We start from the raw sequence: 93,501 nt of genomic DNA, 5'->3' as shown, positions 1-93,501 counted from the left end.
TGCGGGGGTCGAGTTCCCCCGCGAAGAAAGTCGTCGCCGCTTTCAAGATCGCGACGTCCTCGCGTAACTGCTTGTTCTCGGCCTTGAGTCGTTTGATCTCGGCGGCCTCGGCCGAGGTGGTTCCGGTTCGGTCGCCGGCGTCGATCTGGGCTTGCACCGCCCAGCGGCGCACCGTCTCCTGGCCGACACCGACCTGCTTGGCTATGGCCTCGGCCGCAGCAGTCATCGACGGGTACTCCCCGCCGTGGGTCTCCAGCAACCGCAACGCCCGCGCACGGACCTCCGGATCGATTTTCTTAGGCATGTGCTCATCCTTCCTGACTCAGAAGGAAGCGGCATCAAACCTGGGGTGATTCAAGGCGTCGATCGTGGCGGTCAGGGCGGTGTCGCGCCCGGCGAGAATGGGCGTGCGGGGACGCCGGGAGCCTTGTCGGGGTCCGGGTCCGGGTCCGAGTCCGGGTCCGGGTCCGGGCGTCGGGTGGGCCGGCGGTAAGGGCGGTGCGGGACGTGTGCGTCCGCGGGTGAGGATGCGGCGGGCGCGGGGAACGAGTGGGCTCGTGCCGCGCGGTGCGGGTGGTGGCGGGTTGCCCGGTTCGTCTGAATCGCACTGTCCGCTAATGTTTTCGGGCCGTCCACCGGCTTCGGGCCCACCGCTGTCTGTGGGACCGTCGGTGCCATCGGGCCCGCCGTTGTCCTCGGAATGACCACTGTCTGCGGGACCGTCGGTGTTCGGGTCGTCGTCGTTCGGCCTGTCGATATCGCCGGTGGTGTTCTCTACTATGTCGCGGTTCTCGGCTGCGTCGTCGTCCGGTGTTCTGTCGTCGTCGACAGGCTCTTCCTTTTCGGGCTCGTGCACCTCGGATGCCTGCCCGGTGCGCTCCGGTTGTGCTGCAGCCGTTGCTGTTTCATCGCTGTCGCTGTCGCTGTCGCTGTCGCTGGTGGAGTTGTGGTGGGCGCGTGCGAGTTCGAGAGCCTCGGTGAGGAAGGCTTGCCAGTGTGCGTCGGTGGCGAGTAGGCGTGCGGTGTCGGCGTCGAGGACGGTGCCGTCGGAGAGGGTGGCGGGGGTGTCGGTGAGGCGTAGCAGGGTTTCGAGGTCGACGATGACCTGGATGAGTGGTTTCGGCCGGGCTGGGGTGCGGTCGGCGGTGGCTGCTGCGGGGCATTCGTCGGTGCGGCAGGTGCAGGCGAGGGCGTCTTCTTGGTGCATGAGCGCGACCAGGGCGTCGGCGCGGAGTTGCCGTTTGGTGCGGGGATCGCGGTCGCAGACGGTGGCGGCGAATTGGTCGAGGATGGCGTCGATTTCGGCGGCTTCGACGGTGGTGATCTTGGCGAACAGTGATGCGGTGCCATCGGTGTTGCGGCGGATGTTGACCGAGCGTTCGTCGGCGTCGGCGCGGGCGCGTGCGGCGGTGGCTTCGTCGGGATTGTGGTCGAACCAGTGTCGCCAGATGTTGTCGCGGAGTGAGCGTGGGGTGCAGCGGTGGGCGGCGGCGAGGATGTCGGATTCGAGGGCGGCGACGGTGTCGTCGCCGGCGCGGGAGAGGGTGAGGGCGATGGTGCGGACGCGGGGGTAGTCGAGATCTCCGGCGGTGAAGGCGGCGTCTATGGCGGGCAGTCGCTGGGCGAGTTCTTCGCCGGTGGTGATCATGTCGCGGGTGATCTGGCGGGAGAGTGAGAGTGCTACGGACGCTTCGGTTTCGGCGGCGAGGCGGGCTTTGTAGATGTCGGGTTCGGCGACGCCGTATTGCTGTGGTCCGGTGGGAGTGTCGTGTTCGAGGCCGTAATCGTAGATCGCGGCTTCGGTGGAGATCCGTAGGTCGAGGAGGTCGTGCACTCGGTGCACGGTCGCGGCAGCGGCTATGTTCTCCTGGCGGCGCAGGTCGGTGAGGGTGGTGAGCATGTCGGCTGCGGACGCGTCGGCGTCGCGTCTGATCTGTTCGAAGCCCCCCGGCATGTCCATGCCCACCATGATACTCGAACGCATGTTCGAACACAACCAAGACCGCGCATTCCAATTCTTCGAATCTTGCCGCGCCCCAACCGGTTACCATCGCGAGGTCGAGTATCGGTCGTGCGTGCGAATGTATAGCGGGCTATACATTCGCGCGCACGTGGAGGGCCGGCCACAAGAAACGGTTGTGGCTACACAACAGCATGACCTCTACCGGGAATGCCCCTCGCCGACGACGGTGGAACCATGACCGCAGCTGTTCTCGCCGACGCGCCCCTGGGATTGTTCCGCGACCTCGACCGTCCTGGCCGCGTGCTGGAACACCTCACCCCGAACTGGTTCGCGTCCATCATGGGAACCGGCATCGTCGCGAACGCCGCGGCCACGCTTCCCCTGCACTCTCCGATTCTGCATTCTTTCGCCACCGTGGTCTGGGGAGTCGCGGCAACCGCCCTCGTCGCGCTGACAATTGCCTTCACCGCGCACTGGATCCTGCATGTCGACAACGCTCGCGGTTACGTCGCGCATCCGGTCATCGGCCTGTTCTACGGCGCAATCCCGATGGCGCTGTTGACCGTCGGCAGCGGAACAATCCTTCTCGGCAAGGATCTACTCGGCATCACTGCGGCTCTCTGGATCGCCGGAACGCTCTGGACCATAGGAACTCTCGCAGGAATCGCGACCGTGCTGTGGATTCCGGTTCGCGCGCGGGGGCACCGTCTGCCCGCGTTGCTGATGCCCGTCGTGCCTCCGATGGTGTCGGCGACCGGGGGAGCGATTCTGGCGCAACACATCCCGAGCGGCACGGTCAGGACTGCATTCCTCGCCCTGTGCTACGCCCTGTTCGCGCTCAGCCTGACCCTTGGTGCGCGGATCATGGTCACGGTCTGCGGTGAGCTCGTGCATCGGAGAACGCCACCTGTGCAGGCGATTCCGACGATCTGGATCACGCTGGGCCTCGTCGGCCAGTCGGTCACCGCGGCCAATCTCTTGGCCGCCGATGCGGGCAGCGACTGGCTCCACGACGTCGGCGTCCTCTACGGAGTCGCGGCAGGCGCGTTCGGCATCGTCATGTTCGCCGTTGCAACCTGTCTGACCGTGACAGCTGCCCGCAGCGGCCTCCGGTTTTCCATGACCTGGTGGAGCTTCACGTTCCCGGTCGGCACCTGCGTCACAGGCGCGACCGCACTGGGGGCCACGTTCGGTGCACTGAACATCGTCGCCGTGGGCCTCTATGCACTGCTCGTCACGGCATGGGCAATCGTTGCCTGGGGCACCGTGCGCGGTACGGTCAGTGGCCGGATATTCCTACCGGCGTGAGCACTGGGATACAGTCGAGCATCGACTCCCACCAGGCCATCACCCGCACGCTCCGCGCCGCCGGATGCGTGTACGCCGAGGACGAGGCCGCACTTCTCCTCCAGGCGTTCACCGGTGATCGGCTCCTCGAGATGGTGTCCCGACGCGTGGAGGGCACCCCCTTGGAGCAGATCCTCGGGTGGGCAGAATTTCGTGGACTCCGTATCGTCGTCGAACCCGGCGTCTTCGTGCCCCGACGTCGCACGGAACTCCTCGTCGAGGAGGCACTCGCGCTCCGGCCGACGACCGTCGTCGACATGTGTTGCGGATCCGGGGCAGTCGGGGCGGCGCTCGAACACGAGCTCGGGCACCTCGACCTCCACGCCACCGACATCGACCCCGTCGCCGTCCGGTGCGCTCGCCGCAACATCGGTGCGGGCCACGTCTACCAGAGCGATCTGTATTCTGCTCTGCCGCAACACCTTCGAGGCTACGTCGATGTCATCGTCGCCAATGCGCCCTACGTCCCCACCGACGCCATCGCCTCGATGCCGGCCGAAGCGCGTGATCACGAACCCCGCGTCGCGCTCGACGGCGGATTGGACGGACTGGACTGGCACCGCCGCATCGCCGACGACGCCCGGCAGTGGCTCACCGACCGCGGTCATCTCCTGATCGAGACCAGCGTCGGTCAGGCGAAGGGGACCGTGCAGATCATGCGCGGTGCGGGGTTCGACGCACGCATCGCCCATTCGGACGAACTCGACGGGACCGTTGTCGTGGGCGAGGTCAGGACTGCGTGAACCGGTCGAGCATGGACCCTTGACCTCCACCTAAGTCGAGGTTCTACGGTTTCAGGCATGAGCATGGAAGTCACCGCCTGGAACCAGCTGTACCGGACGATGCACGCGTCGTCCGGTACAGCTCGTTTCAATGCCGACACCGCCCGCAGAATCCTCGCATTCGCCCGACCGCACAAAACCAAACTGGTCGGCTTCGTGCTGCTCAGCGTCGTCCTCGCGGTTCTCGCCGTCGCGACACCCGTGCTGGCAGGGCGGGTGGTCAACGCGATCGTCGACGGTGCTTCGTTCGACATCGTGCTCCGGCTCTCGCTGTTGATCGCTGCCATCGCCGTCGTCGACGCCGCGTTCGGTCTGTTGAATCGGTGGCTGTCGGCGAACATCGGCGAAGGCCTGATCCTGGACCTGCGCACCGCCGTGTTCGACCACGTGCAGCGTATGCCGATCGCGTTCTTCACTCGCACCCGTACGGGCGCACTCGTCAGTCGACTGAACAACGACGTCATCGGTGCGCAGCGTGCATTCAGCGACACGTTGTCGGGCGTCGTCAGCAATCTTGTGACGCTCGCCCTGACGTTGGTCGTGATGATCGGAATCTCCTGGCAGGTAACCTTTCTCGCGATGCTGCTGTTGCCGGTCTTCGTGATCCCGGCGAGTCGGATGGGTCGTCGACTCGCGCGGTTGCAGCGGGAGGCAGCGGCACACGACTCGGCGATGAGCACGCAGATGACCGAGCGGTTCTCGGCTCCGGGCGCGACATTGGTCAAACTCTTCGGGCAGCCCGACTTCGAGTCCCGTGAATTCGCAGTGCGGGCATCCAGAGTCCGCGACATCGGCGTGCGCAGCGCGATGGTGCAGACGGTGTTCGTCACCGCGCTGACGCTGGTGTCGGCCCTGGCTCTCGCGGTCGTCTACGGGCTAGGTGGCTTCTACGCTCTGCGCGGACAGCTCGATCCGGGATCGGTTGTGTCGCTCTCTCTTCTGCTCACCCGGCTGTACTCGCCGTTGACCGAACTGGCGAGCGCACGCGTGGAGGTGATGAGCGCACTGGTCAGTTTCGAGCGCGTCTTCGAGGTGCTCGACCTGGTGCCACTCATCCAGGACAAGCCGGGCGCCGTCGCGTTGCCTGACGCGCCGGTGTCGGTCGAGTTGAGGGACGTGCGCTTCGCCTACCCGTCGGCGGACAAGGTGTCGCTCGCGTCGTTGGAGGAAGTGGCGGCGTTGGACACGCGCGGCGGGGAGGAAGTCCTGCACGGTGTGTCGTTTCGGGCCGAGCCGGGGCAGATGGTTGCGCTCGTCGGCACCTCCGGCGCAGGCAAGTCGACCATCGCGCAGTTGGTGGCCCGCCTCTACGACGTCGACGACGGCTCGGTGAGGCTGGGAGAGAACGACGTTCGTGATCTGACCGCCGAATCCATCCGCGACGCAGTGGGCATGGTGACCCAGGACGGACACCTGTTCCACGACACGGTCCGCGCCAACATCGTGCTGTCGCGGCCCGACGCGACCGAGGAGGAGGTGTGGGACGCGCTTCGACGCGCGAGGCTCGACGGCTTGGTGAAATCCTTGCCCGACGGACTCGAGACCGTCGTCGGCGAACGCGGTTACCGGCTGTCCGGTGGTGAAAGACAACGGCTGACCATTGCGAGACTTCTGATCTCCCGGCCGAAGGTCGTCATTCTCGACGAGGCGACGGCATCACTGGATTCGACGTCGGAAGCCGCGGTTCAGGCCGCCCTCGGTGAGGCGCTTGCAGGCAAGACGTCGGTGGTGATCGCACACCGCTTGTCGACCATCCGCGCCGCCGACATGATTCTCGTCGTCGAAGATGGGTCGATCGTCGAGCGCGGAACGCACGAGGAGCTCCTCGCGGCGAGAGGCCGCTACGAGGAGCTCCATCGGACGCAGTTCAGTGTGTCCGGCTCGGATCAGACGGCCGGTGCCGGAACCACGGTGGCCGGGTCGTTGTCCGCGGCGGCGGCCAGCATCGGTGCGAAACCGTCGATCGCGTAGTTCAGCGACAGGGGGCTCGAGTATCCGAGTGCCGACGGCAGGTCCTCGCTGAACGCACCGATGTACGCGGTGCGATCCTGTGAGACGACGTTCAGCGCAGCGAACAGCGGGTTGGCGAGCAGCTGCTCACGACTCGCGCCGGCCATGACGAGTACGTCGGTGTCGAGCTTGTTCAGGTTCTCGGGGCTGATCGTCTCCGTCACCGCGGGGATCTCGAAGCCGAGGTCCTTGAAGAACAGCGCACGGATGTCGTCCTCGCCGAGCACGAGGTAGCTGCCGTCGCCCATGTCGAAGCCGAGCGTCAGAGTCTTGCCGGCGAACTGCGGGTTCTCGTCCTGGGTCGTCTGGAACTTCTGCTCCAGCTCGGCCGTCTGGTCGGCGGTCTCCTGCTCCTTGCCGAGTGCCTTGCCGATCACCTCGAACTCCTGCTGCCACGTGGCCGCGGGGACGTCGTCGTAGCCTCCGATGTCGGCGATCGTGGGTGCCATCTCGGACAGCTGGTCGTATTGGCCCTGCTCGATGAACGAGTACGGACCGAGTATCAGATCGGGTGCAGCGTTCGCGATCTGCTCGAGGTTCAGTTCCTCGGAACCGACCTCGGGGATGTCGGTGCCACCGAGAGCTTCCTGCGCCCAGGGACGGTTCCGGTAGTCGTAGCTGAGGTTGCCGCGCGTCGCGACGGGCTTCACGCCGAGTGCGAGCACGAAGTCCTGCTCGTTGAAGCCGATGGTGACGATGCTCGACGGTTCGCTGTCGACGGTCGTCTCACCGAAGTGGTGGGTGATGATGACGGGAAAAGCGCCGGACTCGTCGGAGTTGGTCGACGACGAGCTGTCGTCGGACGAACAGCCGGCGACGAGCGCGACTGCTGCAGCGCCTGCGGCGATGCGGAGGTAACTGGTGCGCACTGTGGGACTCCTCGCGTAAGTACGAAATGCGAGGTTAGCCTAACCGATCCCCGAGGTCATCGAAATTTCAAGGGCCGGAAGCGAGGGACGCCCTCGGTCACTTGGGGTGACCGAGGGCGTCCTTCGCTCGTGTGGTTGCCAGTTCAGCAGTTGCTCGGCGCAGGAACGCCGTTCAAGCGGGCGTCGATCCATTCGAGAGCCTGTGGAAGCCCGAGCACCGCGGCGGTGAGGTGATCGTTACTGGGCACCTGAACCTCGGTGACCGGGACACCTGCGGCGCAGTAGCGGCCGAGGGTGTTGGTGATGGACGAAACCGGGATGAGTGCGTCCGTCGGGCTGTGCCACTCGAAGTAGGGAGCCTTCGGAACGCCCGGGTAGAGCTCGACGCTGTTCTCGTTGACCGCGTCGACCATCTCGGGGCTGTCGATGAGGCTGAGCGAGTCGGCGACGATCGTCGCGCTCTTGCCTGCGCCGACCCGAATGATGTCGTTGGTGCACGCGTTCTGCACTTCGGCGGCCATCTGCCGGCCCAGCGGGTTCAGCTGTTCGCTGATCGGAATCCGAGTCGGGTACTCCCGCTCGAGTCCGAGCGCCGCAGCGAATGCGAGGCCGAACACCGGATGCGGGTTGAAGCCCAGATCGCGAGCCATGCGTTCGAGGTTCATCGGCGCACCGCCCGCAGCGCTGCCGACGATGTTCAGCTCGGGTGCGTAGTCGTTCTGCAGTGCGGCCGCCCACGCCGTCGCCATGCCGCCGCCCGAGTAGCCGGCGAGCGCGACTCGGCTCTGCTGCACCTGAAGCGGATCGAAGCGTTGCGTCGCACGGATGCTGTCGAGGACGATCTGGCCGCCCATCTTGGCTGCGCCGTACGCGCTGTTGGGGCCGAGGTGATCGGCGATCGCGACGGTCCATCCACGCTGAAGGGCAACGTTGAGTGCCGGAGCCTCACGAATCATCAAGTTGGGATCGGAGGTCCAGAGTGCCTGTGAGGGAGCGCATTCCAAGCCCAGTGCATTGATGATGTGTTGGTACGACAGCAGAGGCCCGTTCGGTGCCTTGTTCTTCGGAGCCATGACCGTGTTGACCGCGGCGATCGGATTGCCTGCGGAGTTGGTCGACCGGAAGCGCAGCTGCCACACGTCGACGTCGAAGAAACCGGGAGGTGGCGGCATCGGCCTGCTGGAGATGATGTCACCGGGGTTCAGCGCATCCAGACCAGGAACCGGAGCGTAGAACACATCGGCAATGGGCGTGGGCTCCAGCGGAATCGCCGTAGCAGGTGCTGCGGTCATCAGAGTCGAACACATGACCGTGGCTGCGGACACGACCGCTGCCCCGATCAGTTTGTAAGCGCGCATGGCGTCAAATCCCTCCCGACAAAGCTTCGTTTTCCCGTGCGGGAGACACAGTCCGACCGCACCCCCTGCAGCGCCCGATCGAGAGAACGCCGCACCAGGTGCGATATAGAAAAAGTGACCCCGCTCGTTACGCTCCCCCCGGAAACGATGTTCGAAAGGGTACGCAGCAAGAGATTTTATGGCAACCGCGAGAGGGCTCGAGCGCGCGCCTAGGAATTGTGCTCGATCACTACGTCTTCCGGCTTCTTGTCCTCACGAATACCGCGCCAACTCGGATGCCTCAGATGCATCGAGTCGGTCCATTCGAAGAACCGGACCTCACCGACGAGAAGCGGCGTCACCCACACTGCATCCTTTCGGTCGGCCGTCGGGAGGGTCTCTGCGAACGGCGATCCATCGGTCTGCAACGGAGACAACTCCGTGCTCAGACGGTCGAGTGCCTGTTCGCTGAAACCGGTTCCGACGCGGCCGAGATAGCGCAGGCCACCCTCGTCGGGCACACCGACGAGCAGCGAGCCGATACCGTCTCCCCGGCGCCCGCGGCCGCGTCGCCACCCGCCGATGACCACTTCCTGAGTGCGCCAATTCTTGGACTTGATCCAGGTTTTCGCGCGTTTGCCGGGTTGGTAGATCGAGTCGGACCGCTTGGCGACGACGCCTTCCAGTCCACGCTCGATGCTCGCGGCCGCCGCCTCGGCCGCCGTCGACGGCAACAGTTCCGGCACGATGACCGAATCGAGGCCCGTCGTCAGCAGCTCGAGAAGTTTGCGCCGATCCGAATACTTCTTGCGCAGCAACGACGTTCCGTCGAGATGCAGCAGGTCGAACGCGATGAAGTCGACGTGCTTGCCGGTGCTGTTCTGCAGCAGTTCGAAACTGGAGATGCCGTCGGCGTCGAAGACGACTGCTTCACCGTCGACGATGGCCTCGTGGTCCTTCAGATCGTCTGCGAGAGCCTGAAATGCACGGAAGCGCTCGGTCAGGTCCTTTCCGGTCCGAGACGTCAGCTTCATCTCGCCGTACGAGAACTGTGCGACGACGCGAAAGCCGTCCCACTTTCCCTCGAAGGACCATTCGCCGTCGGGAAGGCCGAGGACGTCGCCCGCGGTCGCGAGCATCGGCGCAACATTCTTCGGGAGATTGCTTTCGGGTACGCCATTGTTCGACGGATGTTCATCGTCGGGCGACGGAGACTGCTCCTTCATCAGGTGCATCAGCCATTGATCGCCCTTGGTCTTGATGAGAGCGAAACGGCCTTTCGCCTTGGCTCCCGACAGGACGACGATGACTTCGTCGTCGCGCCATTTCTCGAGTTCGTACGTACCGCTGTCCCAGATCGTCACCTCTCCGCCGCCGTACTCGCCCTTCGGGATGCTGCCCTCGAACGTCGCGTATTCGAGTGGGTGGTCCTCGGTGTGTACGGCGAGGCGGTTCTGCGTCGGGTCGTCGGGAATGTTCTTCGGCACGGCCCAGGAGACGAGGACGCCGTCGTGTTCGAGTCGGAAGTCGTAGTGCAGGCGTCGGGCGTGGTGCTCCTGGATGACGAACGTGTCGTCGTTCCCGCGCGGTTCTCCTCCGGTCGGTATCGGCTCGGGCGTCTTCGCGCGGCTGCGCATGCTGCGGTACTTCGTGAGTTTGTCGGGCTCGGCAGAAGCAGTCTCCACGTCGCCCAGGGGCGGGTCCAGATCGGCGAGTAGGTCTCCCTGGTCCTGATAGCGCTCGAGCACTTCCTCGTACCGCAACTGCGTGAGGCCGGGAGATTCGAGTTCCTCCCACGTCCGGGGAGCGGCGACGGTCGGTTCCGATCGCGCACGCATCGAGTACGGCGCGACCGTCGTCTTCTTCCCGTTGTTCTGCGACCAGTCGACGAAGACTCGGCCGGTCCGCTTCGCTTTGGCCATCGTCGCCGTGACGCGGTCGGGTGAGCGCTCCTCGAGAATCGTCGCGACGTGCTTCGCGACGGTCGATGCTCCCGACGACGTCAGTGGCTTGTCGAGCGGAACGTAGAGGTGAATGCCCTTGCTGCCGCTGGTGACCGGATACGCGGTGAACCCGATGTCGGTCATGAGGCCGCGGATTTCGCAGGCGATCTCGGCGCAGCGGGCGAGGTCGACGTCGTCGCCCGGATCGAGGTCGAAGACCATCCTCGTGGCCAGGCCCTGCGCATCGCCGTCGAAACGCCACTGCGGGACGTGTGCCTCGATGGCGGCCTGCTGCCCGAGCCACGCGAGATCCGCGGCTGTGGAGAACAACGGATACACGACGACGCGATCGGAGTGCTGCATGTCGCGTCGTTCCAGCCAGTCCGGCGCCGACGATGCGAGATTCTTTTCGAAGAACGACGGCTGATCCACCCCGTTCGGCCACCGCTTCCGCGTCACGGCACGGCCGGCCAAGTGCGGGAGCATCGCGGGTGCGATCGAGGTGTAGTACTCGATGACCTGGCTCTTCGTCGTGCCGGTCTCGGGGAACAGCACCTTGTCCAGATTGGTGACCGAGAGCTTTCGGCCTGCGATCTCGAGCGTCGCCATTTCCCCAGGCTAGTCACTGGTCAGGTTTGGCCGCGCGCGAGAAGTGCCAATCTCGGGGGTATGGCGACGATCCGAGTGACCGTGAACATGCCCGAAAATCCTCAGGGTGCCTGGGACAAGGCGTCCGCGCTGAACCGCTTCGACGAATGGATGACGATCCACGGTGGTTGGTGCAGCCCGCCTCCCGCGACGATCGAGAAGGGCACCGAGGTCGAGTCGCTCGTGAAGGTCAAGGGCTTCCGGAACACCATCAAATGGACGTTCACCGAGTACAAGGAGCCCGAACTCATCGAGATGTCCGGCCGCGGAAAGGGTGGCATCAAGATCGCGATGACCATCCACGTGCGCGAGAACCACGAGGGCGGCTCCATTCTGACGCTCGACGCCTACTTCGGCGGCGGGGTCCTGTTCGGGCCCGTCGGCAAGGTCGTCGCCAAGGCCCTCGACACCGATGTCAAGCAGTCGGTGGACAATCTCGCTGCACTCGACACGTGAGTGCGAATACATAGCGTCCTCGGGTCGCTTCGCAGGCTCCGCTCCTGCCCGCTATACGTTCGCGCTCACAGGCGGCGGGTCCGCCGTATCCACCAGAGCCCGGCGACCGGGAGCACCACGGGAATGAAGACGTATCCCTGACCGAAGTGCGACCACACGGTCGCGTCGGGGAAATCCTGAGGCTGGATGTAGCTGAGCGCACCGATGGCGAGGACGCCGACGAGCTCGATGATGCAGGACACCGTCACGACTCGGCGCGACGCCTCGGTCGCGCGTGCCAGCCCGACCGTCGCCACGATGTAGATGACCGCCGCGAGCGCCGACAGGATGTACGCGAGCGGGGCGACGTCGAAGCGTGTCGTCAACTGCACGATCGACCGTGAGGTGGCGGCGACGGCGAACACCGCATAGACGGCGATGAGGAAGCGACCGAAGCCGGTGCGGGTCGCCTCCTGAAGGCGGTCGGGAGTATCAGGCATATCCGGCCCATATCTGGCTGAGACGCAGCACCATCGCTGCGAGGGTGGTGACGGCGACGAGCAGCACTGCGGTGCCGCCGCGTGAACGATCACCCAGTGACCACCACGTACCGATCGGCAGCAGCAGGAGCAATCCGATCAGGTACGCGCCGAACGTCAACCGGTGAATGTCGCGGTCCGAGGTGAACATCATGACGAATCCGATGATCGCCTGGAGCAGGACGACGGCCTCGGTTGCGGAGATCGCCCAGAACAACGCGCGGTCCGATGCGTTCTTCAGGAGCACCGGCTTGCCCAGCACGAGCTTGACGAGAACCCAGAGGCCGACGGCCAGTGACATCACGTACAGCAAGCCGGTGACGGCGCCGATCATCGTTACCTCTCGGTGGCCTCGGGTGGTGTGGACGCATCCCAGGGTATCGGGGTGCGCGTCGCCCCAGCGGTGAGGCCTTCGAAACAGTGCGTTATTCCGGGCGTGACCACTCGGAAATGGATGTCGCCTGTACTGGTCACATGGCCGAGGAGCACCTCCGACGCCATCCTCTTCTCCTCACGCACACGACCCTCAGGAGCCGACGCAGTGTCCGACATCGACAAGACAATCGCCGAGAACATCCAGAAGTCGCTCGGAGAGATTCCGCACCCCTCGTTGCCCAAGGGCAGCAACATCTACGGTTCCACCAAGATCTTCCCGGACTACAAGGCAGAGAACGGCGAAAGCTACTTCACGTTGGTGCACGGCATCGCGCACGAGTCGTCGGTCAGCTTCGTCGCCGTGCTGCAGGCAACGCGCGCTCTGCGCAAGGGTTTCGAGTCGGCCATGTACTTCTACGGCCCCGGCGCGATCAATTGCCTTGCGACACGGGGATTCCCGACGACGGGCGATTCCGGCTTCCCGGGTGAGCAGAACATCAACGACTCGCTCGCGACGTTCATCGCCGAGGGCGGAACGGTGTTCTGCTGCCGCTTCGGTCTCGCACTGCACGGTGGCCGCGAAGAAGACCTGATCGAGGGCGTCATCCCGGCGCATCCGCTCGACGTTCAGGACGCGCTCATCCACTACGCACGCAAGGGCGCAATCATCAACTCGACGTACATGGTCTAGGAGCTTGTTATGTCTGTCGGTGTGCGAGTAGATCTGGCGCTCCTCGGGATTCGAGGTACGCCACCGGTCAACAGAACGGCCGGCGCCGGGCCCAGCGACGACGGGCATGTCCGAATCGATGGCCTCGGCGCGGCCATCCCTCGAAACCTGTCGAGCCCGTACGTTCTCGACGGAGACCGAATATTGTTCGACGGCAACGACATCGGAGTGGACATAGAGGCCGTCTCCCGGCCGAAATTCTACGATCTCGAGACCGCCGACGGGATTTCCTACGAGAAGATCGCCAAACTGCACGGCTCCAGCGTCCTCGCGACGACGGTCATGCAGACCTGCATCCGGTACGACCCCGAACAACGGTGCCGCTTCTGCTCCATCGAGGCGTCACTCGACGCGGGGGACACCATTGCCGTCAAGACGCCGGCGCAGCTGGCCGAGGTCGCCGAAGCCGCCGTCCGACTCGACGGCGTCACCCAGATGGTCATCACGACCGGCACGTCGGCGGCGAAAGACCGTGGTGCGCGGCACATTGCGCGTTGTGTCGCAGCGATCAAGGCAGCTGTTCCCGATCTGCCCATCCAGGTGCAGTGCGAGCCACCCGGCGATCTGCAAACCATCACCGATCTGCACGACGCGGGTGCCGAATCCATCGGGATCCACGTCGAATCGCTGGACGACGACGTTCGCCGAAAGTGGATGCCGGGCAAAGCAACAGTCCCGATGGACGACTACCGGGCGGCATGGGCCGAAGCCGTCCGCGTGTTCGGACGAAACCAGGTGTCGACCTACCTTCTCGTGGGCCTCGGCGAGGACCCGGACGAATTGGTTTCGGGTGCAGCCGAACTCATCGAGATGGGTGTCTACCCGTTCGTCGTTCCGTTCCGGCCGCTCGCAGGAACGTTGGCCGTCGACGTCGACCGTGCGGTCGCACCGAACCGTGACGTGTTGGAAGACGTGACGCGCCGCGTCGCCAAGGAACTTCAGGCCGCGTCGATGCTCGGTACGGACCAGAAGGCAGGCTGTGCTGCGTGCGGTGCCTGCAGTGTTCTCCAGAATGCGGGTGGCTGATGTACACCGACTTGGCCGGGACCGCGGTCGCGACGTCGCAGGCCCCGTTCCTGATCCACGAATGCGGTGGCGCAACCGAACTCGACGCGTATCGACGCCTCAGACGCGACATCTTCGTCACCGAGCAGGGTCTGTTCACGGGTTCGGATCACGACGACGTCGACGACGACCCGCGTACCGTCGTCCTGATCGCCCGCAGCGCCGACGGCATCGTCCTGGGTGGTGTCCGCCTTGCGCCCTGCACGGCACGGGATCTGGGATGGTGGGCAGGCAGTCGTCTCGTCGTCTCGTCCGACGCCCGCGCATCCGGCGTCGGACCTGCATTGGTCCGAGCGGCGTGTGCGCACGCCGAGAGCCACGGCGTCCTGAGATTCGACGCGACGGTCCAGAGACAGCACGAGAAGCTGTTCACCAGGCTCGGCTGGGTCCGGCGCGGCGACCTCGACATCCACGGTGCACCGCACGTCTCGATGAACTGGCCGATCGACCGGATCGAACGACTGGTGTCGGCGACCAAGGCCATGCTCGCGGGGGTACTTGCGCCCCTGAAGGCGCAGCCACTGGGGCTGGGCGCCAGAGGCTTTCGCGGAGACGACGGGGTCCCGGTGCCCGGAAGCGACGTCATCGCCGCATGTGACGCGATCATCCCGTCGATGGTCGATCGGGATCCCGAGTGGGCCGGATGGTGTGCGGCGCTCGTCAACTTGAACGATCTGTCGGCCATGGGTGCCCGAGCCGTCGGCATGCTCGACTCGGTCGGAGCGCCCACACAGTCCAGGCTCACGCGCATCATCCGGGGTCTTGCCGATGCGTCGCAGGCGTGGCGGGTTCCGGTGCTCGGTGGCCACACCCAGGTCGGGGTTCCGTCGTCCCTGTCGGTCACGGCGCTCGGCAGCACGCCGTCGCCGGTCCGCGCCGGCGGTGCTGCTGCCGGCGACGTCCTCACCCTGACCGCGGACATCGAGGGCGGATGGCGTCGCGGATATCAGGGACAGCAATGGGATTCGACGTCGCGACGCACGTTCGGAGAGCTCGACGAGATGGCGTCCTTCGTCGCCCGCACCGCACCCAAGGCGGCCAAGGACGTGTCGATGGCCGGTCTCGCCGGTACGACGGGCATGCTCGCCGAAGCGTGCGGTACCGGAGCCGTACTGGATGTCGCCTCCATCCCCACGCCGACCACTGCCTCGATGGGCGAATGGATCACGTGCTTTCCAGGGTTCGCGATGATCACCGCGGACCGTCCCGACGCGTCGCTCGCGTCGTCGGGACCTGCAGTCTCCGCTCGCTGCGGAGAGCTCACCGACATTCCGGGCGTCGCGCTGCGATGGCCCGACGGAATCACCACTCGCGCAGTCGCATCGACTGTGACCGGATTGGGAGAAGCATGAACATCCACACGAACACCGTCACGATTTCCGTGGCCGCCGCCGAGTTCGGCCGCGACATGGAACAGGGCTACAGCACCATCGCGGCGCTACTCGAGGAAGCGCGTCACCGCGGAAGCCAACTCCTGGTACTTCCCGAGGCCTGCCTCGGTGGGTATCTGCCGAGTCTCGGGGGCGGGGACGAGTCGGAGGAATCGCGGCAGCGTCGGCTCCGAAGCTTGCCGCCCGCACTGGAACTCGACGGTCCCGAGTTGAAACGCGTCATCGACATGGCCGGTGACATGGTGGTCACCCTCGGGTTCTGCGAGAAGGACGGCGATACTCGCTACAACGCGGCCGTGACACTGAACGGCGACGGCATCCTCGGTTCGTACCGCAAGGTGCACCAGCCGCTCGGTGAAAACCTCTGCTACGACGCGGGCGACGCCTACGAGGCGTTCGACACTCCGGTCGGACGCATGGGCATGCAGATCTGTTACGACAAGGGATTTCCCGAAGCAGCACGGGAACTCGCACTCGACGGCGCCGAGATCATCACCTCCATCTCGGCTTGGCCGACCGCACGGACTGCGACGACGTCGAACATGGAGGACGATCGCTGGAAGCAGCGCTTCGACATCTACGACCGCGCCCGGGCATTGGAGAACCAGGTGATCTGGGTGGCCGCGAACCAGGCAGGCACGTTCGGTTCGCTTCGTTTCGTGTGCAGCGCGAAGATCGTCGGGCCGGGCGGTGAAATCCTCGCGGGCACAGGCGTCGAGCCGGGATTGGCAACGGCAACTGTCGACGTGGAGGGCCTTCTCGGTGCGGCGCGCGGAGGCGGTATGTACAACCTCCGCGATCGCCGTCCGTCGGTGTACAAGACGATAACGAAAGAGCCGGTCCATGCCTGAGATGAGATTCCAGGTCCGATGGCCGGATGGACGTGAACAGTCCTGCTACTCACCGTCGTTGGTGATGCACGACTACCTCGAACCAGGCGCGGAGTACCGGGTCGACGAGTTCGTCGAGCGGACGTCGGAAGCGCTCACGGTGGCCGGTGATCGCGTGCTGGCGAAGTTCGGGATGCGCTGTACGTCCGCCGCGCAGCAGATGGAGGAAATTCGCGACGTCGGTGCCGCATATACGGACGGCGGCGCCGTGAAAATCCTGAGTATGACGGGAGCTGAGTTGCTGTGAGAGAGACACATGAGGTGGTCGTCGTCGGCGGTGGGCAGGCCGGTCTGTCCATCAGCTGGCACCTGACACAGCGCGGAATCGAACACGTTGTGCTGGAGGCGAATACGATCGCACACGAGTGGAAGGATTCCCGCTGGGACAACTTCACGCTCGTGACACCCAACTGGCAGTGCGTGCTCCCCGGGTTCTCGTACGACGGTGACGATCCCGACGGTTTCATGAAGCGTGACGAGGTGTACGACTTCGTCCGGCGGTATGCACGAAGTTTCGACGCCCCCGTCCGTGAGCACGTCACCGTCACGTCGACGCGGCAGGGAATCGGGGGTGGCTTCGACATCGAGACCACCGCGGGGCCGATGCACGCGGACCAGATCGTCGTCGCCATCGGCGGATACCACGTCCCGACCATTCCGCGGTTCGCCGAAAAGCTCCCGAAGGACGTCCTTCAGATCCACTCGTCGCAGTATCGGGGTTCGCACCAGTTCCCCGACGGCGACGTACTCGTCGTCGGCACCGGACAGTCCGGCGCCCAGATCGCCGAGGACCTGCATCTCGACGGTCGCCGCGTGCACCTCGTTGCCGGTACCGCGCCACGCGTCGCACGCTTCTATCGTGGCCGTGATTGTGTCGCGTGGCTGCACGACATGGGCATCTATGATGTCTCCATCGAGGATCAGCCCGGTGGCGTCGGCAAACGCGAGAACACGAACCACTACGTGACGGGTCGCGACGGTGGTCGCGACATCGACCTGCGTGCGTTCGCGACCGAGGGCATGCAGCTGTACGGCAGGCTTCTCGGCGTCGACGACGGTGTCCTGCAGTTCGCGCCGACGCTGGAGGCGTCGCTCGATGCGGCCGACGCCGTGGCCGAGAGCATCAAGGACAACATCGACGCGTACATCGCGCGTGAGGGCATCTCCGCGCCCACCGAAGAGCGATACACGCCGGTATGGCGTCCGGAGGTCGAGACCACCGAACTTGATCTGGCCGACGCGGGTATCACTGCCGTCGTCTGGTCCGTCGGCTTCCGTACCGACTACCGCTGGCTCGAGGTCGGTGCGTTCGACGGCAAGGGACATCCCACGCACAATCGTGGCGTCAGCGCGGTGCGTGGCCTCTACTTCCTCGGGCTCCCGTGGCAGCACACGTGGGGATCGGGTCGGTTCGCGGCCGTCGCGCGTGATGCCGAGTTCCTGGCCGATCAGATCGGTCTGGAAATCAGTGCGGCACAACCGGACAAGTCGATGGTGTAGCTCGGTGACGTCCATCAGGATAGGCGCTCTGGCAGCACATTTCGGTCGCGATGTGCCTCGCGCGGTCTCGAAGATCACGACGATCGTCGAAAGCGCGAAGCGCGACGGAATCGACCTGCTCGTGCTGCCCGACGCCTCCCTCGGTGGATACATCGACAGCCTGCGCAACCCGGACGTGTCCGAGCTTCCGCCGACGCTCGACATCGACGGCCCGGAGATCGGCGCGATCATGGCAGCGGCCGGTGACCTCACGGTATGCATCGGATACACCGAACTGTCGAACGGGTTGCGCTACAACGCTGCTGCGTGTCTGACGGGTGACGGTGTACTCGGCAGTCACCGCAAGGTCCATCAGCCCGTGGGTGAGTCGCTGGCGTACGCGGCGGGCGATCGCTTCGAGGCCTTCGACACCCCTGTCGGTCGCATGGGCATGCTCATCGACTACGACAAGACGTTTCCGGAATCCGCTCGGGCACTTGCATTGGACGGTGCTCGCATCATCGCAGCGTTGTCCGCGTGGCCGGCGAGCGTCACCGACCGGGCGTCGAGTCTGCCGAACGACCGCCAGTCCCGCCTCTTCGACCTGTACGACGCGGCCCGCGCGGCCGAGAACCAGGTCGTGCTGGTGTCGTCGAACCAGACGGGCGTGATGGGGTCGTTGCGGTTCCTGGGGCAGGCGAAAATCGTCGGCCCGGGCGGTGACGTCCTCGCGAAGACATGGTCCAAAGGCGGACTTGCGGTGTGCGACATCGACGTCGACGCCGAAGTAGATCGTGCCCGGCGGGTGTTGCATCACCTGAAGGAGCGCCGGGTGGATGCGTACGGGGGCGCGTCGACATGCGAATAGCACTGCTCACGTACTCGTCGAAACCCCGCGGAGGCGTGGTGCACACGTTGCACCTTGCGGAAGCGTTGGCGCGCACCGGTGTCGACGTGACGGTCTGGTCCCTCGGACGCGGCGGCGACAACGCGTTCTTCCGGCGGGTCGACCCGTCGGTCTCGATCAGGATGGTTCCGTTCGAGGCGCGAGACGACGAGTCCGTCGGTGACCGTATTCTGCGGTCGATCGATGTTCTGGGACAAGCGTTCTCGAACTCCGATTACGACATCGTGCACGCGCAGGACTGTATCTCTGCCAACGCCGTCGGGCCGTGCATCCGGACCATTCACCACCTCGACACGTTCACGACGCCCGCGCTGGCGGCATGCCACGAACGTGCCGTCGTCGAACCGTACGCCCGCATCTGTGTCTCGGCAGCGGTGGCCGAGGAGGTCCACCGGGGGTGGGGCGTCGAGCCGACGGTCATCCCGAACGGTGTCGACGCGGGGCGGTTCGAAGCAGCGGCGGCGTCGGGCGGCACCGAGTGGCAGCAGAAGCTCGGCCGTTACGTGCTCGCGGTCGGCGGTATCGAGCCGCGCAAGGGATCGATCGACCTGCTCGACGCGTTCGCCCGCCTGAATCGTCCCGACCTGTCTCTCGTCTTCGCCGGCGGGGAGACGCTGTTCGACTACCGCGACTACCGTCGTCGATTCGACTCGTACGCAGCGCAGTTAGGCATCGAGCCCATCATCCTCGGAACCGTCGACGACGACGAACTACCGCACCTCGTCGCACAGGCGTCGGTGCTGCCGTTCTTCTCGACGAAGGAGGGGTTCGGACTCGCCGCGATGGAAGCGCTCGCAGCCGGGATTCCCGTCGTCGCACGGGATCTGCCGGTGTTGCGCGAGGTGTTCGGCGACGCGGTCACGTATGCGTCGGAACCGAAGTCGATGGCCGATCAGCTCGCAGCAGTACTGGATGGGCCGCGTGACTCGCAGGCTGGGCGGTTACTCGCCCGGAGTCTCACTTGGGACGCTGCGGCGCAGAAGCACCTCGACTTCTACCGGTCCTTCTTGTTGCGGCGCAACGCATGAGGCTTGAGCTTGTGGAATCCGCGCACACGTAGCGATCGAAGCGACTTGACGTAGAATTCGGCGTCTTCCTGAAGAATCTCGGCCATCGTCGTGTCCACGAGGACGGTGCCGGGGTGTGCCGAACTGGTCAGTCGCGCAGCGATGTTGACCGTGGAGCCGTACAGGTCGCCGTAGCGGGCGAGGACGGGCCCCCAGGCGAGCCCGACGCGCAACTCCGGCATGTCCTCTTTCGCCTCGTAGGCGTCCTGCAGGTCGAGCGCGATGTGCGCGGCGTCCTCGGCGGTCTGCGCGCTGAACATCACCTCGTCGCCGACGTTCTTGATGATCGAACCACGTCCGCGCGCAATGATGTTGGAGGCGATCGACTCGAATTCCTCGAGCAGCTCGGTCAGTTCGTCGACCCCGATGCGGCGCGTCAAGCTCGTGTACCCGACCATGTCCGCGAACCCGACGGCCACGGTGCGACTGGTCGTTTCCTCGCCCGGATCCGCGATGGACCGGCCCGCCGTCGCCGCGAGGTGGCGTCGCCACGTGTAGGACTGCAACGCTTCCAGCGTCGGGACGGTTTGTGCGGCAACCTCTCTGGCGTTCTTGCGCACTGCGTCGACGTCGGCGCCTTCGGTCGACCGGTCGTGGATATGGCTGTTGACGACGCCGACCTGCCACTCCGTCAAGCGCGACATGGCCTGCCCGAGCGTGCGCGCAATGGCGACTTCCATGTCGGGTTCGATTACGTTCTGCTCGGTCAACCCGGTCAGCAGGCGCAGGGCGTCGAGATCGGCGTCGGTGTAGACCACTGCCTCGGGATCGGTGTGCAAGGGAAATCCCATGGCCGTCCACAATTGGACGACGCGCTCGAGGGGAATTCCCGATTTCTCGACGATGTCCATTCGAGTGTATTTCGGTGTTCCCCCGAGGAGAGTCTTCTCGATCTCCCGCTGTACTACGAAACTGATGTCACTGTCAGGCATGTCCCAACGTTCTGTCGAAGAAGGATCGGACGTCGTCGATGTAGCTGTCGATCTTCTCGGGGACCCAGTCCTCGGTGGAGATGGGTTCCCCGACGGTTACTCTGACCGTACCCGAATGGGCGGTGAAGTCCTTCTTCCACATGACGTCACCTGCGTTGTGGATGACGATCGGGACGATGGGAACGCGCGCCTGCATCGCGAGGTGAAATCCGCCCTTCTTGAAGCGGCCGAGACGAGACGTCGGCATCCGTGTTCCCTCGGGAGCGATGGCGACGGAGATACCGGAGTGCAGTTTCTCTATGGCGGGCTTCATCGCTTCCCGTGCCTGCGCGGGATCGCCGCGATCGATGTAGGCGACGTCGAACATCGCGCCCAGCAACGCGAACCGGATGTCGTGCCCCAGTTCGCGTTTGGCGACGGCGGTGATGTCCTTGCGAAGGATCGACGCCACGATGACGGAGTCCGCGGTGCTCTGGTGGTTGAACATGAACACCGCCGGTCGGGCCGACCACGCGTTCTCGGTGCCGGTGACGTCGAGCTTGATGCCCGCGATCGTCAGGGCTATGTCCGGGGCGATCGTGGAGGTGATGTTGGCGCCGGTGCGTCTGCTGCGCGTCAGCAGGCCAAGTCCGAGGCCGAGACCTGCGCTCGCGAGCACCGATCCGAGCGCGGCCGTGCTGCGCACCGCCGACACGAGGTCGGTTCCCCGCTTCGGGTTCTGGAGCCGGAGGATCGGCCAATCGACCCGCGTGGCGTGCCGCGTCATCTCGTCGTCGGGATTGAGCGCGACGGGCAGGCCGACCTCGGACAGGAACGGAATGTCCTCGCCACCGTTGGAATAGCCGAAGCATCCGGCGAGGTCGAGGCCCTCCCCCGCGGCGTAGTCGGCCACCGCCTGTGCCTTGCGCGGACCCCACAGCGAACTGCCGACGAGCTCGCCCGTCAGAACGCCGTCGACGACGACCGGTGTGGTGCAGAGGAGTTCGTCGACCATGAGGTCTTCCTGGACCGGAATCGCCTGGTACGGCGTCGCCGACGTCGCCATCACCACGCGATGGCCTGCACGCCGATGAGCCTCGACGAGAATGCGTGCTTCGGGGTAGATCATCGGCGCGATGTCGTTGCGGAACAACGCGTATGCCTGTTCCATCAGGTCTGCTTCGCGACGCCCTTCCAGCCCCCTGACGGCCTTGCCCATCAGATTGTCGACCGGTGAGCTCTTCATCCGCATCTCGACGACGGCACTCGAGATCTCCCACAGTTCGTGCACCGTGACGTCCAGCGTCTTGAGTCGTTCGAGAAACACCGCTTTCGCGGAGAACCCGTTGATCAAGGTGCCGTCGAGATCGAAGAACGCAGCGGTGTCGGGCCCGGTAGGTGCGTCGGCGATGGCGCGTAGTTGCTCGGCCAGATCGATCATCGAACCTCGTCCCCACTCTCGTCGGCCACCGTGTCGTCGGCGATCGGGCCCGGAACGTTCAGCGGGTCGACGTCGTCGAGCATGCGGTGCGCCATGTCGCGGATGACGCGTGCCTTGCGTGCCCACTCGTTGATCTCGCGTGCGAAATCTCGTCGACGCTGCGCGAGGTTCTCCCCTCCGGGGTCGACGAGCTTACGGTTGTCGGCCAATTGCAGTGCGGTGTCGAACAATTCGCCCGAGATGGCCTCGCTGTGATCGAGTTGCTGTCGCAGTCGCCTGGCCTGAGCGGCACCGAGGCATTGCGCAATGAACGACGGCTTGTCGAGTTCGGCGTCCACCGGGAGGAGCAGGAGTTGGTCGGCGACGACCTGGTACGCCTCGAGAATGGGCTGCAGCACGCGGTGCGCGAGGTGTAGATCCTGCATCTCGATCTGACGCGCCGCATACTCCGGATCGGCGAGATTGTCTCGCCAGTCGGGATCGATCAGCGCGACCTCCGCCTCCAGTCGCTGCCCGAAGTCCTTCTTGTCGCCGAAGAAGAACTCGAACTTCAGCAGATCCCGCAGTTCGAGCGCAGCCTTCCACATCGATTCCGGCGTCGACGCCTCGGTCTGATCTCGGTCGGGAAGCACGACGAGTTCGCCGATGGCACGCATGACGAAGTAGTGAATCGCGTTGTTGCGGAAGAACGCGGCGACGAGATGCTTGTCCTGTGCCAGGTAGAAGACCGGTTCGGGTCCGTCGTCGAAACGCTTGACGACGCCCGCATTGACCTGGGCGACGACGGCACTGCGCACGACGTCGACCTCGCTGATGTCGACGCCTCCAGCCGTCGGGAGGCCTCGTTTCTGCATGTAGCGTGCGAGCGGCGAGATGATCGCCCACATCTCGTGCACGTTGAGCGCACGATCCTCGATGCCCAGCAGCGCCATCGTGACGAGCGCAGCGGGCGTCACCGGAGTCGTGTCGTTGATGGCGTGGGCGACCGTCAGCGCGATCTTCTGGACCGCGACGCGTTTGTCGTCGTTCTCGGCGAGGATCGATCGCACCGAGATGGGTTCGGCGAACGTCAGATACACGTTGCCGCGCAGCTTGCCCTGCGCGCGGATGTACCCGATCAACATGCGGATGCCCTCGGCCTGCTTCTGTGCCCCGTGCGATTCGGCGGCCATCGCGCCGACCTCGTGCAGGCGGTCGTACGTGATGGACGTCGGGACGAGATAGACGTCCTCGGCGTCGCTGCTCTCGAGCGCGTCGACCAGATAGGTCAGCAGACCGAACCGCGGTGGTCGCAGTTTGCCCGTGCGGCTGCGTCCGCCTTCGATGTACCACTCGAGGTTGAAACGTTTGCCGAGCAGGAAGCTCATGTACTGCCGCAGTGTCCACTTGTAGATCTCGTCGGAGAACTTGCGCTGGATGAGTACGACGCCGCTGCGTTTGGCGATGGGTCCGAGCGGCCAGAAGCCGACGTTGATGCCGCCCATCACGTGGTTGAGGGGAAGGCCTTCGGTCAGCAACGCCGGACGCAACACGAGGGGGTCGAGGTACGAGCGGTGGTTCGGCAGAAACACCAACGGATAGTTCTTGTTGAGTTCGCGGACCTTCGCCAGGTCGGTGCGGTCGACGTCGACGCGGTACGCGCGGGAGAAGTAGGCCCCGAGCGTTCCCCACATCTCGACGGCTCGACGGGTTTCCGTGGCCACCATCTCGTGCAGGATCTCGTGCACTCGACGGTTGACGTCGGCGACGCTTTCGCCGACCTCGGCGGCGAGTTCCGCGATGCCGTCGTGAAACTTCTTCTGTTCCGTCATGTCCTCGACGACGAACCGAGGAATCTTGTACTCGGAGCCGATGACGTCGCGTTCGGCCTTGTCGAGTGCCAGCGTGGCCTGCCTGCAGATGAACGACGACAGCGACTTGCCGCCGGTGCGATCGAAGCGAGTCTCGAGTTCGGTGAGTGTTGCCGGAGCACCGATCAGCACCTCGGAACGGTCGGGGTCGTCGCCCTGCACCCAGCGTTGCCACACCCGCGTGGGCTTGGAGTTGCCGCGCGGCGCGAACATTCGACGCAGCAGCCCGTTGCGCTTCTTCTCCGTGAGCGTGACGCGCAACGGAACGAGAAGAGGATCGTCGCCGACGGTGCGAACCGTCTCGACGATCTGATGTGCGCTCTCTCCGAACAGAACTATCGACGGCGGCCGCGTCTCGCCGTCCGGAGTGGTCGAATCGATCCACTGATTCAGAGCCTGGACCTCGAGGGTCGATGCCGCGTCGAGAAGATAGACCGGCTGGCCCTCGTACGTTTTGCTCTGCGCGCCGGCATCGACGTGATACATCGAAATCCCTCCCGTTCCGCACCCCGTAAACAGGTACGCCGTCAGGTTACGCGTGACGCGGCCCACACGAAGGGGGTTCGTCGTTGATGCCGACGTGCGGCGAGTATGGGACAGTATTCGCAAACACTTTCGAGAGAGGTTCGCCCGATGCCACCGCGTAGACGTTCGACCGCGAACGAGTCCCTGACGCCCGAGAACCTCGAAACGCTGGCGAATGCGCTCGCCGCAGGCAAGCGGGCGACGGTGTATCTCATCGAGGCGACGCCGAGTCTCGGGCTGCCGGAAGGTACGTCGGCACGCGTGGTGTCGATCGCGGGCAACACCGTCACGATCAGTCCCAAGGGTGTCAACGACGAACTTCCGTTCGAGGCCGACGAACTCCGCATGACGCGCAACCCACCCGGCGGTGCTCCCAAGCCTGCTGCGCCCGCAGCGCCGAAGCCCGAGATCGCCGAATGGATCGAGCCCGCGACCGAACCCAAACCCAAGCCTGCAGCGAAGCCGGCGGCGCCGAAGCCGGCCACGCCGAAGCCGGCCGAGGTCTCCAAGCCCGCCGCGTCACCCAAACCCGCCGCGCAGTCCGCGCGGAAGGGGAAGAAGGGACCGGACAGCGTCAGCGTCACCATTCATGCAGGCGCCGACAACGACTGGTCCGTGACGGTCACGCATGGAGCGCGCAGGCCGGGCAAGGCGCAGCCGGTGTCGCCCGAGTCGGTCTCGCGCGCCGTTCGGGAGCTGGGTGACGACAGCGCTGTCCAGGCCGTCGAGGCCGTCATTTCCCATGCCAGGGAGGAAGCTGCGCAGCGAGTGGCCGAGCTGAGTCGTCAGCTGGAGGAAGCGCAGTCGATGCTCGCAGCCCTCGAAAGCGGCACACAGTAGAAGGCGCCGAACCGAACGAACCGGACGAATCGCTGCTCCGCGCCGGATAACGAGACGGACACCGATGCCCTAGTCGTGACGAGAACGTTGACCGACATGGTCGTCCCGAGGTCGCAGTTATTGCTAGGGTTCTGCGGACACCGCTGGAGAGGGAATTCATGTTGAAGAAGTTCATGCTCGTCGCCGTGGCCGCCGCAGCCGTCGCGGCAAGCGTCGGCGTCGGGACCGCATCTGCTGCAGCCCCGGCGGTCCTCGGAGGTGGATCCGGGATCATCGTCGACAGCGCCGCAGAGTGCACTCTGACGACCATCGGCAATGATTCGTCGGGTCGTCTCGTCGGCCTCACGGCAGGTCACTGCGGCAACGCAGGCGCGACCATCGTCCCCGAGTACGACCCGAGCGCAGGAGTCGTCGGACGCATCGCCTTCTCCAACCCGGAGTACGACTTCGCGGTCATCGAGTTCGACCGTGCGAAGGTCATCCCGACCAACCACGTCGGCAACGTGACCATCACACAGGTCGGTCCGCCCGCGCTGTTCCCGAACATCGTGTGCAAGGAAGGCCGCACCACCGGTAACACGTGCGGTATCGCCTACGGCGACATCCTGCAGTCGCAGGAAACCTGGTCGCAGCTGTGCGTCGTCGAAGGTGACTCGGGTAGCCCGGTCGTCGTCGGCACCACGCTCGTCGGAATGGTCAACGCATACCTGGGTGTTGCGTGCTTCGGCCCGCAGGTCGGTACCAACATCGATGCGATCCTGCGCCAGATCAACGCAGGCAACGCGGTGGGAGCCGGATTCGTCCCGATCCCGTAGTGCGAGTTTTCGGCCGAAGGGGCCGTCGTGTTGGAACTCCAACGCGGCGGCCCCTTCGTCGTCTCGGTGGTTGATGTCGTTGTTTGTGATCGGTGACAAGAACGAAGCGTGAAATCCGCTGCGGCAGTGAGATGTAACCGCCCAATGTAACGGCCACCACACCGATTTGCACGCGTCGACACGCCCTCCATAGGCTTCGTGCCTCTGAGCTTTCGGTGCTTCTGGGGGGAAGACATGACTTTGCTTGCGATGACGCCTGTCCACGAGATGGACAAGCCGTACGCCGGACGGTGGGCAGCGCTGGGCGTGTTGTGCCTGAGCCTGCTGGTCGTCGTCATGGCGAACACGTCCCTCCTCGTCGCGGCTCCGGCGATGACGGTGGATCTCGACCTCAGCAGCGCGGACCTCCAGTGGGTCATCGACGGATACACCGTCCCGTACGCGGCACTGATGCTGCTGTTCGGTGTGATCGGAGATCGGTACAGCCGACGCGGCGCACTGCTCATCGGATTGATGATGTTCACCGCCGGATCGCTCGCGGGTGCATTGACGGAGGCGACGGCAGGCGTCGTACTCGCCCGCATCGTCATGGGCGTCGCTGCCGCCGTGGTCATGCCTGCCACGCTGTCGCTTCTGGTGGCCACGTTCCCGAAGCACGAGCGGGCGACGGCCGTGACCATCTGGGCGGCGACGTCGGGATTGGCGATCGCGATGGGTCCGCTGCTCGCCGGCTGGCTCCTCGAAAGCTATTGGTGGGGTTCGAGTTTCCTGCTCAACGTGCCGATCACGGTCTTCGCGATCATCGCGGCCGTCCTCGTCGTTCCGCCGTCACGTGCCGCGGACATCGGGCAGATCGACTGGCTCGGCGGTGTCCTGTCGGTGCTCACCGTGTCGGCGACCGTCTACTCGATCATCGAGGGATCGCACTTCGGATGGAGCGTTGGGCCGGTCTATTTCGCCGTGATCGGCGTTCTCGGAGCGGCGGCGTTCGTCGCGTGGGAACTGCGACACCCAAACCCGCTGCTCGATGTCCGCGCGTTTCGCTCCCGCGTGCTCTCCGGCTCCGTCCTCGCGGTCCTGCTGTTCTTTCTCGTCACCTTCGGCGCGATCTACTATGTCGCACAACATCTTCAGTTCGTACTCGGCTTCGGGCCCGTGTCGACGGGAATTCACCTGCTCCCGCTTGCCCTCGCGGTGTTCGTGGGATCCGGTATCACCCGGTTGCTGACGCCCCGGCTCGGCATGAAGTACACCGTGACGGCAGGGATGGTGCTCGGCACTGTCGCCGTCTGCACGATGATCGGACTACGTTCCGACGCAACGTATGTCGACTTCCTCCCGGCGCTGACGATTCTCGGCCTCGCGATCGGGCTCAGCGTGTCCCCGTGCACGGACGCGATCATGGCGCAGTTTCCCGACGGTAAGCTCGGCGTTGCGGGCGGACTCAACGACACGGCACTGGAACTCGGGGGTTCGCTCGGAATCGCGATCCTCGGTTCGGTTCTGGCGACGACCTACCGCGATGGCGTCGTCGATTTCCTCGCGGACTTTCCTGGCCGCACGCCGAGCGGTGAGCCGACGGCACAGGCGGCCCAGGCGGTCGAGGTGTCAAGCGATTCGGTGGCCGGTGCCGTCATCGTCGCAGATATGTTGCGGGACAACCCATTTCTTACCGGTTACGCAGATTCGCTGGAGGACACCGCGGTCGAGGCCTATGCTGCCGCCGTCAGCCACACATCGGTGATCGCGACGGTGGTGTTCGGAGTCGGCGCAGTGCTGGTGGCAATCCTTCTACCGGCGCCGCGGAAGCGTCGGGTCGTGACGGTGACGCCGATCGTCGACGAGGGAGTCGCTCACGAGATCGCCGAGTTGGAGGAGATGCTGGGGCAACCGTCGGCACCGAGCCCGTCCGTGGCGGAATCGCTTGTCGACGACGAACTCTCACGCCCGAGCATCTACCAGCTCGCGGCGAAGGTGTTCGAGCGCGAAGCGGCGGAGAAGACAGAGGCGCGGCTCGCCGACCACAGCGACCGCGTCACCATCCACCAGCTGGCGCTTGCCGACATCGCCCGCAGGAGGCGCGAACTCGCGGAGGAGGAACTCGACGCGGCACTCGACCTCGCCGAACTCCCCGTCATGCGTCGGGCGCCGAGACCCGTCAACAGGCCCGGGCAGCTGAACATCTACCAATACGCCGACTCTCGGCACCGTCACGACACCGAGATCCAGGAGCGGTCGAGCTCGATGTGGGCGATGCCGCTGTAGTTCCCTTTCCGGCATCGATGGCACGCGGTAGCCGATAGACAGTTGCCGCGGTCCATCGATGCCGACGAGCGGGAGCCGATGCCGACGAGCGGGAGCCGATGCCGACGAGCGGGAGCCCGCTAGATCAGCACAGCCCCGTTCGACGCCGAGCCCACGAGCTTGGAGTACTTCGCCAACACTCCTCGCGTGTAGCGCGGAGGAAGCGGAGCCCAACCCTGTTTGCGCGCTTCGAGTTCCGCGTCGTCGACGAGCACGTCGAGGGTTCCCTCGGCAACGTCGAGGCGGATGCGGTCACCGTCGCGAACGAACGCGATAGGCCCGGCGTCGACGGCTTCCGGCGCCACATGCCCGACGCACAGTCCCGTCGTTCCGCCGGAGAATCGGCCGTCGGTGAGAAGCAGAACGTCCTTGCCCAGTCCGGCTCCCTTGATCGCGCCGGTGATGGCGAGCATCTCGCGCATACCGGGGCCGCCCTTGGGGCCTTCGTAGCGGATGACCACGACATCGCCCGCGGAGATGGTGCCGTCGGCGAGCGCGTCCATCGCGGCGCGTTCGCGCTCGAAAACCCGTGCGGTGCCGGTGAACACGTCGGAGTCGAATCCGGCCGACTTGACGACGGCTCCGCCGGGGGCGAGCGAACCCTTCAAGATGGTGATGCCGCCGGTCGGATGGATAGGTTCGTTCATGGCGCGCAACACCTTTCCGTCCGGGTCCGGCGGCGCGATGTGAGCGAGGTTCTCCGCGACGGTCTTTCCGGTGACGGTCAGGCAATCACCGTGCATCAGCCCCGCGTCGAGCAGCGCCTTCATGACGACAGGCACTCCGCCGATGGCGTCGACGTCGGTCATGACGTGCTTGCCGAACGGTTTGACGTCCGCGAGGTGCGGGACACGGGAGCCGACGCGGGTGAAGTCGTCGAGGCTCAGTTCGACCTCCGCCTCGTGAGCGATCGCGAGCAGGTGCAGCACCGCGTTGGTCGACCCGCCGAACGCCATGACGACCGCGATGGCGTTCTCGAATGCTTCCTTCGTCAAAATGTCTCGCGCCGTGATGCCGCGTCGGAGCAGTTCGACGACGGCCTCGCCGCTCGCGTGCGCGAACTGGTCACGTCGACGATCGGGTGCAGGAGGAGATGCACTGCCGGGCAACGACATTCCGAGCGCTTCGGCCGCGCTGGCCATCGTGTTGGCGGTGTACATGCCGCCGCATGCGCCCTCGCCGGGGCAGATGGCGCGTTCGATCGTGTCGACGTCGGCGCGGGACATCAGGCCGCGCGAGCAAGCACCGACGGCTTCGAAGGCGTCGATGATCGTCACCTGGTGCTCGCTGCCGTCGGACAGGGTCGCGAAACCGGGCAGCGTGGATCCCGCGTACAGGAACACGCTCGCGAGGTCCAAACGGGCTGCGGCCATCAGCATTCCGGGCAGCGACTTGTCACACCCGGCGAGTAGAACCGAACCGTCGAGCCGTTCGGCGCTCATGACGGTCTCGACGCTGTCAGCGATCACCTCACGTGAGACAAGGGAGAAATGCATGCCCTCGTGGCCCATCGAAATGCCGTCGGACACCGAGATCGTGCCGAATTCCAGCGGATACCCACCCGCCGCGTGCACGCCCTCCTTGACTGCTTTCGCGAGTCGTTCCAGCGACAGATTGCACGGGGTGATCTCGTTCCACGACGAGGCGACGCCGATCTGCGACTTGGTCCAGTCGTCGTCGCCCATTCCGACGGCACGCAACATGCCGCGGGCCGCGGTCTTCTCGAGGCCGTCGGTGACATCGCGGCTGCGCGGCTTGACGTCCGGTGACTCGTTCTCGGTCGACATGACTCTCCTGACCTATCGCGGATGGGCTGTATCCACTGTTGACACTATTGGGTCGTTCCTGCAGGCTCCACTCCCGTCACATTGGGTCGTTCCTGCAGGCTCCACTCCCGCGACCCTAACGGTGTTCCGACGGGCTCACGGCCGGTGACGACATATCGCACCGCGCGTGGCATTCCATGGACTCGGGATCCGACCTGCGTTCGCCGCGGATCATGACGGCTGCAATCGCGGCACCGACGACGAGCAGGACCGCGCTGATGACCATCGCGGTGTGGAATCCGTTCGAGAACAGTGCCGGATTGTCGTCGTCGACACCCGATATCCCCGCGAGACCGGGGAGCGCCGCAACGGCCAGCAGCTGGCTCGTCCGGGCGACGGCGTTGTTGACGCCGGAGGCGATACCGGCACGGTCGGTCGAGACCGCGCCCAACACTGCCCCGGTCAGCGGCGCGACGAGCAAGGACAGGCCGAGACCGAACACGACGACGGCAGGAAGGACGTCGAGGACGTACGACGCACCGGGCGAGATTCGCAGCATCAGCAGAAGTCCCGCGGCGGCGACGAGCGGACCGATCGTCATCGGGATGCGCGGGCCGATCCGCTGCGCGATGCGTCCGGTCCTCGCCGACAGCAACAACATCAGCACGGTGATCGGCAGTGTCGCGACGCCTGCCGCGATGGGCGAGTAGCCCAGTGCCAACTGGAGTTGCAGCACGAGCAGGAAGAAGACCCCGCCCAGCGCCGCGTAGACGGCGAGCGTCACGAGATTCGCGGCCAGGAACACACGCGACGAGAAGAGCGACGGCGGCACGAGAGGGTTCCGCGATCTGGCCTCGACGACGAAGAACGCGGCGACCCCCACGACACCGAACCCGACGACGATCCACTCCGACGCGATGAACCCGTATGTCAGCAGCCCGAGCGCGACGGCCACCACCGCGGCCCCGAGGAGATCGAGACGGCCCTCGGCGTTCCGATCTCGGCTTTCCGGAACATGTTTCACGGCGACCCACACGACGGCGATCGCCAGGGGGATGTTGAGCAGGAACACCGATCGCCATCCCGCGACCTCGACGAGCCAGCCGCCCAGCAACGGCCCGATCGCCGACGCCACCCCACCGAGTCCGGACCACGCACCGATGGCAGCGCCGCGATCGTCGGAGTCGATGGACGCGGAGATCAACGCGAGGCTGCCCGGCGTCAGCAGCGCCGCACCGACACCCTGCAGTACGCGCGCGGCGACGAGCACTTCGATGCTGGGTGCGAGCCCACACAGGATGGAGGCGAGCGCGAACCAGACGGTGCCCCAGACGAACACCCTGCGGCGGCCGAGCCGATCACCGAGCGATCCGCCGAGCAGGATCAGCGACGCGAGCGACAACGTGTAACCACTGACCGTCCACTGCAATCCGGCCACTCCGGATCCGAGATCACGGCCGATCGCGGGCAGTGCGACATTGACGACGGTGGCGTCGAGCATCGCGAGCGACGAGCCCAGCACCGTGGCAGCGACGATCCAGCGCCCGCGCGCGGACGCAAGCGGTATCGACACTGCGCTGCTCACACCTGGTTACAACTCCTCGACACACACCATGAAGTTGCGATCCGAGTAAGCGTAACCACTGTCCGCCGGGTCGGAGCACTGGTTGACATCGGTGGTGTTCGGCAGAATCTCGACCACGCGCACCGTGTTGCTGCCGGGGCTGGTGCAGTCGGCGCGCAGCGGATCGTCACCGGAGAGCTCCATGCAACCGCCGATCACCCAGTCCACGTCCAGGCACAGCGCGCCCTGCTCGACGCCCCCGTACGTCTCGTAGTAGTACTGGTCCGCGTCGGGCGAGCACTGGTCACCGGTCGGCACCTTGGCGATCACCTTGTAGTTGGATTCCTGGCTTCCGCACGTCGCGTTGTCGATCGTCGCGTCGGACATCGTTCCCCCGAGTTCGACGCAGTCGCCGATCTCGACGTCGATGTCGACGTCGCCACCGATGTCCTCACCCTGCTGTCCAGGAGGTGTGCTCGGGCGTTCGGACGTGGTGGACGTCGTCGACGTGGCGATCGCGCCGAGGTCGTCGGCCGGAACGGCACGGGGAGTGACGTCGGAACCGCAGGCGGTGAGAATCAGCAACGCACAGGCGGATGCGCCGAGGGCAGCACCACGAAGCGTTCGGCCGAAGTGAGTCATCGATCGTTCCTAGCTGTGAGTGCTTTCGTTGACGGGCGCAACAAAAATATCCGACCAACCGCCCGAAAGCATCACCGACGTCCAACCCGTCGGTTCGATTCCGTTTGCAGCGACGGTGTCGGAGCGATGGGGCAGTATTGAGTTCGTGGACCTACCGGTGGAATGGCCTCTGCAACCGATGCTCGCGAAAGCTGCGAAAGCGGTGCCTCCGCAGCCCGCGGACGGCCCGGCCCAGTGGTCGTACGAGCCGAAGTGGGACGGCTTCCGCGCGATCGTCTTCCGCGACGGGGACGAGGTGATTCTCGGATCGCGTGGCGGCAAGGATCTGGCGCGCTACTTTCCCGAACTGGTGGCCGACATCAAGCGCGAACTTCCCGAACGGATCGTGGTCGACGGGGAGATCGTCGTGCCCCGTGAGATCGACGGCCGCACGCGTCTCGACTGGGACGCGTTGTCCGAGCGGATCCATCCCGCGGAGAGCCGCGTGAACATGTTGGCGGAGAAGACTCCGTCGATGTTCGTCGCGTTCGATCTCCTGGCGCTCGGGTCCGACGACCTGATGAACACGCCGTTCGACGAACGCCGCAGGCGCATGCTCGACGCGGCCTCCGGCGGCGACCGATGCCAGGTCACCAGCGCGACCGACGACGCGGCCACCGGGGAGCGATGGCTGGAACAGTTCGAAGGCGCAGGCCTCGACGGTGTCGTCGCGAAGAAGCTCGACGGCGTCTACCTGCCGAACAAGCGCGAGATGATCAAGGTCAAGCATGCGCGGACGGCCGATTGCGCGCTCATCGGATATCGAGTGCACAAGTCCGGCAACGGAATCGGATCGCTGCTTCTCGGCCTGTACGACGGCGACCAACTTCGCATGATCGGAGGGGCGTCGGCGTTCACCGACAAGCGGCGCGTCGAACTACTCGAAGAACTGCAGCCACTGCGCACCGGCGAGGACCCGAAGTCCGCCGAACCCAACCGGTGGACGTCGAACAAGGACCGCAGCTGGGTGCCGCTGCGTATCGAGCGCGTCGTCGAGGTGGCGTACGACCAGATGGAAGGGGAACGGCTGCGGCACGCGGCACGGTTCCTGCGCTGGCGTCCGGACCGTGAGCCGACGTCGTGCACCTACGACCAACTGGAAGTGCCGGCAAGTTACGACGTCGCGGACGTCATCGCGGGAGGACACTGATGCCGTCGAAGACTCCGCCCGCATACGTGGAGGCCGGTGGACGCGAGGTCCGAGTGTCGAGTCCGGACCGCGTCATCTACGAGGCCACCGAGCGCACTCCCGAGATCACGAAAGTTCAGGTGTGCGAGTACTTCGCGTCCGTCGGTGAACCGCTGATCCGTGCCATCGGAGACCGTCCGACGGCGATGGAACGCTGGCCCGACGGCTATCGGGAGGGCATGCGACTCGCCGTCGGACCGCAGGATCGTGAGGGCGACGGCTTCTATCAGAAGCGACTGCCGAAAGGCGCTCCCGACTGGATCGAGACCGTCGGGATCAAGTTTCCCAGCGGCCGGTCCGCGGACGAGCTGTGCCCGCGCGAATCGGCGGCGTTGGTGTGGGCGGCACAGATGGGCACGTTGACGTTTCACCCGTGGCCGGTTCGACGCCCGGAGGTCGACAAGCCCGACGAACTGCGCCTCGACCTCGACCCGCAGCCCGGCACCACGTTCGCCGACGCCCAACGCGTGGCCGAGGTGACCCGTGAGCTTCTCGAGGAACTGGGACTACGCGGCTACCCGAAGACGAGCGGCAACAGAGGAATTCACATCTACGTCCGCATCAGGCCGGACTACACGTTCGAACAGGTGCGGCACGCGGCCATCGGACTCGGACGCGAACTCGAACGCCGCGACGACGGCGTCACGACGAAGTGGTGGAAAGAGGAACGCGGAGAACGTATCTTCCTCGACTTCAACCAGAACAACCGCGACCGCACCATCGCGAGTGCGTGGAGCCTTCGGGCCAAGTCGGGGGCGCCCGTCAGCACGCCGATGACGTGGGAGCACCTGAAGTCCGTCACCGATCCTCGCGACTACAACATCGTCACCGTGCGCGACTACCTGGCCGACGGGGATCCGTGGGAGGACATGGACGGCGAGTCCTACTCGCTGGAACCGCTTCTGCACCTGTGGGAGACGTTGCCCGGCGGAGAGCTCAACTTTCCGCCGGACTACCCCAAGATGCCCGGCGAACCTCCTCGCGTACAGCCGTCGAAGAAAGTCGCCGAGCATTGGGACGAACAGGGCAATCGCGTCGAGTAGTGGCTAGACCGTCCGCGCCACCTCCAACTCCCGGATGAGCGACGCGGCGTCGTACGGTCCCGTGTGCCGAATCAGATCCTTGTCGCCGATGCCGAGATAGAACGTGGGAGTTCCCTCGATGTCACTGGATTTGGCGTCGAGCTCGTCGTCCTCGACGCGGACCACGTAGTCGCCGGTGCGTAGGTCTTCCTCGAACCGTTCCATGTCGAGCCCGAGTTCTTCGGCGTAGCGGTCGATGTCCTCGGGCAACAGTGCGTCGCTGTTGGTGAACAGCACGTCGGCCATTTCCCAGAACTTTCCCTGTGCCGCAGCCGCTTCGCTCGCCTGAGCGGCGTATCGCGCATGCGGGTGGTAGTCGTCGAGCGGCAGATGGCGGAAGATGTAGCGCACGTCGTCACCGAAGTGTGCTCGCACTTCCTTGATGCTGCCGGTCGCCTTGCTGCAGAACGGGCATTCGAAGTCGCCGTACTCGACGATGGTCAGCGGTGCGTCGACGGGGCCGCGAATATGATCCCGTTTCGGGTCCACGCCTCGAAGAATCTTGTGCGACATCTCTTTACGCGGCGGGTGGACTCGTTCGTCGATACGGAACAACAACCACCCCAGAGCGGCAGCGATGACCGACGCGGCCAGGACGCCCACGCGGGCCTCGTCGGCGAGCAGTTCGTCGTCGAGAGCCAGGTCGACGATGAACAGCGAAATCGTGAACCCGATTCCGGACAGTGCGGCACCGCCCGCGATGTGCGACAACGTGAGTCCCGGTGCGAGGGCGTCGGGACGAATCTTCGAGAAGATCGCTGCGGCACCGGTGATGCCGATGAGCTTTCCGAGGACCAGACCCACGACGATTCCCCACGTCAACGGGGACGTGGCGGCAGCTCGGAGCGTCTCGCCGCTCAGTGGAACGCCTGCGTTGGCCAGCGCGAAGATCGGCACGATGATGAATGCGGTGTACGGCTGGTACAGCCGCATGAGACGTTCGTTGACCGAAACTGCTTGATCCAGGCCGAGTCTCGCGGCCCGCGCGTACTCCGGGTTCGGTGACTGACGGAACGCGCGGGTCAGATCAGCGGCGCGCTCGACCTCGCGTCGACGCGGCGGGTAGACCGGAAGAATCAATGCGATCATGACGCCGGCGAGCGTCGGGTGAACACCCGATTCGTAGAACGCGACCCAGGTGGCGACCGAAACGACGAAATAGCTGATGCCGCGCCATACTTGGAGTTTGCGCAGCAGCGCGATCGCTGCGAGTCCGACGAATGCCAGTGCAAGCGCACCGATGTCGAGGTCGTCGGTGTAGAAGAACGCGATGATTGCAAGCGCGCCGACGTCGTCTGCGACGGCGAGCGTCAGCAGGAAGATGCGCAGGCGCGCCGCCTTCTTGGGTCCGACGACGGCGAGCGCGCCGAGAACGAATGCGGTGTCGGTCGAGATGACGACGCCCCACGCGCCTGCCGCTTCGCCGGACGGGTTCAGCAGCAGGAACAACACGGCGGGCACCGCGAGTCCGGCGAGGGCGGCGACGATCGGGATGCTCGCGCGCGAGCGGTCGGTCAGCTCGCCCATCGCGAATTCGCGTTTGACCTCGAGGCCGACCACGAAGAAGAACAGGGCCATCAAGCCGTCGTTGACCCAGTGGGCGAGGTCAAGCGAGATTCCGTGACCGCCGATCGAGATCGACAACTCGGTGTGCCAGAAAGTGTCGTAGGTGTCGCCGAACGGCGAGTTGGCCCACAGCAACGCCAGAAGTGTCGCTGCGAGAAGAAATCCGGCGGCCAAGGTTTCGCTGTTCCTGGCGCCGCGTGATTCGCCGAGCCGCTGAGCGAGCCTGCGAACCGGGGACATCGTCGGTGTCATGTCTGCCATCGGTGACGGTTTCCCCTCGATCGGTTTCGGTTACGTGCAGTCCGGGAAAACCCGCGCAGACAACCCAACCGCCGCCACTCCGAATTGCTTCCACATCGGTATCGTGTGCGGGGCTGCCTGCAAGTATTCGTGTATTCGCAGGACAGCATAGATCGGTCGGAGGGTCTTGTTCATGCGTCGGCGCAGCGCCGTCGCGGGAGTCTGTGCGGAACGAAAGTCGGAAAGCATGCGTGATTTGATCTGCCGCAAGTGTGGTCAGAAGCTGTCGTTCGAGAACTCCTTGTGCCTGAGCTGCCAGAGTGCGCTCGGGTTCCACCTGCCGTCGAGAGCGATGCTCGTGCTGCCGGACAAGTCGGAGGACGGTGCAGCGGAAGTCGACGTCGACGGCACGACGTGGCGAGTCTGCGCCAACCTCGACACCGCTCGGTGCAACTGGCTCGTCGACACCTCCGAGGGCGAGGAGCTGTGTGTCTCGTGCAGGCTCACGCGGACACGGCCTGCCGACGACGACCTCGACGCAATGGTCGCGTACGCCGACGCCGAGACGAACAAGCGTCGCGTCGTTCTCGAACTGACCGAGCTCGGTCTACCGATCATCGGCCGTGACGCCGACCCCGAGACCGGACTTGCCTTCGATCTGTTGTCCAGCGCCGACCAGCAGGTGATGACGGGTCACGCCAACGGACTGATCACCCTCGACCTCGCCGAGGGCGACGACGTCCACCGCGAGCAGCTTCGGGTGTCGATGGCGGAACCGTATCGAACCCTCGTCGGTCACTTCCGACACGAGATCGGCCACTTCTACCAGATGGTGTTGGTCGGGACGGGTGAGCATCGTGCACGGTTCGAGGAACTGTTCGGCGACCCCGACACCGACTACCAGGCTGCGCTCGACCGGCATTACAGCGAGGGCGCGCCCGAGAACTGGGAAGACGACTACGTCTCGTCGTACGCGACGATGCATCCGGCCGAGGACTGGGCCGAAACGTTCGCGCACTATCTGCACATCCGCGACACCCTCGACACCGCGGCGGCGTTCGCGATGGCGCCCGCGGGATCGACGCTGGACAGCGCGCTGCCGGGCGACATCGGGTTCGAGCAGATCATCGAGTGGTGGCTCCCGCTGTCCTGGGCGCTCAACCAGATCAACCGGTCGATGGGCCACCAGGATCTGTACCCGTTCGTGCTGCCGCCCGCGGTCATGGAGAAGATGCGGTTCGTGCACCTGCTGATCGCACCGAACGTGGTGTAGCGGCGTCAGACGAGGCCTTCGGCGCGAGCGATCGACGAGGGCCTCGTCTCCGAGGGCTGTGTCTCCGTGGGCTGCCACGCGGTGAAGACTTCGAGGACGAAATCCTCGTCGACGTACCCGCCGAGACGCGAGAGTCCGACGGTGTCCGCGACGGCGTCGTGCACCTGGTCCCCGGTGAGCGGGTAGTCCGCCACAGGATGACGCCAATGCACGGCGACGAGCGTTCCGCCCGGTTCGAGGTGCCGGACGCACTCGTCGAGTGCGCGTCGTAGATCGGTCTCGTCGAGGTAGTAGCCCACCTCGCTGAGCACAATCAGGTCGAACCCCGTGCCGACGCTCTCCCAGCTGTCGGCCAGCGACCATGTCACGAACTGCACGTGCGGTGACGCGACGCGTGCCCTGGCCGTCCGAATCGGTGGATCGACGACGTCGGTGGACACCAGAACGTCGCACCTCGCGGCCAACCGTTCGGTGAGCACACCGACGGAGCATCCCGGTTCGAGGGCGCGGCGATAGCGCTGACGCGGTAACGACGCCATCGTGATCGTGTACTTGCGATCCTCGTACCAGCTCGAGCCGAGACCGAACGGGTCCTCGCCTTCGGCGTACACGCCGTCGAAGTAGGCCGGTGGCACGCTCACAGGAAGATCACCTCGTACGGTCGCAGAAGTCGGTCGAGTACGTGCGGTGGCAGCACCGCTCGATCGGCGGGGTGCTCCGAGAGCGGTGCGATCTGCGTCCGAAACTCCTGCACCGCAGCTTTTTTCGCGGCAAGAACGTGCGGCTCGAGAGCGACGGCGTGCGCTCGATGCCACGGCACGTCGGGATGGTCGGGACGAGCCCAGTGCCACATCCATACCGGATACTCGATGACGCGTACTCCGGTGCGCGACGCGGCCGTCAGGCAGGCTCGGGCGGTGGCCTCGTGGTCGGGATGGCGGTCCCCTCGCCACGTCGTGAGGCACCAACTTTCTGGTGTGAGGACGCGGGCCACTGCCTCTGCGACGTCGTTCTCGTGCGCGGCGACGTCGCCGTCCGGGATACCGAGGCGGATCGGTTCGACGTCGACACCCAGCTGCGTCAGCGCTCGACGCGACTCCTCGGGCCGTTCGGCGATCAGGTGTTCCCTCGTCACGGTGGGAGAACCCTCGTGCGAGCCGCCGCCGTCGGTGACCGCCACGATGCGTACGTCGATGCCTGCCGCCGACGCGGTGGACACGAGTCCGCCGACGCCGAGAATCTCGTCGTCGGGATGCGGTGCGACGACGACCATGTCGCGGCACCCCGCGAGATCCGCAGCCGGGTACGTGTGTTGCCATGCGCGCCAGACGGATTCGGGTGTGCCGGCTTCCGAACCGTCGAACGACTCCTCTACCACGGACTCTTCTCCTCGGCGACGTCCTCACCCAACGCGGCGAGGTCTCTCTCCGCGTGCGACTGGCGAAGGTAGACGGTCAGATCCGCCACGCGGCGTGCGTGCGCGGCGTCGATGCACAACGGTCCTGCGCCGAGCGCGCGGCCGACCCGATCGATGCAATCGGAGGCGGCGTTCTCCACGACCGCACGAACTGTCCTGGCGCGTAGCCTGCCTTGGCCGTCGTAGTCGAACGGGTCCGAATCGATCTCGGCTGCAGCAACTTTCAGCGTGCTCGATGCGGCGCTCAGTCCCGCGGCGACGGCACCCAGATGGGCCGCGGCATGGGCGTCGGCACCTGATCGGACCGCGGCGTGCAGGGTGTCGGCGACGCCGCAGGCGCTGCCGAACCAACAGGCGGCGACACCGATCGCGCCGTGCCAGAACCCGGGCCGTTCGAGATAGGCGCCCGGTTCACCCACGGGGTGTGCACGGGCGCCGTCGAATCGAACATGGCCGGAGTCGCTGTCCGCCATACCCACTGCGTGCCACGAATCCGGAATCGGCGAGCACGCAGGCTGAGTGAGATCGACGGCGAACAGCCTGCGTCGATCGCCGACGCGCGCCGTCACCAGGGCGTCGGTGCACAGGTGCGCTCCCGAGCACCACGGCTTGACCCCGGTCAGTGTCCACCCGTCCGACGTCTCGTCGGCCCCCAGAACCGGCGACGGTGGCTCGGCTGCCCAGACACCCCAGATCTGTTCGCGGCGCGGTTGCGGCCCGCCCAGCTCGGCGAGGATCGCGAGCGCGTCCGCATGAGCCTCGGCGAACCGTCCGAGCACGGTATCTTCGCGGCTCAGCGCCGCCAGCCGATCCCACCGCTCTTCGGTGCGCCCCGAGCCGGGGAGGGGAAGAGGGGCGTCGAAGAATTCTCGAAGGCGGTCGATCATCGCGGGACCGCCGCGTCGAGCGAACGAAGATGTGCCGCAAACCCGTCGGGAGCGCGCCCGAACAGCCGGTTCGACGTGGACACCGGTGAATCGCACGCGTACAGCACCGGAATCCCGGCCTGCTCCAGCCGTCGAACCAGGTCGACGTCCTCGTCGGTGCGCAGCGGCCCGAAGCCGCCGACGCGTCGGTACACATCGGCACGGACACCGAGGTTCGCGCCGTGCACGTGGCGGTGGCCTGCATGCTCGCGGTATCCGGACCGGTAGGCAGCGGCCACCGCGGCAGGCAGTCCGTCGAGGTCGACGCGGACCGTTCCGGCGACGGCCCCGGCTCCGCGCCGGGCATGGGCGATTTGTGACGCCAACCAATCGGGCCGAGTCACGCTGTCGGCATCGGTCGTCGCGAACCACGTGTCCGGCGACGCAGCTCGACCGTGGAAGCCGGCCGCGCGCGCGACACCGACATTGCATGCCGAGACGGACCTCACCGATCGGTCGCCCGACCCGTCCGCCCAGCGACGCGCGATCGACTCGGACCCGTCGGAACACGAATCCAGCACGACGACCGTGAATACGTCGAGGTCGGGGACCTGGGCCCGGCCGTCGGCGAGCGCGTCCAGACACGCCGGCAGTAGTTCTTCTTCGTCGTGAACCGGTACTACCACGACAACTCGGCGAATATCCGTCGAAGAATCGATCAATGCCATCCCTGTTCTGCGATGGAGCTCCGCCGGCTGCTCGACGGTTCGTACTTCTTCTGTCCGTAGACCCGGTATCTCATCCCCAGTAGTGGCAGAATCCAAACGCAAGGGACAACCGATGAGCAGCGGAAGGTTTGTCGTGGTGGGGATCGTCGGGGAATTCAAGCGGATGGCCGCGATGGCGGGTCCAGTTGCGGTGCTCGGAATCGCCGCGGCACTGCTGACGCCCGGTACCGCGTCGGCGACGGATCTCGTCTGTACACCGGGTGCACAGAGCACGGCGCTCGAGGGGAAGTCGGCGTGCGGAGTGCAGACCGACGGCACGTCGAACGCCTACGCCCGCGCACTCGACGGCGTCGCGTTCGCGCGCGCCGAACTCGGAGGCGCAGCCCTCGGACTGGCAGGCGGCGGTGGCGTCGCCGCAGCGGAAACCAAGTCGGGGACCGTCGCCGCGGTGTCGACCGGCGCCGATTCGGTGTCCATCGTCTCCCCCGACACGGGCGCTCTGGCCCTCGCCGTGTCGCTCGACCGTGGTCAGACTTTCGTCGGGACCGCAGACGAAGGGGTGCAGTGCCACGCGGGCGCAGGCCTTGCCGTCAACGTCACCACCGGACAGGTGTGCCTGTCCGACGGAGTTCGTTCCTGGAGTTCTGTCGTCGCTCTGCCCTAGTGGGAGGTAGGTGTTACCGATGTCAACACAGTTGCCGAACAACGAGGACGCTCTGCTACGTATTGCCAAGGATCTGTGGTGGGCCGTCCTGCTCCGCGGCATCCTGGCGATTGCGTTCGGCATCGTCGCGCTCGTGTGGCCCGGCGTCACCGTCTGGGCGATCGTCGTCGTCTTCGGTGTCTACGCCGTCGTCGACGGCATCTCCGCCATCGTCAGATCGATCCGAGCACGCAAGGTGCAGTCCGGCTGGGTGTGGTGGTTGCTCGGCGGAATCGTGTCGTTGGGTGCCGGAATCGTCGCATTCGTCTGGCCCGAGATAACGGCACTCGCCGCGGTATTCGTCATCGGAATTTGGGCGATAGTGGGCGGAATTCTCGAAATTGCGGGCTCGTTCCGGCTTCGTTCCCTGGAGGGCGCGACGCACTGGATGATGCTCCTCGTCGCAGGCGTCATCGAGGTGCTGTTCGGCCTCGTTCTGGTGTTCTTCCCGGTCAGCGGCATTCTCACGGTGGTGTGGCTCGTCGGTGTATTCGCGATCGTGTTCGGACTTCTGTTCGTCGTCTCGGCATTCCAGATTCGATCGGCCGCGAAGAAAGCAGGCCTCACCTCGGCCTGAGGAACCGATTAGCAATTCACTGCCTGGTGTGTGTTAATGGCAGTTGGTTCGCATGCCTTGTGGTCTCACTGGGCCGTATGCACGAGAAGAATGGAACTGACAGCCGATCATGAAGTCTTTCGTCTCGCGGATCGCACTGGTTGCGGTCGCCGCGTCCGCTGCCGTCGCACTCGCAGGACCCGCTCAGGCCGCTCCTCTGTGGCCCGGCGGCCCGGAAGTACCCGGCTTCCCCGGCTCGTCCGATCCGGCCCTCCCCGCACCCGAAATCCTGCCGCAACAGCTCGCACCCGCGAACTTCGCGGACCCGTCGATCACGCCCAACTCGGGTGAGGTCGTCGGCGTCGCGCAGCCGATCGCGATCCGGTTCGACGAGGCCATCGGAGACCGTGCCGCAGCCGAGCGCGCCATCCGCGTCACCACGTCGCCGTCGGTCGACGGCCACTTCTACTGGATCAACGACACCCAGGTTCGCTGGCTCCCGAACGAGTTCTATCCGGCGCACACGTCGGTGACCGTCGAAGCCGGTGGCGCTCGCGCCGATTTCTCGACCGGCGACTCGGTCATCACCACCGCGGACGACGCCACCAAGACCATCACGGTCACGCGCAACGGTGAGGTCGTGCGCACGATGCCGACGTCGATGGGCAAGCCGGGGCACGAAACCCCGAACGGCACCTACATCGTCGGCGAGAAGTTCCGCGACATGTACATGGATTCGTCGACGTACGGCGTCCCCGTCGACTCGCCGGAGGGGTACCGCACCTACGTCGAGTACGCGACGCGTATCTCCTACAGCGGCATCTTCGTTCACGCTGCGCCGTGGTCGGAATGGGCTCAGGGATCCGAGGACACCAGCCACGGATGCCTCAACGTCAGCACCGAGGACGGCCAGTGGTTCTTCGAGAACTCGCAGAAGGGTGACCCGGTCGTCGTCGTGAACACTTCGGGTGGAACCCTCAGCGGCGCCGACGGTCTGGGCGACTGGAACCGGTAAGCGGCTCCGCCGTACGTGCGCGCGAATGTGTAGTGCCTACGGGTCATTCCGCAGGCTCCACTCCCGCTGGCTGTACATTCGCGCGCACGACCGAGGTTTTGGTTTCAACGTTCAACTGAATTGGGGTCTCGTTCACCTACCGTTCGCGGTAGGTGAGCACAGTCCCCGCAGTGAGTACAACAACGGAACGAGTGCTGCCCACAGCACGCCGAAAGAGCTTTTTCGGCAGGCCGTGGAGTGATTACGCACTCTTCCTGATCCTCCTCGGACCCAACCTCGTGTTGCTGGCCGTGTTCACCTACCGGCCCCTCGTCGAGAATTTCCAGTTCTCGTTCTACGACTGGAACTTGTCCTCTCCCACATCGACTTTCATCGGTTTCGAGAACTACCGTGAGTGGTTCTCGCGTGACGACACGTGGACCATCGTGTCCAACACCGTCGTCTTCACGGTCGCGGCCGTCGTCGGAAGTCTCGTGCTCGGGCTCGTTCTCGCGATGCTGCTGGACCGAAAGTTGCGGGGCCGCAACTTCGTCCGGTCCGCCGTGTTCGCGCCGTTCGTCATCTCCGGCGCCGCCATCGGTATCGCCTTCCAGTTCGTGTTCGACCCTAACTTCGGCCTCGTGCAGGACCTGTTGCAGCGCATAGGGTTCTCGTCTCCCGACTTCTACCAGGATCCCACGTGGGCGCTGTTCATGGTGACGGTGACCTACCTGTGGAAGAACCTCGGCTACACGTTCGTCATCTACCTCGCTGCGCTGCAGGGCACCCGCAAGGAGTTGATGGAGGCGGCCGAAATCGATCGGGCGTCGAAGTGGACGACGTTCCGCAAAGTGCTTCTGCCGCAACTGCGTCCGACGACGTTCTTCCTGTCCATCACCGTGCTGCTCAACTCGTTGCAGGTCTTCGACATCATCAACGTCATGACCCGCGGTGGCCCCCTCGGAAACGGCACCACCACGATGGTCTTTCAGGTGTACGAGGAAACCTTCCGTAACTTCCGAGCCGGCTACGGCGCGACGGTGGCGACGATCATGTTCGTCATCCTGCTGATCATCACGCTCGTGCAGGTACGCATCATGGATCGGGACGACCAGCGATGACCATCACCCTGAAGAAAGACGTCACCGAGCCGACGCGCCGAGCTCCGCGAGATCCGCAGCGTCAGCGCAGCCTGTCGACGGTGCTCGGATACATCGCAATGGTGTTGGTGCTGCTCATGATCGGGCTGCCGCTGTTCTGGATCCTGATCACGTCGTTCAAGGAACGCGGTGACATCTACGTCCAGCCGGTCACGTGGTGGCCGAGTTCGTTCCGCCCCGAGAACTACAGCGAGGCGACGACGGAGGTGCCGTTCTTCACGTACCTGCGCAACTCGCTGATCATCACCACTGCGATCGCGTCGATCAAGTTCGTGCTCGGTGTGCTCAGCGCCTACGGTCTGGTGTTCCTGCGGTTCCCCGGCAAGAACATCGTCTTCCTCGTCATCATCGCAGCGCTGATGGTGCCCAACCAGATCACCGTGATCTCGAACTATTCGTTGATCTCGGAACTCGGGTGGCGAAATACGTTCCAGGGCATCATCATCCCGTTGGCAGGCGTCGCATTCGGTACGTTCCTGATGCGCAATCACTTCCTGTCCCTGCCCGCCGAGATCATCGAGGCTGCCCGCATGGACGGGGCGGGCTCGTTCCGTCTGCTGTTCCGTGTCGTGCTCCCACTGTCGGGACCGACGATGGTGGCCTTCGCGATCATCACCATCGTGAACGAATGGAACGAATACCTCTGGCCGTTCCTGATGTCCGACGACTCGTCCGTCGCACCGCTTCCGGTCGGCCTCACGCTGTTGCAGAACAGCGAGGGCTACACCAACTGGGGCGCGGTCATGGCGGCGACGGTCTTGACCATCCTTCCCATCCTCGTCGTCTTCCTCGCCCTGCAACGCCACATGATCAAGGGCCTCACCTCCGGTGCGGTCAAAGGCTGATCCGCTTCATTCACCAAGAGAGAGAACAGTTATGGCCAACATCAACCGCCGCGGATTCCTCACGCTCACCGGCGCAGCGGCAGCGGCTGCTGCACTCGCAGCCTGCAGCAGCCCCGGTACCAGTTCCGGCTCCGAGGCTTCCGGTGGCGACGCGAGCACCATCAACTTCTGGTCGAGCCACCCCGGTAAGTCGCAGGAATTCGAGAAGGAACTGATCTCGCGCTTCCAGGCCGAGAATCCTGGCTTGACGGTCAACCTGATCGACGGCGGCAAGAACTACGAAGAGGTCGCGCAGAAGTTCAACGCCTCGCTCTCCGGTAACGACGTTCCCGACGTCGTCGTCCTGTCCGACGTCTGGTGGTTCAACTTCGCGCTCACCGGCGCCATCGAGCCGCTCGACAAGCACTTCGATGCTGCAGGCGTCGACTCCAGCGACTACGTCGATTCGCTTCTCGCGGACTACGACTGGAACGGCAACCACTGGGCGCTTCCGTACGCTCGCTCGACCCCGCTCTTCTATTACAACAAGCAGGTCTGGGCGCAGGCAGGCCTTCCCGATCGCGGACCGGCCACGTGGCAGGAGTTCGACGAGTGGGGCCCGCGCATCCAGGCCGTCGTCGGAAACGGCAAGCTCGCCCACGGCTGGGGTAACGCGGTGGACTACCTCGGATGGACGTTCGAAGGCCCGATCTGGACGTTCGGTGGCGCGTACTCCGACGGCTTCGACCTGAAGTTCGACGACCCCAATACCATTGCGGCCGGCCAGTTCCTGAAGGACATGATCCACACGAAGAAATACGCGAACGTGTCCAACGACATCGCCAACGACTTCGCCGCGGGAATCATCGCGTCGACGATCGCCTCCACCGGCGACCTGTCCGGCGTCACCGCGAATGCGAACTTCGAGTTCGGCACCGCGTTCCTGCCCGCCGCCGACGGACAGCCCGGCTGCCCGACGGGTGGAGCCGGCCTCGCCGTTCCGTCAAAGATCTCGGAGGAGCGCAAGGTCAACGCGCTGAAGTTCATCGAGTTCTTCACCAACGCGTCGAGCACCGCGTACTTCTCGCAGAACACGGGCTACATGCCGGTCCGCAAGTCGGCGCAGCAGGATCCGAGCGAGATCGAGTTCCTCGCCGCGAACCCGAACGCGAAGACGGCCGTCGACCAGCTTGCACGCACGCGTTCGCAGGACTACGCGCGCGTGTTCGTTCCGGGCGGCGACAAGATCATCGGCACCGGCCTCGAGCAGATCGCGCTGCAGAATGCCGACGTCGCAACCACATTCGCCGGCGTCCAGGATCAGCTGCAGCAGATCATCGATCGCCAGATCACGCCGAACCTCCCGGCGTCGTAATGGCAGGCGTCCACTACGCGGGAGTCTCGCACCGGTATCCCGGTGCGGACACCCTTGCCGTCGACACCCTCGAACTCGACATCGCCGACGGGGAATTCATCGTGCTCGTCGGTCCGTCGGGCTGCGGTAAGTCCACCAGTCTCCGGATGCTGGCAGGGCTCGAGTCGGTCGAAAGCGGCCACATCGACATCGGCGGCGTCGACGTGACCTCGCTCGCCCCGCGCGAGCGGGACGTCGCGATGGTGTTCCAGAACTACGCGCTCTACCCGAACATGACCGTTGCGGACAACATGGGCTTCGCGCTGCGTAACGCAGGAATGAGCAAGTCCGACACGGCAGCTCGTGTGCTCGAAGCGGCGAAGATGCTGGAGTTGGAACCACTGCTGAACCGCAAGCCGGGCAAGTTGTCCGGCGGGCAGCGTCAACGCGTCGCGATGGGTCGCGCGATCGTGCGGCAGCCCAAGGTGTTCTGCATGGACGAGCCGCTGTCCAACCTCGACGCGAAGCTTCGGGTGTCGACGCGGGCACAGATCGCCGGTCTGCAGAAACGACTGGGTACGACGACGGTCTACGTCACGCACGATCAGGTCGAGGCCATGACGATGGGTGACCGCGTCGCGGTACTGAAAGCTGGGGTGCTGCAACAGATCGCGTCGCCGCGCGACCTGTACGACAGCCCGGTCAACACGTTCGTCGCCGGATTCATCGGTTCGCCCGGCATGAATCTGATCGACGCACCCGTCGTCGACGGTGCTGCGGTCGTCGGCGATGTGCGAATCCCGGTGCCGCGCACCGCGGAAGCCCGCGTCACCGTCGGAGTCCGACCGGAGAGCTGGAATCTCGTCGGCGAAGGCGTCGGCGCGGTGACGGCGACCGTCGAGCTCATCGAGGAGCTCGGCGCCGAGTCGTTCGTCTACGGTGCACCGCCGCTCGGCGCGGACTGGAACACCCAGTCCGGCCGTGTCGCAGTGCGGGTCGACCGGAAGCTGTCGATCGGTCTGGCCCAGACCGTCCGGCTCGTCCCCAAGCTCGACGAGGTGTTCTTCTTCTCGTCGACTACCGGGCAGCGCCTGTAGCTGCCGGTTGCCCGAGGTCGACGGGCAACGACGCCCAGCCGTGCAGGACTCGGGTGTCACGACGGATTCCCTCACCTGCCGCGTGCAGGTGAGGGAACCTGTCGAACAACGTCTTCAGACCGACCTCCGACTCGGCCTTCGCGAGCGAGGCGCCCAGACAGTAGTGCCGACCGCCCGAGAACGACAGGTGCTTGTTCGCGTTGGCGCGCGTGACGTCGAACCGGTACGGGTCGTCGAACACATCGGGATCCCGGTTGGCGCCCGCGAGTACGAGCACGACGAGGTCGCCCTGCGTCAGCGGAACGCCCTCGATCGTGACGTCGCGCTTGGCCAGACGCGCCGTCAACTGGACCGGCGATTCGAGCCGGAGCATCTCCTCGACCGCACTCGGCCACAGCGACGGATCCCGGTGCAGCAGCGCGAGCTGATCGGGGTGATCCAGCAGCAACCGAACCCCGCTGCCGAGCAGATTGACGGTCGTCTCGAATCCCGCGGCGAGCACGAGCCCCGCCGTCGCCCGGAGTTCTTCGTCGTTCAGGCCGACGCCGTCGTCCTCGGCGCGAATCAGTTGACTCATCAAATCGTCGCCCGGGTTCTGCCGTAGCTCCGCGAGGTGACCGGCGAGCCACGCGTCGAACTGCCGGAGGCCGTCCTCGACGCGGACGAACTGTTCCCAGGTGAGCCCGATGTCGAGACTCGGCGCTGCCATCTCACCGAACTCGAGCACGCGCTGGCGATCGGCGTCGGGTACGCCGAGGATGCTGCTGATCACGGCCACCGGCAGCTGCGAGCAGTACTGGGCGACGATATCGATCTCTCTCGCGCCGTGCGTCAACTCGTCGAGCAACTCGTCCGCCTTCTCCTGCACCATCTCACGCATCCTGGCGACGGCGCGTGGGGTGAAGACCGACGAGACGAGCTTGCGGTACCGCGTGTGCTCGGGCGGTTCCACCGACAGCAGCGACGGCGGCTTCAGCGGATGTAGCGACGACGGCCGGGTCCTGTTCTCGATCCAGCGCAGGGGAGCGGGAAGGTTGGCGCCGAGCTGCGTGACACGGAAGTCGTCGGAACGCAGCAGTTCGTGGACGACACCGTGGTCGACGCTGATGTGGCCGATCCGCGTCTTCACCAGAGGTCCGGTGGCGCGAATCCGTTCGAACACCGGCCGGGGATCGGCGCGGGTCACCGGATCGGCGACCAGCATGGCTTGCGGATCCCCGTGTGCCGCAGCTTTCTTCGCTCCGTAGCGCACCACCCCATGCGCCGCGAGCCAGCGGATTCTTGCCTTCATTTTCCACCCCTCCGTCGGGCTCGTGAGTGCGAATGTATAGCAGGGACTACATTCGCACTCACGAGCGGCGCAGCCGCCTACCAGATCCTGACGCGCTCGTCCGGATCCAAGTACAGCGCATCTCCCGGCTTCACGTCGAACGCTTCGTGAAAACTGTCCAGATTGCGAACGACGCCGTTGCAGCGGAACTCCGGCGGCGAGTGCGGATCGACCGCGAGGCGACGGATCGCCTCCTCGTCGCGCGCCTTGGTCCGCCATACCTGTGACCAGCCGAAGAACACACGCTGCAGACCGGTCAGCCCGTCGAGCACCGGTGCGTCCTTGCCTTCCAATGCGATCTCGTACGCGGTGACGGCGATGGACAGGCCACCGAGGTCGCCGATGTTCTCGCCGATCGTGAACTGACCGTTGACCTTGTGACCCGGCAGAGCCTTCGGCTCGAACTGGTCGTACTGCTCGATCAACGCTGTTGTGCGCTTGCCGAATTCGGTGCGGTCCGAGTCGGTCCACCAGTCGATCAGGTTTCCGTCACCGTCGTACTTGGCGCCCTGATCGTCGAACCCGTGGCCGATCTCGTGTCCGATGACCGCGCCGATCCCGCCGTAATTGGCGGCGTCGTCCGCGTCGGCATCGAAGAACGGTGGCTGCAGAATCGCTGCGGGAAAGACGATTTCGTTCATTCCCGGGTTGTAGTACGCGTTGACGGTCTGCGGCGTCATGAACCACTCGTCGCGATCGACCGGTCCGCCCAACTTGTCCAGGTCTCGCTGGTACTCCGCGACGTAACCGCGACGGTAGTTGCCGACGAGGTCGCTCCCGTCGATCTCCACCGCCGCGTAGTCGCGCCAACGGTCGGGGTAACCGATCTTCGGCGTGAACTTGTCGAGCTTCTCGAGCGCACGCTGCCGTGTCTCCGGGCTCATCCACTCGAGGTCGGTGATGTTACGACGGTATGCCTCTTGCAGATTCGCGACGAGGACCTGCATCCGCGCCTTCGCGTCGGCGGGGAAGTGTCGCTCGACGTAGAGCTTGCCGACGGCCTCGCCCAGCAGATCCTGTACCAGCGAGACGCCGCGCTTCCACCGCTCACGGTTTTCCTCGGTGCCGCTCAACGTCTTTCCGTAGAACGCGAAGTTCTCGTCGACCAGTGCTGCGGTCAGGTACGGGGCGCGCGAGTGCACGATGCGCCACGTGAGCCACGCCTTCCAGTCCTCGATGTCGGCGGAGACCCACAGACCGGTGAACGTCGACAGGAACGGAGGTTGGCGCACGACGATCTCGGCGAACTGCTCGGTGTTGCTTCCGAGGCCGGAAATCCATGCCGTCCAGTTGAATCCGGGCTCGTTCTGCACGAGGGTGTCGAAGTCGATCAGGTTGTAGCTCTTCTCCGCGTCACGACGCGCAACGACGTCCCAGTGCCCGGCGGCGAGCTTCGTCTCGAGCTCGAAGACGCGCTGTGCGTCGTACGAGACACCGGCGAGCTCGAACATCGTCGCGATGTGCGCGACGTACGCCTCGCGGATCTGCGCGTAGTTGTCCTCGCGGTAGTACGACTCGTCGGGAAGGCCGATGCCGGACTGCGTGAAGTGCATCAGATAGCGCGTCGAGTTCTTGGCGTCCGTGTCGACGTAGTGGCCGATGGCGCCGCCGACGCCGGTGCGCTGCAGCGATCCGAGAACCTCGGCGAGCGTGACGAGGTCCTCGGCGTCCGCGACGGAGGCCAGTTCGCTCGCGATGGGGGCGAGCCCGGATTCTTCGACCGCGTCGGCGTCGAGGAAGCTCGAGTACAGGTCGCCGATCTTCTGTGCGTCGGTCCCGACCGGCGGATTCGACGCGGCAGCTTCCTGGATGATCGTCCTGACGTCTTCCTCGGCCCTGTCGTACAGAGTCCGGAACGCGCCGTCGACCGCTCGGTCCGCCGGAATGGCGTACTCGTCGAGCCACTTGCCGTTGACGTGCACGAACAGGTCGTCCTGAACCCGTGTGCTGTCGTCGCGAAAGCTGAGGTCGATACCCGAATTCACCTGTCCAGAATCAACTGCTGTCATGCACCCCATCTTTACACTCTTTGCAAGTGTGTTTCCGTCCGAAGTGGCAGGGGAGCCATGAACACGGCGATCGAAGTGCATGACCTGAAGAAGTCGTTCGGCCACGTCACGGCACTCGACGGGCTGGAGTTGCGCGTCGACGCCGGCGAGGTGCACGGCTTCCTCGGGCCCAACGGCGCAGGCAAGTCGACGACGCTGCGGGTTCTGCTCGGGCTCATCCGCGCGACCTCGGGCGAGGTGCACTTGCTCGGCCACGATCCGTGGACCGACGCCGTCGCACTGCACCGGCGAATCGCGTACGTCCCGGGAGACGTCACGCTGTGGCCGTCACTCACCGGTGGTGAAGTGATCGACCTGCTCGGGCGGCTGCGCGGCGGTATCGACCAGGGTAAGCGCGACGCGTTGATCGACAGGTTCGCGCTCGATCCGAGGAAGAAGTCACGTACCTACTCGAAGGGAAACCGTCAGAAAGTTGCTCTGGTATCGGCCTTTTCGTCGAACGCGGAACTGATTCTGCTCGACGAACCGACGTCAGGTCTCGATCCGCTGATGGAACAGGTCTTCGACGACTGCGTGGCCGACGCATCCGCCCGGGGTGCGACGGTGCTGTTGTCGTCGCACATTCTGTCCGAGGTCGAGAAGCTCTGCGAGAGGGTCACGATCATCCGCGACGGCCGAACCGTCGACACCGGGTCGCTCGCCGAGATGCGACACCTGAGTCGGACGACGGTCACGGCCGAGGTGCAGCGCGTGCCCGACGGCCTCGATTCGTTGCCGGGCGTCGACGGCGTCCGTGTCGACGGGAGCCGGGTGAGCGTGCGCGTCGACCCGGCCGATCTGCCGAAGGTGATGCACGTGCTGGCCGACGCGGGCATCACAAGTCTGGTCAGTGCCCCGCCCACGCTGGAGGATCTGTTCCTGCGCTACTACGGGAGCGCGTCGTGACGGGCACGACACAGCTCGTTCGGCTCTTCCTGCGCCGCGATCGCGTGGTCGCCCCGCTGTGGATCCTCGCGATGGGGCTGGTCCCACTGCTGTACGCGGTGAGCTTCGAGGGCCTGTACCCGACGGCCGCCGACCGGCAGGCCTTCTATCAGGCGACGCTGCGCACTCCGGCGGAGTTGGCGCTGGTGTCGCCGATCTTCGGCAGCGACCTCGGTGCTCTCGTGACGTGGCGTGCCGGGTTGCTGCTGACGCTCGTTCCGCTCGCCGCGATTCTGACGGTGATTCGTCACACGAGGGCCGAGGAGGATGCTGGACGCACCGAACTGATCGGCGCGACGGCCGTCGGACATCATGCCGGTCTCGCCGCGGCGCTCGTCGTCACGATCGGCATGGTCGTGACGACTGGACTCGTCGGGACGGTATCGCTGCTGGCGACCGGGTTCGCTGTGGTCGGCAGCATCGCGTTCGGTGTAGCGATCGCCTCGGTCGGCACGGTGTTCGCCGGCGTCGGTGCAGTCGCTGCGCAGATCGGACCCCGCGCCCGCCTCGCGCGCGGATACGCGTTGACGGTCCTCGCCGTCGCGTTCGCGCTCCGGGCAGTCGGCGACGCGGGGTCCGGCACGCTGTCGTGGCTGTCGCCGATCGGGTGGTCCGCTCAGCTGCGGCCGTTCGCCGACGAGCGCTGGTGGGTGACGACGCTGTCCGCAGGTGCGGCCGCGGTGACGATCGCGACGGCCGTCGCACTCGCGCGAGCCCGCGACGTCGGTTCCGGCCTCGTTGCGGACCGGCTCGGGCCTGCATCGGCACCGGCGAGCCTGACCGGGGTGTACTCGCTTGCGTGGCGTCAGCATCGCGGGTCGCTCGCGGCCTGGACCGTCGGCCTCGGGGTGTTCGCGGCGATCCTGGGTAGCGCCGCGAACAGCGTCGGCGACCAGTTGGGCGGCAGCGAGGCGGTCGCCGACGCACTCGCGGCGTTCGGCGGCGACTCTCTCGTGCAGTCCTATGTCGCGGCGATCATCAGCATCATCGGCATCGCTGCGGCCGCGTACGCGGTATCGGCGGTGCTTCGGGCTCATACCGAGGAAGAGGATGCGCACGCCGAGTGGGTCGTCTCGGCGAGCGTCGGCAAGGTTCGGTGGCTGGCAAGCCACCTGACGTTCGCGATGGCCGGGCCGGCGCTGGCGATGCTCGTCGTCGGGCTCGCGGCGGGACTGACGTACGGGACAGGCGTCGGCGACGTGGGTTCGGTGCTGCCGGGCGTGCTCGGTGCCGCGCTGTCGCAGTTACCGGCGGTGTGGGTGCTCGTCGGCGTGGCCGTGGTGTTGTTCGGCGCCCTGCCGGCCTGGTCGACGGCCGTCTGGGCGGTCGTGGCCGGGGTCGTGCTGCTCGGCCAGGTGGGTGAGGTGATCGGGTTACCGCAGGTGATCCTCGACATCTCGCCGTTCACCCATGTGCCGCATCTGCCGGGCGGACACTTCTCCGCGGTTCCTCTGGCGTGGATGGTGTCGTTCGCCGTGGTCGCGGTCGCCGCGGGAGCGGCATTGTTCCGCAGACGGGACCTACGGGGGTGACGGGCGGTAGAGTGCCGAAAGCGACCAGGTGGTTTGGTCGGCGAAACAACGGCGTGGAGGCGCTCGAGTGACGTTTCTGCGCAGGTGGTGGGGGCAGTCGTACAGCTACGACTGGATGAGCCGATATTTCGAGTCGCACGGCGCGCTCAGTGCGTTCCGCGTCGTGGTGGGCGTGTGTTGCTTCTGCTACGGACTTGCCGCGATCACGACGTACCTGACCGCGAAGCCGCCGACGACGTGGATCGCGGACGTGTTCATCCTGGCCGGGACTGTGTCGTCGTTCGTCGTCGGAGCACTGTGGCTGCGTGGGCCGTGGCCGTCCGAGCGCGTCAGCCTGCTGTTCGTTCTGTACGCCGACGTCGGGACCACCCTGGCGCTGTTGTCCTACGGGTCGATCCAGATGTCGTTCCCCGGGTGCTCGTTGCTGGCGGCGACGGGCGTCTACGTGCAGGTGTTCCACAGCCCGAAGGTGCTGCTCGCCCATCTGGCCTGGTCGGGCGCCACGGTGACGACGATGTTCCTGCTGATTCTTCGCACGCCGACGTTCGATCACGGACTGGCCGTCTCGCAACTGGTCGTGTTGTTGCCGGTCATGTTCTCGACGCCGGTCTTCCTGCAGTCGATTTTGCTCAGTCTGCGTCTCGACGCGAACGGGGCGTTGATCGATCCACTGACCGGCCTTCGGAACAGGCGCGGCCTCGACGAAGATCTGCCGCACTTCCTGGGAGAGGAGTCGGAGGTCGCCGTCATGGTCATCGACGTCGACCGCTTCAAATCCATCAACGATCGGTTCGGGCACGAGGGCGGTGATCTGGCACTCCAGCTGATCGCGCGACGGCTCCTCGTCGACGACGTTCTCGTCGCTCGTACCGGCGGTGAAGAGTTCGCGCTCGTCGTACGGGTGTGCGCCGATCAGGCCGTCTCGGTGGCCGAATGGCTTCGATCGCGGTTGTATTCGCCGTACGACGTGTCGCCGCTGACCGTCAGCATCGGCGTCGCACATGCATCCAGCATCGAAGGCGACAGCGTGACGGCGGTGACCCGGCTGCTCCGTCGCGCCGACGTCGCCATGTACGAAGCGAAGCACCGCGGTGGCAACCAGGTGGTCGTCGCCGCGGTACGGAGTCAGGATTGACGCGTCCGGTCAGGTCGGCGGGATCGTGAAGTCGAAACGGTTCTCGAGGTCGCGCTGGAACTGATCGCGACACTGTTCCTGTGCACGCTGATTGTTGCCTGCCTTGCTGATGCAGTCGGCGAAGTCGTCACCTCCGGAACTGCGGAAGATCCCGATTCCGACGACGACGAGCACGATCGACAGAACGACCGCGATGATGCCGAGGACGATCGCGATCAGCGACATCGTGCCGTTCGTCGCAGTGCCCTTCTTGTACCTCGACCTGCCGACGAACCCGAGAACGACTGCCAGCAAGCCCAGGATGATGCCGCCGACGATGGTCCAGCTGGTCACGAACGCGAGAATCGCGACCACGATCGCGACGATCCCGACGACGTTCTGCGGGCCCGGCCGGTGCTCGGGCGGATAGTTGCCGGCCGGCGGATAACCACCGGGCGGCGGATAACCACCCTGCGGGTAACCGCCCTGGGGATAACCGGCCTGTGGCTGGCCACCGCCCTGTGGATATCCGGCGGGTGGTGTGTTTCCCTGCTGATATCGGCCCGGACGTGGTGACTCGCCGGGCGGTGGTTCTGACGGCGGTGGTTCTGACGGCGGGGGTCCTGGCGGCGGCTGATCCGACATGGCGACTACCTCCGATGCGTGCGGGGTCAGTCCTGCGAAGTGTAGGCCTGCACGCGGCGGTGTTCTGCGCTTATGACGACACCGTGATCATCTTTTCACCTGCTGCGCTCACCCTCCGAGACGCGAATGCATCTCCCAGACCAGGACCTCCGCGGGCTCGGACGACTGAATGCGTTGTCCGCCAGAAGAACTCAGTCGAACGGCGTCCCCCTCGTGCAGTTCGCCCACGCCTTCCATCTGCACCGTGCCCGACGCGACGAACACGTGCAGGAACGGCGCCTCGGGAATGGTCACGGGTCGACCCGGTTGCAATCGCGCTGCGTGCAGCGCTGCAGCCGATTGCGAGATCGAAATCGCCGATTGCCCCGCATGTTTCTTCATGCCCGACGCCACGGGAACCAGTCCGCCGCGCAGCAGCTCGTCGTCGATCTCGAGTTGTTCGTAGCCCGGGTCGATTCCCGGGCTGTCGGGCACGACCCACATCTGGACGAAACGGACGGGCTCGTCGTGTGTTTCGCCCCCGATGCGCCACGAATCGTTCTTCTCCGAATGCATGATTCCTCGACCCGCACTCATGCGCTGCGCGAGCCCGGGATAGATCACGCCGGAGTGACCGATCGAATCCTGGTGTACCAGCGAGCCCTTCATGACCCACGTCACGATTTCCATGTCACGGTGCGGGTGTGTCTCGAAACCCTGCCCGGGAGAGACGATGTCGTCGTTGTTGACGAGAAGCAGACCGTGATGTGTGTTGTCCGGGTCGTAATGCTGGCCGAACGAGAACGAATGCTTCGAGTCGAGCCACGCCACACGGGTTTTCGGACGATCGCCCGCCCGATGGACATCGATGTGCGGAATTGGAGGGGGCATGGGACCACTGTACGAGTCACCTCATCCACACACAGCGCGGTCCGCATAACTTTCCCGCGACAGGTGTGTCTCCGGATCGTTCCGGGTAGAAACGTCCCCATGACCGACAGAGCGCACGTCAGTACCGACTCTCTCGAAGATGCCCTGCTGCCGTGGCTTCCGCAGCAACGATGGTTCGCGGCCAAGGGGTCGCCCATCGCGTCGCTGCGTGTCGCATCGCGCGTCGACGTCGGCTCGCGATCCGACGTGCAGGTCGAGCACCTGCTCGTCGACGTCGAACTGGGTGACGGCACGGTACAGCGGTATCAGGTTCCGCTGGGATTTCGCGACGCCGCGGTCGACGATCTGGCGGCATGGCGGCTGCCGATCCAGGATGGTCCGTTCGTCTACGACGGCCTTCGAGATCCCACGGTGATCGCCCTGTATTCCGACGCGATCGCCGCGGCCGATTCGATCGGGCCCCTCGACTTCCGGCTCGTCGCCGGGGCCGCCGTCGACGCCGGGATGTCGGGTCGCGTACTCGGTGCCGAGCAGTCGAACACGTCGGTGATTCTCGGTGAAGTGCTGCTGCTCAAGCTGTTTCGGCAGGTCGCGTCGGGCATCAATCCGGACATCGAACTGCATCGTGTCCTCGCCGAGACCGACTGCACGTACGTGGCGCCGCTGCGGGCATGGATCGAAACCGAATCCGACGGCGAACTGTCGATGCTCGGCATGGCACAGGACTTCGCCTCGGATTCCGCCGAAGGATGGACGACGGCGCTCACCAGCGTGCGTGACCTGCTGGCCTCCGATCGGTCGCCGGAGGACATGGATTCGGACTTCGCGCCCGAAGCGCGTGGTCTCGGTGCGGCGGTCGCGCACGTCCACGCGGATCTGGCCCGCGGACTCGGAACCGACGAGCGCGACGCGTCGTCGACGGTCGCCGAAATCCTCGGACGCGTCGAAGGTGCTGTGGCCGTCGTTCCCGAACTCGCCGAGCACCTCCCCTCGGCACGCGATCTGGTCGCCAGGGCCGAGGCGGGCGGAACCGCGACGGTGCAACGCATCCACGGTGACCTGCACCTGGGCCAGGTGCTGCGGACGCCGTCGACGTGGCTGTTGATCGACTTCGAGGGTGAGCCGGCGAAGTCCCTCGAGGAACGACGTCGGATGGACAGTCCGCTGCGTGACGTCGCGGGCATGCTCCGCTCGTTCGACTACGCCGCGCACCATCTACTCCTCGGCGACGCCGACGTGACCGACGAGACGTATGCACGCGCTTCGGCCTGGGCTGCCCGCAATTCGTCGGCATTCTGCGACGGCTATGCCGAGGTCGCGGGCTACGATCCGCGTGATCACGCGGCGCTGCTCGGCGCCTACGAACTCGACAAGGCCGTCTACGAAGCGGTGTACGAGGCGCGCAATCGACCGACCTGGTTGGATCTGCCGATGCGCGCCGTCGGGCGGCTGGCGCCACCCGTGCGCGGATAGTTGGAATCTGCTCCGACTATGTGCGCACGGGCGCCGTAGGCGCACCGAAGCGGCCGGACTGGTAGTCCTCGAACGCCTCGATCACCTCGGCCTTGGTGTTCATGACGAACGGGCCTGCCATGGCGACGGGCTCGCGGATCGGCTTGCCGCCGAGCACGAAGACCTCCAACGACTCGCTGCGCGAATCCTGGGTGTCCGACGCCGCGAACTCGATGGAGTCTCCGCGGCCGAACAGTGCCGTCTGACCCATGCGAATCGGACGCCGTTCGGACCCGACGGTGCCGTCGCCCGCGAGGACGTAGACGAGGGCGTTGAAGTCGCGGTTCCACGGCAGCGAGACCTTCGCGCCCGGCGCGACAGTGGCGTGAGCGAGCGCGATGGGGGTGTACGTCGAGCCGGGTCCCTCGTGGCCTGCGACCTCGCCTGCGATCACACGGATCAGAGCGCCGCCGTCGTCGCTGGAGAGCAGGGCGACCTTGTTGCCGGTGATGTCCTGGTAGCGGGGTGCGGCGAGCTTGTTGTCGCGAGGCAGGTTCACCCACAGCTGCACACCGTGGAACAGCCCGCCGGACATCACGAGGTGCTCCGGCGGAGCCTCGATGTGCAGGATTCCGGCACCTGCCGTCATCCACTGTGTGTCGCCGCCGCCGATGAGGCCACCGCCACCGTGCGAGTCCTGGTGCTCCATGATCCCGTCGATCATGTACGTGACGGTCTCGAATCCGCGGTGCGGGTGCCACGGGGTGCCCTTCGGCTCTCCCGGTGCATAGTTGACCTCGCCCATCTGGTCCATGTGGATGAACGGGTCGAGTGCGGGAAGGTCGATGCCCGCGAACGCGCGGCGAACCGGGAATCCCTCGCCCTCGTATCCGGTCGGTGCCGTGGTGACGGACTTGACCGGCCGCGGTGTCGCGGTGGCGTCGGGAAGCGGGATTCGGGGCAGGGCAAGAATGTTGTCGACTGTCACGGCAGGCATCGTGGACTCCTCTTGTCGGTAGACCGCGCCATTGGTTGACGCTTCAACTACGCTCGGTGAAACAGCCTATCCGGCTCGATATTCCCTCGACGCGATGGTCTGACGCGCACTGGTCGATCGCACGGACTCGCCGGCGAGGTTCACCCAGGTCAGCGAGTCAGGGTGCCCAGGTCCACGGGAAGCTGAATGCCCGTCACGTGCCGGGCCTCGTCGGAGGCCAGCCATGCGACGGCGGCGGCGATGTCCTCGGGTTGGCTGATCGGATCGGGGAGGGAGCCCATGAAGATCGGGCCGAGCGCCGCGCCGTGTTCGCCGAGCAGTTCCATCATGTCGGCGGGCTGCATCCCGGTCTCGACGCCGTGCGGGTGGACCGTGTTGACGCGGATGCCGTACTGACCGAGCTCGTTCGCCATGGACCGGCACAGCCCGACGATGCCGTGCTTCGACGCGGCATAGTGTGCCAGGAACGGCAGACCGCGCAGCCCGGCGACCGAACTCGTCAACACGATCGCCCCGCCGGTTCCCTGTTCGAGCAGGATCGGAATCGCAGCCTTCGCGGTGTGGAAGGTGCCGGTCAGATTGACGTCGAGAGTTTCCTTCCACTGCTCGGGCGAGATCTTCCACGACATCGCCGCCGAGCAGATACCTGCGTTGGCGACGACGACGTCGAGCCGACCGAGTCGATCGACGCCGTCCGCCAGTGCTGCGGACAGGGCGTCGAAGTCACGAACATCGGTCTCCGACGCGACGATGCGACGACCGAGCCTCTCGACGGCGTCGACCGTCTCCGCCAGATCGGCGGATGTCGCACCGTCGTACGACGTCGACGCGAACTCGCTGCACGCATCGACCGCGATGATGTCCGCGCCCTCCGACGCCAGTCGCACGGCTTCGGCGCGTCCCTGGCCACGGGCGGCGCCCGTGATGAATGCAACCTTGCTTTGGAACCGCTTGCCGTCGTACTGCTTGCCCTCGAATGTCTCGATTCGACCAGTCATGTCCGGACGCTACAACGGCGAGTGTCCGCCGGATGTCCGATTCGGGGTGGATTCGATCGAAGTTCGGCAGCCCAGTACGGTAAGGGGCGACACCGGGAGGTAAGTAGTAATGGAAAGTATCGGCGCGTTCATCGGAATGGTCGTTGTTGTACTCACGATCGTGCTCGTCGTCTTCGGATGCACGATGCTGTTCATTGCATCGGTGAAGCCGGACATCATGAACTTCGACCTGACGCGCCGCTCGCGCAAGAAGCTCGAGAAGGACCGCTCCTGAGCAGTCTCCTCTGGAGACTTAGGTCATAGCCGGGACCGATCCGGCCGCCCGTGCGGTTGTATGTTTCCGTGGCAGATACCGCAGACGTGCAGATCGATGCATGCGGTCCGAGATTGAAGGCGCGGCTGCGAGGTGAGACCGCCCTCGCTCAGTTCGCGCGCTTCGTCTTCGTGGGTGCGTCGAGCAACGTTCTGTACGCAGTCGTGTTCGTCGTCCTTGCTGCTCTCGGATCGTTCGTCGCGAACATCGCAGGAATCGCGGCCAGCACGGTACTCGCGAACGAGCTTCACCGCCGCCACACATTCCACGCCGCCGAGCGCGTCGGGTGGTTCCAGGCGCAGTGGGAAGCGGGTGGCCTCGCCCTCGTCGGTCTCGCTCTCGGAACCGTGGCACTGGCCGCGGTGCACGTTCTCTTTCCCGGCGCATCCGCCGTCGCGCAGATTCTCGTCGTCATCGCGGTCAGCGCCGCCACCGGCGCGCTGCGATTCCTCGCGTTACGCGGTTGGGTGTTCTGACGCACGTCACGGTGCCCCGGCGATAGGCTGACCACGCTCGCCGTAGCGAGGAGGCCTGTGATGGGGAGATGGTTCACCGAAGCGGTCGTGGACACCGGACGTCTTCCGCTGTTCTTCCTGCTCGTGTCGTTTCTGCTCGCCTTTCTGTTCATCCGGTTCAGCGTCCGCATGATCCGCGCCGAAGTCTCGTGGTGGCCGGGCAACGTCACGCCCGGTGGCATGCACATCCACCACGTCATGTTCGGCCTCGTCATGGTCCTCGTGTCGGGGTTCGCGCTCGTCGCTCTCTCCAGTTACGAGACCCCGGTCGCCAACTGCATCCTGGCCGGCGTCTTCGGCGTCGGCAGCGCGTTGATGCTCGACGAGTTCGCACTGATTCTGCATCTGCGCGACGTCTACTGGGCCGAGGAAGGACGGTCGTCGATCGACGCCGTCTTCGTCGCGATCGCGATCTCCGCGCTGTTCCTGCTCGGCGTGCACCCCATCGGTTTCGCCGGCGACTTCGAGGCCTATCAGCAGAACAGGTCGCTGCTGACGCTCGTCGCCGTGCTGGTCGTGATCTTCGGGCAACTGGTGCTCGCTGCGATCACGGTGCTGAAGGGGAAACTCTGGACCGGCCTGGTCGGGTTGTTCTTCGTACCGCTGCTCGTCGTCGGCGCGATCCGACTCGCCCGTCCGTCGTCTCCGTGGGCTCGGTGGCGATACACCGACAAACCGGAGAAGCAGACGCGAGCCTGGGTGCGCGAGAAGCGTTTCCGCGAACCCGTAGTCCGCGCGAAGATCGTCGCGCAGGAAGCGTTGTCCGGACGCTTCGGTGTTCCGATCGAGGTACCCGAACCGGCGGAACCGCAGGTGGCGATGCCGTCGCGTACATTGCCGAATCGGCTGGTGGCGGGGATTCGCTGGACCCGAACGCGCCGACGCCTCAGGCGAACTCCGGTGTGGCGGTTGCCCGCGATTCTGGTGACGCTGTCGATCGTGCTCGCGTTCGTGTTCGTCGCGCTCGACGACGAATTCGGCTCCACCGACGGCGCTGTCACCACCTCGAGCGAACTCGACATCGGCGCCACGGCGACGCTGCTCAGCGTCATCGCGGGCGGCATGATCACGCTGACCGGTCTGGTGTTCACCGCGATCACCCTCGCGATGCAGTTCGGGGCGTCGCAGATCTCGGTGCGCGTCGTGCCGCTGCTGCAGCAGCAGTCCGTGATGCGGTGGTCCATCGGGATGTTCCTGTCCACGTTCGTCTTCTCGGTCATCATCGCGTCGGATCTCGCGCTGTCCGGAGAGTGGACGGCGCCGGTCGTCTCGACGTCCGTCGCGATCCTGCTGTCGTTCGTCAGCGCATTCCTGTTCATCGCACTCGTGGCGCGCGTCGGCGTCGTGCTCGACTCGGCACGGTTGTTGAGATGGATTGCTGCGCAGGGTCGTTCGTCGATAATCCGGATGTACCCGTCGAGTTCGCCGGTGTCGCGCGGCGCCCTCGCCGCATTCGTGCTTCCGCCGGACGAGCCGACGGGCACGACGACGGTGCGCTTGAAGCAACTGTCGCCGGACGGCCGAATCCTCCTCGCGGTGAACTTCGTTTGCATCGAACGGCTCGCGCAGAAGTGGGGCGTGTCCATCGAGTTGATGCCGACGATCGGCGAGTTCGTCGCGCAGGACGCAGTGCTGTTCGAGATCGAAGGACCGCAGCTACGGGTCAGGGCGCATCAGCTGATGGCGTGTCTCGTGTTCGGGGACACGCACAGTCCGACGGTCAGTCCAGCCGCTGCCCTGCAGGCGATCGTCGACATCGCCCTGAAAGCGCTGTCGCCCGCGATCAACGACCCCGGCCGCGCCGTGCAAGCGATCGATCATCTCGAGGATCTCTTGATGACGATCGCACCCCGCGTCCGCACCGACACCGACGACTCGACGCCTACACGCATCCGCGGGACGCGTCGCACCTGGGACGATTACGTCACCATCGCCACCGACGAGATCCGACACTTCAGCACCAACTCCACGCAGGTTCAGCGTCGATTGCGGTCCCTCTTCGTCACCTTGCTCGCGTCGTGCCCGCCGGATCAGCACCCGCCTCTGCTCGCACGCATGGACGCCCTCGACGCACAGGCCGCGCGTGAGTGGAAGGGCGATCTCGATCTGCGACTTGCCAGTGTCGCGGACCCGCAGGGTCTCGGTTCCGAGCGCGGGTCGTCGGGAAGAGTTCTGCCGCTCGTCGTCGGGACCAGGCAGCGCGGCGAGGAGAACGGATCGCGAGACGATCTGTGAGCACGCCCAAGCAGGCCCCGCGCGGGCTTCCGACTTCTAACAGACTTCCTCGCAGTCCGCGCTCGGCGTCGTCGAACGCACCTACGCTCTCGTAGGTAATCGATTCGAGGAGGCATGTCCATGGTCAGGGAACTGACACAACTGGAGTTGCTGCGTGAGCTGGTCCCCGCCGCCGAGGACAACGTGAACCGCCACTTGTCCATGGCCAAGGAATGGCATCCGCACGACTACGTACCGTGGGACGCGGGCCGTAACTTCGCCGAACTGGGTGGTGTGGACTACGACCCGGAGCAGAGCAAGCTCTCCGAGGTCGCCAAAGCTGCGATGATCACCAACCTGCTCACCGAAGACAACCTGCCGTCCTACCACCGCGAGATCGCCGAGAACTTCTCCCAGGACGGCGCCTGGGGCACCTGGGTCGGACGGTGGACCGCCGAGGAGAACCGGCACGGCATCGTCATGCGCGACTACCTCGTCGTCACCCGCGGCGTCGATCCCGTCGCGCTCGAGCAAGCCCGCATGATCCACATGACCAACGGTTTCGCATCCCCCGCCGGATCGCAGACCGGACTGCTGCATTCGGTGGCGTACGTGACGTTCCAGGAGCTCGCGACGCGCGTCTCGCATCGCAACACCGGCAAGGTGTGCGACGACCCGATCGCCGACCGCATGCTCCAGCGCATCGCCGCCGACGAGAACCTGCACATGATGTTCTACCGCAACATCAGCGCCGCAGCCCTCGACATCGCACCCGACCAGACGTTCGACGCGGTGTGCAATATCGTCATGAACTTCCAGATGCCCGGCGCCGGAATGCCGAACTTCCGCCGCAACGGTGTCCTGATGGCAAAGCACGGCATCTACGACCTGCGTCAGCACCTCGAAGAGGTCGTCTGGCCGGTCCTGCGCAAGTGGAAGATCTTCGAGCGCGAGGACTTCACCGGCCGCGGCGAGACCCGTCGGGAAGAACTCGCCGCGTTCCTCGAAGACCTGGAGAGGCAGGCCACCAAGTTCGAGGAGATGCGCGACCGTTCGCTCGCCCGCGACGCCGCGAAGGCGGAGCGACAAGCGTCCTGAATCACGCGAAGGAGGGGCCGCTCCGCCAGTCGGGGCGGCCCCCTCGTGTACCGACTGCGACCGACTGCGACGAAAGATGTGTTCGTGACGACTGCGGAAAAGATCGAGGCTCTACGGGAACGTTCGGCTCGCGCGCGCGAGCCCGGAAGCGAACGCGCGCGCGCCAAGCGCGCAGCCGCCGGGTTGCCGACTCCGCGTGATCGGATCGATGCGTTGCTCGACCCGGGTAGCTTCGTCGAATACGGCGCGTTGATGCGGGCGCCGGGCGGTGCGGACAATCCGTACGGCGACGGTGTGGTGACCGGGCGGGGAACGGTCGACGGCAGGCCCGTGGTGGTGTACTCGCACGACAACACCGTGTTCGGTGGCTCTCTCGGAGAGATGTTCGGCCGCAAGGTCGTTGCCATGATGGAGCTCGCCGCGAAGACCGCATGCCCCATCGTCGGCATCAACGATTCCGGCGGTGCCCGCATTCAGGACGCGGTGACGTCGCTGGCGTTCTACTCCGAAATCGGTAGGCGCCAGAGATTGTTGTCCGGTCTGGTTCCGCAGATTTCCATCATGCTGGGAAAGTGTGCGGGCGGAGCGGCCTACTCGCCGGCATGTACGGACTTCATCGTTGCGGTGCAGGACCAGGCGTACATGTTCGTCACGGGGCCCGACGTGCTGAAAGCGGTGACCGGCGAGACGATTTCGGCCGAGGATCTCGGCGGCGCGACGAAACAGGCGAGCTATGGCACCGTGCATCACGTCGCCGACTCCGAGGCCGACGCATTCACCTGGGTCAAGACCCTTCTCGGCTACCTGCCGAGTAGCTGCCACGAATCGGCTCCCCTGGTCAACCCGGGTTTGGAACCTCACCTGACCGACACCGATCTGGGTCTCGACTCGTTTCTTCCCGACTCGGACAACACCGCCTACGACATGCACGACATCATCACCAAGGTGTTCGACGACGGCGAGTTCCACGAAATCGGAAGTATGTACGCTCCCAACGTCATCACGGCGTTCACGAGGGCGGACGGCCGGACCGTCGGGGTGGTGGCCAATCAGCCGACGCATCTCAGCGGGGCACTCGACATCGCGAGTTCCGAGAAGGCGGCGCGGTTCATCTACATCTGCGACGCGTTCGCGATCCCGGTCGTCTTCCTCGTCGACATCCCGGGCTATCTGCCGGGACTAGAGCAGGAACGAGCCGGGGTCATCTATCGCGGCGCGAAACTCCTTGCGGCAGTGATCGAATCGACTGTTCCGAAGGTGACCGTCGTGATTCGCAAAGCATACGGCGGCGGGTATGCCGTCATGGGGTCCAAGAACCTCGGTGCCGACCTGAATTTCGCGTGGCCGACGGCTCGAATCGCGGTGATGGGCGCCGAGGGTGCCGTCGGGCTGCTGAAGCGACGGGAGATCGAGGCGGCAGGCGAGGACGGGCCGAAGGTGCGGCAGAAGTTCATCGACTTCTACAACGAGTTCGTGGCCACCCCGTACACCGCTGCGGAACGTGGATACATCGACGCGGTGATCGAGCCGTCGGCGACGCGGCTCGAGATTCGGAAAGCGCTGAAGTTGTTGGCGGACAAGACTCCTGAGCCGCTACCTCCGCGTCGCCGGTCGCTGCTGCGTCCGGTGTGACAGGAACCCGTGTGACGCATACGCCCGGCCGCCGGTTCAGCGTGTCGCGCGGTAGCGATGAACCGGTCGTCCGGCTCGGCCGTATTCGAGCCGGACGCTGAGCACCCCTGTCGACGCATAGTGTTCGAGGTATCGCCTGGCGCTGACGCGTGAAAGTCCGGCCAGCTCGGCGCATTCGCCTGCCGAGACTTCACCGCCTTCGTCGACCGCCGCCAGGACGAGTTGCCCGGTACCTGCACTGAGCCCCTTGGGGAGCGAGGCGGGTGCGGTTGCGGGGGCACCGAACAGCGAGTCGATGACGGACTGGTCCACCCCACCGGGATCGGCCAGGGCCAGCGCACGACGTCGAAAGCCGCTCAGCTTGTCCGCCAGCTGCGGATACTCGAAGGGTTTGACCAGGTAGTCGGTGACTCCGCCGTGCAGGGCTCGGCTGACGGTGTCGAGCTCTCGTGCGGCGGTGATGACGATGACGGCGGTAGCGTTGCCTTCCCCGCGCAATTGCTGCAGGGCATCGAGCCCGGACCTGTCGGGAAGGTAGACGTCCAACAGCACGAGGTCGGGGGCGTGCTCGTGAACAGCGGCTACCGCGTCGGCGGCCGTGTGGGCGACACCGACGGTCTCGAAGCCGGCGGTGGAATCGACGAACCGTCGGTGAATCTCTGCGACCATGAAGTCGTCGTCGACGACCAGCACGCGGTACTTCCGGTCAGTCACGACGATCGACTCTATCGGGTGGCAGCGACGAGGTCGGGATTCTCACCGTGAACAGGGCGCCACCGGTCGAATCGGAATCGGCGACGCGCGCGGAACCCCCGTACTGCGAGCTGACGATTCGGACGAGTGCGAGCCCGATCCCGCGCCCACCGGGCGCATCGGGTTTGGTGGTCACCCCGCGGGAGAACACTTCGGTGCGCATCTCGGCCGGCACACCGGGCCCGGAATCGGCGACCTGTATTTCGATGTCCTCGGAATCGTCGATGCTGACGACGATGCGCGCGTCGTCGGTACCGGCGGAGGCGTCGACTGCGTTGTCGACGAGGTTGCCGAGCACGGTGATGACGTCGGTCGCCAGAATCGGATCCAGTGCGGCGAGATGCGAGCCTTCCTCGAGCTCCAACGCCACCCCGGCTTCGGCCGCCAGCGAGGTCTTGGCGATCAGCAGGGCCGCCACTGCGGGATCGGAGATGGCCTGTGTGACAGACGCATTGATCTCGGCACGCCGACGGGTCAACGCGCCGACGAAGTCCGTCACCGCGGCGTGGTCGCCGAGTTGGTTCAGCCCGGAGATCGTGTGCAGTTGGTTCGCGAACTCGTGCGTCTGCGCGCGAAGAGTGTCGGTCACGGATCGATGGGAGCTGAGTTGGCTTTGCATCCTTGCCAATTCGGTGCTGTCGCGCATGGTGGTGATCGTTCCGATCCGTCGTCCCTTGCTCGAGGCCGCTCGGCGACTGAGGACCAGAACTCTCGAGGCAGTGGTCAGCACCGAATCCCCACTCCCGTCGGGATTCTTCAGGTAGTCGCGAATCGTCGGTTCCAGGGCGAGATCGTCGACGGTGCGTCCGATTGCGTCGTCGATCCCGAGAAGTTCGGCGCCCGAGTCGTTCAACACCGTCACGACTCCGTCGGGATTCACGGCGATCACTCCCTCACCGATACTGTGCAGCAACGCTTCTCGATGGTCGGCGAGATGCGCGATCTCCTCGATCTCCAGTCCCCGGGTGTGGGTCTTGACGCGTCGGGACAGCAGAATGGACCCGACCAGGCCGAGGCAGGCGCCGATGCCGAGGTAGAGAAGAAGCGGTGGCCCGGCTGCGACGAGCAGTTCCCATGTCGACGGGTAGGCCGTGCTGACCGCCACGACACCTCGGACCTCGCCCGACGGCGACAGAACGGGAACGTGACCGCTGATGGACCTACGGCCGTCGACCACAGCATCCCCGCTCCAGGCTCGGCCCTCCGGCGCGAGACTGTCTCCGAGTTCCGCGGGCCTGCCCGTCCGATCGGGAATGGACGACGCGACGATCACGCCGGATGCGCCGACGACGTCGGCAATGCCTGCGCCCGACAGATCGACCGCGCGCCCGACCTCGGGGGCGAGTACGCGGTCGGCCTCGGGTGCATTCGACTGTGCCCGCACGACGGGCGTCGACGCCAGGTTCTCCGCGACGGCGATCATCCTGGCGCTCTGACCGGCGCGGAATTCCGAGCTCGATTGGTGAATCGAGACGCCTGCGACGGCGACGAGCACCACCGCGACCACCACCAGTTGCAGCAGAAGGACCTGGCTGGCCAGGCTGCGGGGGCGTCGTCTCATACCGTCGCCGAACCCTCGGGTCACACGGACGCGATCACGTACACGACGCCGGACAGAGCGAATCCGACGATCGAGATCAACGTCTTGATGACACTCCAGGTCTTGAAGGTCGTCGGGACGTCCATGCCGAGCAACTTACCGATGAGCCAGAAACTCGCGTCGTTGACATGCGGGAAGATCGACGAGCCGGCCGCGAGCGTCAGGATCATCGCGACGGTCTGCACCGGGTTCAACCCCGCAGCCATGATCGACGCGCCCAGCAGACCTGCCGACGTCGTAATCGCCACGGTGGCCGTTCCGAGCGCGATGCGCAGGATGGCAGCGATGATGAAGGTCGACACGATCAACGGGAGACCGAGGTCGCGCAATGTCTCGGCCAAGGCGTCGCCGATGCCACTTGCCAGCAGTACCGCACCGAACATGCCACCCGCGCCGGTGATCAGTACGACGGGTGCGATGGGCTTCAGCGCATTGTCGAGCAGATCCTCGACGTAGTCAGCTGTGCGGCCTCGGCGAAGCGCGAGTACGTACGTCGACACCAGAACGGTGATGAGGAGCGCGACGGGTGTGGATCCGATGACCTGGGGAACGGTGACCCAGGGAGACTCGGCGTCCAACGTCCCGGTGCGTGCTGCCGTCGTGACGGCCGTGTTGGCGAAAATCAACACCAGCGGAAGCATGAGCAACGCGATGATGGTGCTCGGCTTCGGTGGGTCCTCGACGGTCTCGACCCGCGGTCCCCCACTCAACAGGTCCGGTACCGGGAGGTCGATGCGTTTACCGATGAACGTGCCGTAGAGGTATCCCGCGATGTACCACGTGGGAACCGCCACGACGATACCGATGAGGATCGTCAGGCCGACGTCGCCGCCGAGCAGGACGGTCGATGCCACCGCGCCCGGATGCGGGGGAAGGAAGACGTGCATCGTGGACAACGCTGCCGCTGCGGGCAATACGTACAGCAGCACACTCCCACCCAGTCGACGCGCGACGCTGAAGATGATGGGGAGCATCACCATGAACGCTGCATCGAAGAAGATTGGGAAGCCGAACAGCAGTGACGCGACGCCGAGCGCGAACGGAGCACGTTTGTCGCCGAATCTGCGAATCAGGGCGTCGGACAGTGCTTGGGCGCCACCACTGATCTCCGCGAGACGCCCGAACATGGCTCCGAGTCCCACCAGCAGCGCCACCTCGCCGAGGGTGGCGCCGAAGCCGTCGATCAGTACGTCCTGGATCTCCGAGATGGGGATCCTTGTCGCGAAAGCTGTTGCTATCGAGACGATCACGAGTGCAAGGAGCGGGTGTACCTTGAACTTGATGATCATCACCAGCAGCACTGCGATCGCCACGAGTGCGATCGAGAGCAGGGCCGGTGTGGAGAGGGTCTGGACCCAGTCGTCCACGAGAAGTCCTTCCGTGATTCTTTTCTAACGAGGTATATGGAGATCTTCGAGCGTGCGTCGCATTCGAAGATCCTCTGCCGCAAGGAATTCGGAGAATTCCTCACCCGGCAGGAAGGAATCGGCCCAGCGATGCCGAGCCAGGGCGTCGTGCCATTCGTCGGACTCGCGCATCGTGCGCAGCACGTCGACGATGTCGTTTCTGGTCGCAGCGGAAATGTCTGGGGGAGCGACGAATCCGCGCCAGTTCGTGAACTCCAGATCGATTCCGGAGTCGCGGAGCGTCGGGGCATCCTCGGTCGGGTTCGACACCGCCAGTATCCGCAACGATCCCGCGTCGACCTGATCGATGTACTCACCTGCGCCCGCGATTCCCACGTCGACGCTGCCGTCGATGATCGCGGTGAGCAGGTCGCCCGCGCCGTCGAAGGTGACGATGTCGAGCGTGTTCGGATCGATCCCGATCGTCCGGGCGAGTTCGACTGCGAAGACGTGGTCCGGTCCACCGACGGCCGAACCCGCACCGACGGTGAAGGCACGGGGATTCGCACGCCAGGCTTCTGCGAGCGACGCTGCCGAACCGAGAGGGGAAGCCTCTCCGACCACGAGAGCCTCGGGCTCGTCGACGAGTCGCGCGAGTGCCGTGGCGTCGGACAGTTTCCACGGTGAGTTGTCCACCTGCGCGGCGCCGACGACGCCCACACCGACCATCGCGATCAAGTTCTCGTTGCCCGACTCGCGCATCAGCCGCGCGAGCGCGACCGATCCGCCACCGCCGACGACGTTGAACTTCTCGATCGACCCCGTGAGGTCACGGTTCTCGAGAATGCGAGACGCGGTCCGAGCGGTGACGTCGTAACCGCCGCCCGGTGTATTCGGGATGAGCATCCGTAGTCCGGAGAGGTCCGGTTCCGACGACAGCGTCGAGCAACCGACCGACAACGCCAGCGGGAGGGCCGCCAGGGTCGCCAGTGCGCGTCGTCGCGTCATCTGGTTCGGGGTGTTCATCGACGTTCATCTTGCCGACGGTCGTGACCGTCGTCACGTATACGAAACCATTGGACGTATTGGTCTTTGTGGTCGCTCGGCGCCGACCCTGGCGTGTTCCGGCGCTCACCTAGAGTGTGGTGTGCAGCAATTCTGGGACCGCATTTCCGCGGTGAGTCCTGACCCGCCCGCGTGGATCGTTCAGGTGGCCGCGGTGACGGCGCTACTGATAGTCCTGATTCCGCAGACCTGGCGGATCGCGCGCAACGTCGTGACGATTGCTCACGAGGGCGCGCATCTGTTCGTCGCGTTGATCACCGGCAGACAGTTGATGGGCCTTCGTCTGCATTCCGACACGTCCGGAGTTGCGATCTCGAAGGGAAAGCCGACCGGGCTCGGCGTCGTCGCCATGACGTTCGCCGGCTACGTCGGGCCGTCGTTGCTGGGGCTCGGCGCCGCTCTCGTACTGGGCACGCAGCATGCCGTGGCGGTGCTGTGGATCGGCGTGATCTCGATTGCGTTGATGCTGACCATGATTCGCAATTTCTATGGATTGCTGTCGTTGGTCACGGTCGGCGCGCTGCTGTTCGCCGTGTCCTGGTGGGGAACGGGCGAACAGCAGGTCGCGGCCGCGTACTTCATCACGTTCTTCCTGCTGATCGCGGGACCGAGGCCCGTCCTCGAGCTGCAGCGGTCGCGCAGCGCGGGACGGGCCAGGGATTCCGACGCGGATCAGTTGGCCCGGCTGACGTTCCTTCCCGGAATCGTCTGGGTGGGCCTGTTCCTGCTGGTTACCGTCGGCTCTCTTGCAGTGGGAGCGTGGCGAATTCTGGTTCCGGTGCAGTGACTTCGGGGGCGGCGACGGGGTCGTTGCCGGTGAAGTAGAACATCGCTCGCCGGGCGTCGACTTGTTGCTCGGTGATGGCGAGCTGGCCGCGGCCTTTGGAGAAGAATGCGGTGAGCCAGGAGATGACGGTGGTCAGGCGGCTGCGGAAGCCGACGATGTAGAGCAGGTGGACCAGCAGCCACATCACCCAGGCGATGAAGCCGGTGATCTTGATGGGTCCGACCTGCGCGACGGCGGAGAACCGCGACACCGTTGCCATCGAGCCCTTGTCGAAGTACTTGAACGGGGTGCGCTCGGGAACGTCCTTGCCTGCACGCACGGCTTCGACGCCGTCTTCGATGACCCGGGCTGCGTAGCGTCCGCCCTGGATGGCGACCTGGGCGACGCCGGGGAGCTTGTCCAGGCTCATCATGTCGCCGACGACGAACACCTCCGGGTGCCCGGGCAGGGTCAGGTCCTTGTTCACCAGGACACGGCCCGCGCGGTCGATCTCGGCGCCGGACTGCTCGGCGAGGGTCTTACCGAGGGGGCTGGCGGCGACACCGGCCGACCAGACCTTCGTCTTCGCCGAGATGCGTCGCACGGTGCCGTCGGAGTCCTTGACGGTGAGGCCGTGGGCGTCGAGGTCGGTGACCATGGCGCCGAGTTGGATGTCGACGCCCATCTTCTCGAGCCGCTTGGCCGCGGACTGGCCGAGGGAGTCGGCGAACGGCGGCAGGACTTTCGGGGCGGCGTCGAGGAGGATGACCTTCGCGCTGCGGGAGTCGATGTGGCGGAAGGTGCCGTCGAGAGTCTTGTTCGCGAGTTCGGCGATCTGTCCTGCCATTTCGACGCCGGTGGGGCCTGCGCCGACGACGACGAAGGTCAGGAGCTTCTCGATCTCGGCGGGATCGGTGGCGAGTTCGGCCTGGTCGAACGCGCCGATGATGCGGCCGCGGAGTTCGAGGGCGTCGTCGATGGTCTTCATGCCGGGGGCGTATTCGGCGAAGTGGTCGTTGCCGAAGTAGGACTGCCCTGCTCCTGCGGCGACGATGAGGCTGTCGTAGCTGGTCTCGGTGACGCGTTCGAGGAACTGGCTGGTGACGGTCTTGTTCTCGAGGTCGATTGCGTTGACCTCGCCGAGGATGACCGACGCGTTGTGCTGGTCCTTGAGGATCAGGCGGGTCGAGGGTGCGATCTCTCCTTCGGAGAGGATGCCGGTGGCCACCTGGTACAGCAGTGGCTGGAACAGGTGGTGGGTGGTCTTCGCGATCAGCGTGACGTCGACATTGGCCTTACGCAGTTGTTTCGCTGCGAACAGGCCGCCGAACCCGGAGCCGATGATGACGACGTGATGCCGGTGCACCCGCTGCGCGAGGGCTGGGGTGAGTTCTGGCGTGTTGGACACGGCTGCGTTGGAGGCAGACATGGATGTGTCCTTCCGAGTTCGGGACGGGCCGGTTCGCGGTCTGTCGTGTGTGCTGTGTCACGATGGTGCTTGAAGAGTACACCACTTCGTGTGCATATGTTAAGACAATTTTGACCGGTCTAAGAAATTACCGGCGAGCTGGCGGCGGTCCCACCACGACGAGGTCCAACTCGGCGCGAGCGCGAGCAAATCCGGACTCGGGGAACGAGCCGGGATTCAACTCGTCGTGGACGTTGTCGTCCGTGGGTGTGTTCATGTATTCGAAGAATTTCTCGAAGATGCCGGTGGTGAGAATCCCGAGCATCTGAGTGCTGTTGCCGTCGAACGCGAAGCTGTGGACCGTTCCCGCGGGTGCGTGTACGAAGTCGCCCTTCGTGAGCAGGATCTCCTGGCCGTTGACGTGCAGCAGAATTCTTCCCTCGGTGCAGAAGAAGTTCTCGGTGTGTGCGCGGTGGAAGTGCCGGGGAATGTAGGGGCTCTTGGCGCCCCGCGTGTGCACCGCGAAATAGGTACCAGCGGTGTTCCTGGAGCGCGCAAGATAGGTGTTGAGCTGCCCCGAGCTCTTCCACCGCTCACCCTCGCCCGCCTTGACGACGAACGGTGTCGCATGATGGGGCAGTGCCTTCCCGGTCAGTGCCGGGCGGTCGACCTTCTCGAGGTCCGCGTAGCGAATTCCGAACTGATCGGCGAGCTCCGAATCGCGCAACGGCGAACTGGTTCCGGTGAACACGTGCGACTGGGTGGCGGTGCCCTGCGCCATGGCATGGCCGTCCCCGGCGGTGGTCCAGCTCAGAAACTTGTTGGCGTGGGCCGTCATTCGATACGCGTACGGGGTGCCCGCCGGGATCGTGGCGGAGTCGCCGGGGATGAGGACCTGGGTCTCGCGGGGGAGCCACAACTGGATTCGGCCTTCCAGAACGTACAGGAAGGTGTGTTCGCGATCGTGTGCGACGAACGGCGTCTCCACGCCCTTGCCTCCGTAGACGTAGGCTGCGCCGAATTGCCCGCCGGTGTCCTCCGGGCGAGCGATGACGGTGACGAGTTGACCACCGAGGTCGTACCGAAGGCCCTCGCCGGACGAGATGAAGTAGGGAGCGCACCGCCCCGGTAGGCGATCGACTTCGGGAATCAGCGAATGTGTGTCCTCGATGGACGGAATCTCTGAGGTGATCACGCGGAAAGTCCTTGTCCTAGATGCTGTTCGAAGAATCGTGCAATGGTGTCCATCGACAGATGGCCGTGCGTCGTGGTGTCGTGTCGGATCTCGGCAGGGGCGTCGGGCTCTGCTTCGAGCCGCCCCTGGTCCAGAAAGACGCCTGGACCCAACTCGAGAACGGTGCCGGGGTTGAAGAATCCGTGCCCGAAGTTCTGCACGAGGTACAGGGTGGAATCGTGACGCGCCGTGCGTAACGCGTCGTGCAGCGCGATGCTGTGCGACGCAGGGACGAGTGTGTCCGCGGTGCCGTGCGCGATCAGAAACGGCGGGACGCCGGTGCCGACCTGCCATGCAGGGCTTGCAGCGCGGGCGAGTTCGACGTTCTCGCGTAGGGGGCCGCCCAGTAATGCGGCCTCGGGTGAGTCGTCGCTCTGGCTCTCGAAGGTCGTCGGTCCGTAGCCGTCGACGACGGCCTGAACAGCACTGCTGACGCCGTGTGGCTCCTCGTCGTCGAGAGCGAGTCGACTCGAATGGATACCGGTCAGTGCAGCGAGATGTCCGCCTGCGGACGATCCCCACATACCGATCCGGTTCGGGTCCACCCCGAACTCGTCGGCATGGCTCCTCAGCCACCGTACGGCCGCGCGGACGTCGTGTAACTGCCCGGGGAACGTCGTGCCCGGGGTGAGTCGATAGTCGATCGAGACCATCACGAAACCCCGTGCGGCGAAGTGGCGTGCGAAGTCGGGTCGCGCTTTCCTGTCCTGCATCCGCCACCCGCCACCGTGCACCCACACGATCGCGGGGCGTTTCGATGCCCCATCGGGGGCGACGACGTCGAGTAGAAGGCCGGGTGCGAACTCGATGTCGAGTTTCTCCATGCGTCAACCGTACACCAAAACAAAGGATCCCTTGTTTTCGTCGACAGACCGGCGCGAGTACTGTCGTGCGTCATGGCGCGTGGGAGGTACTCCGTCGGAGACGAACGAAGGCAGCACATCGTCGAGGCGGCAGCGGCGCGATTCGCGAGCGAGGGGTACCACCGCACCGCGATGACCACGATCGCGTCGGACGTCGGGATCAGCGAAGGTGGTCTGCTGCACCACTTCCGATCGAAGAAGCATCTGCTCGTGGCCGTCGCGCAGGAGCGCTTCGAATCGTCCGCGAGGTGGTGGGACGCATTGCCCGACGACGTGATCGGGCTGGCGACGCTTCAGTACATGGTCGATGCGACGCGTCGATATCTCGCCGAGCCGGGGCTGATCTCGTTGGTCGTGCTGGTCAATGCCGAAGCCGCGGACCCGTCGAGCCCGGCGCACGAGGTGTACGCAGGTCGGTACGACATCGCGGTGGAAGGATTGGGTGAGCGTCTGCGCGCCGGGATCGACCGTGACGGCTTGGACCCCGACATCGACTACGACGCCGTCGCGCGTGAATGCCTGGCCGTCAGCGACGGACTACAGCTGCAATGGGTCATGAGCAACGGGGCGATCGACATCGTCGCCGGCGTGAAGGCGCACATCGACCGCCTCGGACCGGCGCTGCGTCGTCGAGGAACTACCTGATTCGGCCGGGCTAGCGGTCGTGTGGCGTGCGGTCGTGTGGTGTGTTGTCGTGCGGGGTGCGCTTGCCTGTGTTGCGATCCACGTCGAACACCACATCGGGTGAATCCGGATGGTACACAACGGGAGTCGGGTCTTGCACGTTCTTCGCGCTTGCGCGGAAGCACAGAAGGCCGGTCGCGAAGATGGCGATCACGGCAATGCCTGCGATCACTGCCCATCCTTCGAAGCCGCCCCCGAGGGCCACGATGAACAACCCGGCGGACACCAGGCCTAGCAACATGCAGGCGAGTCCGGTGCGATTCTCGGCCGTCTTGATCCAGCGAGGGTTACGTGGTTTCTTCTGCTCTGCCATGGTCCTCAGTCCCTTCAGGTTGCCGTCGGTGCGCACGAGTGGCTGCCGTGTCGCATACCCGGCAAACCGGGACTTACACGTGAACGAAGGAGCGGCGGTGGCCCGCGTCCGACCGTCTAAGCTTTCCGCATGGAGCGCCCCGCCGTAGTTCTCGAAAACGATCAGGCCGTCTACGACTTCTATCTACGGCACCAACAGAACCGGCAGGTTGCGCGTCTCGCCTATGCAGCCCTTGCCCGACGCTTCAAGCCTCGGCTGAGCTACCCCGACGGTGCACGCGAGGAGTTGCGCAGGCTGGTCTACGACGACGCGCGGCTGATCATCGCCATCAATCACCTCACCGAGACCGACCCCTACACCGTCGCGGCGACGGCATGGTCGAGTCCGCTGCGTCCCGTCATCGGTCGCACCCGGGTGCTGGCGAAGGACGAGCTGTTCCAGGAATCGAAGCAGCGCAGGCGAATCGACATGATGGGCGGCATCCCCGTGTTTCGCGGCAAGAATCACGGCATGCGGGCCGTCAGTGCAGCAGGGAACCGCATGATGGACATCAGCGCCGAGAGAATGCGACGGGGAGACGACCTCGCGATCTTCCCCGAGGGCACGTGCAATCTGGAAGATCCGACGCAGGTCCAGAAAGTGGGCAGCGGGATCGGCCATATCGCAGTGCGGGCGCGGAAACTCGGGGTCGAACCGATCCTCGTCTGCATCGGTCTGAGCTACGGGCCCGAATCGACCAAGCTGAAGTCCGCGTCGGTGTACATCGACGCGCCGATTCGGGACCTGCCGGACAAACCGATCGACATTGCCCGGGTCGTGTCGACCGGACTGCAGAAAGCCGTCGACGGGGCGGTCGCTGCGTACTGAGGTTTGGTAGAAACAGTTCGAGGTTCTCATCGATCGCAACTTCAGGAGATGCACGTGAGTGATCAGATCAAGACTGCCGTAGTGACCGGAAGCGCCCGCGGAATCGGCGCAGCCGTCGCCAAGCGTCTGGCCAAGGACGGATTCGGTGTCGCTGTCGTCGACCTCGACGAGTCCGCCTGCGCGGACACCGTCGGCGCCATCCAGTCCGCGGGCGGGCACGCCGTCGCCATCGGCGCGAACGTAGCCGACGAAGAATCGGTTCGAACCGCGGTGGACCGGATCGCCTCCGAATTCGGTGCCCCGACCGTTCTCGTCAACAATGCGGGCATCACCCGTGACAACCTTCTGTTCAAGATGACCGTCGACGATTGGGATTCCGTTCTGGGCGTGCATCTTCGCGGCTCGTTCCTGATGACGCGTGCGGTGCAGAAGCACATGATCGATGCGAAGTGGGGTCGCATCGTCAACCTGTCGAGCACGTCGGCTCTCGGCAACCGTGGACAGGCGAACTACGCGGCCGCCAAGGCGGGTATGCAGGGTTTCACGAAGACCCTCGCTATCGAGCTCGGCAAGTTCGGTGTCACCGCCAACGCCATCGCACCCGGCTTCATCGAGACCGAGATGACGGCAGCTACCGCGGAGCGCGTCGGCGTGCCCTTCGAAGACTTCAAAGCCGCTGCGGCAGCGCAGATTCCGGTCAACCGCGTCGGACATCCCGACGACATCGCGCACCTCGCGTCGTTCTTCGTCAGCGAGGGTGCAGGCTTCATCTCGGGTCAGGTCGTGTACGCCGCGGGTGGCCCGAAAGATTAGTGCGGCTTCGCCGCCCGTGCGTGGATGGTCGGACTCTGGGCCAACTAACCACGTACGGGTGGGTGCGCACCGCGGTACGCGGGCGACTTCGCCCCCTTGCCGGTATCGAGAGTCCGCAGCAGCGGCATCGAGCGGTAGGGAATCAGAACCGACAGAACCACCACGCTCGTCGATCGCACGACGACGCCGGAACGATTGAGTTCCAGTAGTACCTGCTGCAAGCCCATGTGCGACGCGGCCGCGATCCGGCACAGCACATCCCCGGCTCCCGTCGTCGCGAACGCTTCGAGAACGCCTGGGATGGAGGACAGTTCGTCGGTCACGCTGTCCAGTGCGCCCTGCGCGATCTCCAGGGTGACGAACGCCTGGACCCCGAAACCTGCCGCTTCGACGTCGAGTCGAGGTTCGTAGCCGGCGACGACGCCGCAGTCTTCGAGCTTCTTCATCCGTGCCTGCACAGTGGCGCGTGCGATCTTCAAGCTCCGAGACAGTTCGAGCACTCCGGCCCTCGGACGTTCGTGAACGGCCTCGAGCACCGCGAAGTCCAGCGCATCCAGCTCCATGTGAGCAAAGTGTAGAGAAAGAGTGCGTGGTCGTGTGCAGGATTCGGCAATCGGCCTAGCTGTTGCTCGTCCGATTGACTACCTGGTCGCGATCCTCTGTGGTAGCAGCATGAGCATCGATCAGCTACTCACCGACGACGAACGACTCGCTTCCCTCGACGCCCGTGCGCTGCGCCAACTCGTCGGACTGGTGGAGTACGACGCCTCCGCCGATCCGTTTCCGGTGAACGGATGGGACGCGCTGGTATGGGTCGTCGGGAACGCGACGCAGACAGCGCACTTCTTCCGATCCGCATTCGGCATGGAACTGGTGGCCTATTCGGGGCCGACAACCGGACACCGTGATCGGCACAGTTACGTTCTGACCAGTGGCGCAGTGCGATTCGTGATCGAGGGCGCAGTCGACCCGTCGAGCGAACTCGTCGAGCACCATCGGCGACACGGTGACGGCATCGTCGACGTGGCGTTGGCGGTACCCGACGTCGACAAGTGCATCGAGCATGCGCGACGGCAGGGCGCGACCGTGCTCGTCGAGCCGTACGACGTCTCCGACGAGCACGGGGTCGTACGGCTCGCATCGATCGGGACGTACGGGGACACGCGGCACACCCTCGTCGACCGGTCGCGGTACTCGGGCCCTTACCTACCGGGGTACACGGCGCGTGCTTCGGCGGGACATCGACACGTCCGCACAGTATTCCAAGCACTCGACCATGTCGTCGGCAACGTCGAACTCGGCAGCATGAATCGATGGGTCGACTTCTACCACCGCGTCATGGGGTTCACCGACATGGCCGAGTTCGTCGGCGAGGACATCGCCACCGACTACTCGGCGTTGATGAGCAAGGTAGTGGCCAGCGGAGACCATCGAGTGAAGTTCCCGCTCAACGAGCCGGCCGTCGGGAAGAAGCGTTCGCAGATCGACGAGTATCTGGACTTCTATCGCGGACCGGGTGTGCAGCACATCGCCCTTGCGACGCAGGACATTCTGCGATCCGTGGACGTGCTGGTCGAGGAGGGCATCGAGTTCCTCGCGACACCGGAGTCCTACTACCAGGATCCGGAGTTGCGTGCGCGCATCGGCGACGTCCGTGTGCCGGTGGAGGAGCTCCAGCAGCGCGGCATCCTCGTAGACCGTGACGAGGACGGCTATCTGCTGCAGATCTTCACCAAGCCGCTCGTCGACAGGCCGACGGTGTTCTTCGAGCTGATCGAACGCCACGGCTCGCTCGGCTTCGGCATCGGGAATTTCAAGGCGCTGTTCGAGGCGATCGAGCGCGAACAGGCGGCGCGGGGGAATTTCTGAGTGCGCCTTCGGCGCCCGTGCGCGGATAGTCGGCCTATGGACCAACTTTCCGCGCACGGGTGGCGCAGCCGCACTCAGTAGGTGTAGAAACCCTTGCCCGTCTTGCGGCCGAGCTGTCCGGCGTCGACCATGCGCTGCAGCAGAGGCGGCGGCGCGTAGTGCGGCTCACGGAATTCGGCGTACAGGGACTCGGCGACGGCCAAGGTGACATCCAGTCCGACGGTGTCGGTCAGACGCAACGGACCCATCGGGTGCGCGCAACCGTTGACCATGCCGTCGTCGATGTCCTCGGCGCTCGCGAAGCCGGACTCGAGCATGCGAATCGCCGACACCATGTAGGGGATGAGGAGGGCGTTGACGATGAAGCCCGCGCGATCACCGGAGCGAATGGTCTTCTTGCCCAACGTGTTCGCTGCGTAGTCGGTGACCGCAGCAACGGTGTCTTCCTCGGTGACGAGGCTGACGACGATCTCCACGAGCGGCAGCACCGGCACCGGGTTGAAGAAGTGGACACCGACGACCTTGCCGGGCCGCTTCGTCGCGTTCGCCATCTTGATGACCGGGATCGACGACGTGTTGGTCGCCAGAATGCCTTCCGGCTTCACGATCGCGTCGAGCTTGCCGAACAGCTCCAGCTTGAGCGATTCGATCTCGGGTGCGGCCTCGACGACGAGATCGCGGTCCGCGAAATCGTCGATATCGAGCGTGAGAGTGATTGCCGCACGGGCTTTCTCGGCAGCGTCGGCCTCGATACGACCGGACTTGACGGCGCGCGCGAACGACTTGTCGAGCCGAGTCTCGGCCGCGTCGGCTGCTTCCTGGGTGGTCTCGAGCACGATGACCGAGGATCCCGAGCGGGCTGCGACCTCGGCGATACCTGCGCCCATCGTGCCACCGCCGATGACACCTACGAGTTCGATGCTCATTTCAGCAGCGCCCGCGACATGACGACACGCTGAATCTGGTTGGTGCCCTCGTAGATCTGCGTGATCTTGGCGTCGCGCATCATGCGCTCGACCGGGAAGTCGGTCGTGTAGCCGGCACCACCGAACAGCTGGACGGCGTCGGTGGTGACCTCCATGGCGACGTCGGATGCGAAGCACTTCGATGCGGCGGAGATGAAACCGAGGTTCTTCTCACCGCGCTCGGCGCGCGCAGCGGAGGTGTAGACCATGAGGCGTGCGGCTTCCACCTTCATTGCCATGTCGGCGAGCATGAACTGCACCGCCTGGAAGTTGCTGATGGACTGCCCGAACTGCTTGCGGTCCTTCGTGTATTCGATCGCGGCGTCGAGTGCACCCTGCGCGAGGCCGACGGCCTGAGCGCCGATGGTGGGACGCGTGTGGTCGAGCGTCTGCAGTGCCGTCTTGAAGCCGGTGCCGGGTTCGCCGATGATGCGATCGCCGGGGATCTTGCAGTTCTCGAAGTAGAGTTCGGCCGTCGGCGAGCCCTTGATGCCGAGCTTCTTCTCCTTGGGGCCGACGACGAATCCTTCGTCGTCCTTGTGCACCACGAACGAGGAGATGCCGTTGGCGCCCTTGTCGGGATCGGTGACGGCCATGACCGTGTACCAATCGGACTTGCCGCCGTTGGTGATCCAACACTTCGAGCCGTTGAGGACCCAGTCGTCACCGTCGGCCGCGGCGCGGGTACGCATGCTCGCAGCGTCGGAACCGGCCTCACGCTCGGACAGTGCGTACGACGCCATCGCACCACCGGCGAGCGATGGAAGGACCTGCTTCTTCAGCTCGTCGGAGCCGTTGAGGATGAGGCCCATCGTGCCGAGCTTGTTGACGGCCGGGATCAACGACGACGATCCGCAGACGCGTGCGACCTCTTCGATGACGATGCACGTCGCGACGGAATCTGCACCCTGGCCGTCGTACTCCTCGGGGACGTGAATGGCGTTGAAGCCCGAGTTGTTGAGAGCAGTCAGCGCCTCTTCGGGGAAGCGCGAGTTCTCGTCGACGTCCTTCGCGTACGGCGCGATCTCCTTCTCGGCGAGCGCACGAATGGCTGCGCGCAACTCGTCGTGCTCCTCGGGAAGCTTGAAGAGATCGAAGTCCGGGTTTCCGGCCATGAGCGGCTGTCTCCTTGGTATCGATCGTCGGCACTGAGTGCCACGGATGGTTCCAGAGTACGGCGGTCGGCGTCGCGAATCAAGGGCCGGTTGGCACTCGGTGCCAGGTGGTCGCGTGCGAATCCGCATCGATGGGCCGCGGCAGTCGATAGACGGCTCGAGAGCGCCATCGATGCGGTCGGAATGCGGGCGAAACGCCCGGTCAGCGCCCCAGCTGCTCCGAAATCGCGTCTACGACGGCATCTCGCGACGCCCCGCGCGGGAACACGGCGACGACGACCTCGTCCGACGACGGCTGAAAGCTCGCCCTGACCTTGGACAGCGCGGCCTGCAGATCCGCAGGCGCGGTCGCGACGCCGTCGCGGATCATGCGTCGCAACACGAAGTTGTGGGTAGCGGTGACCGACGCACAGAACTGGATCGTCTCGAGGTGCGAGTGGTCGGGGACGGCCCGACGCAGATAGTCGACGAAGAGGCGCTCGTAGCGGAATACCGTCACGATCTCCCTGTCACGCAGTGCCGGATTGACGTGCACCACCTGGTAGCGGAGTGTCGCGTACTCCTTCCACCCGGAGAACCGATCGAACACGAGCTGGGCGGCGTCGCAGACCGCGACCCAGGGATCGTCGTGGTCACGGTCGAGGAACTCCGCGGCCTGGGTCAGCAGAATTTCGTGATCGGCGAAGATGACGTCGTCCTTGCCACGGAACTGCCGAAAGAACGTGCGACGCGAAATGCCGGCGGCCTCGGCGATGTCGTCGACCGACGTCGCGTCGTACCCGTTGGCGGAAAACAGGTCGAGGGCAGCTTTCGCCACGGCAAGGCGAAAGGCGTCGGAATCCTCGGTGTCACGCATAGCTGACGAACGTAGCGGAATCCCTCGGCGCCCTGCTACTGGCGGTAGGGTCACCGGTAAGCAGTGCCACGTGGGAAGGAAAGAAGATCTTGGCTCTCGTCGCAGGTATCGATTCGTCCACCCAATCGTGCAAAGTGTTTGTCCGCGATGCCGATTCGGGAGAGCTGGTGCGCAGCGGGCGGGCCAGGCATCCCGACGGCACCGAAATCGACCCGGCGGCCTGGAAGGACGCGCTCGACACCGCAGTCGCCGACGCGGGCGGTCTCGACGACGTCGACGCGGTGGCCGTCGGCGCGCAGCAGCACGGAATGGTCTGTCTCGACAACGGGGGCGATGTCGTGCGGCCGGCGTTGCTGTGGAACGACATCAGGTCGGCGGCTTCGGCGCGTGACCTCGTCGACGAGGTGGGTGCGCAACAGTGGGCCGACGCCGTCGGCGTCGTCCCGCTCGCGTCGATCACCGTCAGCAAGCTGCGGTGGCTCGCGGACAACGAGCCGACGAACGCGGATCGTACTGCGGCCGTGTGCCTTCCGCACGACTGGTTGAGCTGGCACCTCGGTGGCGCCGGCAGCCTCGATACCCTGGCCACCGATCGCGGTGACGCCAGCGGCACGGGTTACTTCTCCGCGGCCACGAACACGTACCGCGAAGACATGCTGGAACTCGGTATGCGAGGCCGTAAGCCGCGGTTGCCGCGGGTCGCGGGACCGTCGGAACGCATCGGCGAGACGGCGAGCGGCGCGATCATCGGACCCGGCACCGGCGACAATGCCGCTGCCGCACTCGGACTCGCCGCAGGTGTCGGTGACGTCGTCGTATCGATCGGTACGTCGGGCGTCGTCTCCGCGGTCACAGACGTCGGAGCGGCCGACCCGTCGGGCATCATCGCCGGATTCGCCGACGCCACCGGCAGGCAGCTGCCGCTGGTCTGCACGCTCAACGCCGCCCGGGTGCTCGACGCGACGGCGTCGCTTCTCGGCGTCGATCACGATGAGTTGTCTTCGCTGGCATTGTCCACCGCGAGCGAGGGCCTGGTGCTGGTGCCGTACTTCGAAGGGGAGCGGACGCCGAACCGGCCGGATGCGTCCGGTTCGATTCACGTTCTGCGGCTGAACAATTCGACGCCGGGGCATCTGGCGCGTGCCGCGGTCGAAGGGCTGCTGTGCGGGCTGGCCGACGGTATCGACGCGCTACGCGCGGCCGGGATCGAGACGCGACGGGTGCTGCTCATCGGCGGCGGCGCGAAGTCCGCGGCAGTTCGTGAGCTGGCGCCTGCGATCTTCGGTGTACCCGTCGTCGTGCCGGAGCCGGGCGAATACGTCGCCGACGGTGCTGCACGGCAGGCGGCCTGGACACTCGCCGGCACCGCGGAACCACCGCAGTGGGCGTCGGCGCGCGCTCGGACGTACGAGGCGGATCCGACGCCTACGATTCGGGAGCGATACGCCGAGGCCGCCTCCCGCCCGTGAGCGCGAATGCACAGCCGGCAGGAGCGTAGCCTGCGGAGCGACCCGAAGGCGCTGTACATTCGCACTCACGAGAGGAGCTGCTGGCCGATCAGAACGACGGCACCGACGGTCGAGACCGCGATGGCCGTCAGCCTCAACCGGCGGCGGTCCATGACGCGATTCACGAAGCGCGACAACACGTAGCCGAGAATCGCCGCCGGCGTCAGCAGCAGGAACAACCACGCGGTGTGCAGCGTGACCGCACCGGCGACGGCGAGCGCGACCAGCGACAGGACCGAGCCGACGAGAAAGAAGGCGCTCATCGTCGAGCGCAACTTTGCTCCGGTGTTCCGCTGCCACACCAGCGCCATCGGTGGGCCGCCGATCGACGTCGCCGTCGCGAGAAGTCCGGATGCCGCGCCTGCGACCACGAGATTTCGTCTGCGCGGCAACGGAATCCATCCCAGCGACGTCAACCCGATACCGAGCAGAACGACGAACGCGAGCATCAAGGCCAGTCCGCGCTCGGGCAGGGCGACCAGGAGCAGAGCGCCGGCGATGGTGCCCGGCACCCGACCTGCGAGCGCCCAGCTCGCTCCGGACAGATCGAGAGCCGTCCCGTCGCGAATGAGCACCATCGTGCTGACGACGATCGCCAACATGATGAGCGTGCCGGGCACCAGACCCGGGTCGACGATCGCGACGATCGGTGCCGCCAACATGCCCATCCCGAAACCGATCGATGCCTGCATCGCCGATGCGAAGAAGATCGAGGCGGCGACGACTGCGAACCCGACCGTGGTCAGACCCCCTATCACCCGGCGGCCACGAGGCCGAGGTCGTCGTCGACGAGCGGGTAGTGGCATTCGGCCATGTGGTCGGATTCGTTGCGGTCCAACGCAACCGGCGGCGCATCCGAGCTGCACTTGTCGGTCGCCTTCCAGCAGCGCGTTCGAAAACGGCAGCCCGACGGCGGGTTCAGCGGCGACGGCACCTCGCCCTTCAACAGGATGCGCTCGCCGCGCGCCTCCGCGTCGAGCTTCGGTGCTGCCGACATCAACGCTGCCGAGTAGGGGTGGCTCGGGCGGTCGAAGACGGCCTCGGTCGCCCCGGACTCGACGATCCGACCGAGGTACATGACGGCCACACGATCGGCGACGTGGCGCACCACGGACAGGTCGTGCGAGATGAACACGTACGAGATCCCGAGCTGCTTCTGCAGGTCGTTCAGCAGATTGAGAACCTGCGCCTGCACGGAGAGATCCAACGCGGACACCGGCTCGTCGCAGATGATCACGTCGGGGTTCAATGCCAACGCACGCGCGATTCCGAGACGCTGACGCTGGCCGCCGGAGAACTCCTGCGGGAATCGGTGCTCGTCGCTGGGGCGAAGCCCCACGAGGTGCAGAAGTTCGCGCACCCGAGCGGAGCGGTCGCGGCGAGTCTTGTACAGCCCCTTGTGTGTTCGCCACGGTTCACTGATGATGTCGGCTGCGTTCATGCGGGCGTTCAGTGACCCGTACGGGTCCTGGAACACCATCTGTACGCGTCGGCGAAAGCCCAGCAGTTCCTTGCCGCGCAGACCGAACGGGTCGACGCCGTCGAAGTTCACCGTTCCGCCATCCGGGCGTTCCAGCATCATCAGCGTTCGTGCGAGAGTGGATTTACCACAACCGGATTCGCCGACGAGGCCGAGTGTTTCACCGCGGCGCAGGTCGAGGTCGATCGAATCGAGTGCGCGGAGGTTGCCGCCGCCCACCTTGAAGGTCTTGTTCAATCCGCGGACCGTCAACAACTGATCAGACATGGGACACCTCGTTCGAGAAGTGGCAGGCAGAGAAACGACCGTCGCCGACGGCTTCCAGCGTGGGTCGCTGCGCGCGACAGATGTCCCGTGCGAGAGGACATCTGGCTTGGTAGACACACCCGTCGGGGATGGAATGCAGATCGGGCGGAGTGCCGCCGATGGATTTCAGATCCTCACCGCGCGCCGCGTGCACGGGTACCGAGTCGAGCAGACCCTTGGTGTACGGATGGCGTGGGTTCGCGAAAACCTCCGACACGAGCCCGGTTTCGACGACGTTGCCGGCATACATGATCGCGACGCGGTCGGCCTCCTCCGCGACGAGCGCGAGGTCGTGCGTGATGAGGATGACCGCCATGTCGTGTTCGGTGCGCAGTTCGCGCAGCAGCGTCATGATCTGAGCCTGCACGGTCACGTCGAGCGCGGTGGTCGGTTCGTCGGCGAGCAGCACCGACGGGCTGAGCGCGACGGCCATCGCGATGAGCAAGCGCTGACGCATACCTCCGGAGAACTGGTGAGGATACGAATCGGCGCGGGACTCCGGCTGCGGGATGCCGACGCGTCGCATCAGCGAAATGGCCTCCTCGCGTGCAGCTTTCGCCGACATACCGCGGTGAATCCGGAATGGCTCGGCCAACTGGGTGCCGACGGTGTACACGGGGTTCAGTGCCGTCAGCGCGTCCTGGAAGACGATCGCCAATTCGGTGGCCGCGATGTGGCGTCGAACCTTGGTCTTGGCGGTCACCAGATCGACGTCCCCGAGCTCGACGGAACCGTCGGTGATGTCGGCGATCGGTTCGAGCAGTCCGACGACGGCTTGCGCGGTCATGGACTTACCGCAGCCGGACTCGCCGAGGAGAGCCAGGGTTTCGCCGCGCCGCGCGCTGAACGTGACGTGATCGACGGCTCGGATCACGCCCGACGGCGTGCGTAGGTCGACCGTCAGATCGCGGACGTCCATGGCGACACGGTCGGTGTCGGGGCGGACGACGGCAGGTGCACTCATGAGACGACCTTTCGGACGGGAACGAGGCGGGACTTGGCGGAACGGGGGACGGTCAGGCGCCACCGCTGCGCCGGGTCGGTCGCGATGCGTGCCCAGGCGGCGAGCACGGTGGCCGACACGGTGGTGATGACGATGGCGAGGCCGGGGAAGAACGACAGCCACCATGCGGTCTGCAGGTAGGTGCGGCCCTGCGCGACCATGAGACCCCAACTGACGTCGGGCGGCTGAATACCGATGCCCAGGAAGCTGAGCGACGATTCGGCCAGCATGACGAAGCAGAAATCCAGCGTGGCGACGGTCAGCAACGTGGGGAGCAGGATGGGCGCGACGTGACGTCGGATCACCGCGCCGCTCGACGCGCCGAACGTGCGGGCGGCGTCGACGAACAGCCGACTCTGCAGTTCCGCGGACTCCGCACGCGCGGTGCGGAGGTAGATCGGAATACGCGTGATCGCAAGGATCAGAACGATGTTCGCTGCGCTGGGCGAGAAAACGTACAACACGACGACGGCCATGAGCAACGACGGGAAGCTCATGATGACGTCGGCCACGCGCATCGCCGTGGTCTCGCGCCATCCCCGGTGATAGCCGGCCCACATTCCGATGATCGAGCCTACGATCGCCGACAGGATGACTGCGGGGATCGCCACCGACAGCGTGGTCTGGCACGCGACGATCAATCGTGCGAGCATGCTGCGTCCGAGGGGATCGGTCCCGAGGACGTTCATCCACCCGGTATCGAGGGTGAACGGCGGGAGGTTCGACCGACTCAGATCCTGGTCGGTGGCTGCGTCGCCGACGAGCATCGGCCCGAAGATCGCCGTGAGGAACACCAGGACGAGAATCCCGGCGGCGACGGTGGCGACTCGGTCACGCAGCAGCAGCCGCCACAGCGGAGCGGAGCTCGTACGGGAAGCAGGCTTTCCGGCCGGAACCTCCTCGGGCTCCGACGTTTTCGGTGCGTCGAAAGCGAGTGACATGGTGGCCTCCTAGACCTTCGCCTTGTCGCGAACACGGGCGTCGAGCAGTGCGTAGCAGGCGTCGATGACGATGTTGAGAAGGAAGATGCTGACGGCCGTCAGCAGAACGGCCGCTTGGAGAACCGCGAAGTCGCGCTGCAGGATCGCGTCGATCATGAGCTTGCCGATGCCGGGCCACCCGAAGATCGCTTCGACGACGACGGCTCCGTTGACGAGACCGACCATCAGGTCGCCCGCGACGGTCAGTGCCGGGGCTGCGGCGTTGCGCAGTGCGTGGTGCGTGACGACGCGAACATCGCTTGCGCCTTTGCTTCTCGCGAGTCGAACGTAGGGCGCGGACAACGCCGCGACCATCGCTCCGCGGACGACCTGGGTGAGGACGCCGAGCGGACGGATCAGCAGCGTGGCGATCGGGAGGATCCAGGACAGCATTCCCGCGCCGGTGCCCGACGTCGGCAGCACCCCGAACGTGACGGCGAACAGCCACACACCCATGATCGCGAACCAGAAGTCCGGGATGCTGGCCGCGGTCATGGACAGCAGGCTCGAGATGCGGTCGGCGAGCGAGTTGGGGCGGTAGGCGGCCCAGCATCCGATGACGATCGCGCCGAGAACGGCGAGAAACATCGTCATGAACGCGAGCTGCAGCGTCGCGGGGAATGCGCGCAACGCCATCGTCGACGCGGCCTCACCGGTGCGCAGGGAGTCGCCGAAATCGAGATGCACGACGCCCTGGAGGTAGTCCCAGAGTTGCGTCAGCAGAGGCTGATCGAGCCCGTTCGACGCACGGAACGCCTCGCGCTGAGCCTGAGTCGCGGATTCGGGAAGGTAGAGGCTCGTCGGGTCACCGGTGAGTCGCGCCAGTAGGAACACGCCCAACAGCACGACGATCAGCGGCACGAGGCTGGTGTAGATCCGGCGACGGAGGAATCTGAACATGTTCGGCCTCAGTCCGTTTCGGTGGAGTCGACGTGCGTCATCGCTGCGAGATGCATCTCGTCGACGGTTGCGGAGTTGGGTGTGTAGTCGACCGAGTCCGCCTTGGCGAGAACACCTTCCATGTGGGCGATGAACGCCATCTGCATGATGTCCGCGGGCTCGTCGGCGAAGAGCTGTTCGTACGCTTCCTGACGCGCATCCCCGGTGAGGGCCGCGGCCTCGTCGACGCGCTCGTCGAATTCTGCTGTGCCACCCGCACTCTGGAAGCCGTCGCTCTTCAGGTACTGATCGGCGGTGAACGCCGCGTCGCCTGCCTGATTGCCGTGTTGGATGACGAGTAGATACGGCCCGACGTTCGGGAACGGACGTTCCTGGTACTCGGCGGTGCCGGCGGAGTCCGTCATCTCGATGGAGACGTTCATGCCGATCTTCGACAGTGCATGCTGGACGACTTCGAGTGTCTCGTTGACCTTGGGGAACTGCCCGGTCCGTCCGATCAGCCGGATGGGGGCGTCGACGGGAACGCCGTCGGCGCGGGCTTCGTCGATGAGTTGCTGTGCCTTTTCGGGGTCGTACGGCCACGGGGTCAACTCGTCGTTGTATCCGATGACGCCGTCCGAGATGAGTTGCGCTGCAGGCTTTCCGAGGCCCTGGAACAACGCGTCGACGATGCCGTCGCGGTTGACCGCGTAATTGATCGCCTGACGCACGCGCATGTCGTCGAGAGGGGGCTCTTCGAGCTGGATGCGAACAGCCGTCGTCTCGTTGTTGGGGTACGAGACTCCGAGGTCGCCTGCGCCGTCCTCCGGTCCGAGTGACGTCGCGATCTCGGCCTCGCCGTTGGAGACCATCGAGGCGCGGACGCTGCCCTCGCTACGCCACTGGTAGGTAGCGCGAGCGTAGTCCGGCTTGTCGCCCCAGTACGTCTCGTTGCGGACCAGCGACAGGCGCTGTCCGTACTCCCAGTTGTCGATGGCGTACGGGCCCGTACCGATGGGCTCGCGGACGCGTTCGGTCATGCTGTACGTCCGCGGCACCATCTCGATGAACGACAGTTTGAGCGGGAGAATGGGGTCGGCAGCAGGCGCGGCGACGCTGATCGTCAGCGGATCGACGATGCGGACGTCGAGGTCGGCGTCGCCGAAGACGTAGCCTTCGACGTTGCATCCGAGGTCCGAGTTGACGGCTCTCTCGATCGAGTGTGCCGCGTCCTCCGCCTCGAGCGGGCTACCGTCGCTGAACGTCACTCCGGGGTGCAGCGCGAACGTCCACTCGCGGTCCGAGACCTGGGTCCAGGAGTCGGCGAGCTTCGGTTCGAGTGTGCCTTCGCTCGGGTTCCGCTCCATCAAGGGTTCGGTGATGTTGGACCGAGTGACCACCCCGATGGAGGTCATGGACACGTCGCAGGCTTCCAGCGTCGGAGGTTCTTCCTGCAGGACGATCCGTAAAGTATCCGCGCTCGCGGCCGTGCCGGCGCCGGAGTTCGCGACCGTGCATCCGGTGGCGATCATCGAAAACGTAAGTGCGCCAGCGATGGTGATCGCGGTGCGCGTGGTCCGTCCCTGCTGCACTTCGAGTGCAGGGCTCATGGGGGCCTCCAAAGGGGAGAATGTGACGGGCTGTCGCCGCGTGTGACGGTAGCCACACGTTATGAGGGGGGTGTAGAGCCGTCAACCGGCGCTGGCGCCGTATGCAGGGAGTTTCGTGGGTCACATCGGTGCTGCGTAAGCCGCCCAGCTCACAGCGCAGGGCATCTGACCTGGTAGAACGAGGTGTGGTTAGGTCACCCATGCTTGCGGCCCAGGCTCTATCATGCCGTTTGAGTATCAATCCATGTTATTTACGTGTTGGACAGGTATCCGACGGGCGACATAACGTACCAGAAAACGCGCACGTCCCCGGCCCGGCGAGGAGTTTCGAATGACGACAGTCGAGAAGGCGAAAGACGCTGTTGTGCAGAGTGATTCGCGCAGCAGCGGGAGGGTGCTCCGAGTCGGGCCTCTGAAGCCGTCACTCATGGACACACTTACCGGTGACTACGACGCCCTCGTGCTGCCCGAGCCTTCCGAGCGTGCGGCTTTCTTCTCTCAGCACGGTGAGTCGATCACTGCGGCGGTCACTTCGGGGCGCACGGGCGTCGACGCGGAGTTGATGTCGCATCTGCCCAACCTCGGCGCGATCGTGCACTTCGGCGTCGGGTACGACACCACCGACGTCGACGCAGCCGCGCAGCGCGGCATCGGCGTCAGCAACACTCCCGACGTGCTGAACGATTGCGTCGCAGATCTCGCCGTCGGGTTGGTGATCGACGCATTGCGGCAGGTGTCGTTCTCCGACCGCTACGTCCGCGCAGGCCGCTGGATCTCCGACGGCAACACACCTCTGACGCGTCAGGTCACCGGTAAGAGAGTGGGCATCATCGGACTCGGCCGGATCGGTACTGCCATCGCAGATCGCCTCGTCGGTTTCCGTTGTGCCATCAGCTATCACAACCGGAACGAGGTCGACGGTTCGCCGCACACGTACTTCTCGACGCCGGCAGCTCTCGCGGGCGCTGTCGACGTTCTGATCGTCGCAGCGTCGGGCGGAAAGGGAACGCGGCATCTCGTCGACGCCGACGTCCTCGATGCCCTGGGTCCGCAGGGTTACCTGATCAACATCGCGCGGGGAAGCGTCGTCGACGAGGACGCTCTTGTCGAACGTCTCACCGACGGCCGACTCGCGGGGGCGGGGCTGGACGTGTTCGCGAACGAGCCCGCTGTCCCTGAGGCCTTGCTGACGTTGGACAACGTCGTACTGCTGCCGCACGTCGGTAGCGGAACAGTGGAAACCCGAGCCGCCATGGAGGCGTTGACATTGCAGAATCTCGATCAGTTCCTGGCCGACGGCACGCTGACGACGCCGGTGACGCGATGACCGTCGTCGTCGGCTATTCGCCGACAGCAGAAGGCAAGGGCGCGTTACCGTTCGCGTTCGCCGAGGCGGTGCAGCGTGGAACAGATCTGGTCATCGTGGCCGAGGAGGACAGCGCTGCCGACGCCGCGTTCGGTGCCGCCGTCGAATCCGCTCGCGACGAAGCGGGCGGGCTGGGCGTCGCGGTGAAGATCCACGACAACGAGCCGGGACGATCGCACGCAGACAACCTGATCGACCTGTCGTACGTCGAAGGGACGCAACTTCTCGTCATCGGGATCCGTCGTCGCTCACCCGTCGGAAAGTTGTTGATGGGCAGCATCTCTCAGCGTGTCATCCTCGAAGCGCAATGTCCGGTGACGGCCGTCAAGCCGCCGGTGGGGTTGCCGCGCTGACAGGAGACGCATTCTGCTCGGACTGACCAGGTCTCGGGTCCATCCACGACTGAGCCCCCGCCTCGATACGAGGTCGGGGGCTCGGTGCGTCTCAGCGGACGGACGTCACCACCAGCCGAGGTTCGAGCCGTTGGTGAAGATGGCGATGGCGTCGTTGATGAGGGAGAACAGGATGCCGAGCATGTGAGGGGTGTTCCTTTCGTAGTGCTGTCGTGGTGCCGCAACTCCCCGTAGCGAGGTCATGTCGCCCCGGGTGTCAACTCTATGTCGTCCTGTAGACCCATTTCGTTAGCGGGCCTCAACTGAGCCGGTCTTCGAATATTTGTTCGACAAAGTGCGAAAGTTGGGCTAGAGTGGGTTCATGCTTTCGGGGGAGAGTGTTGCCGGCCTTGCCGACGACGTGGGGGTTGCAAGCGCGCGGGCAGTGCTGCCGATTTCCGACGCCTCCCTCCTGGCTGCTGTGGAATCCATGGAAAGTGCGTGGGATTCGGTCGCCGATGTGGATACGAGCATGCTCGACGACGCCGACCGCCGTGCCCTTCTGGTGCGGATGGAGAAGCTCTCTCGGGCGATGTACGGCACCTCGCACACCTGGCTGACCGAACTGATCGAGAACGACGGTCTGGCAGTGCTTCCGGACAGGACGAATGCGTCGCGGTTGGCGAGTTTGCTGCTCGTCGACCCGAGTGTCGCAGGCAAGCGCATCAAGATCGCGGCCAAGATCGCCGACGGTCGTGCGCTGACGGGAGAGAAGCTGGAGCCGCAGTACCCGACGACTGCCGAGGCTCACCGCGACGGGCACATCGACGCTGCCCACGTCACCGTCATCGACGAGTTCTTCAAAGATCTGCCGGGATCAGTGGATCACGATTCGAAGGTTCAGTCCGAGATCCTGTTGTCCGATCTGGCGAAACAGGTTACGCCCGAACAACTTCGAGTGGCCGCAGCCCGGCTGCACGCGCTTCTGGATCCGGACGGATCGCTGAAAGACGAGAAGGATTCGATAGCGAAGTGCTTCTTCCGGCTCGGGCGGCAAGGCAAGGACGGACTCAGCAAGGGTAGCTTCGTCATCGACGCAGAGTTCCGTGCATACCTCGAACCGATCCTGGCCAAGTACGCGAAGGCGGGGAACTGCAACCCGGACGAGCCGAAGCCAGTCGCAGAGGACGACCCGAGCGACACGTCGAACGACGAACCGACGTTGTTCGACCGTGATGAGGACTCCGACAGCCCCGGTGGCGAGTCCGGCCCCAAAGACTCCGCTAGCCCTGGTTGCGACTCCGGTTCCGCGGACTCCGACAGCCCCGGTGGTGAGTCCGGTTCCCCGGACTCCGACAGCCCCAGTAGCGACTCCGGTTCCGCGGATCACTCTGCCTCTACCCGCGACTCGGTGAACTCCGAGGACGAGAAGCGCCGAGCCGGACGGGATATGCGCAACCAGGGCCAGCGAAACCACGATGCGATGAAGGCGGTACTGCGTCAGATGCTGGCGTCGGGGAATCTGGGCCAGCACCGAGGCCTCCCGGTGACGGCAGTGATCACGATGACGGCGAAGGACCTGGAAACCGCGTCGGGGCATGCTGTCACGGGCACCGGTTCGCTGGTGACCGTCCGCGATGCGATACGGATGGCGTCGCACGCCCACCACTACCTGGCGATTTTCGACGACGACGGACAGGCCCTCTACCTCGGCCGTTCGAAGCGCCTCGCGTCGGCGGACCAGCGGATCGTTCTGATGGCTCGAGACCGGGGATGCACGTTCCCGATGTGCACCCGTCCTGCGACCTGGTGCCAAGTACACCACCTGAACGAGTGGGCCACCGGAGGCGAGACCGACATCGACTCCCTCACCTTCGGTTGCGACCTGCACCATCCGCTCGTCGGCGACGGTCCGAACGATTGGGCCACGACGACGACAGGCCCCAATCATCCCCGGCCGGGCCGAACTCAGTGGCACCCACCCGAATCCGTCGACCCGGATCGCCGCGGCATGGTGAATCACTACCACCATCCGCAGGAGTATCTGTACTCCGAGCCGGAGGATCCGGAGCCGTAGCTTCGGCGCGCGTTGTCCTGCGCGAAACGATTCCACGAGCGGTGCAGAGCGAAATCTGCACCGCTCACAGTCATGCCTGAACGCAGATACCGCCAGCCGGGCCCGAGTCAGCCCGAGCCAGTCCAACCCGCCAGCCGTGCCCGTCCAACCCGCCAGCCGGGCCAGTGTCAGTCCCACCCGCCAGCCGGGCCCGAGTCAGTCCCACCCCAGCCCACCC

General features: G+C 65.3%; 85 protein-coding genes and 1 pseudogene. 43 read left to right on the top strand and 43 right to left on the bottom strand.

Annotated elements, in window-relative coordinates; genetic code table 11:
- Both RhoFasB10_RS15925 and RhoFasB10_RS15920 read right to left on the bottom strand, forming a co-directional pair.
- A pseudogene (locus RhoFasB10_RS15925) lies at positions 1-304 on the bottom strand (IS3 family transposase); the annotation flags it as partial.
- Between the two features lie 18 nt (positions 305-322).
- A complete protein-coding gene (locus RhoFasB10_RS15920; protein WP_167677217.1) occupies positions 323-1,960 on the bottom strand; it encodes a DUF222 domain-containing protein in 1,638 nt (545 codons plus the stop codon).
- 237 nt (positions 1,961-2,197) lie between these two features.
- Here RhoFasB10_RS15920 and RhoFasB10_RS15915 point away from each other — a divergent pair, with 237 nt between their 5' ends.
- The 3 genes from RhoFasB10_RS15915 to RhoFasB10_RS15905 are packed head-to-tail and all read left to right on the top strand — an operon-like array spanning position 2,198 to position 6,063.
- On the top strand, positions 2,198-3,271 hold the full coding sequence (locus RhoFasB10_RS15915; protein ID WP_068427362.1) for a TDT family transporter: 1,074 nt from the start codon (positions 2,198-2,200) through the stop codon (positions 3,269-3,271).
- Positions 3,268-4,053, top strand: coding sequence for a putative protein N(5)-glutamine methyltransferase (locus RhoFasB10_RS15910; RefSeq protein ID WP_254303541.1), 786 nt, complete (start codon positions 3,268-3,270; stop codon positions 4,051-4,053). The genes RhoFasB10_RS15915 and RhoFasB10_RS15910 overlap by 4 nt, the downstream gene beginning before the upstream one ends.
- A 57-nt stretch (positions 4,054-4,110) precedes the next feature.
- Positions 4,111-6,063, top strand: a complete 1,953-nt coding sequence (locus RhoFasB10_RS15905) for an ABC transporter ATP-binding protein (protein WP_068427331.1) — start codon at positions 4,111-4,113, stop codon at positions 6,061-6,063.
- Here RhoFasB10_RS15905 and RhoFasB10_RS15900 read toward each other — a convergent pair.
- From RhoFasB10_RS15900 to RhoFasB10_RS15890, 3 genes are all read right to left on the bottom strand, one after another.
- A complete protein-coding gene (locus RhoFasB10_RS15900; RefSeq protein WP_068427330.1) occupies positions 5,979-6,971 on the bottom strand; it encodes an ABC transporter substrate-binding protein in 993 nt (330 codons plus the stop codon). The two genes, RhoFasB10_RS15905 and RhoFasB10_RS15900, sit on opposite strands and share 85 nt — an antisense overlap.
- A 143-nt stretch (positions 6,972-7,114) precedes the next feature.
- A complete protein-coding gene (locus tag RhoFasB10_RS15895) occupies positions 7,115-8,329 on the bottom strand; it encodes a lipase family protein (RefSeq protein WP_068427328.1) in 1,215 nt (404 codons plus the stop codon).
- A 209-nt stretch (positions 8,330-8,538) separates the two neighbouring features.
- Positions 8,539-10,860 (bottom strand): ATP-dependent DNA ligase, encoded by a 2,322-nt coding sequence (locus tag RhoFasB10_RS15890; RefSeq protein ID WP_068427326.1) that lies wholly within the window; start codon positions 10,858-10,860, stop codon positions 8,539-8,541.
- 60 nt (positions 10,861-10,920) lie between these two features.
- Here RhoFasB10_RS15890 and RhoFasB10_RS15885 point away from each other — a divergent pair, with 60 nt between their 5' ends.
- Positions 10,921-11,355: an SRPBCC family protein gene (locus RhoFasB10_RS15885; protein ID WP_068427324.1), complete on the top strand. Its 435-nt coding sequence runs from the start codon at positions 10,921-10,923 to the stop codon at positions 11,353-11,355.
- A 65-nt stretch (positions 11,356-11,420) separates the two neighbouring features.
- Here RhoFasB10_RS15885 and RhoFasB10_RS15880 read toward each other — a convergent pair whose 3' ends face one another.
- Positions 11,421-11,834, bottom strand: a complete 414-nt coding sequence (locus RhoFasB10_RS15880; protein WP_068427323.1) for a hypothetical protein — start codon at positions 11,832-11,834, stop codon at positions 11,421-11,423.
- Entirely contained in the window at positions 11,827-12,207 is a 381-nt protein-coding gene (locus RhoFasB10_RS15875; RefSeq protein WP_068427321.1) for a hypothetical protein, read from the bottom strand. The genes RhoFasB10_RS15880 and RhoFasB10_RS15875 overlap by 8 nt, the downstream gene beginning before the upstream one ends.
- Positions 12,208-12,414: 207 nt before the next feature.
- Between RhoFasB10_RS15875 and RhoFasB10_RS15870 the strand changes: the two genes are divergently transcribed.
- From RhoFasB10_RS15870 to RhoFasB10_RS15835, 8 genes are read left to right on the top strand one after another with little or no spacing between them, the layout of a single operon-like run.
- Positions 12,415-12,939 carry an MSMEG_0572/Sll0783 family nitrogen starvation response protein gene (locus RhoFasB10_RS15870; RefSeq protein WP_068427316.1) on the top strand — a complete coding sequence of 175 codons (525 nt, stop codon included), beginning with the start codon at positions 12,415-12,417 and terminating at the stop codon, positions 12,937-12,939.
- 9 nt (positions 12,940-12,948) lie between these two features.
- On the top strand, positions 12,949-14,004 hold the full coding sequence (locus RhoFasB10_RS15865; RefSeq protein WP_167677214.1) for an MSMEG_0568 family radical SAM protein: 1,056 nt from the start codon (positions 12,949-12,951) through the stop codon (positions 14,002-14,004).
- Positions 14,004-15,395 (top strand): MSMEG_0567/sll0787 family protein, encoded by a 1,392-nt coding sequence (locus RhoFasB10_RS15860; protein ID WP_068427311.1) that lies wholly within the window; start codon positions 14,004-14,006, stop codon positions 15,393-15,395. The genes RhoFasB10_RS15865 and RhoFasB10_RS15860 overlap by 1 nt, the downstream gene beginning before the upstream one ends.
- Entirely contained in the window at positions 15,392-16,285 is an 894-nt protein-coding gene (locus RhoFasB10_RS15855; RefSeq protein WP_068427310.1) for a carbon-nitrogen hydrolase family protein, read from the top strand. Before RhoFasB10_RS15860 ends, RhoFasB10_RS15855 begins: the two co-directional genes overlap by 4 nt.
- Complete coding sequence (locus RhoFasB10_RS15850) at positions 16,278-16,571, top strand: MSMEG_0570 family nitrogen starvation response protein (RefSeq protein WP_068427308.1); 294 nt, start codon at positions 16,278-16,280, stop codon at positions 16,569-16,571. The genes RhoFasB10_RS15855 and RhoFasB10_RS15850 overlap by 8 nt, the downstream gene beginning before the upstream one ends.
- A complete protein-coding gene (locus RhoFasB10_RS15845) occupies positions 16,568-17,824 on the top strand; it encodes an MSMEG_0569 family flavin-dependent oxidoreductase (protein ID WP_167677212.1) in 1,257 nt (418 codons plus the stop codon). Before RhoFasB10_RS15850 ends, RhoFasB10_RS15845 begins: the two co-directional genes overlap by 4 nt.
- Before the next feature lie 4 nt (positions 17,825-17,828).
- Positions 17,829-18,671, top strand: coding sequence for a carbon-nitrogen hydrolase family protein (locus RhoFasB10_RS15840; protein ID WP_167677210.1), 843 nt, complete (start codon positions 17,829-17,831; stop codon positions 18,669-18,671).
- Complete coding sequence (locus RhoFasB10_RS15835; RefSeq protein ID WP_167677208.1) at positions 18,662-19,738, top strand: MSMEG_0565 family glycosyltransferase; 1,077 nt, start codon at positions 18,662-18,664, stop codon at positions 19,736-19,738. Before RhoFasB10_RS15840 ends, RhoFasB10_RS15835 begins: the two co-directional genes overlap by 10 nt.
- Here RhoFasB10_RS15835 and RhoFasB10_RS15830 read toward each other — a convergent pair.
- The 3 genes from RhoFasB10_RS15830 to RhoFasB10_RS15820 are packed head-to-tail and all read right to left on the bottom strand — an operon-like array spanning position 19,705 to position 24,465.
- On the bottom strand, positions 19,705-20,709 hold the full coding sequence (locus RhoFasB10_RS15830) for an adenylate/guanylate cyclase domain-containing protein (protein WP_167677206.1): 1,005 nt from the start codon (positions 20,707-20,709) through the stop codon (positions 19,705-19,707). The two genes, RhoFasB10_RS15835 and RhoFasB10_RS15830, sit on opposite strands and share 34 nt — an antisense overlap.
- Complete coding sequence (locus tag RhoFasB10_RS15825) at positions 20,702-22,129, bottom strand: HAD-IB family hydrolase (RefSeq protein WP_167677204.1); 1,428 nt, start codon at positions 22,127-22,129, stop codon at positions 20,702-20,704. Before RhoFasB10_RS15825 ends, RhoFasB10_RS15830 begins: the two co-directional genes overlap by 8 nt.
- Positions 22,126-24,465 (bottom strand): glycerol-3-phosphate 1-O-acyltransferase, encoded by a 2,340-nt coding sequence (locus RhoFasB10_RS15820; RefSeq protein ID WP_167677202.1) that lies wholly within the window; start codon positions 24,463-24,465, stop codon positions 22,126-22,128. Before RhoFasB10_RS15820 ends, RhoFasB10_RS15825 begins: the two co-directional genes overlap by 4 nt.
- 147 nt (positions 24,466-24,612) lie before the next feature.
- Between RhoFasB10_RS15820 and RhoFasB10_RS15815 the strand changes: the two genes are divergently transcribed.
- The 3 genes from RhoFasB10_RS15815 to RhoFasB10_RS15805 all read left to right on the top strand — a co-directional run bounded on the left by RhoFasB10_RS15815 (position 24,613) and on the right by RhoFasB10_RS15805 (position 28,424).
- Entirely contained in the window at positions 24,613-25,344 is a 732-nt protein-coding gene (locus RhoFasB10_RS15815; protein ID WP_068427295.1) for a DUF6319 family protein, read from the top strand.
- A gap of 158 nt (positions 25,345-25,502) precedes the next feature.
- Positions 25,503-26,159: a serine protease gene (locus tag RhoFasB10_RS15810; protein ID WP_167677200.1), complete on the top strand. Its 657-nt coding sequence runs from the start codon at positions 25,503-25,505 to the stop codon at positions 26,157-26,159.
- 234 nt (positions 26,160-26,393) lie between these two features.
- Complete coding sequence (locus RhoFasB10_RS15805) at positions 26,394-28,424, top strand: MFS transporter (protein ID WP_167677198.1); 2,031 nt, start codon at positions 26,394-26,396, stop codon at positions 28,422-28,424.
- 119 nt (positions 28,425-28,543) lie between these two features.
- Here the strand turns inward: RhoFasB10_RS15805 and ilvD are convergent, their stop codons facing one another.
- From ilvD to RhoFasB10_RS15790, 3 genes are all read right to left on the bottom strand, one after another.
- Positions 28,544-30,250 carry a dihydroxy-acid dehydratase gene (ilvD, locus tag RhoFasB10_RS15800; RefSeq protein ID WP_068427291.1) on the bottom strand — a complete coding sequence of 569 codons (1,707 nt, stop codon included), beginning with the start codon at positions 30,248-30,250 and terminating at the stop codon, positions 28,544-28,546.
- 115 nt (positions 30,251-30,365) lie between these two features.
- Positions 30,366-31,814 carry an MFS transporter gene (locus tag RhoFasB10_RS15795; RefSeq protein WP_167677196.1) on the bottom strand — a complete coding sequence of 483 codons (1,449 nt, stop codon included), beginning with the start codon at positions 31,812-31,814 and terminating at the stop codon, positions 30,366-30,368.
- A 6-nt stretch (positions 31,815-31,820) separates the two neighbouring features.
- Positions 31,821-32,435 (bottom strand): hypothetical protein, encoded by a 615-nt coding sequence (locus RhoFasB10_RS15790; RefSeq protein WP_114332446.1) that lies wholly within the window; start codon positions 32,433-32,435, stop codon positions 31,821-31,823.
- A gap of 145 nt (positions 32,436-32,580) precedes the next feature.
- Between RhoFasB10_RS15790 and RhoFasB10_RS15785 the strand changes: the two genes are divergently transcribed.
- Together RhoFasB10_RS15785 and RhoFasB10_RS15780 are read left to right on the top strand one after the other, a co-directional pair.
- Positions 32,581-33,624, top strand: coding sequence for an ATP-dependent DNA ligase (locus tag RhoFasB10_RS15785; RefSeq protein ID WP_167677194.1), 1,044 nt, complete (start codon positions 32,581-32,583; stop codon positions 33,622-33,624).
- Entirely contained in the window at positions 33,624-34,706 is a 1,083-nt protein-coding gene (locus tag RhoFasB10_RS15780; RefSeq protein WP_167677192.1) for a DNA polymerase domain-containing protein, read from the top strand. Before RhoFasB10_RS15785 ends, RhoFasB10_RS15780 begins: the two co-directional genes overlap by 1 nt.
- Positions 34,707-34,709: 3 nt before the next feature.
- Here the strand turns inward: RhoFasB10_RS15780 and nhaA are convergent, their stop codons facing one another.
- Positions 34,710-36,572, bottom strand: coding sequence for a Na+/H+ antiporter NhaA (gene nhaA, locus RhoFasB10_RS15775; protein ID WP_167677190.1), 1,863 nt, complete (start codon positions 36,570-36,572; stop codon positions 34,710-34,712).
- Between the two features lie 226 nt (positions 36,573-36,798).
- On the opposite strand from nhaA, the gene RhoFasB10_RS15770 reads away from it, so the two are divergent.
- Positions 36,799-37,824 carry a putative zinc-binding metallopeptidase gene (locus tag RhoFasB10_RS15770; protein ID WP_068427287.1) on the top strand — a complete coding sequence of 342 codons (1,026 nt, stop codon included), beginning with the start codon at positions 36,799-36,801 and terminating at the stop codon, positions 37,822-37,824.
- Between the two features lie 5 nt (positions 37,825-37,829).
- On the opposite strand, the gene RhoFasB10_RS15765 is transcribed toward RhoFasB10_RS15770, so the two are convergent.
- The 4 genes from RhoFasB10_RS15765 to RhoFasB10_RS15755 are packed head-to-tail and all read right to left on the bottom strand — an operon-like array spanning position 37,830 to position 40,835.
- Positions 37,830-38,465 (bottom strand): SAM-dependent methyltransferase, encoded by a 636-nt coding sequence (locus tag RhoFasB10_RS15765; protein ID WP_308115242.1) that lies wholly within the window; start codon positions 38,463-38,465, stop codon positions 37,830-37,832.
- Positions 38,462-39,202 carry a PIG-L family deacetylase gene (locus RhoFasB10_RS26380; RefSeq protein WP_346764407.1) on the bottom strand — a complete coding sequence of 247 codons (741 nt, stop codon included), beginning with the start codon at positions 39,200-39,202 and terminating at the stop codon, positions 38,462-38,464. Before RhoFasB10_RS26380 ends, RhoFasB10_RS15765 begins: the two co-directional genes overlap by 4 nt.
- Complete coding sequence (locus RhoFasB10_RS15760) at positions 39,196-40,128, bottom strand: acyl-CoA dehydrogenase family protein (RefSeq protein WP_167677186.1); 933 nt, start codon at positions 40,126-40,128, stop codon at positions 39,196-39,198. Before RhoFasB10_RS15760 ends, RhoFasB10_RS26380 begins: the two co-directional genes overlap by 7 nt.
- Positions 40,125-40,835, bottom strand: coding sequence for a glycosyltransferase (locus RhoFasB10_RS15755; RefSeq protein ID WP_167677184.1), 711 nt, complete (start codon positions 40,833-40,835; stop codon positions 40,125-40,127). Before RhoFasB10_RS15755 ends, RhoFasB10_RS15760 begins: the two co-directional genes overlap by 4 nt.
- A 112-nt stretch (positions 40,836-40,947) precedes the next feature.
- Here RhoFasB10_RS15755 and RhoFasB10_RS15750 point away from each other — a divergent pair, with 112 nt between their 5' ends.
- From RhoFasB10_RS15750 to ugpC, 7 genes are all read left to right on the top strand, one after another.
- Positions 40,948-41,499, top strand: coding sequence for a DUF6764 family protein (locus RhoFasB10_RS15750; protein WP_084423816.1), 552 nt, complete (start codon positions 40,948-40,950; stop codon positions 41,497-41,499).
- A gap of 19 nt (positions 41,500-41,518) precedes the next feature.
- Entirely contained in the window at positions 41,519-42,115 is a 597-nt protein-coding gene (locus RhoFasB10_RS15745) for an HdeD family acid-resistance protein (RefSeq protein WP_068427279.1), read from the top strand.
- 109 nt (positions 42,116-42,224) lie between these two features.
- Entirely contained in the window at positions 42,225-43,109 is an 885-nt protein-coding gene (locus RhoFasB10_RS15740; protein ID WP_167677182.1) for an Ig-like domain-containing protein, read from the top strand.
- A 170-nt stretch (positions 43,110-43,279) separates the two neighbouring features.
- Positions 43,280-44,209: a sugar ABC transporter permease gene (locus RhoFasB10_RS15735; RefSeq protein WP_207890900.1), complete on the top strand. Its 930-nt coding sequence runs from the start codon at positions 43,280-43,282 to the stop codon at positions 44,207-44,209.
- Positions 44,206-45,093 carry a carbohydrate ABC transporter permease gene (locus RhoFasB10_RS15730; protein WP_068427274.1) on the top strand — a complete coding sequence of 296 codons (888 nt, stop codon included), beginning with the start codon at positions 44,206-44,208 and terminating at the stop codon, positions 45,091-45,093. Before RhoFasB10_RS15735 ends, RhoFasB10_RS15730 begins: the two co-directional genes overlap by 4 nt.
- A 31-nt stretch (positions 45,094-45,124) precedes the next feature.
- Positions 45,125-46,447: an ABC transporter substrate-binding protein gene (locus tag RhoFasB10_RS15725; protein ID WP_068427272.1), complete on the top strand. Its 1,323-nt coding sequence runs from the start codon at positions 45,125-45,127 to the stop codon at positions 46,445-46,447.
- Positions 46,447-47,523, top strand: coding sequence for a sn-glycerol-3-phosphate ABC transporter ATP-binding protein UgpC (gene ugpC, locus RhoFasB10_RS15720; protein ID WP_068427270.1), 1,077 nt, complete (start codon positions 46,447-46,449; stop codon positions 47,521-47,523). The genes RhoFasB10_RS15725 and ugpC overlap by 1 nt, the downstream gene beginning before the upstream one ends.
- Here ugpC and RhoFasB10_RS15715 read toward each other — a convergent pair.
- Both RhoFasB10_RS15715 and RhoFasB10_RS15710 read right to left on the bottom strand, forming a co-directional pair.
- The gene (locus RhoFasB10_RS15715; protein WP_068427268.1) at positions 47,504-48,814 is read right to left on the bottom strand and encodes a cytochrome P450; all 1,311 of its coding nucleotides are present in this window, start codon (positions 48,812-48,814) and stop codon (positions 47,504-47,506) included. The genes ugpC and RhoFasB10_RS15715 overlap by 20 nt on opposite strands.
- 77 nt (positions 48,815-48,891) lie before the next feature.
- On the bottom strand, positions 48,892-50,862 hold the full coding sequence (locus tag RhoFasB10_RS15710; protein WP_167677180.1) for a M13 family metallopeptidase: 1,971 nt from the start codon (positions 50,860-50,862) through the stop codon (positions 48,892-48,894).
- A 57-nt stretch (positions 50,863-50,919) separates the two neighbouring features.
- Between RhoFasB10_RS15710 and RhoFasB10_RS15705 the strand changes: the two genes are divergently transcribed.
- The 3 genes from RhoFasB10_RS15705 (at position 50,920) to RhoFasB10_RS15695 (ending at position 54,513) form a co-directional block, all read left to right on the top strand.
- Positions 50,920-51,807 carry an ABC transporter ATP-binding protein gene (locus tag RhoFasB10_RS15705; RefSeq protein ID WP_068427266.1) on the top strand — a complete coding sequence of 296 codons (888 nt, stop codon included), beginning with the start codon at positions 50,920-50,922 and terminating at the stop codon, positions 51,805-51,807.
- Positions 51,804-53,378, top strand: a complete 1,575-nt coding sequence (locus RhoFasB10_RS15700; RefSeq protein ID WP_167677178.1) for an ABC transporter permease — start codon at positions 51,804-51,806, stop codon at positions 53,376-53,378. The genes RhoFasB10_RS15705 and RhoFasB10_RS15700 overlap by 4 nt, the downstream gene beginning before the upstream one ends.
- Before the next feature lie 67 nt (positions 53,379-53,445).
- A complete protein-coding gene (locus tag RhoFasB10_RS15695) occupies positions 53,446-54,513 on the top strand; it encodes a GGDEF domain-containing protein (protein ID WP_254303540.1) in 1,068 nt (355 codons plus the stop codon).
- Positions 54,514-54,522: 9 nt separating this feature from the next.
- Here the strand turns inward: RhoFasB10_RS15695 and RhoFasB10_RS15690 are convergent, their stop codons facing one another.
- Together RhoFasB10_RS15690 and RhoFasB10_RS15685 are read right to left on the bottom strand one after the other, a co-directional pair.
- Positions 54,523-55,137, bottom strand: coding sequence for a DUF4190 domain-containing protein (locus tag RhoFasB10_RS15690; protein WP_157105352.1), 615 nt, complete (start codon positions 55,135-55,137; stop codon positions 54,523-54,525).
- A 108-nt stretch (positions 55,138-55,245) separates the two neighbouring features.
- Positions 55,246-56,007 (bottom strand): pirin-like bicupin family protein, encoded by a 762-nt coding sequence (locus tag RhoFasB10_RS15685; RefSeq protein ID WP_167677176.1) that lies wholly within the window; start codon positions 56,005-56,007, stop codon positions 55,246-55,248.
- A 99-nt stretch (positions 56,008-56,106) separates the two neighbouring features.
- Here RhoFasB10_RS15685 and RhoFasB10_RS15680 point away from each other — a divergent pair, with 99 nt between their 5' ends.
- The gene (locus RhoFasB10_RS15680) at positions 56,107-57,480 is read left to right on the top strand and encodes a hypothetical protein (protein WP_167677175.1); all 1,374 of its coding nucleotides are present in this window, start codon (positions 56,107-56,109) and stop codon (positions 57,478-57,480) included.
- Between the two features lie 16 nt (positions 57,481-57,496).
- On the opposite strand, the gene RhoFasB10_RS15675 is transcribed toward RhoFasB10_RS15680, so the two are convergent.
- Both RhoFasB10_RS15675 and RhoFasB10_RS15670 read right to left on the bottom strand, forming a co-directional pair.
- A complete protein-coding gene (locus RhoFasB10_RS15675) occupies positions 57,497-58,456 on the bottom strand; it encodes a pirin family protein (protein ID WP_068427258.1) in 960 nt (319 codons plus the stop codon).
- Between the two features lie 149 nt (positions 58,457-58,605).
- On the bottom strand, positions 58,606-59,454 hold the full coding sequence (locus RhoFasB10_RS15670) for a mycofactocin-coupled SDR family oxidoreductase (protein ID WP_068427257.1): 849 nt from the start codon (positions 59,452-59,454) through the stop codon (positions 58,606-58,608).
- Between the two features lie 109 nt (positions 59,455-59,563).
- Here RhoFasB10_RS15670 and RhoFasB10_RS15665 point away from each other — a divergent pair, with 109 nt between their 5' ends.
- The 5 genes from RhoFasB10_RS15665 (at position 59,564) to RhoFasB10_RS15645 (ending at position 65,226) form a co-directional block, all read left to right on the top strand.
- Positions 59,564-59,728, top strand: coding sequence for a hypothetical protein (locus RhoFasB10_RS15665; RefSeq protein ID WP_165839676.1), 165 nt, complete (start codon positions 59,564-59,566; stop codon positions 59,726-59,728).
- A gap of 86 nt (positions 59,729-59,814) precedes the next feature.
- Positions 59,815-60,243, top strand: a complete 429-nt coding sequence (locus RhoFasB10_RS15660) for a GtrA family protein (protein ID WP_167674308.1) — start codon at positions 59,815-59,817, stop codon at positions 60,241-60,243.
- A 60-nt stretch (positions 60,244-60,303) separates the two neighbouring features.
- Entirely contained in the window at positions 60,304-62,517 is a 2,214-nt protein-coding gene (locus RhoFasB10_RS15655) for a DUF2254 domain-containing protein (protein WP_167677173.1), read from the top strand.
- Positions 62,518-62,637: 120 nt separating this feature from the next.
- Positions 62,638-63,594, top strand: coding sequence for an acyl-ACP desaturase (locus RhoFasB10_RS15650; protein WP_167677221.1), 957 nt, complete (start codon positions 62,638-62,640; stop codon positions 63,592-63,594).
- 78 nt (positions 63,595-63,672) lie between these two features.
- Positions 63,673-65,226, top strand: coding sequence for an acyl-CoA carboxylase subunit beta (locus RhoFasB10_RS15645; protein WP_068427254.1), 1,554 nt, complete (start codon positions 63,673-63,675; stop codon positions 65,224-65,226).
- 36 nt (positions 65,227-65,262) lie between these two features.
- On the opposite strand, the gene RhoFasB10_RS15640 is transcribed toward RhoFasB10_RS15645, so the two are convergent.
- The 4 genes from RhoFasB10_RS15640 to RhoFasB10_RS15625 are packed head-to-tail and all read right to left on the bottom strand — an operon-like array spanning position 65,263 to position 69,951.
- Positions 65,263-65,940 carry a response regulator gene (locus tag RhoFasB10_RS15640; RefSeq protein ID WP_302050735.1) on the bottom strand — a complete coding sequence of 226 codons (678 nt, stop codon included), beginning with the start codon at positions 65,938-65,940 and terminating at the stop codon, positions 65,263-65,265.
- Complete coding sequence (locus RhoFasB10_RS15635; RefSeq protein WP_068427342.1) at positions 65,933-67,540, bottom strand: ATP-binding protein; 1,608 nt, start codon at positions 67,538-67,540, stop codon at positions 65,933-65,935. The genes RhoFasB10_RS15640 and RhoFasB10_RS15635 overlap by 8 nt, the downstream gene beginning before the upstream one ends.
- 20 nt (positions 67,541-67,560) lie before the next feature.
- Complete coding sequence (locus tag RhoFasB10_RS15630; RefSeq protein WP_068427252.1) at positions 67,561-68,946, bottom strand: gluconate:H+ symporter; 1,386 nt, start codon at positions 68,944-68,946, stop codon at positions 67,561-67,563.
- Between the two features lie 24 nt (positions 68,947-68,970).
- Complete coding sequence (locus RhoFasB10_RS15625) at positions 68,971-69,951, bottom strand: tripartite tricarboxylate transporter substrate binding protein (RefSeq protein ID WP_240931143.1); 981 nt, start codon at positions 69,949-69,951, stop codon at positions 68,971-68,973.
- A gap of 121 nt (positions 69,952-70,072) precedes the next feature.
- Here RhoFasB10_RS15625 and RhoFasB10_RS15620 point away from each other — a divergent pair, with 121 nt between their 5' ends.
- On the top strand, positions 70,073-70,777 hold the full coding sequence (locus RhoFasB10_RS15620) for a M50 family metallopeptidase (protein ID WP_068427248.1): 705 nt from the start codon (positions 70,073-70,075) through the stop codon (positions 70,775-70,777).
- Here RhoFasB10_RS15620 and RhoFasB10_RS15615 read toward each other — a convergent pair.
- From RhoFasB10_RS15615 to RhoFasB10_RS15605, 3 genes are all read right to left on the bottom strand, one after another.
- The gene (locus RhoFasB10_RS15615; RefSeq protein WP_167677171.1) at positions 70,722-72,185 is read right to left on the bottom strand and encodes an NAD(P)/FAD-dependent oxidoreductase; all 1,464 of its coding nucleotides are present in this window, start codon (positions 72,183-72,185) and stop codon (positions 70,722-70,724) included. The genes RhoFasB10_RS15620 and RhoFasB10_RS15615 overlap by 56 nt on opposite strands.
- 127 nt (positions 72,186-72,312) lie before the next feature.
- Positions 72,313-73,359 carry a quercetin 2,3-dioxygenase gene (locus tag RhoFasB10_RS15610; RefSeq protein ID WP_167677169.1) on the bottom strand — a complete coding sequence of 349 codons (1,047 nt, stop codon included), beginning with the start codon at positions 73,357-73,359 and terminating at the stop codon, positions 72,313-72,315.
- Complete coding sequence (locus RhoFasB10_RS15605) at positions 73,356-74,222, bottom strand: alpha/beta hydrolase (RefSeq protein ID WP_167677167.1); 867 nt, start codon at positions 74,220-74,222, stop codon at positions 73,356-73,358. Before RhoFasB10_RS15605 ends, RhoFasB10_RS15610 begins: the two co-directional genes overlap by 4 nt.
- Positions 74,223-74,294: 72 nt before the next feature.
- Here RhoFasB10_RS15605 and RhoFasB10_RS15600 point away from each other — a divergent pair, with 72 nt between their 5' ends.
- A complete protein-coding gene (locus RhoFasB10_RS15600) occupies positions 74,295-74,906 on the top strand; it encodes a TetR/AcrR family transcriptional regulator (RefSeq protein WP_167677165.1) in 612 nt (203 codons plus the stop codon).
- A 10-nt stretch (positions 74,907-74,916) separates the two neighbouring features.
- Here RhoFasB10_RS15600 and RhoFasB10_RS15595 read toward each other — a convergent pair whose 3' ends face one another.
- Positions 74,917-75,258 carry a hypothetical protein gene (locus RhoFasB10_RS15595; protein WP_167677163.1) on the bottom strand — a complete coding sequence of 114 codons (342 nt, stop codon included), beginning with the start codon at positions 75,256-75,258 and terminating at the stop codon, positions 74,917-74,919.
- Positions 75,259-75,387: 129 nt separating this feature from the next.
- Here RhoFasB10_RS15595 and RhoFasB10_RS15590 point away from each other — a divergent pair, with 129 nt between their 5' ends.
- Positions 75,388-76,125 carry a 1-acyl-sn-glycerol-3-phosphate acyltransferase gene (locus RhoFasB10_RS15590; protein WP_167677161.1) on the top strand — a complete coding sequence of 246 codons (738 nt, stop codon included), beginning with the start codon at positions 75,388-75,390 and terminating at the stop codon, positions 76,123-76,125.
- 54 nt (positions 76,126-76,179) lie between these two features.
- On the top strand, positions 76,180-76,938 hold the full coding sequence (gene fabG / locus RhoFasB10_RS15585; RefSeq protein ID WP_068427338.1) for a 3-oxoacyl-ACP reductase FabG: 759 nt from the start codon (positions 76,180-76,182) through the stop codon (positions 76,936-76,938).
- 44 nt (positions 76,939-76,982) lie between these two features.
- On the opposite strand, the gene RhoFasB10_RS15580 is transcribed toward fabG, so the two are convergent.
- A complete protein-coding gene (locus tag RhoFasB10_RS15580; protein WP_167677159.1) occupies positions 76,983-77,501 on the bottom strand; it encodes an Lrp/AsnC ligand binding domain-containing protein in 519 nt (172 codons plus the stop codon).
- 109 nt (positions 77,502-77,610) lie between these two features.
- On the opposite strand from RhoFasB10_RS15580, the gene hppD reads away from it, so the two are divergent.
- Positions 77,611-78,807, top strand: coding sequence for a 4-hydroxyphenylpyruvate dioxygenase (gene hppD / locus RhoFasB10_RS15575; RefSeq protein ID WP_167677157.1), 1,197 nt, complete (start codon positions 77,611-77,613; stop codon positions 78,805-78,807).
- Positions 78,808-78,881: 74 nt separating this feature from the next.
- Here hppD and RhoFasB10_RS15570 read toward each other — a convergent pair whose 3' ends face one another.
- From RhoFasB10_RS15570 to RhoFasB10_RS15560, 3 genes are all read right to left on the bottom strand, one after another.
- On the bottom strand, positions 78,882-79,727 hold the full coding sequence (locus RhoFasB10_RS15570) for a 3-hydroxybutyryl-CoA dehydrogenase (protein WP_346764408.1): 846 nt from the start codon (positions 79,725-79,727) through the stop codon (positions 78,882-78,884).
- Between the two features lie 2 nt (positions 79,728-79,729).
- A complete protein-coding gene (locus RhoFasB10_RS15565) occupies positions 79,730-80,887 on the bottom strand; it encodes an acyl-CoA dehydrogenase (protein WP_068427511.1) in 1,158 nt (385 codons plus the stop codon).
- Between the two features lie 202 nt (positions 80,888-81,089).
- Complete coding sequence (locus RhoFasB10_RS15560) at positions 81,090-81,743, bottom strand: TetR/AcrR family transcriptional regulator (protein WP_167677153.1); 654 nt, start codon at positions 81,741-81,743, stop codon at positions 81,090-81,092.
- Between the two features lie 89 nt (positions 81,744-81,832).
- Here RhoFasB10_RS15560 and RhoFasB10_RS15555 point away from each other — a divergent pair, with 89 nt between their 5' ends.
- Positions 81,833-83,212: an FGGY family carbohydrate kinase gene (locus tag RhoFasB10_RS15555; RefSeq protein ID WP_167677151.1), complete on the top strand. Its 1,380-nt coding sequence runs from the start codon at positions 81,833-81,835 to the stop codon at positions 83,210-83,212.
- A gap of 65 nt (positions 83,213-83,277) precedes the next feature.
- On the opposite strand, the gene RhoFasB10_RS15550 is transcribed toward RhoFasB10_RS15555, so the two are convergent.
- The 6 genes from RhoFasB10_RS15550 to RhoFasB10_RS15525 are packed head-to-tail and all read right to left on the bottom strand — an operon-like array spanning position 83,278 to position 89,509.
- Positions 83,278-83,997, bottom strand: a complete 720-nt coding sequence (locus RhoFasB10_RS15550; RefSeq protein WP_206030986.1) for a sulfite exporter TauE/SafE family protein — start codon at positions 83,995-83,997, stop codon at positions 83,278-83,280.
- An 8-nt stretch (positions 83,998-84,005) separates the two neighbouring features.
- Entirely contained in the window at positions 84,006-84,998 is a 993-nt protein-coding gene (locus RhoFasB10_RS15545) for an oligopeptide/dipeptide ABC transporter ATP-binding protein (protein WP_114332676.1), read from the bottom strand.
- Positions 84,991-86,001 (bottom strand): ABC transporter ATP-binding protein, encoded by a 1,011-nt coding sequence (locus tag RhoFasB10_RS15540; RefSeq protein WP_114332675.1) that lies wholly within the window; start codon positions 85,999-86,001, stop codon positions 84,991-84,993. The genes RhoFasB10_RS15545 and RhoFasB10_RS15540 overlap by 8 nt, the downstream gene beginning before the upstream one ends.
- Positions 85,998-86,981 (bottom strand): ABC transporter permease, encoded by a 984-nt coding sequence (locus RhoFasB10_RS15535; protein ID WP_167677147.1) that lies wholly within the window; start codon positions 86,979-86,981, stop codon positions 85,998-86,000. The genes RhoFasB10_RS15540 and RhoFasB10_RS15535 overlap by 4 nt, the downstream gene beginning before the upstream one ends.
- 9 nt (positions 86,982-86,990) lie before the next feature.
- Positions 86,991-87,920 carry an ABC transporter permease gene (locus RhoFasB10_RS15530; protein WP_167677145.1) on the bottom strand — a complete coding sequence of 310 codons (930 nt, stop codon included), beginning with the start codon at positions 87,918-87,920 and terminating at the stop codon, positions 86,991-86,993.
- Positions 87,921-87,928: 8 nt separating this feature from the next.
- The gene (locus RhoFasB10_RS15525) at positions 87,929-89,509 is read right to left on the bottom strand and encodes an ABC transporter substrate-binding protein (protein ID WP_167677143.1); all 1,581 of its coding nucleotides are present in this window, start codon (positions 89,507-89,509) and stop codon (positions 87,929-87,931) included.
- A 331-nt stretch (positions 89,510-89,840) separates the two neighbouring features.
- Here RhoFasB10_RS15525 and RhoFasB10_RS15520 point away from each other — a divergent pair, with 331 nt between their 5' ends.
- Entirely contained in the window at positions 89,841-90,836 is a 996-nt protein-coding gene (locus RhoFasB10_RS15520) for a 2-hydroxyacid dehydrogenase (RefSeq protein WP_174551435.1), read from the top strand.
- Positions 90,833-91,228: a universal stress protein gene (locus RhoFasB10_RS15515; protein WP_068427528.1), complete on the top strand. Its 396-nt coding sequence runs from the start codon at positions 90,833-90,835 to the stop codon at positions 91,226-91,228. The genes RhoFasB10_RS15520 and RhoFasB10_RS15515 overlap by 4 nt, the downstream gene beginning before the upstream one ends.
- 105 nt (positions 91,229-91,333) lie before the next feature.
- On the opposite strand, the gene RhoFasB10_RS15510 is transcribed toward RhoFasB10_RS15515, so the two are convergent.
- On the bottom strand, positions 91,334-91,471 hold the full coding sequence (locus tag RhoFasB10_RS15510) for a hypothetical protein (RefSeq protein WP_157105356.1): 138 nt from the start codon (positions 91,469-91,471) through the stop codon (positions 91,334-91,336).
- A gap of 118 nt (positions 91,472-91,589) precedes the next feature.
- On the opposite strand from RhoFasB10_RS15510, the gene RhoFasB10_RS15505 reads away from it, so the two are divergent.
- Positions 91,590-93,284 carry a DUF222 domain-containing protein gene (locus tag RhoFasB10_RS15505; RefSeq protein WP_167677141.1) on the top strand — a complete coding sequence of 565 codons (1,695 nt, stop codon included), beginning with the start codon at positions 91,590-91,592 and terminating at the stop codon, positions 93,282-93,284.
- Positions 93,285-93,501: the final 217 nt, after the last annotated feature.

The sequence above is a fragment of the Rhodococcus sp. B10 genome, assembly GCF_011770055.1.
GTDB classification, from domain to species: Bacteria; Actinomycetota; Actinomycetes; order Mycobacteriales; family Mycobacteriaceae; genus Rhodococcoides; species Rhodococcoides kyotonensis_B.
Note: the sequence above shows the minus strand (reverse complement) of the source record. Positions and strands in the feature narration are given on the sequence as shown.

Coding starts and splice junctions, on each gene's coding strand:
- RhoFasB10_RS15920 (WP_167677217.1), bottom strand. CDS start 1,960: ATGGACATGCCGGGGGGCTTCGAACAGATCAGACGCGACGCCGACGCG.
- RhoFasB10_RS15915 (WP_068427362.1), top strand. CDS start 2,198: ATGACCGCAGCTGTTCTCGCCGACGCGCCCCTGGGATTGTTCCGCGAC.
- RhoFasB10_RS15905 (WP_068427331.1), top strand. CDS start 4,111: ATGAGCATGGAAGTCACCGCCTGGAACCAGCTGTACCGGACGATGCAC.
- RhoFasB10_RS15895 (WP_068427328.1), bottom strand. CDS start 8,329: ATGCGCGCTTACAAACTGATCGGGGCAGCGGTCGTGTCCGCAGCCACG.
- RhoFasB10_RS15890 (WP_068427326.1), bottom strand. CDS start 10,860: ATGGCGACGCTCGAGATCGCAGGCCGAAAGCTCTCGGTCACCAATCTG.
- RhoFasB10_RS15885 (WP_068427324.1), top strand. CDS start 10,921: ATGGCGACGATCCGAGTGACCGTGAACATGCCCGAAAATCCTCAGGGT.
- RhoFasB10_RS15880 (WP_068427323.1), bottom strand. CDS start 11,834: ATGCCTGATACTCCCGACCGCCTTCAGGAGGCGACCCGCACCGGCTTC.
- RhoFasB10_RS15875 (WP_068427321.1), bottom strand. CDS start 12,207: ATGATCGGCGCCGTCACCGGCTTGCTGTACGTGATGTCACTGGCCGTC.
- RhoFasB10_RS15865 (WP_167677214.1), top strand. CDS start 12,949: ATGTCTGTCGGTGTGCGAGTAGATCTGGCGCTCCTCGGGATTCGAGGT.
- RhoFasB10_RS15860 (WP_068427311.1), top strand. CDS start 14,004: ATGTACACCGACTTGGCCGGGACCGCGGTCGCGACGTCGCAGGCCCCG.
- RhoFasB10_RS15855 (WP_068427310.1), top strand. CDS start 15,392: ATGAACATCCACACGAACACCGTCACGATTTCCGTGGCCGCCGCCGAG.
- RhoFasB10_RS15850 (WP_068427308.1), top strand. CDS start 16,278: ATGCCTGAGATGAGATTCCAGGTCCGATGGCCGGATGGACGTGAACAG.
- RhoFasB10_RS15835 (WP_167677208.1), top strand. CDS start 18,662: ATGCGAATAGCACTGCTCACGTACTCGTCGAAACCCCGCGGAGGCGTG.
- RhoFasB10_RS15830 (WP_167677206.1), bottom strand. CDS start 20,709: ATGCCTGACAGTGACATCAGTTTCGTAGTACAGCGGGAGATCGAGAAG.
- RhoFasB10_RS15825 (WP_167677204.1), bottom strand. CDS start 22,129: ATGATCGATCTGGCCGAGCAACTACGCGCCATCGCCGACGCACCTACC.
- RhoFasB10_RS15820 (WP_167677202.1), bottom strand. CDS start 24,465: ATGTATCACGTCGATGCCGGCGCGCAGAGCAAAACGTACGAGGGCCAG.
- RhoFasB10_RS15815 (WP_068427295.1), top strand. CDS start 24,613: ATGCCACCGCGTAGACGTTCGACCGCGAACGAGTCCCTGACGCCCGAG.
- RhoFasB10_RS15810 (WP_167677200.1), top strand. CDS start 25,503: ATGTTGAAGAAGTTCATGCTCGTCGCCGTGGCCGCCGCAGCCGTCGCG.
- RhoFasB10_RS15805 (WP_167677198.1), top strand. CDS start 26,394: ATGACTTTGCTTGCGATGACGCCTGTCCACGAGATGGACAAGCCGTAC.
- ilvD (WP_068427291.1), bottom strand. CDS start 30,250: ATGTCGACCGAGAACGAGTCACCGGACGTCAAGCCGCGCAGCCGCGAT.
- RhoFasB10_RS15790 (WP_114332446.1), bottom strand. CDS start 32,435: ATGACTCACTTCGGCCGAACGCTTCGTGGTGCTGCCCTCGGCGCATCC.
- RhoFasB10_RS15780 (WP_167677192.1), top strand. CDS start 33,624: ATGCCGTCGAAGACTCCGCCCGCATACGTGGAGGCCGGTGGACGCGAG.
- nhaA (WP_167677190.1), bottom strand. CDS start 36,572: ATGGCAGACATGACACCGACGATGTCCCCGGTTCGCAGGCTCGCTCAG.
- RhoFasB10_RS15770 (WP_068427287.1), top strand. CDS start 36,799: ATGCGTGATTTGATCTGCCGCAAGTGTGGTCAGAAGCTGTCGTTCGAG.
- RhoFasB10_RS15760 (WP_167677186.1), bottom strand. CDS start 40,128: ATGATCGACCGCCTTCGAGAATTCTTCGACGCCCCTCTTCCCCTCCCC.
- RhoFasB10_RS15755 (WP_167677184.1), bottom strand. CDS start 40,835: ATGGCATTGATCGATTCTTCGACGGATATTCGCCGAGTTGTCGTGGTA.
- RhoFasB10_RS15750 (WP_084423816.1), top strand. CDS start 40,948: ATGAGCAGCGGAAGGTTTGTCGTGGTGGGGATCGTCGGGGAATTCAAG.
- RhoFasB10_RS15745 (WP_068427279.1), top strand. CDS start 41,519: ATGTCAACACAGTTGCCGAACAACGAGGACGCTCTGCTACGTATTGCC.
- RhoFasB10_RS15740 (WP_167677182.1), top strand. CDS start 42,225: ATGAAGTCTTTCGTCTCGCGGATCGCACTGGTTGCGGTCGCCGCGTCC.
- RhoFasB10_RS15730 (WP_068427274.1), top strand. CDS start 44,206: ATGACCATCACCCTGAAGAAAGACGTCACCGAGCCGACGCGCCGAGCT.
- RhoFasB10_RS15725 (WP_068427272.1), top strand. CDS start 45,125: ATGGCCAACATCAACCGCCGCGGATTCCTCACGCTCACCGGCGCAGCG.
- ugpC (WP_068427270.1), top strand. CDS start 46,447: ATGGCAGGCGTCCACTACGCGGGAGTCTCGCACCGGTATCCCGGTGCG.
- RhoFasB10_RS15715 (WP_068427268.1), bottom strand. CDS start 48,814: ATGAAGGCAAGAATCCGCTGGCTCGCGGCGCATGGGGTGGTGCGCTAC.
- RhoFasB10_RS15710 (WP_167677180.1), bottom strand. CDS start 50,862: ATGACAGCAGTTGATTCTGGACAGGTGAATTCGGGTATCGACCTCAGC.
- RhoFasB10_RS15705 (WP_068427266.1), top strand. CDS start 50,920: ATGAACACGGCGATCGAAGTGCATGACCTGAAGAAGTCGTTCGGCCAC.
- RhoFasB10_RS15690 (WP_157105352.1), bottom strand. CDS start 55,137: ATGTCGGATCAGCCGCCGCCAGGACCCCCGCCGTCAGAACCACCGCCG.
- RhoFasB10_RS15685 (WP_167677176.1), bottom strand. CDS start 56,007: ATGCCCCCTCCAATTCCGCACATCGATGTCCATCGGGCGGGCGATCGT.
- RhoFasB10_RS15680 (WP_167677175.1), top strand. CDS start 56,107: ATGACCGACAGAGCGCACGTCAGTACCGACTCTCTCGAAGATGCCCTG.
- RhoFasB10_RS15675 (WP_068427258.1), bottom strand. CDS start 58,456: ATGCCTGCCGTGACAGTCGACAACATTCTTGCCCTGCCCCGAATCCCG.
- RhoFasB10_RS15670 (WP_068427257.1), bottom strand. CDS start 59,454: ATGACTGGTCGAATCGAGACATTCGAGGGCAAGCAGTACGACGGCAAG.
- RhoFasB10_RS15665 (WP_165839676.1), top strand. CDS start 59,564: ATGGAAAGTATCGGCGCGTTCATCGGAATGGTCGTTGTTGTACTCACG.
- RhoFasB10_RS15655 (WP_167677173.1), top strand. CDS start 60,304: ATGGGGAGATGGTTCACCGAAGCGGTCGTGGACACCGGACGTCTTCCG.
- RhoFasB10_RS15650 (WP_167677221.1), top strand. CDS start 62,638: ATGGTCAGGGAACTGACACAACTGGAGTTGCTGCGTGAGCTGGTCCCC.
- RhoFasB10_RS15635 (WP_068427342.1), bottom strand. CDS start 67,540: ATGAGACGACGCCCCCGCAGCCTGGCCAGCCAGGTCCTTCTGCTGCAA.
- RhoFasB10_RS15625 (WP_240931143.1), bottom strand. CDS start 69,951: ATGAACACCCCGAACCAGATGACGCGACGACGCGCACTGGCGACCCTG.
- RhoFasB10_RS15615 (WP_167677171.1), bottom strand. CDS start 72,185: ATGTCTGCCTCCAACGCAGCCGTGTCCAACACGCCAGAACTCACCCCA.
- RhoFasB10_RS15605 (WP_167677167.1), bottom strand. CDS start 74,222: ATGGAGAAACTCGACATCGAGTTCGCACCCGGCCTTCTACTCGACGTC.
- RhoFasB10_RS15600 (WP_167677165.1), top strand. CDS start 74,295: ATGGCGCGTGGGAGGTACTCCGTCGGAGACGAACGAAGGCAGCACATC.
- RhoFasB10_RS15595 (WP_167677163.1), bottom strand. CDS start 75,258: ATGGCAGAGCAGAAGAAACCACGTAACCCTCGCTGGATCAAGACGGCC.
- RhoFasB10_RS15590 (WP_167677161.1), top strand. CDS start 75,388: ATGGAGCGCCCCGCCGTAGTTCTCGAAAACGATCAGGCCGTCTACGAC.
- RhoFasB10_RS15580 (WP_167677159.1), bottom strand. CDS start 77,501: ATGGAGCTGGATGCGCTGGACTTCGCGGTGCTCGAGGCCGTTCACGAA.
- hppD (WP_167677157.1), top strand. CDS start 77,611: ATGAGCATCGATCAGCTACTCACCGACGACGAACGACTCGCTTCCCTC.
- RhoFasB10_RS15565 (WP_068427511.1), bottom strand. CDS start 80,887: ATGGCCGGAAACCCGGACTTCGATCTCTTCAAGCTTCCCGAGGAGCAC.
- RhoFasB10_RS15560 (WP_167677153.1), bottom strand. CDS start 81,743: ATGCGTGACACCGAGGATTCCGACGCCTTTCGCCTTGCCGTGGCGAAA.
- RhoFasB10_RS15545 (WP_114332676.1), bottom strand. CDS start 84,998: ATGTCTGATCAGTTGTTGACGGTCCGCGGATTGAACAAGACCTTCAAG.
- RhoFasB10_RS15540 (WP_114332675.1), bottom strand. CDS start 86,001: ATGAGTGCACCTGCCGTCGTCCGCCCCGACACCGACCGTGTCGCCATG.
- RhoFasB10_RS15535 (WP_167677147.1), bottom strand. CDS start 86,981: ATGTCACTCGCTTTCGACGCACCGAAAACGTCGGAGCCCGAGGAGGTT.
- RhoFasB10_RS15530 (WP_167677145.1), bottom strand. CDS start 87,920: ATGTTCAGATTCCTCCGTCGCCGGATCTACACCAGCCTCGTGCCGCTG.
- RhoFasB10_RS15525 (WP_167677143.1), bottom strand. CDS start 89,509: ATGAGCCCTGCACTCGAAGTGCAGCAGGGACGGACCACGCGCACCGCG.
- RhoFasB10_RS15520 (WP_174551435.1), top strand. CDS start 89,841: ATGACGACAGTCGAGAAGGCGAAAGACGCTGTTGTGCAGAGTGATTCG.
- RhoFasB10_RS15515 (WP_068427528.1), top strand. CDS start 90,833: ATGACCGTCGTCGTCGGCTATTCGCCGACAGCAGAAGGCAAGGGCGCG.
- RhoFasB10_RS15510 (WP_157105356.1), bottom strand. CDS start 91,471: ATGACCTCGCTACGGGGAGTTGCGGCACCACGACAGCACTACGAAAGG.
- RhoFasB10_RS15505 (WP_167677141.1), top strand. CDS start 91,590: ATGCTTTCGGGGGAGAGTGTTGCCGGCCTTGCCGACGACGTGGGGGTT.